The organism is Sporomusa sp. KB1 (genome assembly GCF_007830295.1).
GTDB lineage: Bacteria > Bacillota > Negativicutes > Sporomusales > Sporomusaceae > Sporomusa.
In genome coordinates, this window is record NZ_VLKC01000002.1 from 637,626 (window position 1) to 752,968 (window position 115,343).

Genomic DNA, 115,343 nt, shown 5'->3' on the forward strand with positions numbered 1-115,343 from the left:
ATGGCCGTTAAAGACGATGGTGTTATCATTGCGCTGTTAGAGTGCCGCGATATTATGGAACCACCTGATTTCAGTGGCTGGTTCAACTATGAATCACTCTATGACCGTGAAATTGCCTTGCGCAAAGCCTTTACCGTCCCGGGATTCATTGCCCTCAAAACCGGTCTGTTTGCCAAAAAAGTACCCCACATTATTGTCACACTCCCCCAAAACAAAGAATTCATCGAGAAAGCCGGCTTAATTGCCGCCACCACCCTGGAAGAAGCTCTGGCGATTGCCGAGCAAAAACTTGGCCGCACAGACTATACCATTACCCTTATGCCGCACGGTGCTAACACGGTACCACTGCTGCAGGAATAGCCTAGTAAGAAAAGCAGCCAGAACCCATAGTTATTTTGGGTTCTGGCTGCTTTTATCTTTTACGGATAGGCAGCCTCAATTATCGATAACTACAGCCCACATACGAAATGGGCCATGCACCCCTATCGATAGATCCATCTCAATGTCCGAGGTGCGGCTGGGTCCTGTGATAAAATCAATAGCTGACGGCAACTGGCTTTGTCCGCGCTGTTCAATGAGGTGCTTCATTACCGTAGACATAGTCGGCACAATATCTGACTTGTGCATAACTGCAATATGGGTAGGCGGCAGTAAACTCACAGAACGTCCGGTATTGGCGCTGTTAAACAAAGCCACTGTTCCGGTGTAGCCAATAGCGTAGTTAACCCAGGTGATACCGGCATCAGCCTGTTCTGCAAATTCGATTAGTTCCTGCCGGGACTTGTCACTATTCCAAAGCTCAATTTTTACACCCAAGCGGGAAAATTCTATCTGCCGGTGTAACTCAGGGTGATCCCACACAATAGCAGCCTTGGCATTTAGTACTTTGAGCCACAACTTTATCTGATTAGTAGCCTCTGCCCCATTGTTAACAATGGCCACTTTGCCGGTTAGCGCTTCCAGGTTGGCTTTAAATAGTGTAAGCGGCTGTTCTGCTTCAAACTTCTGCTCCCGCCAAAAAGCCGGCGGGCCAACTTCTTGCCGGTTAGGAGGTACTGTAAGTACTTTATCCCGCCCTAAGGCTTTGGCAACTGTTTGCAAAAACAAAGTTTCCTGCGCAATATCTTCCTGAATATTTGTCATATGCTCACCTATTTCTTACGTTTTTCCCATCGCTCGCGGAAGGTTGTATCTGCAGCTGCCCGCATATACCGTGAATTAGTCCAATTGGCAAGCAGCGGTAATTTAGCAGTAATATAGCCTTTATGGACTAAAGGCTTTTGCCCTAGCGACGCGACTTTCATGGCAAATTTATAGGTACTGGGCAATTTGAAAAACTGCTTCCAGATGCCAAAAGCAAACTTTTCAACACCTTGGCTATAACCGGCAGCCACCCGCTGCTGCCGCAGCTTGAACAACAAATCCTGTAACGGAATCTTGGCTGGACAAACACTTGTACAGGCTGCGCACAAGGTCGAAGCATATGGCAGTTCACCCCAAAAGTCAATATCATCTTCTAGTATCGGGGTAATAACCGAACCTATTGGACCGCCATAGACTGACCCATACGCATGCCCACCAATTTGACGGTATACAGGACACACATTAAAACAAGCACCACAGCGAATACAATTGAGCGCCTGCCGGAATTCTTCATCTGCCAGCATACGTGAACGGCCATTATCAACAATCACCAGATGGAACTTTTCACAGCCATCAATATCGCCTGGCTGCCGCGAGCCATTAATAATTGAAATATAGCTGGTAAGCTTCTGCCCGGTAGCATTGCGTGGCAGCATAGATAAGACAGTTTCCAGATCCTCAAAGGTTGGGACAATCCGTTCCATACCCATAACGCTAATGACAACCCTTGGCAGGGTTGTTGTTAACCTGGCATTTCCTTCATTGGTAACAAGCGTAATAGAACCAGTTTCGGCAACGGCAAAATTACAGCCTGTAATGCCAATATCGGCGCTGATAAACTTGTTGCGCAAAATGTTACGGGCAAAGGCGGTAAGGGCGGGTGTATCGGATTCAACCTTGTTACCAGCCACCTTAGAAAATAATTCAGCAATCTGGTTCCGGTTTTTGTGGATGGCGGGAACAATTATATGGGAGGGTGTTTCTCCTGCCAGCTGCAGAATATATTCTGCCAGATCGCTTTCGATTACTTCCATACCAACTGCCTCAAGGGCTGCATTAAGATGTATTTCCTCAGTCACCATGGACTTTGATTTAACAATTTTTTTAGCATTGTACTGCTTACACAAGCCGGCAATAATCTTACACGCCGCGTCAGCGTTTGGAGCAAAATGAACTTTTCCACCTGCTTTCTTCACATTATCTGTTAGCAACTTCAGATAGTAGTCAAGCTGATTAACCGTATGCTGCCTGATAAGCTTGGTCTGCTCCCGCCATTCTTCCCAATTGGGAAGTTCACGGGCAGCTTTATCTTTGTTGGTGCTCAAACGGTCTACCGCTTTGCGGACCGCTTGCCGCATCTGGTCATCCTTTAAGGCTTTGACCGCTCTGTCGCGCAGGTGAAAATTTGGTCTTTCACTCACATTCTCATCCCCTCATCTAACAATTCGGCTACATGCATGACCCGCACGTTAGTTTTTTGTTTTTTTAATCTGCCGTCAATGTTCATCAGACAGCTTAAATCAACACCAACAAGAACATCGGCCTTGGTTTCCAGGATATTTCTGGCCTTTTCATCCACCATGGCTTCTGATATTTCAGGCAGCTTCACTGAGAATGTTCCCCCAAAACCGCAGCAAGCTTCTTCATGCGGCAAAGGTACATAATCAATTTCCTTTACGTTGGCGAGCAATGTACGAACATATTGGTCTGTATTTAAAAACCTGCGAGCATGACAGCTGGAATGATAGGTTACCCGGTGAGGAAAACGAGCTCCCACATCCTCTTGCTTTAAAACTTTGACCACAAATTCACTAAATTCAAAGAGTTTAGCACTTAACTCTTTGGCCTGACGATACTTCTCAGTATCCTTCTCAAACAGAAGCGGATAATACTCCTTAACCGCGGTAATACATGAGCCAGCCGGCGCAACCACATACTGGCTGTGCTTGAAGGCGGTAAGCATGGTCTCAGCAACTGGCCGGGCATCCTCCCAGTAGCCGCTGCTAAGAGCCGGCTGACCGCAACAAGTCTGCTCAGGCGGAAAATCTAATGTTACGCCCAGTTTTTCCAGAACGCGTACCATAGCTTCACCAACCTGGGGAAACAGACTATCACAAATGCAAGTAATAAATATAGATGCTTTCATCACATGTGACCTCCACAAAGATAAAGTAAGACTTATTCTAGCTTGTGCACTTTATCCAGGATTATCCTGATTTTTTTTCCTCCTGACGGCGAACAATAGAAAGAACAATTTGAAGGGCTCAGGAGGGTAACTACTATTATGACATGGACACAAGAATATGTGCCGTTAGGCAGTATCGCATTATCCGCATTAGCCGCAGCCATTCCGATAATCATAATTTTCTATTTGTTAGCTATTCGCCGCTCACCGGGACAAGTTGCGGGAATTACTGCACTGATAGCCGCTTTTTTGATAGCAGTGCTTGTCTACAAAATGCCCTTGAACACTGCTTTTCTAGCGGCTCTGATGGGTATAGCTTATGGTGTTTTCCCTATATTTTGGATAGTATTAACCGCCATCTTCATTTACAACATGACTGTTGAAACAGGTAAATTTGATATAATCAAAAATTCGATTGCCACAATTACCGATGATCGCCGCCTGCAAGCACTGCTGATTGCCTTTGCCTTTGGCGCGTTTTTAGAGGGCGCAGCCGGTTTTGGCACCCCAGTAGCCATTTCTGCCGGCATGCTCGTTGGACTGGGCTTTAACCCGTTGTATGCCGCTGGCCTTTGCCTTATCGCCAATACTGCGCCAGTTGCCTTTGGCGGCATTGGTATTCCGATCATCGTAGCCGGACAGGTTACAGGCATAGATACGATGAAGATAAGCCAGATGGTTGGACGGCAACTGCCTTTTATTTCGGTTTTCATCCCCATTTGGCTGGTAGTACTTATGTCTGGTTGGAAGGCGACTAAAGAAGTACTGCCGGCCTGCTTGGTGGCCGGCGTCTCCTTTGCGGTCGTACAGTTCTTCTCTGCCAATTTCCTTGGCCCTGAGCTTCCGGATATTCTCTCCTCACTGGCATCCATTTTTTCACTAACCTTCTTTCTGCAGATATGGAAACCCGCCTCCATCTGGCGATTTCCTGGTGAGCAAGCTGGAAAATCAAAAACAGCAGCCTTACCAACCTATTCCTCAGCAGAGCTTGTTACCGCCTGGGGTCCTTTTATCATTCTGACTGTTATGGTTATTCTGTGGGGACTAAAACCTATTAAGGCGGTATTAGATATGCCTACCTTATCGATTTATGTACCTGGCTTACACAATCTAGTTACACAGGTTGCGCCTATCGCCAAAGCACCTACTGCCATGACCGCAGTATACAAAATAAATTGGCTAAGCGCTGCCGGCACAGCACTATTTATTGCCAGCATACTATCAGCTATGGTACTGGGTGTAGGACCGGGACAGTTCTTCCGCATTCTTGGCAAAACCTTTAGCCAACTAACCAAACCACTAATTACCATTCCTGCGGTACTCGGACTGGCCTATATCATGAATTACTCTGGCATGAGTTCAAGCCTGGGACTCTTCCTGGCAGGCTCGGGAGCATTTTTCCCCTTTTTCTCGGCCTGGCTTGGGTGGCTGGGAGTATTTCTTACCGGATCAGATACATCAGCCAATGCCCTGTTTGGCAATCTTCAATCAGTCACTGCCCAGCAGGTAGGCGTTGACCCTACTTTGACCGTGGCAGCCAACTCTTCCGGTGGTGTTACCGGAAAAATGATTTCACCGCAAAGTATTGCCGTAGCCACTGCCGCTACCGGTCTTGTCGGTAAAGAAGGGGATTTATTCAGCTTTACTGTCATGCATTCTATCATCCTTGCTATTCTTGTAGGAATCATGACCTATCTGCAAGCTTATGCCCTGTCCTGGATGATTCCGTAACAATCGTGAAGTAGCAAAAAGTAGATCTGCCTAATTGCTTAGGCCAGATCTACTTTTTGTTAATCAAGGCGCATCCTTACAATGTTATATATAGTTATACCCGAAACTTGCTGACAGCTGCTTGGAGATTTTATGCCAGCGTCGCCAGCGCCTCACTGGCAGAAGCTATTTCTTCCATTGATGCAGATTGCTCCTGAGTGGCAGCCGACACCGTCTGAGCCTCACCGGTTGCACTATAAACAATCCTAAAAATTATTTTCAGCAGCAGGATTTTTTATTTATTTTGTAGTAATTATTTAAATAGAAAGAACTGCCGAGAATAAAAATTCCAGTAGTTCTCCATAAGGACACAAAAAATCTAATGAAAATAGGGGGATGAGTACATGAAATCACTAAAAGACACTAAAACTGCAGCAAATTTGATGCAAGCATTTGCCGGAGAATCCCAAGCCAGAATGCGTTACACCTACTATGCTTCCGCTGCCAAAAAAGAGGGCTATGTGCAAATATCAAACTTGTTTACTGAAACAGCCGATAATGAAAAAGAACATGCCAAACGTTTCTATAAGTTTCTTGTAGAATGCCTTGATGGCCAAGCAGTTACCATTCAAGCTGACTTCCCTGTAGCGCTAGGCGACACCAAAGCCAATCTATTATCTGCTGCGCAAGGGGAAAATGAGGAATGGTCTGAACTCTATCCTCATTTTGCTGATGTTGCTGACCAAGAGGGTTTCCCGGTTATTGCCACTGTTTTCCGTAAGATCGCTGAAGTGGAAAAACATCATGAAGCCAGATATAGAAAGCTGCATGACAATATTATCAATGACACTGTAGTTAAAAAGCCTGCCACTGTTCAATGGAAATGTAATAACTGTGGCTACATCCATACCGGCGATCAGGCTCCTGACCTCTGCCCGGCCTGTGCGCATCCACAAGGCTACTTTGAAGTGTTTGTTGAAACTTATTAGTCTGCTTTCACTAACACCCTCTCACCTCGAAACACTTCACCGGTCCCCGTGTTTCTCAAATTTTTCACTCTCCAGTAAGAAACAAAAAGAATAAATCACCGCAGAGAACTAAACGTAATCTCACCACCAACCACATAGAAAGAGACAAATTGCAAAGAATCATTGAGGCTCTTGGTTAATGAACAGATACAGACTATGGTTCCAGGATAAATATAGCCGCTAACCCGAACCCTGCCTGGCTTGGCGGTATTGAGAATCCTCTCAATATTGGTTATACGCTGCTTCATCGTTTCCACCCGGTCGGGCAGAGTCTTATACTCCAGTTCCTGTTTTGTATAACGTTCCCTTTTTTCACTTGAAAGATGTTTACTGCCCTGATTGCGAAAGTGAGACATTGCTAACTGCAATTCATTGTATGTAACTTCTGCTTTCTTAATTTGCTGACGGAGACTAATTAGTTCATCCTTGAGAAGTGAATTAACCGACACCGCAATCTCAGTAACAACACCGGATTGATTGCCAATGGTACTTGCGCGGATTAATTCACCAGCCGATACACGTCCGCCCCGTATAAGTCCCCGACCGCCTTCAACAATGACGCGCAAACCTGCGTACACGGAGCTAGTTAAGATAACATCATTGACGATAACATCCTCATCGGCAAAAACAGTAGCACTTTCAATAAAATTGGCCACAAGACGTTCCCGTGCTTTGATTACACTACGCTTCATGCCCTGAATTCCCTTGCGCACAATGATGTTGTTGGCCTCTACCATGCCCCCGGATATTGTACCACATACTTCAACATTACCGCCGGCTTTTACAAAAAAGTCAGGTTGGACAGAACCCCTAACAATGATACTGCCTTTAAAATCGATATTTCCGGTAGAATAGTCAACATCCCCGTCAATTACAATAATCGGTATGACATTAATGCGTTTATCAAGGAATATATACAAATGGCCATTAATCGCAGCATACAGACGCCAGTCGTCTACATTAATTACATTTTGTCCCACAGGCATTTGGATGTCATTACCGGGCTTAGGCGGAAGTGGTAACCCAAATACGTCTGTCCCCGGAGTACCTGGTGTTGCAGGAATTTTTTCTACTAACAATTGACCCTCTTCCACACAGAGAAAATTGTTAGTTTCTTTGAAATCAACCCGCCCATCCTCCAGTTCTACCGGCCGCCCCTGGCTGTCAGGATCGATGTAGTATTTTAGAAAGGCGTTGTCGCCTTTGCAAGGCGGCGTACCACGGGCACAAATAATATTGGTTGCTGTATGTGTTTGCGTAAGCATGCTAAGAGCATCTTCGTCGATACCATAACAGACACCGGCAGCTTTCAAATCGGCTAATAGCTGTGAATATGTGATTAGCGGCTTATCTACAGGGATATTGACACTAACCCTGGCTTCAAGGCGCTTGCATCCAACCTTGACTCTAACCAGATTCTCTGGCGGCAAAACTGATAGCTGTGAGCTGACAATGAGTACCGGTGCCCCAATGGCTTCTCTGATTGTCACGGAAATGAAATCACTGTCAAAATTGGTGCATTTCCGATCTGTCAAATCTTGAATAATTGCTGCTTTTGATACCGGCCACCCGTCATTGCCGGGAGCCCACACGCTGAGATACACACCAACGTCGTTGGCACTGATTTCATACCGCCCATCTATCTTTGGTCCTGTATTGGCAATGAGCACTGGTGTCCCCATAGCTTCTCTAATTACCACAGATATGAAATTACTATCAAAATTGGTGCATTTCCGATTTGTTAATTCCTCAATAATCGCTGCTCTTGTCACTGTCCAGCCGCCCTTAGCTGGAGCCCATACACTCAGGTATATGCCAACATCATTAGCAGTAATTTGATACTGGCCGTCTTGCGCCACAGGCAAAACTGTTTCATCCATAAAACCACATCCAGTCAATTAATCAGGTTGGTAAATAACGCACTATACTATTGCTCGCTCCGGAAACTAACCGATGTACACATAAATAGTCCTCTGAATTCTCAGTTAGCTAAGCGCGGCCGGGAGCTTTTGCGAGACATCTATTATAAATAACATCGTATAATAAATGTCCTGATTATATAGGAAAATTGTCCTAATGACGGTTGCCTGATGATATGCTATGCAGTGTGAAAAATCCTCCTATGTTAACATGAAACTCGAACATGATTTGGTGGTTAATATTGGTTGGGACTTGTAACACCGCACACAAGGGGCCTGTTCGAATGGGTTTATACACGGAATGAGTCATTAATCGATTCGGGAAGCGTCATGCATCTGCGAGAGCCTATACAGAATATTAGAAGCTAGGGTCCCCACGTTTCTTATTTTTCTTCTGACAAAATAGTGAAAGCCAGAACCCTGAATGAAGCAAGGGTTCCGGCTTTCACTATTTTATGCTGCTAAAAGCGTTCCGGAAGGACTTCCAGCCAATAACCATCCGGATCGGAAATGAAATAGATTCCCATCTCTTTGTTTTCGTAACAGATGCAGCCCATGGTTTTATGATGGTTGTATGCCTTTTCAAAGTCACTAGTAATAAAGGCCAGGTGGAACTCATTTTCACCTAAATTATAGGCTTCCTTACGCTCCTTAATCCAGGTTAATTCCAATTTATGCGGGGTCTGGCCATCTCCTAAATAAACGATAGTAAAACTAGGCTTTTCAATGCGCCGGGTTTCGGTTAGTTGCAGTGCCTCTTGATAGAAGGCCATGCTTTTTTCCAAGTTTAGCACATTAATGTTGTTGTGGGTAAATCTAAAATCCATACAGCATCACTCCTTTATGCAAATCTTTTTTGGCCGTTTACTTTTGTGTGCCGCTTTGCCACATATTCTTTAAGAACGTCTGAATATCCTGGCGCAGCACCACACCATGACCTGTACAGAAGAATTCAGGCTGATAACCAAGTAGTCTGCCCAAACCCAGCATAAACTTGTCAAAGTCCTGTCCGGGAGCGGCCGCCTGCCCGGCAACATAGTCACACGACCCTCGCTTAATGCGTTGACTAGCTGTTACAAGCTCACCCTGTGGCAGATCTTCACCAAAATAACAGAAAAAATCACCAACAAACAAAGCCTTGGATTTCTGGTCAAAAATGGCTACCGAACCTGGCGAATGTGTGTTAACAAGCACTATGTCCAGACCATTCACATCTTCGACTGCATACATAAAATTTCCCGCCTGCGGCGTAAATGCAGCAAACTGTGCCGCTAGTGGCGTTGCTATCATGGGTAAATCAGCACTATGTACAAACTTCTTCGCCTTGTTAAATACAGCAGCCCCCTCAAGATGGTCGTGGTGGCCATGAGTCAAGAGCACATGGGTAACCATATCAGGCGCTATCCCAATTTTGGCTAGTGCCGGGATAATAGCAGTCTGATATTCTTTCAGCCCAGCATCAATTAAGATGTTTTGTCCTGGACGCTGCAATACATACATATTGGTGTATGATGTAACATCCCAGGTATGGGTATCTTCAACAGCAATTACATAAGCACCAGCAGTCAATTGTGACATCAAATAATTCATTTCTCACCATCCGCAACATTGCATATTTATCTTATCTTAGCACATTCTAGAAGGGCGAGCAACGAATCAGCTATTGCAACAAGCAGTCTACTGTCACTGCTTACCTATTGGGAACAAAACTTTAAAAACACTGCCCACTCCCACAGTTGAAACTACTTCAATTTCTCCCTGATGCCTTTCAGCAATAATGAGGCTGATGGCGAGTCCTAAACCAGCATCACTTGCTTTAGTAGAATACAATGGGTCAAAAATTTCTTCTCTTTGTTCTGGTGGAATACCATGACCTTCATCTTGAACATACAAAATAATGCTGCTTGATTTACGGACAGTACCAATACATAAGCTCCCGCTAGCCTGCATGGCTTCGATACCGTTTTGAGCCAAATTTAATACCATTTGTCCTATTTCTTCCGCGTTTAAATCCATCATCGGTAAATGATCTGCTAACCGCAGCTCAGTCATAATGCCGCGCTTGACTGCAACACGCTGAACAGCCGGATAAATTCCTTCAATTATCTGGTTAAGGTCTTCCGGTTTTTTCTTAACTGCGTTGTTGTTTGCTAATGATATAATACTAGTTACCAATACTTCAATTTGATGTAATTCCTGATATATAATACCTAGTGATTCCCCCATACCGCATGTAGACTTTTTTTCCTGCAGTTGCAAATATCCTTTGATAACAGTTAAAGGATTTCTTATTTCGTGTGCCATCCCAATCGCCATTCGACCAACCAAAGCCCAGTGTAAACGCTTAACTAACCTTACATGATTACCCCTTTGATCAACACCTGCCACCAAATACGCCCCCCTTAGATGCCTTTTCATTCTTGTGTCACCACGACACTAGTTCGCCATTTATTGCCATTTTCCCTTCTTTAAATGTCTTATGGACACAATAATTGATATCAGGGGCATAAGCACGTTATTGTTAGTAGCAAGGAGTGTGGCTTATGGAAACCCTTGGCGAAAAAATCAAACTACTAAGAAATAAGTTAACACAAGAAGAATTGGCTGCCTTACTTAGCGTAGACCGCTCAACGCTGGCGTCTTGGGAGGTTAACCGCCGCGAGCCGGATATAGCAACACTATGCCGCATAGCAACTTTTTTTCAAGTAAGTGTTGATTGGCTTGTCAACCATAAAATTGAAAAAGAAACCTTACCCTTAAAAGCACCACAATTTCACGAGGCTACCAGCGAATATCAACCATCGGTTGACAAAAATTGGTACAAGGTAATAACTACCGCTCAGGCCTATGGCTTTGATCCAAGTGTTGTTCTTCAACTACTTGAATTAAATGCCAAAATAGCGTTATCATTGAAAAACAGTAACCAAAAATAATACTGATATCGGTAGTAAACCACTCTTTTGTCTACCTAAAGGAGGTTATCGACTTGGTTGTCATCAAATTAAAAACAAGCGCCCAGCAGGCTTTTCCTGAAAAATACAATGCCCTTAATGATTTTTACAAAGATATTAATACCTATGAGGAAATTAGCTTTGAGTATTGCAAGCAAAAGTTTCTAGTAACTTACTATGACAATAAGCTGTCAGTAGCAGAATATAACAAACCCGATACAGAACAATTTTTCAAGTCGCCGGAGGATTTTGCCGAAAATTTTCGCATTGACAATATCCGGTTTCAGGACTTTGTAACTAAGATTAGTGTACTTATACGGTAAGCATCATAAAAAACCAAGACAAAGGAACCTTCTCTTTGCCTTGGTTTTTTTAGTTAAGCTTCAGACTTCAACTATCTTTTAGTTATATAAACTTGATTTGAAACCAAACCCCCGGAATAAGCCCGGAAAACTATCATCTACAGAATAACCCCCTGTTTAGGGATACTATTAGTTCTTTACGATGAAGGAAGTTCGAACATTCCCGTGCTTTCGGAAAGAATGTTCAATTGAAAAAAGTACATGACCAAATAAAGAATTACCACTAACAGGAAGAAGCCGTACACCACTTTGTTTGACATATGCTCACCCTCTGTTCCAGCATACCATTTGCCATTTAATTTTGTGTTAATTGTATGTTATTATTTGGTTAATTTTTGCACTCTCTTACCTTGAAACGTGCCCCCTGTCCCTTGCAAGATACTGGTCAAACCAACTGTAACCTGCCAAACAATGCTCACAAATGACCCCAAAATTAATCTCCGGTCCGCAAATTGCCGAACCGGAGATTTTTGTTTTGAATATATTTAATTATCCCTTTGGTTTATAAGGCAGCCCCTGCGGCGGCGAGTGCAACATAACTTCACGGTCAGTCATGACCTTGACAGTAACCCCCAGCACTACTGAAACATCGAACCGGCGAGTGCAGTGGCATGGCTTATGCGGCTTACAATGAAGCTTGAATTTATGTTTTTTAAGCGTTTTATGTTTATGATGCCAGCCCTCATCATAGTCGCAATCGTAGTCACACTCATGATAATCATCATCACAGTAATCCTCATCCTGGCAATCGTCATAATCATGAGCTTTTTTCTTATGCCAGTAGGCGCGGGTATGTTCTTCAACATCATAATCGACAAATTCAACCACTACACTGGCATCAGCTTCCATCCCCCGCCGCGCTCCTCTAATATCAGCATACGCAGTAAAGCGGATAGGCCACACTTCCACGGCATGCACTGGCTGACGCGGCCTGCAGGCAACATATAGGGCCTTTACCTCAAATTCGCCTCTGACAACCACTTTATCATGAATGACATCAACGCAGGTAATTTGCAACCTTTTAATAAACACATCGACAATTTGTTCAATAGCTGGTTTGTGCTGTGGCACACAGACATGCACATCAATAGATTTCTGAACTCTTCTTTCACCAAGCACCTGCTGGACTATGATTGATTTAGGGCCATATCCTAACGTGCACTTGCCTGCCATTTCCCATGGCTCGATATGTGTCATTATTACCCTCCTTTCACCACCCCTTATAATATATATATGCACAAGAATGGAGGAGGGCACTAGCTATAGACCTGTAGGTAAAGTAAGCTTTAAGGTTATACGGGAAATTATACTATTCAAAATACTGACTCTATACAACTATATTGCTTTCCCTCTGGCCATTTCAAAAACAGCCCGCACACTATCCAACCGCATATCCTCAAAAAGCCCGCTGCAGGTACCAAAGATCAGCCCACTATTGTTACCGCCAGCAGTAATAATCTGCTTTACGATTTGCTCAAGCTGCTGCAGGCTACGCGGTTCTATCAACTCAGCAGGGTCTAAATTTCCCCATAGGCATAATTTGTGACCGTACTGTCTCTTTACCTCACCAATGTCCATCCCAGCTAACGACTCTATGCACTGCAGACCATCAAACCCGGCGGCAGCGATATCTTCAAGCACCATGGTCAAGTTACCGTCAGAATGAAAAAACACTGGTAAGCCCAACTGATGGGCATAATCAGCTTGCGCGGCCAGCGAAGGAAATATCAGTTCCCGCAACAGCGCAGGACGAGCAATAACACCCTGATTATAGGCAATATCATCAGCCAGGAGGATACCGTTTATCCCGCTGCCGGCCAATCGCTCAATAAGTTCTTTATTCAAGGTTTCAATACTAGCAATAAACTCACGAAAATCCGGAGTACGGCGACCTAATTGCATCATCATCTGCTCAAAACCCAGTAATCTGCCAGCCCAGCCAATAGGGCCGTCTATTACGGCGAAGGTAAATAAATCGGTTTTCACCCAGTCCGGCAAATCGCTAAATATAACATCCTTACTACAGGGAATACTTTGTTGGCTATAGCCACAGTTTGGATGCAGACATACGGCATCAAGCCCCATAGCATTCACAAACTCCAAACGATGACCGAACTGGATCACCGTTTGCGTAAACATTGCTTGTACCAGCTCATCGGTAATGACAAGCTCACCGCAGGGTATCTGATCGACAGGCAGGCGTTTGATGGCCCGCTCAATCCTTATTCTATGATTCATAATACCTCCAATATACTTATGTTCGCAAAGTGGCCACAAGTCTCCCCGGCTTAAGCAGCAGCAAGAGCGCATCTTTAGGATTAGTTACTACAATATCCGCTTGCGCCAAGGTTGGCTGGTAAGCACCCTCAGGCCCAATAACACCAACAGCCAAAAGGGCTTCAGCAAACATTGCGCGATCATTGGCACCATTTCCAAAACAAATGGTAGTATCCGCGCCGCACGCTCTGACAAAATCTCGTTTTTGGGCAACTTCCTCCCCTTTGTTAATAATATGGAGCTGTACACCTGCCACGTTTTCTAACTGCGTCCGGGCCAGCCCAAATGTATCTGCAGTAAGTACGGTTACTCTGGTTACTTCACTTACCTTTTCCAGGAGTTCCTTTATTTCCCCGGCCATTACGCCATCTTCGGCCAGTGTGCCATTATAGTCAAATACTGCGTTGGTTATTTTATACTCACGACCATCTGGCAAAGTAAAATTTATCATTGAGCTCTTCTCCTTACATCTCAAAATGCCAAAAATTCCTGGGTAATCTGATTTTGCGGCTGTTCCAGCAGTAATGCCGTTGCATTATATTCAATGATTCGCCCTGCGGACATGAAAATCGTTTGATCGGCAATTCGCTTGGCTTGCATAAGATTATGAGTAACAATAATAATTGTTACCTGTTCACTTAACTCTACCAACAATTCTTCTATCAACTGCGTGGATTTGATGTCAAGACTAGAACATGGCTCATCAAGCAGCAGCACTTTAGGGTCTACTGCTAATATCCGACCAATAGAAAGCCGTTGTAATTGACCACCTGATAGCTCACCTGCAGATGAATTTAGTTTATCTTTTACCTCATTCCATAAGCCGACTTTTGTAAGAGTTGTTGTAACCACAGTATCTAGCTCCACCTTATCTCTTACACCATAATACCTTGGTCCAAACAGAATATTTTCCTTAATACTTAGCGGTAGCGCTATTGGCTTTTGCAAAACCATACCGGCTTGCCGCCGCACTGCTGCTGGATCATTACATTCATAAACGTCCTGGCCTTCCAGCAAGATACTTCCAGTAGCCCGAAACTCCTGCTGCAACTCGGCTGTCCGGTTGATAGACTTTAACAACGTTGTTTTACCACAACCGGAAGGGCCAATAAGGGCAGTAATATCTTTTCTGTTAAAATTAGCTGTTATATTGTGAAGAACCTGCTTTTTAGCGTAAAAAGCAGCAAATTCGTTTATATTAATCATAGAATGCCACTCTCTTTCCGTACCGACTGCGCAAATAAAGGCTGAGCAGATTTAGCGCCAGTAAAATCAGTACTAGAACTAAGGCCGTTCCATAAGCCCGCTCAAGCGAAATATGCTGACTAAACAAAATGTATAGATGAAATGGCAGGGCCATAACCGGATTTAGCAGGCTAACAGAACCCCGTGACATAACAACAGCAGCTGTAACCATAATAGGCGCCGTTGCCCCAGCGGCATACCCCATAGCCAATAATATTGAACTTAGTAAATGGGGACTAGCTACAGGCAGAATAATTCTTTGCAGCAAATAACGGCGCGAAACACCTAGTGATTCCCCTAAAAGCCGGTAGTCATCATTAACTGCATGTAATGCATCCCGCATCAAGACTACCAAAGTCGGTAGAATCATAATTGCTAAAGTAAGTCCGCCAGCCAACAAAGATATACCTAAACCCAGAGTAACAACAAAGAAAGCATAACCGAATAGACCGATTAATATTGACGGGATGCCAATCATAGCCTGTATAGTAAAGTTGATTACGTGTGCAAGTGGTGATGCTTTCCCATATTCAACAAGATAGATGGCTGTCAACAGGGCCGGTATGGCAGCAGTCAAAGTAGCAATAGCAACCAAACTAATTGTTCCAATTATTGCCGGGAAGATTCCGCCCTCCATTCCCAAATACAGTCCTTTAGGTGTTGAGGTTAAAAATTCCCAGGAAATCACCCCACCACCGCGAACAACAAGCAAACCCATAATAAATAGTAAAACAGCGATAACCACTAGCCCTGAACCCCATAAGCAGATTCTTCCCATTAGCCTCTCCCCCTGCTGTTAAGATAATAAATCGCGAAGTTAATGGAAGAGACAAACAAAAGCAAGACTAAACCTGCCGCGAACAAGGCTTGATATTGGCGACTGCCAATGCCAGCTGTACCAATTTCTAATGCGATAAGCGCTGAAAGCGGCTCCCCTTTGCTAAACCAGGAAAGCGGCAATGTAAGCGTATTTCCTGCAAGCATGAGCACAGCCATAGTTTCTCCGGCTGCCCGGCCAAAAGCAAGTGTAACCGCGCTGACCATACTGCGTCCTGCCAATGGGGTTAATATTCTGGTTGTTATATACAACTTAGAAACACCTAGCACATACCCAGCCTCCCGGTATGGCAGGGGAATTGCTTTAAAGGCAGCATAAGTGCCTGACACAATGTATGGAGCAACCATAATCGACAATACTAATGATGCACAAAACAATGATTCTCCGCTCGGTACGCCTAGAACCCGTTCATACCAGGGGACTATTACACTCGCTCCCAGAAAACCGTATACTACCGAGGGAATTCCTGTAAGAATATGCAATACGGTACGGATTACAGCCGATAGCCAGCGTGGTGCGTATTCGGCAAGAAATATGCCACAGCAAATTCCCAGCGGCGCAGCAATAAGCATAGCTCCCAGTGACGACCACAGCGTACTGATCAGCATGGTGAAAAACCCGAATTGCGGCGATTCCTCCAGAGGCTGCCATTCTTTTCCTAACAGAAGTGGCAAAATTCCTGCATCCCACCAAATTGGCAAACTTTCGACAGCTATGAACGCATATAACGACAGTAGTACTAGCACTGAACCGATAGCGCATACTTTGCCGCACCATTTTAGCACTATATCTTTTCTATCCCATGCCATAGAACTCTCCACCAAACAAAGTCTTTTTCTATTTCCCGGTACTTCAGCACGAATAAAAACGAGATTGCTTCACTACGTTCCCAATGACGACATGGGTGCCTCCCAAACGGTCATTGCGAGCGCAGCGTGGCAATCTCACTCTATTACAACTATTGGTTTTTGACAGGCACAAATCCCATTTCTTCTAAGGTTTTAAGACCGCTATCTGATATCAGATAGTTGATAAGCTGCTGTTCACGCTCATCAGGCTGAGTCTTGGCGATAAGAATTAGCGGACGCGCTATGGTATACTTGCCGCTGGCGATATTCTCATTGGTAGGTTCTACACCATCAACAGACAGCACAGCAATTTTTCCCTTATTTTGCTCAACCAAACCTGTGGAAACATAGCCGACAGCATCCACGTTGTCTTGAACCTTACCAGCCAATGCACCCATTGATGGGCATTGAATAGCCTCTTTTGAGATTGGCGTACCTTTCATTACCGCTTCATCAAATGCCTGACTGGCACCACCGCCCAGATCACGAATTGCCACAACAATCGGTCGTTCCGGCAAACTGTCATCTAGCTGCTTCCAAGTTTTTATCTCACCGGAAAAAATGCGTTTAACCTCGTCCTTAGTTAGATTTGGCTTGACTTTTGCTACAGGATTTTGTGGATGCACAGCAATAGTCAATGCGTCAAACCCTACCGTATACAGCTTATGGTTGGGAAGTTTTTGTTTTTCAGCCTCGGTCACTACCCGCGACACCAAACCAATGTCGACAGTCCCGTTAGTAGCTGATTTTACCCCAAAGCCCGAACCACCAGTAGCTACGAATATTGCAATCGGTTCATCAGGCAAACTATCTTTTACCTTTTTCCAGGTCTTATATTTCTCAGTAAAATCATCAGCAACCTTGGCAACTACCGGTGCCAGCGTACTGGAACCACCAATTTTAATCGAAAAGTCCTTAACCTGCTGTGGCTTACTGGTCGTGGAACTACCACAGCCTGCAATAACAGCGATACAAGTAAATAATAGAAAATACGTTAGCAGCTTCTTCATTGTTTCCTCCCTAGTTGACTTATTCATTGACAAACCCTATAACAATTCTATAATATCTGTATGGTTTGTCAATGAATTTTTTCTGAAAACAATGAACTAATCTCAATCTACCTACTCAGTTATCGGCACTAAAGTGAATATGCTTCACACAAGAATTCACAGATAACAAATTAACATATTGACGACTTTAGACTGCAGTGATATAATTATGGTTTTCAACTTGATTTTTATCTAATTTTGTGATATACTTAACAACATCGTTACTAGGGGGTGACTTCATGTTTCAAATAGGTGATAAGATCTTTTATCCAATGCATGGTGGAGGTATTATCGAGAAGATCGAAGAGAAGGAAATATTTGGGCAAACACAACTTTATTATGTTGTGAATATACCTCATCGAAACATGCAGGTAATGCTCCCCTTGGATAAGACCGAGAAATTGGGGATGCGCCCGATAGTAGATCCAGATACGCTCGATGATGTTCTCAGCACCTTCCACAGCGGTGAAACAGAAACGGCATCAATGAATGATACGCAAAGACAGCGACTGAACATGAGCAAGATCAAGACTGGTGATATCTGCGAAGAAGTTGCCGTCATCCGGGATCTACTCAGAATTAAGAATAAGCGTAAGTTGGGAATGGCTGACAAGAACATGCTTGATAATGCCCGGCAAATTCTCATCAGCGAAGTCGTACTAGTAAAAGATATTCCCCTTGATCAAGCTACTCATTTGTTAGACCAAATATGCGATCTTCAATAATATTATATGAAAGGACTTGGCTTGTGCCAAGTCTTTTAGGACGCTCGCAGAAGCTGCTGTACCCTTTAGGAGTATAGTCGTTCAATCCAGAGAAAGTTAACCTTTCATCTGGACCAGTAAAAACCCTGGCCACTTGGCTTGGGTTTTTTTCTGTTTATAATATGGACTATTTATAGATAGTCCAACTATCAATGAGCCCACCGCTTTGCTTAACTGCCTTCACCTGCAGCGCAGTCTGACTGACTGCTACAACCAGATAATTGGGTTCGTCCTGCGGATCATAGAAAAACTCATGCCAATCTTTAGCTAGTAAATTCCGGTAGGTTTTAGTACCGCTCCGGCCTGTGGCAACATAGATTGTCCCCTGAGCCGGGCTAGCTGTTACCATGCCGCCACAAAGCGGATAAGTCCGGGCGTAGGCGTGATCATGACCGGTAAAAACAACGTCTACATGATATTTATCAAAAATAGGTCCAAAAGCCTTGCTGATACTAATCTCGCCATCCCCAGGCTTGTTATTGTAGAGCGGGCGATGGATAAAGCCAAGCTTCCACTTTTTCCGGGTGCTTTGCAGGTCGTTTTCCAGCCATGCTTTTTGACGTTCCAGCATGTCTGGCACAAATGCACGTTGCTCCATTTCCTGACTGTTTAACATAACGAAATGTACATCCCCGTAATCGAAGGAATATACCTGGCCCATCAGGTTCTCTGGACCATTTTGCGGCAATTTTATTTGCGAGGTAAATAATACCGGCAGGGTGAACTGGCGGCGCTGTGCTGTATAGAACTCATGATTGCCTGTCACAGGCATAACCGGGATTGTATCAACAACACCCTGCCCCGCACTAAACCAGCTGTTCCACTGGGAATAATCCTGACCTACATCAACAAGATCACCCACATTGGCAAAGAAAGCGGCCTGATGGTTAGCTTGATAGGCCTGGTGCAAGGTAGTCTCCCACACATTATAATTAATGCTCTGTGAGTCGCCAAATACCAAAAAAGTAAAATCCTGCGCTATTGCCGGCGCTGTAGTGAAATACCGTGGCTGGCTCCAACCTTCCGTCCCGCCTACCCGGTAAACATAACGGGTATTGGGCTTAAGACCAGTCAAGATACTTGAATGAATGGCCATCTCCCCGATATTCGTATGAAGTGCTTCTACACCGGCAGTTATAGTTACGGCATGCTCTGGAAATACATGTCCGCTCTTGGCCTCGGCATACTGCACCTGCCCGCCAACCGTAGCAGCCGCCGTTCGCCAGGTTATTGTCTGTGTAGTTTTAGGGTCAGCTGACCAGGTTAATGTAATATTCTCCGGAGCAGCTGTGGCCCCAATAGTAATTGACGAAAAAAAGGCTGACGATGAACCTAACACCAAGACAAAAACAAGAAAAAAGATATGTAAAAACAGCTTGGATTTGCGCATTGCTTCCACCTGACCTCTGCTTTTTTTATACTATCTTGACAATATCTTATTTTCCCATATTTCGCAAGCAATACTGTGATATAATTTCACCCAATATTTTCACTCCCTGCAGTATTTCTTCCGAACAAACTACCGCAAAACTCAGCCGGATAAAACGGTCAGGCGCATGACGAGGAAAAAATGCCGTACCAGGGGTTAGCAGCACACCCTGCTGCTCAGCCGCTTGAACAACCTGCTGAGCAGATACCCCTTCCGGTAAAGCCAGCCAGCAGGTAAGCCCGCCCCTAGGCCGGTGACAAGTAATGCCAGGTGGCAGAAACTGCTCAATGGCAGCCAGCGTTGTTTGATATCGTTCCAGGTAAATGCGGCGAATGGCTGCAATGTGCCGCTGCCAGATGCCTTTGCGTAAATAGAGATCAAAAGCGCGCTGCGTCAAACCGGAAGTAGAAATATCCGAATTGTGCTTACTAGCCAGCACTTTTGCCACCATGGACGGCGGCATTAACAAAAAAGCTAACCTAAGGCCTGGCATAAAGATTTTAGAAAAACTTTTTAAGTATATAACCCGCTGGTCACGATCCAGTGCCTTTAGCGGTGCCAAAGGTGCGTCCGAAACATCCAATTCACTGATATAGTCATCTTCCAAAATTAGCGCATTATATCGCCGGGCAAGACCAATTAACCGATTCCTTTTGCCAAGTGAATAGGAATAGCCTGTCGGGTTCTGGATATTCGCCATTACATAAATCAGTTTAGGACGAAACGATCTGATTTTGGTTTCTAATTCCTGAATATTAATTCCGTCGCTTTCCATATTTATTTCAACAATTTTGGCACCGCGGGAACGAAAAACCGCAATGGCACCAGGATAAGTGGGGTTTTCGGTAAACACATAGTCACCATAATTTAATACAGCCTTAGCAACAATATCGATGCCTTGCTGGGCTCCTGAAATAATCTGAACATTATTGGCCTGCGCTTTGATCCCCTGTTCCTTTAGATAGGTGGAAATCGCCTGCCGTAAGGGCTCAAATCCCTGGCTGTCCTGATAGCTAAACGCCTTGCCCTGATCCCGGTCCAGGACTTCGATTAGCAAATTTTTAAAATCGTCAATTGGCAATAAATCAGGTGGCGGCATTACAGTGGCAAAATCAAGACAATTTTTCCCTGGGTGAACTGTAACAGGTGGCAGGGACTCTAGCTCGATTTCAGCAGCAGGCTGATATTCGGTATCGCCATTGACTGGTATTTCAGCTACATAACTGCCGCTGCCGGCACGGGAAAAGATATAGCCGTTTCGCTCCAGTAATTTATAGGCATTTACCACCGTCCCCGGATTAACCGCCAAAAATGCCGCTAGCTTACGCACCGGCGGCAGTAAATAGCCATAACTCAATTTGCCACTGCTAATCAGCTCGCGCAAGTTATCATACAACTGGACATATAGGGATGTTTTATTATTTTTCATTAATTGTATCGATACAAATTCTAAAAATTCCTGATTCATCTTGTTTTTTTCCCCCTACCTTGCTATAATTACAAAAATTTTGTATCAATACATTGAAATCGTATCGGTACAATTATTTTAGCAGAACTATTCTTTTTATGCAAAGAGGAGGACAATACATTATGCAAAACCAATATCAACTTAACAAAAATTTAGCTCAAATGCTAAAAGGTGGCGTCATTATGGATGTTACCAACGCGGAGCAGGCAAAAATTGCTGAAACAGCCGGAGCCGTCGCTGTTATGGCACTGGAAAGAGTACCGGCCGACATTCGTAAAGATGGCGGCGTAGCCCGGATGTCTGATCCGAAAATGATTCGCGAAATTAAAGCCACCGTTACGATACCAGTCATGGCGAAAGCTAGAATTGGTCATTTTGTTGAAGCACAGATTCTTGAAGCTCTGGGTATTGACTATGTTGACGAAAGTGAAGTCTTAACCCCGGCTGATGAGTCCTACCATATTAATAAACGCGATTTCAAAATCCCCTTTGTCTGCGGTGCCCGCAACCTTGGCGAAGCCTTACGCCGTATTGGCGAAGGGGCAGCTATGATCCGCACCAAGGGAGAAGCCGGCACAGGCAATGTTGTCGAGGCTGTCCGGCATATGCGTACAATGCTGGCCGATATGCGCCGGGTAAAAGCAGCGCCGCCAGAAGAACTAATGAGCATTGCTAAGGAAATGAGTGCCCCCTTTGACCTCATTGAGTATATATGGAAACATGGTAAATTGCCTGTTGTTAACTTCGCAGCCGGCGGCATTGCCACTCCAGCAGATGCCGCCCTTATGATGCAGCTGGGCTGCGATGGTGTATTTGTCGGTTCAGGTATTTTCAAATCAGGCGATCCTGCCAAACGCGCTAAAGCCATTGTCGAAGCTACTACTCACTACAATGACCCTGAGTTACTAGCCAAAATTTCCGAAAATCTAGGCGAACCCATGGTCGGCATTGAAATGGACAAACTTGAACCAGCCGAACGTTTGGCTGACAGAGGGTGGTAGTCTTGCTCACCATCGGCGTTCTCGCCCTCCAAGGAGCTGTACAGGAACATCTGGATTGTTTACATTCACTTCCCGGGGTAACAGGTATTCCCATAAAAAAAGCCGCTGACATCAATAGTATCGACGGACTTATCCTGCCTGGCGGTGAATCCACTGCTATCGGCAAACTGCTGCTGGAGTTCCAGCTAACCCCGTTATTAATTGCCAAAATACGCGCTGGCCTGCCTGTGTGGGGGACCTGCGCGGGCATGATACTTTTAGCCAAAACCATTGTGGACCAACCCAACTGCCACCTAGGGCTGATGGACATTACCGTCCAGCGGAATGCTTACGGCAGTCAGCTAAACAGCTTTACAGCCAATGCGCTTATACCGGCAGTTTCGTCTGCGCCACTCCCCCTGGTTTTCATTCGGGCTCCTTATGTGGCAAAGGCCGGCCCTACCGTCAAAGTGCTGGCAACAGTGGCTGAAAAAATTGTCGCTGTAGAACAAGGCAACATGCTGGCTACTGCTTTTCACCCAGAACTAACTGGCAATCTCGAGTTTCATAAATACTTTGTTGCCAAAGCTGGAAAATAAAATATATGCCTCTCAACCCAAGAAGACAAAATTCTTTGTCCTCTTGGGTTTTCTTTGGTTGCCACAAACAGATTGACCTCTTATATCCGTATTTTAAGCATTGCTATTGCAAACAATAATCACCAGGAGGTGATGCTATGACTAAGAATAATGCCAATGACTCTTTAGCTCAGAAACAGGCAAAAGAACAAAACCAGAACCGCCAAAATACGCATAGCAGCGGCGATAAGCATCTCAATGGACCCAATCATCCAGCAACCTGAAAGCCGCCTAGGCTGCTGCCTAAGGAAAGACTACGATAAAATTTGTTGAGAGGTGTTAAAGATGACTAAAGGAGATAGCGGCGCAACGCAACAAGATATATTTAACAAAAACGTGTCCGAACAGCCGTTGGTCAAATACAATAACCCTGCTACAAACGGAAAAATTCAAGATGAATTACGTAATCGCCGCGACCCTAACATTCACTCATAATCCAGGCTACTCATGCCCATAAATCCCCGATCCTGCTCTCCCCATTAGGCCGCATGGCCTATTTTTTTTTCCGCATAGCCAAATAAATAAACAAAATTTTACATATTCACCTATTTTCACAAGAAAACAAGGAAACAAGGCAAATCTCAGAGAAGCTTTATGTAAAAACCATGTACATTGACAGTAGTTGTAAATATAAATCATAAATAACCAAATCCATTATTACGAGGCAATTATGAAAGATTGTTTTTTTGAAGTAAATGATAATAAAGTTAGTCTTAACAACAAAAAAACCGTATACGAGATAAACCCCGGCCCCATCTTAGTAAGCCGGTTGGATCGTGAGGGCAAACTGGTACAGGTGAACCATAATGACCCAAGCACCGGTATGGCAACGCAAAATATCCTCGGTAAGAACCTTACTTACTTTCGCCTTGAATTGCAGAATTATAAAAAATGTAAATACCATTTAAAACAAGCTTTTGCCAATGCCCAAAAGGAAGTATTTCAGCTAAATGTAGGAATACGACAATACCACATTTCCTTGCTTCCTGAGGAGAAAAGCAGCAACAAGGAAATAGAATTCGTACTTGCCATAGTGTATGATATGACCAAAGAACAAAAAGCACTCGATCAATTAGTATTCCATAAAGACAAATTAAGTGCAAGCCAGCATAGTTTAGAGATGGCGCAAAAAATTGCTAAACTGGGTTATTTTGAATGGGATAGCAGCAAGGGTATCCTGTACTGCTCAGATCAACAATATAAAAACTTTGGTTATACACCGCAAAAAACTGCACCAACTGTAGACCTTTTTGCCAGACGGATTCATCCTGATGATAGAGCGATCGTAAAATCAACGATAAGTGAAATTCGTAACGCAGAGTATTCAGAATTAGAATTCAGAGTTTTAAAGAGTGATCATTCTGTTGGCTGGGTCTATGCCCGGCTTAACGCAATTACAAATCAACAGGGGCGCTTAACCAAAGTATGGGGAGTAACCCAGGATATTACGGAAAAAAAACAGGCAGAAAACCGCATCACCAAGGCAGAAAAGGACTTGATTTTCATTAATCACGTGAACACGCGCAGTAATTATCTAAATCGCTTACTGGTAAATGATTATCCATTGGAATATACAAGCAAAGCTCTCAGTGAGTTTGGCCTCGAAAGCCACGTGGTGTATTGTTGCTTTGTGATTCAATTGGCTGACACTATGGAAAACGCAGCTATGGCAGTCCCTTGTGAAGATGATACCGCAGAGAAAAAACATCAGCTTCTCATCTGGCTTGCCGACAAAGGGCATGATAAACTATGGAACTTAAACAATAAGATAATTCTCTTAGTATCGTTAGCAGACGAAGCGATTAGCACCAAGCAATATCAACTGGATTTCTCTCAACAACTGACTCACGAACTAAAAAAACGATTTCCTGCTCTCCGTATAATAATTGGCATATCAGGCTCATCCAGCATCCCCTTCAATATTAAGGATGTATATGAAAAGGCTAACCGCGCGGCTATTGTTGCAAGCGCAGATTGTCGCCCGCAAATAGTTCACTTTGACGATATTGGACTTTACGAAATCGCTTTTCAACTTATAAAAGATAAAAATATTGCTACCTTAGCCGCCAACACGATAGGACGGCTTGTGGAATATGACCAGATTCGCGAAGGTAATTTATTGTTAACATTAAAATACATTTTGGAAGGCGATAGCTTGAAAGTAGTCGCCAAAAAGCTCTATATTCATCCCAATACCGCAATATGGCGAAAACATCGTATAGAAGAATTGCTGCAAATGTCATTAGATAAAATGGAAACCAAGGTAACACTTATGTTGCATTTAAAAATTTGGGAACTACAGTATAAAACAGCTTTAGAAAAGAAATAGTCGTCATTGCTCATTACACAATGACTATACTTTCGGATGCTGTAAAAATAGGAGCAGCTATTGTTAAAATGATACAATAGCTGCTCCTATTGTCTAGTCACTGGACCAATAGTATATTGATGCTGTTTGCCTTACAATTATAAATCAAGTAGAACCTTGACGCATTTAATCATAGTAGGGATTTTGGGGAGAGTGATGATCCACGATTGTTTGGCATCAAATCGCAGAAACTGCAAATGTTTCCAAAGTATGACAAAACGCTGGACATAATATCATCAACCTTTAAAAAAGTCCGGAAATTTGATGAAGTTCCGATCGCCGAATGCAAAGAATTAGCTGAGAATTACATTGAACTTATGATTGATATCGAGGGTGTTCTTGATAACCTTTACCGGCTTCAGACACACCATGAGCATACCTTTACACACTCTCTTCATGTAGCCATACTTACCGGACTCCTGGGAAAATGGACAGGCTTTACGGGCACAATGCTAAAAAACTTTATCTTATCCGGGCTATTGCATGATATCGGGAAAGTGCTTGTTCCCCGGGAAATACTTGATAAACCAGGACCACTCACTACGGAAGAAACCGATATTATCAAGCTGCATTCAGAACAAGGCTATCATTTGTTAAGCACTTGTTACGATGTTTCTGAAGAAGTGAAATTAGGGGTACTGCAACACCATGAAAGAGAAGATGGCAGCGGCTATCCATTTGGTTTAAAAGAAAAGGATTTGAACATTTGCGCTAAGTTTGTAGCCATTGCCGATACCTATGACGCAATGACTTCAGACCGGGCGTATCGAAAAAAAATACCGCCATTTATTGCTATCAATTTAATGCTTAATCAAATGTACGGCAAACTTGACTCCGTCATTTGCTCAACGCTTTCAGCCAAACTGCAAAATTATTCGATCAATAAAATAAAACAGCAGGAGGAATAATTATGAGTCAGCAAAACAGAGCCACTAGTTACGAAGTGAATCTGGCCACGCTAAAGCTAACCGATGTAATCGATATCGAGTTTCTGCAAAAATTTCAGGATGATTTTGCCAAAGGCGTTGGTGTTGCCAGTGTCACAGTTGACCAGGACGGCAACCCGGTGACAAATCCCAGTATGTATACCAGATTCTGTATAGACTATACCCATTCGACAGAATGTGGCGACAAACGCTGTGCGGAATCACATCGCAAAGGCGGCGAAGAAGCCGTACGCACTGGTAAGCCTGTTGTGTTCGAATGCCACGCAGGGTTGATTGACTTTGCTGCGCCGATAATGATCGAAGGAAAATTGCTGGGAACAATCTTAGGCGGTCAGGTTCTCACGTCAAACCCTGACGAACAAAAATACAGAAGAATCGCTGGCGAAATTGGTGTTGATGCCAACGGTTATGTCGAAGCTGCCAAGGAAATACGCATCCTGTCAAGAGAAAACATCGAATCAGCTGCCAATGTACTGTTTGCGGTTGCTAACAATATGTCCAAGAATGCTTTTCAGCATCGAAAACTAAAAGCGGTAGCCATGGTATTAGATGACAGCCTGCATCAAATTTCGGCTACTATGGAGGAATTAGCTGCTTCTGCCGGTACGGTAAGTGATAATCAGGCTAATTTAAATTCCGAAATTGGCAATGTACACTCTGTTACCGGTGAAATCAATAATGTTATGGATCTCATCAAAGAAATCGCCGACGAAACCCGCCTGTTAGGTTTAAATGCAGCTATTGAGGCCGCCAGAGCAGGCGAGGCCGGTCTTGGCTTTAGCGTTGTAGCGCAAGAGATTAGAAAGCTATCAGCCGACTCCAAAGCAACGGTTGGTAAAATCAAAGAATTTACAACCCTAATAAGAAATTCGGTTGACCGCACCGTTGCTATGGGCAGCGACACCACATTAACTGTTGAACAACAAGCAGCAGCTATTCAAGAAGTAACTGCCAGCGTAGAAGAAATTACTAGCATAACTGAGCAATTAACCGCTTTGGCTAATGAAACCTGATCAAGTAAGAAAGGAGAAATAAGCTTATGGCAAGCATCCAGCTAGTCATTTTTGAAATTGATGGCAGTGAATACGGCATTGACGCCTTAACTGTTAATGGCATCTTACGCGCCCAAAAATATAAAATACAAAAAATTCCTGGACTTCCCCGCGAAATCGAGGGCATGATCAATCTCCGCGGACAAGTAAACTACATCTTCAACTTACGAAATAAATTCGGGTTGACAGAAATGACCGACGCCGAAGACAGCAAATTTATCATGTTGCATAGTAATGACCAGGTCGTCGGTTGTATTGTCGACGAAGTAACAGATATTGTACATTTTAACGAAGAGGATTTACAAGCAGCACCCACTCTGTCGAACAGCCTAAGTGTAAGCTATGTAAAAGGAATCGGCAAAGTGGATGAACGCATGATTATTATTCTCGATCCTGTACAACTGCTAACCACAGCAGACTCTTCAGGGTTGGAAACTCCGCTAGTAAAGCTTTCTGATTTAGCCCTTCCTTCTTAAATGGCTGCCATTAGATAACTAAAGTCATTGGCCTGTTACCAACAGGCTACCTGATGATATTTATCCTCGATGAGCATAGATAAAAGCATAGGGTCAATATTACCACCACTGACGGCTACCGCTACTTTTTGCATCGGCAGCTGAATTTTATCAGCTAACAGGGCCGCAATTCCGACTACCCCAGCCCCCTCAGTCATTATTTTGCCACGTTCCAGCATGAACAAAATTCCAGCAATAATCTCTTCCTCAGTAACTAAGATAATTTCATCAACATACTTTTGTGTATAGTCAAAAGTAATATCGCCTGGCTGTTTTACAGCAATGCCGTCGGCAATGGTACTGACAGAGTTCAGACAGGAGCGCGCTCCGCAGGCTAATGATTGGGCCATAGAGGGTGCACCTGCCGCTTGCACACCAATTACCTTGATTTTAGGATTATGCTCTTTGGCTGCTACAGCCAGACCGGCAATCAAACCGCCGCCACCAATAGGTGCAATGATAGCATCCACATCAAACATCTGGGACATGATTTCCAGCGCAATTGTTCCCTGACCGGCAATAATAGCTGGATCATCAAAGGCATGGATAAATGTTCTGTTTTGCTCGGCCTGCAAAATTCGAGCATGCTGGTAGGCCTCATCATAGTTTTGACCATGTAACACTACATTGGCCCCATAAGCCTTGGTAGCCCGCACCTTGGCTATAGGTGCTTTTTCCGGCATAACGACAATCGCAGAGACATTGCAAGCCTTGGCTGCCCAGGCTACGCCCTGAGCATGGTTGCCTGCTGAAGCCGTTATTACCCCACAAGCCATCTCTTCCGGACGCAAACTGAATATCTTATTGACAGCACCCCGGATTTTGAAGGAACCCGTTTTTTGCATATTTTCCAATTTTAAGTGAACCTGGCAATTGGCTATTTCACTTAAAGTACGGGAATGCTGCAGTGGAGTCTGATGAACAAAAGGGGTAATTCGCTGCCAGGCCTCTTTAATTTTAACTAAGTTAAGCTCATGAACATCCATATCAAATTACCTCCTCAAAAAATTAAAAAACCTCCGTCCCCTTACATAAAGGGACGGAGGTTAATCCGCGATACCACCCTAATTATTACAGTCCTTATAGCAAGACTGCAATCTCTCATTAAAGTACGGAGCAAAGCTCGATACCCCAGCGCAATAACGGGCACTGTTACCCTTAACGGGTCCCGGCAAGGCTTACTAATGTTCAGCCTGCAACTCACAGATGATTTTCAGTCATATCAGATAGTTACTGGCTCACACCAAACCCAGCTCGCTGAAAGTATCCTTACTATGCCTACTCTTCTGATCATCGTATTTCATTCAATATTATTGCTTATTACTATATCAAAAAACTTGCCTGCTGTCAAGAGGCCGTGCAGCTTACTTACTGGTAAGCTTCTTTAGAACATCTGCCGTGATGTCAACCCCGCCATCAATAACAATGTTTTTTCCCAGCACCACCGACAAGCCCTTATTGGCTCTCACTTCCTTGATCGCATTGGCAATTTTTTCAGAAATGGATTTGAGAAGTTCCTGACGTTTCTGCGTTAGCTGCTGATCTAGCTGCAAAGCAAGATCCCGTTTTTCCTGGTCGCCCAACCCGGCTGACTTGGTCTCAAAGTCCTTTTTCGCCTGCTCCTGCATTGCCTTAAGCTCTTCATTGGCCTTGGGTGTGTCCGGATGGTTGTCAATCAGATAGGAGAAGTCAACGACCCCCACGGAAGAAGCGGGCGCAGGTGCAGCTTGCACCAAATTTACGCCAAATGCGATTGTAAACAGGCATGTAATCAGCAAAGCAATGCCAAACTTTTTCTTTTGTACAAACATAGGTATTACCCTTCTTTCCTGTCATTTTGTCGGTTGTCATGGAGCTACTGCTCTTGTTCGGACTGAAAAACTTTCTCCTGGCTTTTTTTCAGCACCCCAGCTTCGATGAGCTGGTTAACGATGTTTTCCTGGGTAGCCAAAGCCTGCACAAAACCTTCCAGCGGCATGATAATCCGCTTACTTACATCAACTACCGGCTGACCGTTATCACTCTTGAGATGGGGTTGCAAGGTCATCAGATCAATACGCACTAAGTTTCCGGTAACATGAACGGCGCTAATACCGTCGGCGAAGATTTCCTGGTTCACGAGCTGCCTCCTTCCTATTTACTATCTTAATTGACTTCTTGGCCTTTCAGCAAAATTCCTGCTATTTCCCCAAAATTTGTAAGGGAAATTAATTTGATGTTGTACCTGGTAATCAAGGATTAACGTTGAGATCTATATTAACTATTCACTAACCGGTTTAACTACATGGTGGATGTAAGGAACAATTAAATATTGCCAACAATTCCATTCACCGGCAAGACTTATACAGTTTTTCAAAATACTTATCTGGCAAACGAATTATTTTACCTTGTCTGGTTGTAAACGCATTCTGAGTACGCCCGGTGGCCAGTAAAGCTTCATCATATTCTCTAAACACCTGGTGAGTAAAAACCATTTTCACTTTTGATACTTCGACTAATTCGGCCTCAATAAGAATATAGTCGTCAAATTTGGCTGATGCCCGGTATTTACACTCCACATCGGTAACCGGCAAAACAATATCCTCTGCCATCAGGTCATTGAGCAAAATACCGACCTGTCGCAAATACTCGATCCGGGCCATTTCGAACCACCGTAAATAATTAGTGTGGTGCACCACACCCATCAAATCAGTCTCAACAAATCTTACTTTTTCCCGAACTGAAATCATAACTGTTTACCCTACTCTCTTAATACACTCTCTTTTTATTACTATTCTTGACATCTCGCCAAAATTCACTTTTACAAATCCCAATCTGTTATCCGGATAGACCTATCTTAGCGAACATGTCCTACTCTGCGGAAATCATTTTATAACCAGGCCCAAGCACTAGCCAACCCACTGCGCCTATCACGATAATACTACCAAGCACACCGTTAATAATTTCTAGATTTACCAACATAACCGAACCCTTGATCACAGTGAGAAAAATTAAACTCCATTTCAAGTTCACACTATGAAAACGACGTAATATAAAATAAGCAACGAAAAGCACTGCTAAATCGATTCCCACTCCAGTTAGAGTGCCTTTAAAGAAATATTTAAGAACTGAACCACACACCATAGCTACAAAAATCGCCTTCCATACAACACTCATCGTTTTCTTACTCCCATCAATATAATTTACTGGATTCAATTTATAACAATCTAATCAAACGGCTAACAAGCGATAAGAAACCACGCCCTATTCAAGGCGCGGATTTCCTATTTAGTGCAATTTTACATTTCGTTAGTTAGACATTCCCGTTTCCAATTGTATTGATTCCCGTTTTTTCCCAACGAATAGCATCGCAATGATTCCTACCGTGATTACACAACCTGCAGCATAGAAAATGGAAGGATATCCATAATTGTAAACGAGGTAGCCGCTTAATGTTGGACCAACCACTGCTGAAGTGTTAGCTATGCCGTGGGTTATCCCGCCAAAAGTTCCTGCCTTATCAGGCTCGATATCAACAGGTGCTGACCAGTGTACTGAGTTGGGCAAATAGTTTAAGGCATTGCCGACAAACAGCATGAATAGAATTGATTGATAACTTTCAAGATATGGTATCACAAAGAAGCTTATCGCGGTAAAAACATAACAAGCGGCCGCAAATCCCCCACGGGCAATTCGTAAACTGCCTGTCTTCACTTTCAATTTATCCGAAATTTTACCGCCTAGTAGAACCGTAATTGTAGCTCCAATCCAGGGGACGGCTCCCAAATACCACAGAGAAGAATATTGAAGATGGAATACATCTTGAAGATATTTTGGCGTCCACGTCAATAAAACAAAGTTGATGTACATGAAACACCAATAACCGATTGCATTTAACACCAGGGTTCTGTTCTGAAAAAACTCATACCATGGCACCTTATTGTGCATCGACTGATCCAAAGTCTTTTCATTTGTCAACATATCTTTTGTCGTACGAATTTCCGCCAATTCTTCGGAACTAACCCATTTATTATTTTCCGGCATATTGGTAAATATTTTTCGCCAAATAAGGATCCAGATAAAACCTACCACACCCAAAAACAGGAAAGAACCTTTAACGCCCAGGAGCACCAACAGTCCTACAGAAACGGGAGCACCAAGCATAGCTCCTCCAGGTACGCCGACGAGCGCCATCGCCGCTGTGAAGCCCCTATCTTTAGGAGCACTCCAGTTTTGTAATGACCGACTGGAAATTGCAGCAGTTGGTCCTTCCGCCAACCCGAAAACTATACGGAATACTGCCAATCCCAGGAGTGCCGAACCACCGAAAGCAGCAATGCCAATATCACCAGCATACGGAGTAAATATCTCTACCAGCGACCATACTGACGCTACTAATAACCAAACAAATTTAGCTCCCTTTTTATCAGCCAGCGTTCCCCCCAGGGCAGCACCAGCAGCGTATCCGTAACCAAAGAAGCCCAGTACTTCTCCCCAAGTTTTTGCGTTTAAACCATATTCAGTAATGAAATACTGCGATGCATATGTGATTGAAGTCCGGTCAAAATAATTTACCATGTTTATCAAGATAACCATTCCAATTATATACCAACGAAAACCTTTATTCATTTCTTCGCCTCCAACTGAAAATATTTAAATAACCTAACTAAATTTGCTCTACAATTTTTCCCATTATGAATATTGTGAAAATTAGGGGCCTACTAACACCTCCATCATTCAAATACTGTAATCTCGGCTACAGTATTTGAATTCCCTTAAAGTCAGCTATGAATAGCTTTTGTTCCAAATTGCTTAGGTTACCACCTCCCATATCTCTAAGGATTTCTGCCAGAGTGCAACCTGCTGCTAAAGGAAAGGAACAGTGGCTAACAGGATTCGTCAATCACCGCTTGTAAACGAAAACCTGATCATAATTTACTATAGGTGTTCTTTTTTCGAAAAAAGCTTCTAGCCCTTCTTGAAAATTCGAGTCTGGATTAACTTGCATTAACATATCTCCTTCTAACGCAATACCTTTTTCCAAAGTATCTTCCAAACCATGATTCACAGCAATTTTAATTGCGGTTATGGCCTGTGGAGGATAAAATGCTATTCTTTCTGCCTGTTCCATTACTTTTGGCATTAATGCGCTACTTTTAACGACTTCTCCAATTAATCCCATGGAATATGCCTCTACAGCACCAATTCGCTCATTGCCTAACAATATTCTTTGTGCCCTTTGTTTTCCGATAGCCCTTGGAAGCAGTTGTGTGCACCCCCAGCCTGGAACGCCACCCATGCTTGATGTTGGAATAGCAAAAACTGCGTTTTCCGAAGCCAAAGAAAAATCACATGCTGTAATAACACTTAATGCTGCTCCAAAAGCAAATCCATTGACTGCTGCGATATAAGGCATTCTGGAATTAATAATGCTCAGCACCATTTTTCCACCCAAGTCGTTGAATTTTTTCAAATTCCAAGGTTCTTCTTTCGAATATTGCAATTCAGCCCTCATATCGCCACCGGAAGAAAAAGCATTATCACTTTCACCAGTAATAATGGTACATCTAATTTGAGGCATGTCCTCCAGGCGTTGAATTACACCCGCCATTTCCTCTATAGTTTCCATACGAAACGCATTCCGTTTTTCAGGTCGATTTATGGATAGTATTGCTATACTCTTGTCCGCTAGCAACGCTACCTTAATATCATTCATATTTTTTACACTCTTCCACTTTCTTTATTTTTTTGTGTTATAATCATAATAATCTTTATATTAATAAAATTGAGGTAATAAAATGACAAATAAAGATTATAAAATGAATAATGTAAACTGGAATCAGTTTGAATATTTTATAACGCTAGCAGAAATTCAAAACTACACAAAAGCCGCAGATATTCTTTGTATTACGCAACCAGCATTAAGTAAGGCAATCAGCAATCTTGAAAAAGCACTTGGGGTCACCTTTTTTTCCAAAAAGGGGCGAGGTGTTGAATTAAATTACTATGGGAGAATCTTCCTTGATCATTTGTACACTGCCAGAAAAGAAATTTTCCTTGGTCAACTCAAAATACAATCTTTGGTATCTCCAACCACCGGACACATTCGTCTAGCTTCGCTTTATACTATAGGTGTAAATCTTATGCCGCACTTAATCAAAGACTTTAGCCTTGAATGTCCTGAAGTAACATTTGCTTTTCATCAGCAACCAACCCAAATCATGCTGCGAATGTTACGCAATAACGAAATCGATTTATGCTTTTGTACAGATTACACCGAGGATGAGGAAGAAACAGAATTTATGAAAGCTATTATTTCTATTGAAGATTTATTTGTTCTTGTTCCTATTGATCACCCTTTGGCTCGAAAAGGTAAGGTTGATTTGATTGAACTAAAAGATGAAAAGTTCATATTCTACAGTTATGATACACTTTTCAAAAAACCAGCTATGAAATTGATGGAAAAGGCTGGTTTTGTGCCTAAAATTATTTACGAAGCTAATGAAGACGCGACCGTAGCCAGCTTTGTAGCCAACGGACTTGGCATCGCTTTAATTCCACCAATTGCCAGCATTGATCGTACTAAATGTGCCGTATTAAAGATTGGCAATCCCATCGCGCAGCGTACGCTTTGCATGGCGTGGCGTAAGGACAGCTACACGATTCCCATCGTTAATAAGTTTCGTGATTTTGTGCTACGTTGGCTTACAGAACATCAACACATCACAAATCCTGATCGAAATATATAAACCAAAAGTGTCTAATCTCTTACATTTTTTACATTATTTCAATAACAGACGCAATTCCTGGTCCACCGCCTACACAAAGGGAAGCGACGCCATATTTTACATTTCTTCGTTTAGCCTCGTAAATTAAACTGACGATTATGCGAACACCAGTAGCGCCTACCGGATGTCCCAGAGCGATTCCGGAACCATTTGCATTTACTTTTTCCATATTCAACTTCAGTTCTTTATTACAAGCTAAAAATTGAGCGGCAAAGGCTTCGTTAATTTCAAAATATCCAATATCATTCATAGTAAGCTTTGCATACTCCAAAGCTTTAGGAATGGCAAATACAGGACCAATCCCCATGAATTGTGGTTCCACACCAACGGAAGCAATCCCCTTAATTTTTGCTATAGGCTTTACGTTATACTTCTTGACTGCTTCTTCACTCATTAATACCAGCGCAGCGGCACCATCATTAATACCGGAAGCATTTCCGGCGGTCACTGTTCCATCTTTTTTAAACACTGTCTTCAGCCTTGCCAAAGTTTCCATGGTAGTTTTCTTTGGATGTTCATCTTTATCAACCGAGGTAATAGTTCCTTTTCTATCTTTGATCTCTACAGGAACTATTTCTTCTTGAAATTTTCCTTCTTGCTGAGCCTTCAATGCTCTTTCATGACTTAATAATGCCAATTTGTCCTGCTCCTGACGTGATATATCATACTTTTCAGCTAAATTTTCTGCAGTAACGCCCATATGATAATTACAAATGGCACAGTTTAATCCATCTAATGTAATGCTGTCACTAAGAGTTGTATCGCCCATTCTTAAATTTCTTACATTATTTAAAACATACGCAGCATTGGACATACTTTCCATACCAATTGCAATACCTACATCTGTTTTGCCTAACATAATCTTCTCAGAGATGGCTTCCATAGCTCGCATACCCGAGCCACACTGTTGATCAATTGTACAAGCATACCCACTTGCCGGCAACTGGCATCTAATCTGAATCTGCCTGGCAGGGTTACCCTTCTGACCAGCCTTATATATCATACCGGCAACAACTTCTTGTATACAACATTTGTCAATACCCGCTCTTTTTATCACTTCTTCCGTTACTACACAACCTAAGTCTACTACGCTTTTTGAAGCTAGTTCCCCATTAAAATCGCCTATAGGCGTTCTTACAGCCGCTACTATATAAACGTCTTTCATTTCATCACTCCCAAGTCTAAAGTTTCTTAAATTCAATCTGGCTGATAATTCTCTTTGCTACGTCAAAGGGGGTCGATTCATTATCCGACACTCTTATAGCTTCTGATTCTACCGTTTCCCGGATAATACGTTCAAGATATTGTCTTACCTCTGACCCGATCTCAGATTTAATTCTGCGAATGGCTTTTACTTCTTTATTGGCTATCTGCTTTTCTGCCGCGTCATATATCGCTGCCACTAGTTCGTTAATACCTTTCCCTTCACTTGCAACAGCATTAATGATTGCAGGTCTTTTTTCTATTGGGAGTGCCGCAAAAGAGCCTGACAGCTGATTGGTAAATAGCTGCGCATCTGGCCTGTCCGATTTATTCACCACAAATACATCGCCGATTTCTTGAATTCCAGCCTTAGCCATCTGGATAGAATCGCCAAATCCCGGTACCAGTACCACAATTGTCACATCGACGAAATTGGTGATTTCTGTCTCATCCTGGCCTACACCCAAGCTTTCAACAATAATGACATCAAATTCATAGTTTTTAAAAAGATATAAAATGTTTTTTGTTCCTTCAGAAATACCGCCAATACATCCACGATTTCCTAAGCTTCGTATAAATACTTTTTGATCAATATTGTGAACACCCATTCGAACACGGTCACCTAAAACCGCACCTCCGGTATATGGAGAGTTGGGGTCGACAGCGATGACACCCACCGTCTTCCCCTCTTTACGGAATTCTGAAATCAACTTATCAATCATTGTTGATTTTCCTGCGCCCCCAGGACCTGTCACACCAATAATCAGACCTGCGGTCTTCCTATTGGCATAGGCATAGGCTTTATTTAAAAGCTCCTCCATGCCATCTAAGCGATCTTCTACAATAGATATTGCCTTTGCAAGGCTTCTTCTGTCTTTATTGTGTATTCTATCAACTAACTCATCTATATACCGATTGTTCATATCACCATATCCTTTGGTCAGCAACATATTATTTAAGTCTGTCTTTGACTAGCTCTTGTATGAATCCTACGGTTTCTTCTGGTGGATATCCGGTTCCAAAAGCACCCGCAACGCCCATTTCTTTTAGTTCAATACGATCCTGATCGGTAATAATACCACCACATACTACATAAATATCATCGCTGCCTTGCTTTTTTAAACCATCTACAATCTTTCGGCAAATAATGACAAGACTTCCTGTCAAATCAGAAACACAGACAACATCAACATTTTCCGTGATGGCCGCATTAACAACACCCTCTTCGGTTTGGAATCTACCAGTATAAATAGTCTCCATACCTGCATCTCTAAAAACTGTCAGCATGGTGAGGGCTCCACGCTCATGGATATCGCAGCCTACTTTTGCAACTAAAACTCTAATTTTTCGCATAGTATTTTATAAACACTCCTTCAATGCTTCTTGTACATAATCCGGTGTTGGAAGCATTTCCATCGGGTCATAACCAATACCATATCCAAGTCTCACAATACCGCACATTTCACCCATGGTCATACCTTCTTTAATTCCATCAATCATAGCTCTGGATATATTGCGACCTTCTTTTGTATCTAGATAAAGTCTTCTGAAGCACTCAAATAAAGCTCTCTTGTTGCGTGTTTCTCTGAATTCTTTGATCTCTTTTATCTTGTCGGCACGCATTTCTTCAGTAGGCACTTTGTATGCACAATTAGAAATCTCTTTATTGATCGGTCCTTCTTCACCTTTAAATGAGTTTACACCGATAATCAAACGTTTGCCTTCAGCCTTTTCTCGCTGAATCTTCAGTCTGTTTTCTTCCATTACTGCATTCAACCAGCCGGTATCAAGACACTCGTAGATGCCACCTCGTTCTTCGATATCTTTCAAGAACTCATTGCAGTCTTTTTCAAATTTATCAGTCATCCATTCAAGATAATACGAACCACCTAAGGGGTCTGCCACAAGCGCAATATTTGCTTCATGGGTAATGATATGCTGTGTATCCAGGTTATACATACGCGCTTCGTAAGATGGAAGCCCAACCGCTTCATCAATACTTGACGCATCGATAGAACCAACACCACCGAATACACAACTTAATATCTGGAACGCAACCCTAGATGCGTTGTTTAAAGGTTTTTGCCACTGTAAAGACAGACCAGAGGTACGAATACCGATTTTCATATGCATTGCTTTTTTAGTTTTTGCCCCAAATTTCTCTTTGGCAATTTTTGCCCACATTTTACGAATTGCGCGGAACTTTGCAATGTTCTCAAAGAAATCCGATTCAGCATCTAAAGAAACAACCATACTGCCATAGTCATCAATACTAATTCCTCTTTTTTGCAGGTCTTCAATTGTTGCAGAAGCAACAGCCAAAACGACACCGATTTCCTGTATCGCATTCATCCCAGCCTGGCATGGGTCAACACCATTTGGGGCTATCGCTTTCCATTTTGGTGTATTCTGATTACAGAACTCAATATGATCTAAACATACTCTTCTGTTGATTTCTGTCGGCCAATCCGGTGAGGCATATACTAACTTAGCGCGGATCGGGTCACAAATACCATTGCCTTTTAAAGTGGACGTATTGAGTCCTCTTTTTTCCATCATGGCAAAAAGCATACCATGGAAGAAAATTGAAGAAGAAACATTTTGATGGGCTAATTCATACGTAACACCTTCAAGAGGAATACCTTCCAACATCTTTTCATAGACATTAATGGCATAAGTGGACATACCGCCACACATCATACTATTCCATGAGCAGGGATGATCCGGGTCTATACCAGACTGGATCGGCAAGTCAGCAAGCAACCGCAAGTCATTCATGCCGTTTTTAATATAGGATTTGAATGCCTCGTTAGTTTCTTCCGGAGTTGAGTAACTCACAATAAATGACTTCAACCACAATCTTTCTCTATACATATTGGGATAGAGACCTCTTGTAAACGGGTACTGTCCGGGATCTGCAATCTCGGTTTCATACTCAATAGCAGCGACGTCTTCCGGGTTGTATACATTTTTCACCTTAATATGGCTTTGCGTGGCGTCTCTTACAAGGCCGCCTTCATCTCTGTTTAATTCAACATCTCCGCATTTCAAATCTGACATGCATTCACCCCCATTTGTTCTTTTCGCTTTTTCAATTTAGCTGTTAGTTTAGGAATAATTACATTTAAATCTCCAATTATCCCCATATCGGAAACGTCAAAGATCGGTGCTGTTGTATTCTTGTTAATCGAAATGATATATTCAGCACTTTCCATACCAGCAACGTGCTGAATGGCGCCGGAAATACCACAAGCAATATACAAATCAGGTCTAACTGTTTTACCAGTCTGGCCTACTTGTTTATCATGGCTAATCCAACCTTCATCTACCGGAGATCGGGATGCTGCAGTCTCTCCGCCGATAACTTCTGCCAGTTCATTCAAAATCTTGAAGTTTTCGGCATTACCAACCCCACGACCACCGGCTACCAGAATCTTCGCTTCGCAGATATCTATCTTTTTCTTTTCTTCTTTGACAACTTCTAAGATTTTCACATTCATATCTGCTTCACTTAAATCCATTTCAATTTCTGAGATTAATCCAACTCTTGCTGAGTCTCTGTCAATTGCCTGCATTACACCCGGCCGTACGGTTGCCATTTGTGGTCTATGTTTTTCACAGGCAATGGTAGCCATAATATTTCCACCAAAAGCAGGTCTGGTCATATAAAGATTTTGGGAAGTATCGTCAATTTCAAGTTTTGTGCAATCCGCTGTTAGTCCTGTATGGACTCGAGCTGACACTCTTGGGGCTAAATCCCTGCCAATGGCTGTTGCCCCATATAAAACAATCTCCGGCTTATCTTGCTTAACTACCTCACAAATTGCTTTGGTATACGGTTCTGTTGTATATTCTGCTAAAACAGGATGATCTAAATATCTGACACTATCCGCACCATATTCGATTAAAATTTGTGCTAAACTTTTACTATCTTTTCCTAACAAAATAGCGACAACTTTTTGATTTAGCACATTGGCAAGCTCTTTACCTTTGCCAATGAGCTCTAATGTTACCTTTTGAATACAGCCATCTCTTTGCTCTGCAAAAACGTATACATTTTGGCTCATAGTTTCATTTCACCTCTATATCAAATGTCTTTCATCCAACTTAGTAATAATTAAGTCTACTGCCTCATCGGCTTCTACATTATAAACAGTTCCAGATGCTTTTAATGGTTTTGTGAATGACTTCTTAACTCTGGTTGGTGAACCTGCCAGGCCGATGTTTGCCTGATCCAATGTGTCTTGTAAATCAGCTAATGTCCAAGTAATAACTTCTTTCTCCCTATAGGCATCAAAAATCCCCTGAACCGACATATATCGAGGTATATTAAGCTCAGCCAAGGCAGTAATCAAACAGGGGGTTTTTACCTCTAACATGTGATATCTATCCTCATATTGCCGCTTGATAATCAGCTTGTCTTGAAATGCCTGGATTTCTTCAGCGTAACTTACCTGTGGCAAACCTAAATGTTCTGCAATCTGTGGTCCAACCTGAGCAGTATCACCATCAATAGCCTGTCTGCCTGTAATAATTAAATCATAATCCAGTTTTTTAAGTGCTGCCGCAATCGTGGAGGAAGTCGCCCATGTATCAGCACCACCAAATGCTCTGTCACTTATAAGAATAGCTTTATCGGCCCCCATCGCTAGACCTTCTCTTAAAGCCACATCGGCCTGCGCCGGGCCCATGGAAACTAATGCAACCGTTCCGCCGACTTGTTCTTTAATACGTAATGCTGCCTCTATACCGGCTTTATCATCCGGATTAATAATACTTGATACACCTTCTCTGATAAGGGTTCCTTTGACTGGATCAAGTTTAACTTCCGTAGTATCCGGAACTTGTTTAATACAAACAACAATATTCATATTGGTCTCCTTTCCGTATCTGTCTTTAAATAACACCCATGGATCTTCCCATTACCATTCGTAAAACTTCGTTTGTGCCTTCACCAATCTCTGTAAGCTTGGCATCTCTTACCATTCTCTCTAACGGATATTCTCTCATATAACCATAACCTCCAAATAGCTGTAGACACTTGGTAGTTACTTCTGATGCCAATGCTGAGTTATAATATTTATTCATTGCAGCTTCATAAGCATATGGTTTCTTCTGATCCTTTAACCAGGCAGCATGATATGTCAAATGACGTCCAGCATTGACTTTAGCCTGAAGATCCGCCAGAACAAACTGGGTATTCTGGAATTCAGAAATCCTCTTGCCAAACTGCTTTCTTTCTTTAACGTACTTGATTGTTTCATCCAATGCACCCTGAGCAATACCAAGAGCCATAGCCCCGATGCCAACCCGGCCAGCATCCAGGCCTTCCATGGCAATCTTAAAGCCTTTACCCTCTTGTCCGATAAGATTTTCCTTAGGGACGATACAATCTTCAAAAATCAATTCACCTGTAGATGAACCTTTAATACCCATTTTCTTTTCATGCTTGCCGATTCTAAATCCAGGGAAATCCTTTTCTACAAGAAATGCAGAAATGCCTTTTGTTCCCTTAGACCTATCTGTCATTGCCATGATTGTATAGTAATCTGCCTCACCAGCGTTGGTAATAAATGTCTTTGTTCCATTTAAGACATAATGATCACCAACCAATACAGCTTTCGTCTGCTGGGCAGCCGCATCACTACCAGCGCCTGGCTCTGTTAGTCCAAAAGCACCTAACTTTGTTCCACTTGCCAAACCAGGTAAATATTTTTCTTTCTGATACGGAGTGCCATAAGCATAAATTGGATAAGTTCCCAATGAACAATGAGTTGAAATAATAATACCTGTAGTTGCGCAGACTTTTGATATTTCTTCAATAACCATCGCAAAAGCAATGCTATCTGCGGCAGCTCCGCCACACTCTTTGGGATAAGGTAGGCTAAGTAAACCATATTTCGCTAATTTTTCAACGGTTTCTCTAGGAAATCTTTCTTCTTCGTCAATTTCAGCAGCTAGTGGCTTCACTTCTTTTTCTGCAAATTCTTTTAACATATTTCTCAAAAGTTGATGTTCTTTAGAGAACTCAAAATTCATAAATATTTCCCTCCCTTAAAATTTCGTTGCGTAAATCTCTTCAAATTTTTGAATCAATTCATCTCTAAACTTCGGATGTGCAATATTTATTAATGCACGGGCTCTTTGCTTAATTGTTTTCCCTTTAAGTTGTGCAATACCATATTCGGTAATAATGTAGTTGACATCATTTCTTGAAGTCGTTACTGCAGCTCCATAATCAAGTAAGGGCACAATCTTTGATATTTTCCCGCCATTAGTTGTTGATGAGCAGGCAATAATTGACTTTCCACCAGGACTCATAGTTGCTCCTCTTACGAAATCCACTTGCCCGCCAACGCCACTAATCTGTTTGGAACCAACGCTCTCGGCAACAACCTGACCTGAGAAATCAACCTGAATACAAGAATTTACTGAAACCACTTTATTATTTTGGGCAATTACTCTTGGATCGTTAACATAAGTAATCGGACATAGACTGACTAATGGATTGTCATCCATAAAGTCATACAAACGCCTTGTTCCCATGGCGAAAGATGCAACTAACAATCCATCGTGCAATCCTTTCTTTTTGCCAGTTATAATCCCTTTTTCTACAAGTCCGACAACACTGTCAGAAAGCATTTCACTATGTAATCCCAAATCTTTTTTACGATCCAGGAAAAGTAATACAGAGTCTGGGATTGCGCCAATACCAAGCTGTAAGGTGGATCCATCTTCAATTAGTGATGCGCAATTCTCTCCAATAGCTCTTTCGACATCTGTAATCACAGTTGGCTGTAATTCGATAAGTGGTCTTGATGTTTCAACAATATAATCAATTTCTGAAACATGAATGAAGCAATCACCAAATGTTCTTGGACACTGGTCATTAGCCTCTACAATAACCATCTTTGCTGCCTCAGCCGCCGGCTTGATATAATCTACAGACAGTCCATAGCTACAATAGCCATGTTTATCTGGTCTTGAAACTTGAACGATTGCCACATCTACCGGCAATGTCGTTTTAAAATAGGTAGGTGTTTCATAAAAAAACCCCGGTGTATAATCACCACGCGATGAATTAATTGCATCTCTTGTCTTTGGTCCTGCACAGAATGTATTATGTCTAAAATGCTTAGCATTTTCCGGTAAGCAGTATTCTGCTTTCCCCATAGGAATATAATGATCGATTTCAACATTCTCATATTGTTCCTTATTTGCTACTAAAGCATCTGTAATCGTCGTTGCCTCAGCAACCGCATGGGAAAATACTAATCTGTCACCTGACTTAATATGCTTTACTGCTTCTTCGGCTGTAACTACCTTTTTTTTGTACTCTTGCTTCCAATCCATCTGATTATCTCCTTTTCTTGATAATTTGAATAAGTTATTAAAATTCACAAAATTTTGTCTATCCATATGATAATAATTAATGCTTCTTGCGTCCAATTGCATATATTCATTGTTTTAATGAATATATTTCATTAATTAATTACCTTTTGACCACCCCGCTACAGCAGACAAACAGTAGTTTACGCATCGCAAATCAAGCGCTTACCATGATTGCTTCCCAGGTCATTTACTCAGAAGTTAAAAAATAACCTAGTATACATTTCATATCAATTGCTTATATCTATTGTTTTTATGAAAAAATTTTATTAAATTCCCCTTAGATTAAGCAATTATGCCTAAACTAGAAATATGAACTTTGTCAGAGTCAATATAAACACTTAATCTATAGGTTGCATTATCAAAAAATAAACTCCAGCACAACAAGCTGCATTGTGCCGGAGTTTTATTCATCCTATTCGTAACCGTCAAAGTAACCCCACAGGGCAATAAAAAACCACCTGATATATGATAATCAGGTGGTCGTTGAAATCATTATGATTTTTTGATTAGCATTTTACAGCTTATAGGGATTTCTTCAGCCCAAGGAAGAAGTTTCACAACACAAACGTCATTCTGTTGCTGGATTAAATTATTTTGTATAATCATAGAAGCCTACATTACTCTTTCTTCCCAGCTTACCACCACGAACCATTTGTCGTAATAACCTGGCTGCTCTATATTTAGAGTCACCTGTTTCTGCATAATAAACATCCATAATATGCAAACAAGTATCCAATCCAATTAAATCAGCCAACGCCAACGGTCCCATTGGGTGATTGCAACCTAATTTCATAGCCTTGTCGATATCTTCCACAGATGCCAATCCTTCTTCTGCTACAATAATGGCTTCATTAATCATAGTAACTAATATTCTATTAACAACAAATCCAGGTCCTTCTTTGACCTTAATAGGTTCTTTGCCAATTTTTTTAGAAAGGTCATAAATTGTCTTAAACGTTTCATCGGAAGTATTTAAACCTCTGATTACCTCTACTAACTTCATAACAGTCGCAGGATTAAAAAAATGCATACCAATAAACTTGTCTGGCCTCTTAGTTGCCGCTGCTATTTCTGTAATGGATATAGAAGATGTATTGGAAGCTAAGATGGTTTCCGGTTTACAAATAGCATCCAAATTAGCAAATAGCTTTTTCTTAACATCAGCATTTTCTATGATAGCTTCAATTACTAAGTCTGCGTCTGCTGCAGGGGCTAATTCTATGGTAGTTGAAATCTTTGCTAAAATGATAGCCTTCTCTGCTTCATCCATCTTTTCTTTAGCTACAAGCTTATTTAATCCTGTAGTAAGCTTTATCATAGCATTTGCTAATATCTCAGAAGTCATATCTCTGAATACAACTTCTATTCCAGCCTTTGCAAATACCTGTCCGATATCAAGTCCCATCTGTCCTGCACCAACTATAAATACTTTTTTCATTAAAATTATCTCCTTTATTACATTTGTTAATAAGTTGTATTTAGAAAAATTCACAAAATTATCGTAATAGCTAATGTTCCTTGCGTCCAATTGCTTATATTTATTATTTTTATGAAAATATTTTATATTCAATGATTTCAGACACCAAACGCCGGGCAGCATCCTGATCATTTATTACCCATAACTATTTAAAAATTCAAGATACTTCAGCAACCTTCTCTATATCAATTGCAGTTGACGCAAGCTGTTGCATAGAAGCAGATATTTCCTCAGTTGCCGCAGCTTGCCTTTCACCCAGTTCGCTAGTTTTTCCTACAGTATCCACTAGCTTAAATGTCTCCTTTTGTATCTCCTGCAATATATTTTTAATTTGTACCACAGCCTCGACACTATTAATCGCCATCTTACGAATTTCTTCCGCTACTACTGCAAAAGTCCGGCCATGCTGGCCAGCTCTAGCGGCTTCTATGGCCGCATTAAGTCCAAGCAGGTTGGAATCTGCTGCAACTTTATTAACAAATTTTAAAATATCATCAGTCTTCTCAATATAACTAAGGACGTTTTTTCCGCTGGATTGTATATAAAAAATATCTTGTGATAATTGCGTTGCCATCGATGCTAATTCTTCTGTTGTTGCCGAAAGTTGCTGCGAAGTACTAGCCATAAGATGGGCGGCATTATAAAGTACTTCTTGACTTTCAAGACTTGTACCAGTGCCAACTGCCCCTATCAATTCCCCATTTTGAAAAATTGGTGTTGCTACAGCCTTATGAATATAGCCGTATGCTTCTTTGGGAACAACTACAAACTCTTCCTTTCGAGATTGTAGACTTCGCGCCAATGCACCAGTTGAAGATACCTTATTTCCAACAATAGCCGTTGTATGAAAAGTTCTTGCAGGTAGAAAATAAACTATCATTCCTTCAACATCACAAATTAGCACACAACAATCATGAGGATGAGCTTTCTGTAGGTATGGAGCCGCTTTAATGATTGATTCAATTTCATTCAAGTATATCCCCCGCCTTTCAAGTTTTAGCTATTTAGAACCACTATATCATTTGAAACTCTGTATCAAAATAAAGTAACCTACAGAGTAGTATTTGACCAACACCAGTTATCGTAATAGCTAATGTTCATTGCGTCCAATTGCTTATATTTATTGTTTTTATGAAAATATTTTATATTCAATGATTTCAGGCACTAAACGCCGGGTAGCATAATCCTTAATCCATTGATTAGTAAATTCAATACAACCGCCAGTCATTGTATGATGTGGTTTTCCTTGTTCCGCATATTCTTTTTTCCTCTTTCTTTCTCGTTTATAGATATGTAATTAAAAAAGAGAGTGTCTTGCTTTTGGCAAAGAAAAGAGCTGTCGCTAGCGATAAATTTATCACTACTGCGACAGCCCCTTCTCTATATAACCTATTTAACTCTGCAGACAAAAGCCCTTACAAATCCATAATAATTGGCAGGATCATCGGCCTACGACCGGTTTTGGCAAATAAATACTTAGACAAGGCTTCCCGAATGCCATTCTTCAGTGGAGCCCACTCGGTTATTGGCTGATTTTCAAAGCGTTCTAATACGGTCTTTACTAGATTACGCGACTCATCAATGAGTACTTCTGAGTCTCTGACATAGACAAAACCCCGCGAAACAATATCAGGACCATCCAGAACGCAGCCACGGCTTTTGTCAAGCGTAACCACAACAATCAATACACCGTCCTGCGATAACTGCCGCCTGTCCCGGATAACAATATTACCGACATCACCGACACCTAAACCATCAACAAAGATTTTGCCGGCAGTTACTTTACCAGCAAACCGTCCGGTGTCAGCAGTAAACTCAAAAACATGCCCATTCTCGCCAATAAAAACGTTTTCCTTGGGTATGCCTGTTTCTTGTGCCAGTTTACCATGTTGTCTAAGCATCCGGTGTTCCCCATGAACGGGAATGAGGTACTTAGGACTGACCAAATTCAAAATGAGCTTAAGTTCTTCCTGACTGGCATGTCCAGAAACATGAATACCTGAAGCTCGTTCATACACAACATGAACACCAGAGCGCATTAAGGCATCAATAGTACGGCCAACAGAACGTTCATTGCCCGGTATTGGGTTGGCTGCTATTAGCACAGTATCCCCGGGAGTTAGTTGCAAGCTGCGATGACTTTTGGAAGCCAACCGACTGAGCGCAGCCATAGGTTCACCCTGGCTGCCGGTTGTTAAGATCAGCATTTGGTTGTCCGGATAGCGGCTGATTTCATCAACGCCAATCAAGACTCCTTCCGGTATGTCCATATAACCAAGCTCGTTAGCCTTATTTACCACCGTCACCATGCTCCGTCCCAGCAGCGCCACCTTACGCCCATAGTTACAAGCCGCGTTAATGGCCTGCTGCAGTCTGGATACATTAGATGCAAAGGTGGTTAAGATAATACGCCCCCTGGCGGTGCGAAAATGCTCATCAAGGCTCACTGTTACAGTACGTTCCGACTTGGTATAGCCTGGCCGTTCGGCGTTGGTGCTGTCTGAAAGCAGCACCAGTACTCCTTGATTGCCCAATTCGGCGAATTTATGGATATCAATCATCTTACCATCAACAGGGGTCTGATCAATTTTGAAGTCTCCGGTATGAACAACTGTACCCACCGGCGTTTTTAAGTAAATCCCCAGCGCATCTGCAATCGAATGGTTAACCCGGATAAAGCCAACCTCAAATGCCCCCAGAGTAATAGAATCACCAGGAGCCACAGGAATTAGTTTAGTTGTTGAAACATCATATTCTTTTAAGCGCCCCTCCACCAAACCTAATGTAAGCCGCGAGCCGTACACAGGTACATCAATGTGACGCAGCAGATAAAACAATGAACCAATATGATCCTCATGACCATGGGTTAAGACAACCGCTCTGATTTTGTCCTTGTTTTCAATAATATAGGAGATATCGGGTATGACTAAATCAATGCCCAGCATATCCTCCTCAGGAAAAGCCAGACCAGAGTCAAGAATAATCATGTCATCGCCACAGCGAAACACCGTCATATTCTTGCCAATCTCACCAAGTCCCCCAAGCGGTATAATTAAAAGTTTATCATTCTTACTCACTAGAACCTCCAGTTATATAATATTCACTAATTATGCACTCACCCGTCCACTATCGTTAAACGTAACGCCGACCCTAACTAGTGCTTTAATTATATACAACTGTCAAGTGATTTGCAAATTTAGAGCATAAAAGTTAGTACCTGCGGGCTCCTTTATTTTCTTACGTAACTCAACCTTCTGTAAGGGAAGCCACCCGTAACTGGTTTCTCCCTGCTTTCTTGGCTTGATAAAGGGCCTGGTCTGCCGCAATAATCAGTTTATCATGTGTAAAACTATCTGACGGTATACAAACTGCAATACCAAGACTTACCGTAACAATTTGGCTGCTTACAGATGTTACATTACGAATGCCTAGTTCTCTGACTCTAACCAAAATCTGTTTCCCCAGTTTCTCAGCAGCTTGCTGATCAGTATTGGGCAAGATTATCGCAAACTCTTCCCCGCCATAACGCGCCGCCAAATCTGTCGCCCGCTTGCTAAGTCCCTGCAAAACTCCGGCAATCCGTTTCAGGCATTGATCACCAGCAACATGGCCGTATGTATCATTATAATGTTTAAATAAGTCAACATCTAACATAATTAATGCCAACGGCAGCTGTTCTCGGCTGGCTCGCTGCCATTCCTGTTTCAAACATTCATCAAAACAACGGCGGTTGGCAATACCGGTCAACCCGTCTTGTATTGAAATCCTGTACAATTTTTCATTTAGCAATCGTAACTCCTGTGTTCTTTCCTTTACTTTCAGTTCCAAATCATCGCGCGCCTGACGCAACATTTCCTCAGCCATTTTACGCTCAGTAATGTCTTCCACGACACTGTCAATCCAGAACATTTCCCGTTTGGTATCAAAATGTTTGATTGCGGTCACAGAACACCATATGACAGTTCCATCTTTTTTATTTAGCATCATTTCTCTGTTTTTTACCGCCCCCTGCTGATTAATTTCTTTAAGCAGCAGATTAAAACTTTCCTGATCGGAAAAATAGGTTGCTGCGGACGTATTTACTAATTCCTCTGCAGAAGGAAATCCGAGCATTCTTGCAAGGGCTGGATTGACATATTCCATAAAAGAGTTGTCATTACCAGTCTTGCGATATACACCAACATTAATATTCTCCACCAGCGAACGATATTTTTCCTCACTGTCGCGCAGTTCTGCGCCGCTGGCTTTTAGTTGGGCTACTATATTATTAAATGTCATGGCTAACTGACCAAGCTCATCTCTGGTTGTAATCTTGATCAATGCATTCAGGTCACCAGTGGCCAGGCGGTCAGTGACTGTTGCTATGTCGATAATACGTTTTGTCATTCTACCAGCAATAATAATACTTATCAGTGAAGCAAATAAAGCAGCCATCATGCTCATGACGATTCCCGTCCGCTTAATGTGATTTACAATCTTCTCAGCAGCATGCCGAGCTGCATCCCCATTATGGTCAATGAGAAAGCTGGTTAACGCTTTCTCGCCATTATAACCAATTATTGCCGTTGTTACTAACAAGGGAATCACCGACATACCAACTAGACAAATGCTGAGTTTTGCCCGCAAGCTCAGCTCAAGCCACAGGTTTATAACCTTATCCACGAGGGTTGCAACTAACACCGGACTCCCTCCTACTATTTTTTCCTCTAATTCTGAGTTTAAAATATCATAATATTCTGTTATTATTATTCATTAAAAACTTATTATTAGGACCCATCCGTTTACTTGCCAATATTAGCCACCTCACGAAGAATACTCCGCTGATCTACCTCTTATATCTTAAGCTAATAAAATTCGACATTTTATCGTAATATCCTTCATATTTCTGCATTTACAAAAGCTTACAGGAAAAACAAACAGCCTCAGACCGATGGAAGTTCGATCCAAGGCTGGCTAATTTACTTTATCGTGGGTCTTAAAAGTAAGGCCTCAATCCCTGCATATCATGCGCAAAGGTTGAGGCCTTGTTAGTTATGAGTTATCGTTTATACATTTCATTTTTTGAAACTTACACTCCTACTACATGTGCACCAATCCATACATTGTTACCCACGGTGATGGGATATGCATATTCTAGCCCTAGATTTTTAGCTACTAAGGTCTCGTCTCATGATTATATCTTTTTTCTGCAATCGCAATTGCAAGGCCTGACCCCACAAAGACCTTTTTTTAAGGCTACATAGTCATATACATACCGCCGTTCACATCAAGGGTGCAGCCGGTCATGTAGCGCGAATCATCACTTGCCAGAAAAGCAATGACGGTGGAAACATCACGGGGCTCGCCAAGACGTCCCATAGGAATGCCATCAGCAGAGTAACCATTGTTGCGAGTCATGTCGGTCATAATAAGGCCGGGGCAGATCGCGTTGATGGTAATTCCATCTTGCGCCGTCAGCTTAGCATAGGTTTTGGTAGCCGAAGCCAAACCGCCTTTTGACGCTCCATAGCTGACAGAAGCGGCAATACCGCCAACACGGTAGGACATGGAGGCAATGTTGACAATCCGGCCGTATTTCTGTTCTTTCATAATGCGGATGGCTTCACGGCAGCAAAGGTGAGCACCGCGCAAATTGATATTCATACACCAGTCCCATTTCTCCGCATCAAGGTCTTCCAGCTTGGTGGTAGGGCACACACCGGCCCCATTTACCAGAATATGCACAGCGCCAAATTTCTCCATAGTAAAAGCAAACAAAGCCGCAATGTCAGCCGGCTTGGACACATCGGTTGCAAAAGCTAAACACCGGCTGCCTGTTGCGTCCTCAATCTCCTGTGCGGTTGCCAAAGCTTTCTCATAGTTTAGATCGGCAATCATAATTCCCGCGGCACCGCGTTCGGCAAGACAGAGGGCCGTATCTTTGCAAATTCCTCCAGCTGCTCCTGTAATAACGGCGTATTTTCCCTTAAAACATTTACTCATACTGTTTCCCCCTTATATTGTAAAGATTGATGATTTTTTTCATATCTAAGTAAGCAAAGGACAATGAGCGCTCCCAATACGGCAATAGCCGATGCCGCAAAATAAGCACCATGAAACGAACCGGTGGCATCTTTGAAAGCGGCTGCAATTTTCGGGCCGACGTAGTTTGCACAGGTAAAGCCCAAAAACATAATACCGTAATTGATACCAAAATTTTTGCTGCCGAATTTCCTGCTGGTAATCGGGGGAAATACAACTAAAGGAGCGCCAAAAGCAAAACCTAGGATAACAACGCAAATAAAAAATAAAGTTGGAGCTTCTGCCGTGCCCAGCAGGAGCAAAGCAACGGCGCTGGCACTCAAGCTAATCAGCAATGCTTTGAAATCTCCCAGCCTATCAATCAGTACGCCGAAAGAAAGCCTGCCGGTAAAGTTTGAAATCGTACTTATGCTTACGGCAATGGCCCCGATTGCCGGAGTAAGCCCAATCTGAGTCTGGGCAATGATGGAGGTTGAACTGATCATCATTGTGCCGGCAGTTCCCGCACACATGAAGGTGAAAAACAAGATCCAGAAAAGAGGCGTTTTAATCATTTCCGTCCATTCATAGTTTTGTTCGGCAAATACAGCGGATTCGGACGGCTGTGCTTTCTTGCCAGGTGCGTTTGCAGCAAACTGGGATGGGTAGTCAGCCGGAGCCAGTTTCATTAACCAGCCGACTGCGGCAATGCAGCAGAAAAACAACAACCCCAGGATATGAAAAGTCGTTGCCACACCGGCGACATCGGTACCAATCCTGCTAAACAATGTATTCGTAAGCGGGGCAAGGACAAACGGTCCAAATGCCGCAGCTGCCAGCAGACAGCCGGATATTTTGCCGCGCATATCGGGAAACCATCTGAGTGCGGTGACCAAAGTGGCGTTATATACGGCTCCTGCTCCGGCGCCGGCCATTACGCCATAGGTAAGATACAGCATGGGTATACTGTCGGAAGTTCCAGTTAAAAACCAGCCGGCGCCGTATAAGAAACCGCCGCCATACATGAGCGAAACCGCGCCCTTCTTATCGGCATACCGTCCACCCAGAATACCGACAATGCCTAAAAAAAGCTGGTAGATAGAAAAGGATAGGTTAACTTCGGCCAGTGACCAGCCGTGCAGTTTGGATAGCGGGATGGAAAAGACACTAAAAATGGCTGATGCGGCGACACAAAAGATAATAATCCACGCACCGGCAAATACGAACCAACGGTTGAGTTTACAATTTAGCAAGCTACAATCCCTCCTGATTTTTGAAATTTGTTCTTTTTTGAATTTTATTACATCAAGCGACTTGAGACTCAAGAGAAATTTGAAAAAAACAACGTGAGTATTCTAGTCAGGACCGCCCGCTTAGCGAGCAGCCTATTCACCCCTATAAGGGGATATTACTAAAAAAATCCCCTGCACTAAATGGCAGGGGATAAAAATATATAGGCTGTAAGATAATCAATATTCGACCGGCAACCAGACACGATGCAGATTCCGGTAGGTATCGGCTTGCTTATGAAAGTTTATCAACATGCTAAAAGCATTGTCTATCAATTTTAGATTGTGGCGCTGCATATATTCCAGGGCTCCGGAAAGCCGCGCAGTAGTAAGCGCCACATCTGAGCTGGATGGTAAAACCGTGTATACGCATAGCCGGGCCGGATGGTATTTTACATATTCATTTTCTGCGACCTTTAGATAGGACGCATATTCTTCTTCAATACCAAAGCCCAAGTTGTAGTGTTCGCCGCCTTTTTCAATTTCCTCCCTGGGAAACAAGCCTGAGCTAAAGACAAAAGGCACCATTTCAATCCATTCACGAGCGCAAAGCCGCACCGCAGGATCACTAATCAGGTTGCTTTTATTTTGGGTGTTGATACGGTAAACACCGGGACAATCCTCCAACCGGTATTGATTAATCATGCTTTGGGCATCTTGATACATGGCCCGGATTTGACGTGATCTTCTTAGCAAATTGATATTGTAGACAATTTTAGCTTGTATTTCTTTTTCTCTCTCCGTCAACAACTGAGATATATCTATATCTTCCTGGGAATTAATGATAGCATAAACATCCTGGAGTGAAAAGCCGAGGCGCCTGTAAGCCCTGGCACGTACCAGTATGTGAATATCCCAGACATCATAATAACGGTACTTGGAGTCTTCCTGTTTCTTGGGCGTAATAATTCCGCTTTCCTCATAATAGCGGAGACCCTCGGTAGACATTCCCAGTAATCTGGCCATAGCACCAATTTTATATTTTTTATATTGCATAATAGTGAGGCCTCTCTCTTCATTTGTCCGTTTTTCGCCGCTATTGCCCCCAGTATGCATTCACTCATTAGGCCGAATAGTCTGCTTGCGTAAAAACTAAAGTAACTTGAGAGTTTCTGGTTCAAACGGCTCAAAGACTCAAAGGGACGTTTTTCCGTGACTCACTCTGGTATCATGGGTCTTAATTACCTTGGTTACGGTTCTCTGATACTATATCCTTAGAATCTAGGCCAAGAACGGGAAAGTTCCAGCCATATTTAATACAGCAAAGTCTAAGGCCTGTCGTAATACAAAAACAAAGATACAACGGTAGATTGCCAACATAATACGATTGGGCATAATAGAAAACCATAGCTCCCACGATGGTAGTGATCGCATAGACCTCCTGGCGAAACACATACGGAATTTCTTTGACAAACACATCCCGCATGACACTTCCGCCTATCCCGGTAATTACCGCCACTGTCGTAACAATAAATAAGGAATCCAGGTTGTGCTCAATGGCAAGATTGGCGCTAGTAGCCGTGAAAGCGCCCAAACCAATGGCATCAAATATCTGAATAGTATATTTGAACCGATCCAGCCACCGATATGTGAAAAAAACACCAATGGTAGCCATAGCGCTGATTATCAGAAACGTAGGGTCACGAAAAGTTAGCGGCGGTGTATTACCAATAATAACATCCCGCAGTACCCCCCCGCCAATCGCTGTCGTTATCGCCAATACCAACACACCAAAGACATCCAATTTCTTTTGAATTCCTGTTAACGCACCTGAAACCGCAAAGGCTACTATCCCCATAACCTCAAATACACTCCACGCTGTCATTTTCGTCCTCTCCTGCTCTCCTGCATCCAGCCTACTATTTTTTCTCTGCTAATTTTATCATAGATACGCTAAAAATACTGCAACTTAGCAAAAAAGAAACTTAAAAACAGGCTAATCATCTGCTTTCTAAGTTTCTTTAGTGTTATCTTACTTTGCTAATGGGAGACAAATGCACCAAACTCACTACTCACGCAACAGCTCAATAAAAATGGCATCTGGAATGGATTCCAGTACAGCCAGTTTCTCAGCCTGTATCTGAGCCAGTTCTATTTCTAATTGTTTACGCACAGTAATATCCCGCACTAGCATAAGGCAACAGTAAATGAAAGCAATAGGTCCCTATTATTCCGGATTTTTCCCGGAAATAATGCGGTTTGCCTCAGCTTCCGAAAGATCATAATTCATAAATATCTTATAAAAATACCGTGTTTCCTTGACAATATCTATATCCTGAAATTTCTCAGGGTACAATGTTTTAGCTGCCCATTGAATTTGCAGTGCCTCTTCCGCCCCATAACGATCCCACAAAAAGGCCCCGTCAGGATTCACATAAACTTTTTTATTTTGAACCGCTTTGATGCCCTGCCAAACAGGATTATCCATAATCATATGTATATTGCGAGTACCATCCGGCTCAATAGGCAAGGCATTGCTGCTCACGATAATAACATCAGGGTTCCAAACCATAACTTGCTCCATTGTTACTGGTTTCATATTGCCTTTAACATCAAGCGCGGCATTCGTTCCTCCGGCAACTTCAATCCAATTGTCAATGATTGTATTTGTTCCATCAATGAGCAATGGATTCCAAGAATTGATATGCAAGACTTTAGGCCGTTGTTCCTGGGAAATCGGATCGGTGACAGCCTTAATCTTAGCCATTTTTTCATCTAAATAAGCAATATAAGCATCGGCTTTCGCCTTGGCCTCCGGGCCCAAAATCGTACCGGTTGTCCGGAAGCAATCCTTAAGTCCAGCAAAATCAGTAAAAAACAATTGCACAACCGGTATCCCTATCGCTTTCAATCTGGTAGCAATTACATTGTTTTTCGAGATAAATACAATGTCCGGTTTTGTCTTCATAAGTTCCTCGATATTCACGTCTTGGGGTGTAAACACAATTTGCGCATCATTCATCGCCGGATTCACAATATAAAGCCAAGGCCTGGCACCTTTTATATCTACAGTAGCTTTTATTTTATCACCCGCCCCAAGCATCGTCAGTACTTCATTATGGGCCGGCCAGGCATCCGCAATACTTTCAATCTTAGCGGGAATTGCAATCTTGGCTTTGGCAGAATCGGTTATAACAACCTTTTCTTGTTTTGCTGCTGTCTGTTCACTGCCACAACCGGCTAAAGTCAAAATCAATAAAAGCAATGTTACAAGAATAAAACTATTTCTATATACACTTTTATATGACATAACGCACATCCTTTCTGCTGTTGTGTGGATTGGCAACACTTTTTATTATGCTGCTCAGCCCAACCATCACATGATTAACGGTTGGGCTGAGCAGCATTACTCATTTTATATTTTACAATGTCAACACAGACTTAGAATTGCTTGCTGATCTGAACACCGTAGGTGGCTCCGGTATCATACACGTACATGCCTGTAGCATAGCGCTGGTCTGTGATATTGTTGCCGAACAGGGTAAGGGTGGTATTTGCATTCAATTCCTTGTTGATGTTGATATCGATGGTAGTGACTCTATCCATATTAAAGTCTGTGCCGCTACCTGCATTTACGCCACTGGCTGTACCTCGATACTGGCTGTTATGATGCAGCATCAGATTAGCAGACAGGTCCTTATTTTTATAATTTAGCGCTATATTATAAAGGTTATGCGGTGTGCGGCTATTATCCAAGGCATCACTTGAAGTAAAATAAGCGTAGCTCGCTTTATAGCCGAAGTGATCGGTTAAATCGCCATGAAAACCCAATTCAAAACCTCTACGCTGCAAATCTCTGGCAGTATAGCTGTAAACCGGGTAGCTATGCGCTGTATCCCAAGACTCATAATATTTGTTGCCTGTAGCAACCCGAGCATTATCAATGTCATAATAGAAGGCTGTCAACGAGGCATTCAGCGCTTTACTGTAATTCGCTTCCATTCCCGTTTCGCATTTTATACGCTTTTCATCGCCCAGTTTTTCATTGTTATCCACGAGGGCAAAATCGTTATCTGCCTGCTGTGAATAGCCCAGACGCGCCGTTGCTTTATAGACCTTGTTGATCTGATAAGCCGCGCCTACCGATGTGCTGACCGAATTTCCTTCCCACATTTCCCCAAAAAGCTGATCATACACTATTGAGGTCGATCCAACTAAATATTTACCAATTCCTGAGGTAATATGTTTTTTATCAAGCCGGGCAGAGACATCAAGTATCACTTTATCCGTAGCCTTTCTCTCCCCGTACAGATAGAAGCCGTACAGTTCTTCCTCACGCGGACTGCCGCCGTATGAACCCATCCCGGTCGGTGCATCATACCACATGAGCTGCGTGCCAAATTTCAGCTTATCCCGGCCATAATCCAGCGTATGCCCCAGATTCAATTGCCGCAAATAATCCCGTTCATAGAAACCGCCAGCTTTCTTTGTTATCGGGTCTCCATTTAGTGCCCATCTATATGAATCTACATGACTCCAGCCGAAACTAAAGTCAGTTGTATGATGTTCATCCCATTTTTTCGCCGCATTCAACGCCAATACTGTCGTCTTGATCGGCAAAAATCCACCAAGAGCCAATTTATTTGCAGCAGTTATATTGAGAGCATAGGAATCTGCTACCGAGTTAAAATAAGCTTTATTGTGGACATCGCCTTCATTGTACAGCAGTGTCAGATTGGCAACCCAGTCCTTGCCTTTATCCCCGATTTTAAATAAATATGTATTCAAATTTTGGCTATTGTTCCAGCCATCCATGCCGTCGGTCTTGTCTTTCGCGTAGCCCAACGTATAATAACCTGTGTCACCAATCTTGTCACCATGCACATAGCTTGCTTTTTCCGCATTGAAAGTTCCATAGCTCACTTTGGCTTTGTCAACCGGCTTGGTAGGCGTCATGGTCGTAATGATAATATAACCTTGAGCAGGAGCACCGGACTTAACGTTAGTTTGCGCGAAGGAGGCTACTGGCCCCATCGTCAAGATTGATGCATCGCGGCAAAAAGTAATCGATTCGATCATGTCAACCGGCAGATTCATGAGCATACGCGAGGCTTGCGTTTCTGGCAGCCAGACGCCATCAATGATATAACCAATTTCATCACCGCCGCGCGTCTCGACTTTGCAATAGCCTTTAGCACCATAGCGCATGACATTGAGTCCCATCCCATTTTGAATAAGTTCCAATATATCTTTAGGATGCATTTTTTCAATGTCTTCCTGGGTAAAGGTTTCCGTCGCTATCTTGCTGCTTTCTGGAACAGCCAAACGAACATCTACCGGATCGGCCATTGTATGTGCTGCTTCTTTGGCAGGTGTTGCAATTTTTTTGCCTGTTACCAGAACATCGCTAAGTACAGTAGTATTTTCTTTATCGCTTTCTTGGGCCTGTACCGGCAACACTGTGCCGCCACTGACTATGGAAGATACTATCAATGCTGCCAATAACTTGTTGTGTTTCATAAAATATAAACTCCTCCCCAACATAATGCGTGTCAACTTGAATCCCCGATTAACTGGGTCGATTCATCGCCAATGATTTGTCTTACTTCGTGGTCAGCCAATTCATACTGGTAAAATTCTTTAAAAAACCATTTAACTTCAGGCCCTAAATCATCTTTAAAATTCTCCGGATGAAAAACCTTAGCCGCCCACTGTATTTGCAGCGCTTCCTCCGCGCCATAACGATCCCAGGAAAATACCCCGCGGGGATTGACGTACACCCGCTTGGTCTTTACGGCAGCGATCTGTCGCCATACATCATCTTGCTCCAACTCCATGATAATTTGCCGGCCAACTAAAGCCTCCCGGGCAATAACAATTACCCCGGGATTCCAGTTGATGACCTGTTCCAGCGTTATCGCCTGTAAGTTGCCGGTTACGGCAGCGACATTTACACCGCCGGCCATATTGATCCAATCATCGATAATCGTGCCGGCACCATCAATGAGCAGCGGATTAAGTTTGGCAATATGTAATACCCGTGGTTTTTGCTGCAGCGGTATTTGGGCGGTAATTCCGGTTATTTGGGCCTGTTTATCGTTCAGATACCGAATATATTTATCCGCTTGCGCTATCGCTGACCCGCCCAGCACGGCTGCTGTAAGTCTGACACAGTCTTTCAAGCTGTTAAAATCGGTGACTGATAATTGAACTACAGGAATATCAGCTTTTCTGATGGCCTCCACGTCTTTATAACTATTTGAGACAAAAACCACATCCGGTTCACATTTAATCAACTCTTCCACATTAGTACTGGCGGAACTGAATAATATCGCCGCCTTATTAATGTCCGGGTTGATTTTTTGCAGCCACGGTTTTTGGGTTGTCGCCATAGTTGTCGCCACAATTTTGTCACCGCCGCCCAATAAGCAGACAATGTCCTGATGAGCTGCCCAGGCATCGGCAATGCGGGAAATTTTATTGTTCAAATTTACCGGCACACCGAACATATCTGTTACCAACATTGCCTGTTTTACCGCTGGTATTGTTGGAACATCCGCACTGCAACCGCTCAACAACAGTAACAAGGTTAGCGTCATTATAAAAATGTAGTTATTTTTTAATCGGCCCCAATAGGAATTATTGATTATTTCAAAATCGTTTTGCGCCCAGTTTCTTATTTTTGAAATTTCTCCTGGTGGAGCACCAGTCGATTCCAAAAACAACTGGTGCTGTTCTGGCGACATCAGCTCAAATTCCCGGTGCCATTGCCATTGATCATAAAGACTAAATCCTGCGGCACTAAAGATTCCATCCCAGGCATCATTAGCAACTAATGCTTTTCGCTCTTGCACTTGAAAGCCCAGCAATAACCGGACAATCCCTTTTTGTTGCTCACGCAATGTCTCGATAGATTTGTTTAGCTCGTAGATTCTCTTTTCCAAAAGAGACACTGTTATACTTTGAGAACCAGATAGTAGTTCCTTGATACTATTCAAGGACATTCCAGCTTCGCGATAGCTGCAAATTCTTTCGAGCAGCTGGCAGTCGGACTCGGAATAGAGTCGATACCCAGATGACGTTCGCTCTGAACTTTTCAAAAGTTCGATGGAGTCATAGTATAGAAGCGCTGTGCGAGAAAGGTGAAACTTCTTTGCTATCTGTCCGATGGTATACATCAACAATCTCCTTTTTTCATCATAAACTATAAAGCAATAGACAGGTCAACAAGTTATTTCCGGTAAACCGGACACCATAATACAATCCACTAATAACAGCTTTATAACTTCAACTAACATTAACTAACTAATTAAATAAACCAACCAACTATTGTTCGTTTTTTATTTGTCATAATAGCATAATCCCTCTTTTTTCGTCAATTTTTCGCTAATTCATATTTATTCAATGCAACTATTTATTGCATAAATGAATACAGCCGAACAGCACAAAGCTGAACCGGCTTTACCAAGAAACGTTCTGGTACAAAAATCTCACCAATCCAAAGATTCCCTGCCATTCACCAAAATATCAAGCAGCTATATTAATTCGGACTCGCATGCTCCCCCTAAATAGTTTCTATGATATCCGCTTTACCCCGATACTCAAAAGAACATCCTTCCCCTGATTAATCAGGGGAAGGATGTTCTTTGCCGACACTATTTAACAGTGGTTAAACACATTGCTGTTTTATCTCTTTTACCGGTCTAGCCTCAATATAGCCGCGTTTACCTAATGGTGCCAGCTGGAATCTTGGACCGGCCTCATCTGCCCAGGTAAATCCATACAATTCCGGATTATAGTCTTTAATAACCTGCCACGAATCGTCAATAGCTTCCATAAAATTCTCATCTTCAAAAGGCGGACCTTGGAATACCATAACCTTGCAAGGTAACAGGTCAATTATTTCAAAGCCTTCAGGTACTTCGCCAGCATACTCACCAGGTACTTCGACACCCTGTGCGTATACCGATGTGCCGGGCTTCCGTAAATTGTCCGGCAGCCACATTCCGATAGGCTCATACAGGGCTTGTTTTATACTGCACAATATTCCCCATACATCGCAGCCGGCTTCCTCACAATATGCAAAGTAATTATCGGCATTGATCCCCCTTTTCAGGATCAGCCTCCGCGCCGGCCGCTCCACCACTTGCACAAAAACAGTATTTGCCTTTGGTCTTTCAGACATTTTTATTTCTCCCTTCTGCAGTATAAGGTAATAATCACGGATACGACTCTTGCACTATAGATCTGACGGCGTTATCGCAAGCTGTGCTGTCATATTCCAGCGCAATCTATCATCCCAGCGTTCAGGCGCGACAGTGACGGTATACGTAATGTCACCGCGTTTCTTTTCGCCGTATGCTCTGATGGCTTTTACCTTGCCGGCTATCTCTAAGTCAGGTATACCGTCAAAGGTTAAGGATACCTGATCACCCTTTTTTACCTTAGCAATCGTGAGTTCTGTTAAGTCATCGCTACGGATTTCCCACGCACTTTCATCTGCCATTCTTACCAAAACAGTACCGGCGGCAGCATGTTCTCCTACCTTGATATCCAGAAAGGCAACCGTACCATTGATTACTGCTGTGAGTTCGGTCTTGTCAAGCAATCCTTCCGACTCAACTAACCGCGCTTCCTGGGTCTCTAATTCGGCCTGTGCTTGAGCCAACGCAGCCCTGTTTCTATCAGCCGTTGTTTTCGCCTGATCATATTGTTGCCTGGAGACAGCCCCTGCCGCTTCCAAGCGCTTTTGCCGCTCTAATTCGCGTTCGGCATCAGCCAGATTAATTCTTGCCTGCTCCATAGCGGCCGCCGCGCGGCTAATGTCAGCTCTGGTACTGCCAACCCTTGCCTGATAATCTTGTCGTACCAGCCGGATAATCGGTTGCCCAGCCTTTACCATATCGCCTTCCTGTACCAGCACCTCGCCTATCGTCCCTTCTACCGGCATAACCATCTGGGCATAATGCACTGGGAAAACAATCCCTTCTGACAAAACCCGGTTATCAGCTTTAACAGGTGCAATGTCTTTTTTCTCTCCCTGGCGTCCGTTAGTGAGCCACCATCCGCCAGCACACAATATACCAACAACAAGCACTGTCACTATCCAATGACGCTTTAGCCACGCCCCCAGTGTTCCTAACTGTTCCTTCATTACACCCTCTCCGTTCTTCTTTTATCTTAGTACGCGAGTCAAGACTCCCGCCTCTACAGGCGGCGTTACTTCAGGTGGAGCAGACTCTCCACCTGAATCCCCAATATTTCAGCTATGCTGAAACGAGTTTACTCATAGCCAAGCACCTCACGCACACTCAGCTTAGCAGCCTTCCTGGCAGGGAGCAAACTGGCAGCTACCGCCAGCAAGGCTGAAAGTACCAGCCAAATCCCTACTCCCAGAAAACTAAACGAAAATTCCAGCGGACTCTGCAAAAACATTACCCCTACCTGATAACTAAGCAGCGCGGCTACCGGCAATGCCAACATGACTCCTAGCAGCCAGCTTAACACCCCAATACATAGCGCCTCCACAACAAAAACCTTAGCAATAGCCATACTGGAAGCCCCAATGGCCCGCATAATCCCAATCTCCCGTGTTCGTTCTAATACATTGATTCCCATTGTACCCATAAGTCCCAAGCCTCCGACAAAAGCCAAGAGTACCGCCATAATCAATAAAAATACGATCAATATATCAAACTGAGACCGGATACGCTGTTTTTGCTCCCAGGTAATATCAACATTTTGAATGCGAAGATTATTTTTCTTTAAATGCTCCTCAATTTTTCTGCCCAAATCAATTTGTTCCCGGGGATTAGTTGATTGAGCAACAATCTGGACCGATCTGGCTCCTCCCGCCTCCTGAATAGCTCCGGTAAACCAGGGATAAGGCGCATACACAATCGGCCCGGTCAGTGTACTTTTGGCAATCCCGACTACCGTAAACCTGAGCTTGCGATTACCTATCTTAATGACTGCCGTACTGCCTACTGTAAGCTGTGGATTATCCTTCAGCGTCTCTGTATTTACCACCAGCGCGCTCTCGTCTTCAGCCAACAGCCAGCGCCCTTCAATAATCTTCGGCTGAATCATCTTGGTGCTTGCCGGGGGTGCAAGAATAAATACATTCTTGCTGGCCTCATCCTCTGACTCCTTTCGTTCATTCCTGAGTATCCGTCCGGAAGTAAAGCCCCATGACTCTGCCGCCCTGACACCAGGAATTTTGAGAATTTCATGTTCAATCCTGGTAGCCCGGTAGTTTTGTGTGAAACCAACAGAAATATCATAGCGGAAATAATCAAGTGCATCATCTAATGTAGAATAAAGCGATGACCGAATGGAAAAGACGGCCATAAATACCGTTCCCGCCACTGTCAGAGTCAGCAAAGTCAGAGCCAGACGCCATTTCCTGCGAAAGGTGTTTCGTAAGGAAAGCAGGACAGGACGGGATAGGAGGTTTATTCTTTCTAGCAGCTTATCTATCCACTTATCCAGGCGACCCTTACCTATTACACTCCCAATACCATGATCACTAACAGCCTCTCTGACAGTTACCCCGGTATTATGCCATATCGGCCATATGGCAGCAAGAACAGGCACCACAATCGCCGCTGTTGCCTCTAATAGCAGTACCTTGGGTGACAGCTCCAAGCCGCCGGAGTTGAAGTTAAATACCTGAGCCATAAAACCAGTGACAGCACTTGCCGCCAATGCCCCCAAAGGGGCGGCAACAATAAGAGCTAATATACCATATACCCCCACCAGGAATAAATACATCCGCAATATCTGGTCACGCCTGGCTCCGATTGCCTTCATGATTCCTATTTGACGAACCTGCTGTGTCAGGATGGCAGATACCGTATTAACTAACAAAAAAGTACCTAATAACAGTGACAGCACACCGAGAACAGTAAGCAGCATAACAAGGGCATTAATCACACTCTGCAGGGGATGTTCCCCTGGTTTATTCACCTGCAGCCAAAACACGGTTGTGTTGCCTTGTTCCAGCTTGCTCCAGGCCCGGCGCCCCACCGCCTCAATGGGTGCAGTTTCCTTGCCGCTAAGCACCCAGGGCTCCACAACAAAATTCACCTGATCAAGCTGCCGCTCCACATCCAGCTTCTCAAGCGTATCCATGTTGATGTAGCCATAGGAACGGCCGCTAAAAAGACTTGGCAGCTGACTGGGATCATATACTACCCCGGTAATCTTCAGACTTCGTTTGTGTCCATCAGCGGTTTCTACCTGAATACTGCCCCCTTGGGCCACCCCAAGTTCAGCGAGCGAAGACCGCTCCAGCAATACATCCCCATCCCCGGGCGGCCAGGCACCGGTTTGTCTCTTTATGATGTTAACTTTTTGCTCACTATAGTCTGGAATGGCCGTCAAATACATTTGCCGCCATTCGCCGGCAGCAGTACGTACCCGCAAATCAACATTACGGCGGCCTTCGGCCTCTTTAACGCCGCGTAAACTGCGAATGCTGTCCACCAGCTCCTGATCAAATGGATCGGCATACAAGCTGGCGCTGGCCGGTGCTGCCGACTTCCAGCTTAGCGTTAGGTCCCTATCAAACATGAGATAGGAACTATAGACCATTCCTACAGCAAAAACCCCAACCGAAATAGACAACACTACCAGCAACGTCCTAAGCTTATTCCCCCATAAATCGGCTAAAACTTTACGCCACCGCGGCGACAACAGCCTGTATTTAAGCATAATTGCCACACCCTGCCGACTCGCTTGTCATAATCTGCCCGTCATATACAGTCACAATCCTGCCGCTCCGGCAGGCTAAATCATTGTCATGGGTTACCATTACTATGGTTTTCCCGCTAACAGCCAGTTGTTTAAAAAGGTCAATAACGGTGGTGGCTGTACGACTATCAAGATTACCTGTCGGCTCATCTGCTACTAAGAGCGGCGGGTCATTCGCCAAAGACCTGGCAATCGCCACCCGTTGTTGCTGTCCCCCGGATAAATTCGCCGGTAGCTTATCCGCCTGTTCGCCAACACCTACCAGATCCAGCAACTTACGCGCCCGTTCTGGTCTTCCCCCCCGGTCATACATGTCACAAAAATCCATTGGCAGCATAACATTTTCCAAAACCGTCAGCGTTGGGATCAACTGAAAAAATTGGAAAACAACCCCTACCGTCCGGCCACGCCAGATGGCAATCTGATTTTCGGTCAACGTATGTACAGGCATCCCAGCCACCCATACTTCGCCGCCAGTCGGCCTGTCAATGCCTGTAATCATATTAATCAGCGTCGATTTGCCACTGCCGGATTTTCCCACGACAGCAACAAATTCACCTGCATTCACCTGCAGGTGAATACCTTTTAACGCCTCAAAATCACCGGCTTCTGTACTATAGGTTTTACGCACAGCTACCAGGTCAACCGCGGCTGCTCTCACACGGGGCTGGGGCAAATCGGTATTTATAAGTCCGGATAACCATTTTGCTAGCATGATTTTCTCCTTATCCCAAATTACTAAAACCACTTTGTTGAACAAGTCATGTGCTTAGACCTACTTTTTGCCGTCGATAAGAAGCATGTCAACAAATGTCATCTCAAATTGCCTGGCCACACTCTCCGGCGATAAATTCTGGCTGATAATTAGATACGGCGTAGCTCCGTCCAAGGCCGCAAATAAAGCTGTTGCCTGACTTTTAGGCTGGTGATTGCGAAACTTTCCCGCTTCCAGCCCACCGGTATATAATTGCTCATAAAAAACAATCATTCTCTCACTATAGCTATTAATCAGCGGCCACATAGCCGGACAGGCCATAATTTTGGATAAAGACAACAAGATGAATGTCATCTGCCGGGAATGACTTGACCAATACTGCAGATACTCATGAATAAAATAGCGTAAGCCTTCCACCGGACAAGTTATTGCTGCTGCTGTTTTGATCAGTTCCCATATAGGTTCAAAATAGCTCCCGTTAGCGGCAATAAGAATCTCATCTTTACTGCCAAAATGATAATATAACCCACCTTTCGTCAGACCAGCCTGTTCAGCGATCGACTGCATGGAAGCCCCTTCATATCCTTTGGCTAAAAATTCACTAACTGCGGCTTCAATAATGTCTTCCATACGTTGTTCTTTAGGAGCCCTTTTCGTCAATTATTACATCTCCGTTCCTTTAGAAACCTACCGTCGGTATTTATTTTAATGGCAGTTATTTACTTTGTCAATTAATACCACTTATGTTGAGTGCATAAAAAAGCAGCTGCTTATCCATATGATAAACAACCGCAACAATTAGCTATAATTTTTATATAATAGCCTATTCTGACAAAGCAATGGAGAAACCAATATGGGTTTGCTGCCAGCCAAGTCGCCGGTAAAAAGCATGCGACTGCTGACGGGCAAGGTTGCTTGACAATACAACTTTATAACAGCCGTAATCATGACACAGCTTGGTTGCACTCTCCATTAGTTTCGTGCCAATCCCCGCATTGCGGTATGGCGCCTCCACTACCACGTTCTCTATGATTGCCCAAGGACAACCCCCATGGCCGATATTGGGAATAACAATCACGGTAAGAGTACCAATTACAGAGCCGGCAGCCTCGGCTACAAGAAGGTGCTGCCGCGAATCTTGCAACAACCTCTCCCAAACTACGTCCTCAGCTTTTTCACTTGCCCGGGTTGTGATGATAGGCTGACTCAAATTCTTGATAAAGCGACAACACCTTGGACAAATCCCAACGCTTCGCTTTTCTGATAGTAATACTATCTTTTTGCAGACTCATTTAGGATACACACCTATCGCTGGATTTGACCAATGCTTGCGTAGTAAGCATCGCTCGGCGGTACTGTTCGCGATATCGCGGCCGTAGTTCTACCGTTATCACGCCCTGGTAGTTAGGCAGCCTGCTTATAATCTCTTGGGCCGGAACGTCCCCCCAGCCGATCGGCATATGCATATCACCGCGTCCCATGCCAGCCAGCTCATGTTGTTTACGCTCCCAGGAGGTAGAAGCACGGCCAAAATTATCGTGCAAATGGATATGACGCACATAGGGAGCTAACTGAGTAACACTTGGCAACAGGTCGTATCCATAGTGGCACGCAGCCAGATAAGCATGCCCGGTATCAAGCGTCACCCTAATCTGACTGTGGTTTACCTCCCGTACCATTTTTGCTAATGCTTCCAGCGACTCAGCATAACAATAGTCTGAAATATTAGTGTAAGGACGGGCGTTCTCCACCGCGATGGTAATTCCAAATTGGTCTGCCAGTTGTCCCATTTCCCGCAGCCCAGCACATTCCTGCTGCCACATGCTGGCTCGCTCTTGTGAAGTAGGGTTATGCCTGGTTGCAAGCAAAAAATCCTCCTCCGGAATATAACGACCTGCATGGTAAACCATGATTTCCGCATTGACAGCTGCAGTAAACTCCAGACTGGCAATAAATCCGATCCGGTTTACCGGATCAGCAGCCATTAGGTTCAGCGGGTTAAGCCCATGCACGGTATAACGAAATGGGTAACGAGCTAGCAGTTCCTTGAGCTCAATCATCCTTGTCCGGTCAAGCCTGCCGCCATAAATAGCACCAACCCCGTGGGGGGAAAGTTCGACATAACTAAAACCCTGTTCTTGATAATAATCAAGTTCTCGTTGTAAGACTGCCAGACTCCCATCAATTACCGATGCGTCAGCATTTATCGCAATGCCCTTGATTTTCACACTGAACTCCTCCTCTAACAAGCCGATTGTTCTGCACGATTTTCAGGCAAGGTTACCCGGTAATTCATACCATAAACAGGTATGCCACCTACCACCGTGTTAGTTACCACCGGTGTATTGTTACGTTTGCGGACAATAATAACATCGCCGCATTTTCCTTCCTCTAAACTACCGACATCTTTTAAGTGCAGCGCTTTGGCCGGTGCCGCGGTAGCCATAGCAACCGCTTCGCTAATACTTATCGTCTGATCTGCCAATAGAAATACAGCATGGAGCATCGACGGCGGATAATAGTCGGAACATAATATATTCGCACTGCCTGCAGTAATTGCATCAATGGCTTTCATGCCTTTGCCTGTCGAGCCTCCACGTACAATATTTGGCGCCCCCACACTGACATCCACCCCGGCTCTCCGGGCGGCAGCGGCTGTCGGAAGGTTAATGGGAAATTCACTCAGGGTCACTCCGTGCTGTTGATAATAGCTAATACTGTCGGCCGAATCGTCATCATGAGAAGCTAATGGCACACCTGCTGCCCGGGCCTCCTGACTCAGCCGTACTACACATTCTCCGGCGTTCATTCGCCCTTGTTCTTTGAGGGTTAAAATCTCTCCAATCTCATCCAGCGGCAGGTGATATGTTTTTTCCAGATAGCGCCGATAATCTTCAACCGTGGGATATTGCCCTTGTCCGGGTGTATGATCCATGAAGGATAACAGATCCACAGCTCCCTCGGTAATCAGATCCCGGATAACATCCACAGCTTCAAAATTAGTAATCTCAAACCGCAAATGAATTTTGTTCCTGATACTGGCATAGTCGCGAGCCATTCCCACAATAGTCCGGATGCAATCGGCAGCAACTTGGTCTGCCCGCACTCCATACTGGGCTCCTGCGAAAGAAAAAGAATGATACATAGTGGTAATTCCCTGCCCGGCTAGCTTTTTTTCCAATTCACCAAAAGCTACCTCGGTAGTAAAATACGCACCCGGACGGGGTTCCAGCTCTTTTTCAATGGCATCACTGTGGGTATCAATAAAACCCGGTAATATAAAACCACCCTGGGCGTCAATAATGATGTCGGCAGAGCGACCATAATGATGACTCTGGCGTCCGGCCATGGTAATCATCCCATTTTCAATGACTACTTCGCCATTTGGAATCACCCTGTCAGGCATAACTAATCTGCCGTTATTCAGCAGTACTGTACTCATACTACCTCCCGCATACGCTTGATTGACTTGCACTGCCCTGCTTGCATGGTAAATACCTTATCCACCAAACTGCGCATACTCTCCAGATCATGAAAGATACCGATGATGGTAGTTCCCTGCTTTTTAAGGGCCAGCAAGGATCGAATGACAACTTTTTTGGTCTCATTATCTAAGGAAGCTGTCGGTTCATCTAAGAGCAGTAGCCGTGGCTCCGTAATTAGCGCCCGCGCCAAGTTAACCCGCTGTTGTTCCCCACCGCTGAAGGTAGAGGGAAAAGCATCCCATAGTTTGGTGTCAATATTCATCATTCTCAACAGTTCATACGCCCGCTCCCGTGCTGCATCTGACTGCCAGCCGCGCTCTCGCAGTTCCTCAGCGAGAATATCGGTGGCTGAAACCCTGGGAAGTACCTTGAGAAATTGGCTTACATAACTAATCTCACTGCTCCGAAGCGTAAGGATCTCTCGCTCGTTGGCTGTAACAAGATCGATTTCCCTACCGTCCTTAGTACGGTACCATACATTTCCACTCGAAGGTAAATAGGTTCGATAAATGCATTTTATAATTGTCGATTTACCTGCTCCGCTTGGCCCGGCAATGCCCATAAATTCTCCAGCTTTCATGGTAAAACTCACCTTGCTGCAACCTGGCAATGTTTTTTTATCCAGAATATGCAGTGTGAATTTTTTTGACAAACCCACTACCGTCAGGATTGTATCACTCATTACAAAGCCTCCTTATAACATCGAATGAACTAACAGTTGGGTATACTGGTGCTGCGGATCTTCCAAAATTTGATCTGTTAGGCCAATTTCCACCATGCGGCCATTTTTCATTACCGCAGTTCGGTCTGACAGCATCCGGATTACACCCAGATCATGAGACACTACTACCATGGCAATACCGAGTTCCCGTTGAATCTCTTTTACTAAGTCGAGGACTTTGGCTTGAACAGACACATCAAGACCTGTCGTTATCTCATCCAAAAAAAGCAGCGGCGGGTTATTGGCAAGCGCCTTGGCAATCTGCACCCGTTGCTGCATACCACCGCTAAAATGAGCAGGAAAATCATCCATCCGCGCTAACGGGACTTCAGTGCGTGCTAACAAATTTGCCGCCCGTTCGCGAATAGCCTGAAAATTATAGATATCTGCCGTTAACAATTTTTCCGCAACATTCCCGCCTGCTGTAAAGTGCGGCTTAATCCCCAGCAGTGGATTCTGATAGACCATACCCATTAAGTGATTGCGAACATAACGTTTATGCTGCGAGGTTTCCTGCAGCAGATTAACCCGTCCAGCCTGGTAAACAGCCAAATAGCTCTCACCCTTTGAAGCTTCTTCATCAAAATAGAGACAACGTACCAGAGTGCTCTTACCTGAGCCGCTCTCACCGACAATTCCCAGGATTTCTCCCTGCGCCAGGTCGAAAGAAATGTCATGACAAGCCACGATCGTGCCGCATACAGGGCAAATATTACTTTCATAGGCCGGCCCTGTCCGGGTAAAGCATTGCGGGCACCCTGGGCCGTATAGCTTAGCTAGCCCGCGGACGGTGAGAACAATCGGATTATTTGCCAACATCCCAGCGTCCCTCCTTTTGTTCCCGAACTTTGTCACAGTGGCTGCTGTCTGAACAAAGGTGTATTTTTTTGCCGCTGCGTTCATCATATATTTCATTCATATAGGTATCAGTAGCACCACAGCGTATACATGCACGACCCGAAAAATCCTCAACCCGAAACTGATGATCTTCAAATTCCATAGGTTCAACCCGGGTATGCGGGGGTACCGCATAAATACGTTTCTCCCGCCCGGCGCCAAAAAGAAACAGCGTATCAGCCATGTTTAGCTTAGGCACATCCCAGCGGGGAATGGGGGAAGGATCAATCAGATAGCGATGGTTAACCAACGACGGATACCTGGCACCAATCGTGATTTCTCCCCATTTTACAATATCTTCGTAAAGAAAAACCCACATACGGCTGTAGTCCATTTCCGCGTGCATTTCCTGCGCCTTTGCCATACTCGCTTCCACAAACCGCAGCGGTTCAGGTATCGGAACCTGCAGCACAACAATTTGATTGTCACTCATAGGTTCTTCCGGAATGCGGTGGCGCGTCTGCAGGATGGTGGCTTCCCGGGTATTGAAGGTAGTCTTGACACCGGTGGTTTTTGTTATGAGATTACGGATATTCACGGCATTAACACCACCGTCACAGCCCTGGTCAATCACCTTGAGTACGTCTTGGGGGCCAATAATCGCCATTGTGACCTGCAGACCGCCGGTCCCCCATCCCCGGGCAATCGGCAGTTCAGGTGAGGCAAAAGGTACCTGGTACCCCGGTATGGCAACAGCCTTTAATGTCTTGCGCCGTATCTCCCGCTTGGTATTCTCATCTAAGAAAGCAAAATTGTACCCGGTATTGCGCTTAGTCTGCCTGATGTTGAACATGATCTGCCTCCTCCTTCAATTGCTGCGACCGTCGCAAGCGGTCAAGCGTAGATTGGAAGGTTACATAGTGCGGCAATTTCCAATGATAAACAAAACCGGAAGCTTCAATACCATCAATATGGTATAAGACAAATTCCTCATCCTCGGCCGGGGCCTTCTGCGGCGATGTACTGCGCGTGGAACGATCCAAAATTCCCATTGCCATGGCCTTGAGCTCGTTGTGTCCAAAACACAGACCATAACCAAGCGTAAGCTGTGGTTTTTTGGTCTTATCCCCTTCCCCGTATTGGGCAATAATCTCGGCTTCGGTAATCAAGACGCGACCGGCATAAAGTGGCGCCGTTCGTCCTGGGTGCTGAATGGTTAACGGTGCATATCCCACCCTGAGTTCCCCTAGATAGGGATGAATATCGCCATAACCTCTAATACAACTATACGCCAAAGCCATCATTGCTCCGGTTTCGCCTCTGGCCAGCGACTGTAGCTTAGCCGAACGCGCACTGGGAAAGCTAAGTGTCTTGCGCGTAATATCATAGACTTCCTCACTAGCGTCAGGAGAAGCAAGTATGCCCTCCTGACGCAATAAGTCCACCACTTTCGGGAAGGTATCTGGTAACTGCTCAGGCGGTGCACCGATACCGGCATCGCGTAATACTTGTTCCATCTGCTCCCGGTCTTCCGCAAGCAGTGAGAAGTCGACCAGCCGCTGCGTATAGTCACGGGTTGGGCCTAAAATCTGGCCGCCGGGTATTTCCTGAAAAGCACCGGATATCCGCCGTATCACTCGCATCTTGCTGGTATCAACAGCAAGTGAAATATAACGGCGTGGTTGAGTGGCACGATAGGCCCGCAAGATAAAGGAGGCCTCAATACTATCTCCCTCCGCTTGTTTTAGGGCTAACGCGGCAATAGTAGGGGCATATAACGAGCCTTCTCCCATAACTTTATCGACAGCTAACCGCAACTGATCACGGATTTGCTCTACCCCAAGCGGTTCGGATTTACCCTTTAAACGAAAGTATGTTAACAGCTTTTCAGCACTCAGGATGGCATCCGCCCCTCCGGAAACTGCTACATATCCCATTAGGCCTCTCCCTCCCACTGCATTGTACTCGACCGGGGAATGCAGGCTACATTGCCCCTATTATCAACACAAATCATATCAACACCCAATGGATATTCTTGATTCAGGCTGGCGATTATCTGCAGATTGCCGGGATGCATCCCCTCGATAACCAGCCGGGAATTCCCTGCTATCCCCGGTCCGGTCAAAATAATCGCTAACCCGTTACTCTCTGTGGCCAGGCGGTGAACCATAAAGAGAATGGTTGCTCCTTTTTCCGGAGACAGCAACGTTCCACAGTTTACAACATTCAGTTCTGGCAAGGCCCTATCCGCACACGCTATGATAAATTCTGCGCAGTCTACCGGGCAATTCCTCGCACCAGTATTAAGGGTAAGGTATTCGGCAATATCCTGACTAGTCAGTGCCAAATAAAAACTGGTCTCGCTGTCAAGCATGGTCAAAGCAATAGCCGCAGCTGCCTGATTCAGACCTTGAGGCGGATCCAGTTTTAATTGGTAAAGCGCATTGATTTTACCTGGGCGTGCCATGGCATCCAGAGTTTGGCGGTATATGCGCTGGGTATCAAACACTTTATCAAAGCTATGCTCAATCAAATTTATCCCTCCATGATTGCGAATCGCACGCGGGTTGCCGCAATGAGTGACTCCTCCTGCTGATGACGCGCCAAAACCCGTTGTTCTTCGTCTGCTATCGCCTTACGAATCTCGCCTGCCTCGGCCACATCAGCCAGTAGTGCCGCGTCGATAATCGCCGCACATAATGCCCGGATATAGTCATCTTCCATCGCCAAACCAAAACCAACTATGCCATCAATACTTACAGTTGCCTCAGTCATAAGCACTTCCCCTACATAAAAGGGCGTCTGTCCGACACTATCCAATACCTGCATCATGGTCATACAGGTTTCCGGTTGTTGTAAAACCTTGATTTCATGCCTATCAGCAATCATTTCAGCCAGCGATTGCCACACCGTAAGTTCTCCCTCGGCCAGTATTTCTCCAATATCCATCATTTCACCCCGTTTACAGTATTTTAGCCCTGATGTAGGAAGAGGCATAGTCCACAAAAGTTACCATGACTAGCACAACGATAAGGATGGTTGTCATGTCCTCATACATAAAAAGACGCATACTTGTAATTAATTCAAAACCAATGCCGCCTGCTCCCACAATTCCCAAAATAGTGGCTGAACGGAAGTTGAGCTCCCAACGATACAGACACAAAGTCACGAAATCAGGCAATACCTGTGGTAAAATGGCATAGGTGATGACCTGCCATTTACTCGCTCCGGTAGCCTGCAATGCCTCTACCGGTCCATGGTCAATGTTTTCAATGGAGTCTGCCAAAAATTTGCCCAGCATCCCGACCGAATGAAAGGCCAGGGCTAAAACCCCTGGAAAAGGTCCTAAGCCTACGGCAGCAACAAAAATCAGCGCAAAAATAATCTCCGAAATGGAACGGGTGGCATTTAGAATAAAGCGACTGCTATTATACAAAAAAACATTGGGCGAGGTATTGCGAGCCGCCAACAGACCAAAGGGAAGAGTAGCAAATATAGCCAGCGTTGTTCCCCAAATAGAAATTTGGATAGTTTCGATAGTCGGCTGGATCAGCCGCGGCAATATACCTATATTGGGCGGCAACATCCGTCCGAGAATATCCATGATATTGGGTAGACCTTTGGCCAGTTCCGCCACACTAAGATTTGTGCCATTAGCACTCCATATATAGATTCCAAGGCACAAGGCAATAAGAGTCAATTGCTTCAGCATCGCCCCGGTACTCTTAAACCAGGGTATCGGCGGCTTAAGCAAAAAATAATTTGGCTTAGGCGTGGGCATAACTCACCTGCTTATAGCAAATCTCCTCGTTCTCAGGCCCTGCCGCCATTCCGTAAATCTGCTCGACATCGCCCTCGGTGAGCAGGGTTGCCCGCTGGTCGAAAACAATGACTCCCTCTCTGATGCCAACAATTCTTTCTGCATATTTGGTTGCAAGTTCAATATTATGCAGACTTACCACCACCGTTATTGCATCCTGTTTATTAATTGTCTGCAGTATATCCAAAACCCGATCTGCCGATTTGGGATCTAAGCTGGCTACCGGTTCATCGGCCAGAACAATAGCCGGACATTGGGCTAACGCCCTGGCAATGCCGACACGCTGCTGCTGCCCGCCGCTTAATTGATCGGCACGCTGATACGCTTTATGCTCTAATCCCACCCGCTGCAGACAGTGCAGCGCATAATCAATGTCCTGCTGGGAAAAGAATTTAAGACAGCTGGTAAATACGTTGGTGTGGGCCAAGCGGCCGCATAGTACATTTTCCAGAACGGTTAACCGTTTAACCAAGTTAAACTGCTGAAAAATCATGCCCACCTGGCGACGAACATTTTCAAGCTGCAGGGTTTCATGTACTGGAACACCATGGACAACGACGCTACCCGATGTTGGCTTTACAAGACCGTTGATACAACGCAATAATGTGGATTTACCGGCACCGCTAGGTCCCAATAAGACCACAAATTCGCCTGGTTTTACTGCAAAGTTAATATTTTTTAACGCTTTAGTCCCGGTGTACTCTTTGTACAAATTGCTAATCTCAATCATGGCGTACCTCCTCATTAATTACCTGGTTTGGGAGAGTCGCCACGAATTCGCGGCGACTCTAACCACCAATTGTTATTTCTTTGACAAATCCAGGTTGAGAATCTTAGCGGTCTCACGAATTACATTGTAATCAGCGTCTTTTGCCGGAGCATAGTCTTCTACCTTACCGCCATAAGCACTTAAAGCAGCTGGATCTTCTTTAGCGACTTCCAGAAAAGCCTGTTTAATCGTTTCTTTTACCGTTTCAGGCAAATCCTTACGCCAGGCCCAAACCGAGCCCGGAATAGGATCAGATTGGTAAATTATCTTAATGTCCTGGTCACTGATTAGGTTTTTTTCTTTCATATTGCTGTAAGTAATATCATCCATTGAGGCTGCATCCACTTTGTGGTTTTTTACCGCTAATGCCGCGGCATCATGCCCCCCTGCATACACTACACTCTTGAAATCTTTATCTGGATCAATGTCATTCTTTTTGTAGATGGAGCGTGGAATCAAATTACCTGATGTTGAGGCAGGGTCGACAAAAGCATAGGTGCGTCCCTTGATATCAGCTAATTTCTCAATACCACTGTTAGGAGAAGTAATGACAAGGCTCTTATAGGAAGTACCTGAACCTTTGCGTTTCTCTACAGCATACGCTTCGGCATTGGCCTTGTCTGCAGCCAACACATAGGAAAACGGTCCAAAATAGGCAATGTCCAGTTTACCGCCCCGCATAGCTTCAATTACTCCCGAATAGTCTGTGGCAACAAAAAGTTCTACCGGTAACCCGGTCTTCTTCGCCAAATAGTCTGTGAGCGCCTTATAGGCTTCCCGTGTTTTCTGAGCATCTTCGGCAGGAATTGCGCCGACGCGCAATACTTTCATTTCCGTTACCGGCTGAGCAGTGTTTTTTGCGTCCGACCCGCAACCTGCCATAACCACCGCCAAAACTAATAGACATAGACCAAGAAATAATCCAACCTGTTGCTTTTTCATCATAATCCCCCTCAAATTTCACCAAGCTATACTTAGTTTTGCAAGATCTCCACGATAGCAAGAAAGATTATATTCAATCAGGATATCATCCTGGGATTTTAGAATATTCTCCACCTTGATAACCGGCATATTACTCGGAATCTCTAATGCCAGTGCTTCTTCCTGGCTGGGGAAGCTAGCCCGCAGCGTAGACTTGACCCGCCGTGGATTGATACCATATTGCTCAATAAGCAATGATAACGTTTGGAAATCGGTAATGCGGTCAAACAGGCCGGGAAAATACTTTGCCGGCAGGAATACCTGAGATAGTAAAAAGGCTTTGCCATTCACAAACCGTAGCACATGGATACAGTAAACCGACTCATCAGCCCCAAGTGCCAGCGCTTCTTTAACAACCGTTGGCGCAATCATCTCAACAGCCCGGAAAATTTTATTACTGGGTACTTTCCCAGCCTTCACTATATTTTCGGTAAAGCGATTTTTTGTCGACAACTGATACTCTATGGAATCTAAGGGGGCCTTAGCTACAAAGGTCCCTTTGCCTTTGAGTCTATACAAAACCCCAATCCGGCATAGTTCATCAATTGCCTGACGGATGGTATGGCGGTTAACCTGATTGGCTCTGCTCATTTCCATCTCTGTGGGGATTTGCTGCCCCTCTTTATAAAAGCCGGCTTCTATCTGTTGTTGAATACTACTCATTAGCTGCCGGTAATAGGGGATACCATTTTCTCGATCAACCATGCTTTGCACCCTCTCATCCGGATGTCTAGACCTGTCCTGTATATCATTTGTGCCGCTCTTATAAAGAGCGGCACAAATGATATGTTATCTATTTTTTTTAGGGGAGTAGGGATTTGTCTTTATTATGCCATAGTACGCACAGGCTTGTGTTAACCTGGTGTTAATTACTGGTTAATTCCTTTATTAAGCATAAGTTTGCCGCACAAAAAATTAAGCATAAGCTTGCCGTTTCGGCAAACTTATGCTTAAAGTCACATTTACTGAAACATCTGAAAAAATAAACAATAACAGTCCATACAGTAAAGATAATTCAATAAGGCATAGCTTCCTAATCTTGAAAATATGTCCAAAATCCAGATTTGCATGGTGGCGGCGATCCGCGATCTTGCAAATCCACCTCTGGAACTCAAAGGAACCATTTCGCGTACATAATTAAAACAGAAACAGGTTCTTCAAAAATTCACAAAGGCATCCAAAAGTTTTTTTGTGTATTCTTCTCCGGGCCGTCGATATAAATCCTCAGTTGACTGCTGTTCAATAATTCTGCCTTGGAACATTATGGCAATCTCATCACTACAAGCCTTAATTAAATCAAGATCATGCGATATGAACAAATACGCTATCTCAGATTTTCTTTGCGCCAGCCTCAGCACCTCAATGATCTGCGCCTGCACCGACACATCCAGCATGGAGGTAGGTTCGTCCAGCACCAGGAATTTAGGCTGTAACGACAACGCGCGGGCGATACAAACCCGCTGCAATTGACCGCCGCTTAACTGATGCGGCCGCCGGGCCAATAGCTCCGTACTTAACCCGACGAATTGCAGCCATAGTTCGATCTGTTCCGCAATGTCCTTTTGCCTGCTCTGTCCATGAAGCCGGTAAGGTTCCGCCATGCTTTCGGCAATGGTAAACCGGGGATTTAGTGAAGTTTCAGGATTTTGAAACAGGATCTGCATCTCTTTACGCAATTTTTTCATTTGCCGTGCCGTAAAATTGCTTATATCTCTGCCATCAAACACAATTCTGCCTGTATCGCAAGGTATAAGCTTCAAAGCAAGGCGTCCCAAGGTTGATTTGCCTGATCCGCTCATCCCGATCAAACCCAGCGTTTTTCCGGCTTTCACCGAAAATGAAGCGTTATCCACCGCCAGTGTCCGGGTCCGCCGCCACAAGCCGGTTCCGAAGGTCTTTGTTATGTTAAAAACTTCAATCATACTGCCAACACCTCACCTGCCGTCCATAGACATTCCGCAAAGGCGGTTCCTGTGAGCAGAGCTTTGTTCGCTGCCGGCAGCGGGGTCCGAATTTGCAGCCCGCCGGCAGGTCAATCAGGCTGGGGGGCATACCTGGCAGCGGCATTAACGCCTTGTGCGGCTGCGCGTTGATCAGGCCCCGGGTATAGGGATGCAAGGGTCCAGCGAACAGTTCCCCCGCCGGACCTTGTTCCACCACAGTGCCCGCATACAGGACGAATATGGTATCACATAAACGCTCGGCCAGCCGCAAATCATGGGTAATCAGAAGAATACCAAGGTTTGAGGTCTCACGCAGCGTCTGAAACAGTTGAAATACCTGCCGGCGCAGTACAGCGTCCAAACCCTTGGTCGGTTCATCGGCAATCAGCCACTCCGGCTCCAGCGCGTTGCCCATAGCGCAAAGCAGGCGCTGACGCTGACCGCCGCTTAATTGAAAGGAATAGCGGTCAAAACCGATTTGCGACTCGGGTAAAGCATACCGGCGCAATTGTTCGAGGGCCCGCAGGTGAGCCTCAGCCGGGCTTGCCTTAGCATGACAGGTGAACATTTCACTGAGCTGTGCGCCAACCGTCATACTCGGATTTAACGCGGTATCCGGGTTTTGCGGCACAAAAGCGATCGTTTTGCCCCGGAGAGCATTCATTTCCGGCTCCGGCAACTGCAATAAATCCCGGTTTTTATATAGAATACTGCCCGACACAATGCGGTTCTCCGGCAGCAGTCCCAAAACAGACAGACCCAGGACGGATTTGCCGCTGCCGGTTTCACCGACGATTCCGCTGATTTGCCCACCAGGAAAAATCGCGTCAATCCGGTTCGCCGCCTTTACGGTTCCGGCCTTGGTAGTAAAAGAAACCGTAAGCTGCTTTAAAACGATATGATTATCCACTCTGGCCCGTCCTTTCTACCAATCTTGTTTCTGAGTGCTCCGCCTGATACTGAACCGGTCGCGCAGCGCATCACCGACCAGTTGGATACTGCCGCATAACGCCAGAATACATAGACCGGGAGCGATCAAAAGCTGGGGATAGCTGCGGAAATAGACTTTGGCATCCTGAATCATCACGCCCCAGTCCGCTTGCGGCGGCTGCATACCGAGCCCCAGGAAGCTCAGCGAAGCCACGGACAACACTACTGTGCCGACCCGGACGGTAAACAGAATGATTAAGGAGTTAAATAAATTAGGCAGGATATACCGCCGCAAAATATACGCGTCGCTGCCACCCAGGCTGCGGATTCCTTCAATATAGCTTTCTTCCTTGATTTTCAAAACTTCGCCGCGCACAATCCGGGAAAAACCGGCCCATGAGGTCAGCGTAACCGCTAGCAGCAGACTGGCGCTGCCCGGTCCCAGGCTACCGGCAATTGCGATCATCAGGCTCATCCCCGGCAGTCCCTGAAAGATATTGACCAACAGTTGCAGCATCAGGTCGGTGACTCCGCCAAAATAACCGCCGATAATACCAAGCGAAACACCCAGCAAAGTCGTGCACAAGGCTGCCAGCACAGCAAAGCCGATCGAAACCTGCGCTCCATACAGGAGGCGGCTAAGCACATCCCGTCCCAATGCGTCCGTACCCAGCCAATGCCTGACCGAGCAGGGCTCCAGCGTCTCGTCCGGCATAACCCGGTTCGGATCATACGGCGCGATGACCGGCGCCAACACAGCTGAGGCCACCAGCAACAGCAAAATAACTGCTGCTAACCTATATACAATAGAAGCTTTATTTATGGCTGCCACTATTTTCCTCCCAGCCTGATTCGCGGATTCAGTCCCAGATAAACCAGGTCAACCAGCAAATTAAACACGACAAAAACGCAGCCGGTAAACAGAACATAACCCTGGATGACCGGATAGTCCCGCCCTCTGATTGCTTCCAGCACATAACTGCCCAAGCCCGGCAGCGAATAAATGGACTCGATGACAGCAGAACCGCCAAGGACGCCCCCGAAATAATTTCCCAGCAAAGTGACGACCGGGATCAGTGCGTTTGGCAGCCCGTGCCGCCAGATGATCCGGGAACCCGGTAACCCCTTTGCTTTTGCGGCAAAGATAAAATTCTGCTCCAATACTTCCAGCAGAGTGGCCCGCTGCAAACGCATCAGAGCACCGGTCGTTCCCGCCGCCAGGGTAATGGCTGGCAAGATAAGCTGGGAAACACTGCCATAGCCGCTGGAGGGCAGCAACTGCAGGGTTTCCGCAAAAAGCCAGATCATCAGGATCGACAGCCAAAAAGACGGTAGCGAGGTCCCTGCTAAAGCTGCCGCCCGCAGTATAAAATCGCTGCCGGTATTTTTTTTCCACGCCATAAGCACCCCCAGCGGGATGCCTGCAAGCATGACCAGTAACAGTGAAATTCCAGCCAGCGTGACGGTTACCGGCAAACGCAGCAGTAATTCCTCCAAAACCGGCTGCCGCGTTATATAGGATATCCCCAGGTTTCCCTGCAGCACTTGCCCCAGCCAGGCCAAATACTGCAAGATATACGGACGGTCCAGGCCCAGCTCATGGCGTTTGGCAGCGATTTCCTGCGCGCCGGGAGTGGAAATGCCGTCCATACTGAGCAGCAGGACGGCAGGATCGCTGGGTGAAATAACCCCCAGCAGAAATGCCGCCGCCGATATACCCAGCCAGACCGGAAGCACCAGGGCCAGCTTCTTCACAATATAAAACCAAACGCTATTCCTCATTGTTTCCACCCTACTTTATCCAGAGTTACGCCATATAGGAGTGGCTGATAGTTTTCCAGCTTCTTATTGTATACGGCCAGATTGATATCATCAAACAGCGGAATGCAGGGCGGATCTTGTCTGGCTATAGCCTGCAAACGATCATAAATTTTTTCCCGCTCCTCCGCTCCGGTTGCCAGGTCCAGTTCAGCGAGCAGCCGGTCTGCCTCCTCGTTTTTATACCCCAGCCTGTATTGAACATTCGCGCTGCCTGTGCTGTTCATATAATTTTGAAACAGACTGGCGGGTTCAAGGTTAGGCAGTCCCTGCGTGCCAAGAATAAGATCAAACCGGCCGGCTGCCCTGGCATCCTGGATTGTCGCCCAATCCATAACGACGATGCGGGCATTCAGCCCAAGTTCTTTCAGTTCGGCCTGGATGAATTCGGCGATTTCTTTGTAGGGATAACGGTCGATTCCATACTGTGGCACCAAGAAGAGGAGTTCGGCGGTTTTATCCTGCAAAACTGCCTTGGCCGCTTCTTTCGCCCTGGTCGCATTTCGTTCCGGTATTTCCGCACGGCTGAACGGCGAAGCTCCATTCAGAAAATTACTAGTGGGTATGGCGTAACCGTGGAAGAAATTTTTAACCAATACTTCCCGGTTCACCATCAGACTGATCGCCTGCCGTAAACGCGGATCATTCAAGGGCGCTTTTTCACCGTTGCAGAACAAATAATGTGTAATGGAGGATCGTTTCGTCGCCACGGCAAATTGCTGATCTTTCAGCAGTTCGCTGGTCAACGCCGGCGTCAGTGATCCGATATCCAGGACCCCCATAATTTCTCCTGCCTTTAAGGCCGAATAGCGGGTTTCAGCAACCGGTATATTCCGGACCCGAATTGTTTTTGCTTTGGCTTTGCTGCCGTAGTACGTCTCATTGCGCTCCAGCAGGGTATATTGTTTGGTGACATGACCGATCATTTTAAATGGACCTGTACCGGCTACCGTAGTAATGAAGTCGCCGGTACGAGCGTCGAAACAGGGCGGACTGAACATGGCACTGCCAAAATTCGTCATACTGTATAATAAGGTCGGAAACGGACGGTCAAAGGTCAGTTGGACGGTATATTCGTCCGTCGCTTCCACCCGCCGTAAATGAGGATAAATTTTGTGGATATCAAACAAGTAGAAACTGGACGTCCGGGGTGATATCACGCGGTAGCGTTCGAAATTTTGTACTACGGCCGCCGCGTTAAACAGTGTGCCGTCATGAAACGTTGCGCCTTCCGTCAGTTTAAAAGTCCACTCTGTATAATCTGCGGAATGCTCCCACCCCTTAGCCAGCTTAGGCGCGGGCCGACCGTCTTCGCCAACCCCCACCAACGGTTCCCATACCTCCAGGATAAGGCTGGTATAATAAGGATCTTTACTGCCCGGTGTCAGATCCCTCGCCGCGGCCAGCACAATTTCCCGGTCAAGGCTGAAAGATTGCGTCGGCTGGCGGGAACAACCGGGGAAAAAAAACAGCCCGAATAGTGCCAGAAGACAGGCCCCCTTTACCAAAAGACGGCCTCTTTCCCTATAGCTTTCCCTGCTTCTTGCCACTGGCCCCCCCTTACAGGTCGACCTGCGCCGACAAAACAACCGTGCGGGGCGTGGATACGTACAACTGGTCGCCGCGGGCTACCTGCCAATAATCCTTGTCCGTCAGATTGTAGCACATCAGGCTGAATACGGCAGGTACGCTGTCAATTTTTGTTTTGTATTTCAGACCAAGGTCAAAGGTCGTGTAGCCGGGAACCGCAAGTTTTTGATAATTAATCGTCGATTCGCCGGTATACCGAACCCGTCCGACCATACTAAATCGACTGTCAGCCTGATATTCCACAGCGGCGACAGCGTTCCATTTGGCCCGTCCGCTGACGTCATAACCGTCATACTGGCCGCCTTTTGTTTTTTCCTGGGTGGCAATCAGCCGTGTGATACCTCCCATTAGCGTCCATTTGTCGCCCAGGCTGCCGCTGGCCGCCAACTCCACGCCTTTATGCCGTTCCCGGCCGTCCTGGATCAAATAGTATTTAGAACTACTTGTATCAGCAACTTCAATATTATTTGCCTGTTCAATATCAAAGAGACTGAGTGTCGTAAGAACACCGGCATGTTCATATTTAATCCCAATTTCATCTTGCTTGGCCTTGGCGGGCGCTAAAATATCACCGGCATTTACATAGCTGCTGCCTACGACAGTACCTTTGTTAAAGTTTTCTGAGTGGCTGGCATATAAGGAAATATTAGTTGCCGGTTTATATACAATGCCATAGGTCGGACAAAAAGCATTACTGTCAACACTGGCAGTTTTGGTTCCGGTTTTCGCCGTATAAGAATCCACAGTGGCAAAATGCTTGTGTGCCCCCAGCAGGACCTCCCATTTCTGATATTCGATATTGTCGGCCAGCGACCAACCCCAGAAACGCTGTTTTTCCGTCAGTCCGGTCGAGTAATCGGTGTTCGGCAGAAGCGTTTGAGTTATGCCGCTATAAAGATTGCCTGTACCGATGAGGTCATTTACCGTAACTTTGGCGGATTCACGGTTGCGCCAGGATTTGTCGACAGCCAGCGTCACATTGTGTGTGACCGCGCCACCGGCGATTTTCCCCTGAGTCCCCAGTTGGGCATAATAGGTATTCATCGGCGTGCCGCCGTTGGTAACGTACAGGTCATAATCGCCTGCGTTGTTCTTAACCGTAAAAGCGCTGTTGGTGGCACTCACATTTTTCGTCAGGGTATTGCGGTTGAGACCGCCGTTAAAGAACACTTTCCAGTCTTTACTGACCTTCTGCTCGTGGTTCAGCGCGAAGATCCAGCCGCGGGACGCTTTGACCATGCCGTCGAAGCCGTAATCGTCGCTGGCATCAGGCGTGCTCGGCAGACTGGTGACGGAACTGCCGAATTTGAACCAGCGCTGGCCGCCTTGAATCTCAAGCTCCCGGTAGCCGGTTAATATATTGGTCGTACTGTTCTCATCCCGGTGGTCAATATTGGCGAAAATTCCCCGCGCCTTTATATTTTCACCGTGAATCGAGGTTTCGCCGTTTACCATTTCAGTGTTGATACGTACGCCCCAGGCGTTGTTCCGGCCAAACCGACGGGCGATGTCCATATATTCGCCGAATGAGCCATAACCGGAAAAAGTCTGCGTATAGCGCGTCAGCGGCTGTTCCGGCGCTTTTTTAGATACAAAATTGACCAGACCGCCGGCGGTATCGGATTCATATTGTGCCCCCGTGCCGCTTATTCCGCTGTTCGGTCCGGAGATTAAATCAATATGGTCGATCATAAAGGTAGGCGCATTGAATTGCGTAAACATACCCGGTATGCCGTTCACATAGGAACTCGTTCCGTTGGCACGAAATCCCCGGAAAGTAAAATCATTGTGCAGCGCACTGCCTGACGCCTGAATCGAGGGACTGTTGGACAGGATGCTGTCAAGCGGCTGGCTGGCCGCGCCGAAGGTTTCGATGGTTTTACTGGTCAGCGTAGTTTGCGTAAACGGCGTATCCATAACATTTTTCTCACCTAAAAAACCCACGCTGCCATTTTGGCCGACAAAGCCGGTATCGGAATCCTCTTTCTTATCTTTCTTGCCTTCAACGACAACTTTCTCCAGTTTGTATGCAGGAGAATCTGATTTTGCCGCCGGTTCTGAAGTTTCCGCCGCATCCGCCGCCGCTTCTTCCGCATATGCGTAGGTGGAATTAAAGCCCAAAGCGACCGCACAGGCGATTGCCGCTGCCAGCAAATTTCTTTTGTTTTTTCTAGTAAATTTTCTCTCCATAGCGCCACCTCAAAATAGTAATAAATTTATCATTGCTCATGGCCAGTGAACTCGTTTCAGCATAGCTGAAACATTGGGGATTCAGGTGGAGAGTCTACTCCACCTGAATTAACGCCGCCTGTAGAGGCGGGAGCCTTGACTCGCGTACTAAGATAAAAATCTCTGGAAAGCTATTCATACTTTCCAGTCAGCACTGCCATCCCTCCCTGTTAATTTGGTGAATAGCAAAACAAAATCTCCTGTCCGGAGGACAGGAGATTTTGAAAGCGGTAAAGTTATTCTTATCAAAAATCCCGGCACTATCTACGCCGGGAAAAATAAGGCACAACTCAGGTGCGCAAATCCCCTCCCCATCGCTCGTGGGTAAAAACGGTGATTGACAGACAGGCAGTTCTCCTGGCTCTAGTTCATTGCTTATCCAAGCCTTCCCAAGAATACATATCTCAGTGGCATACCTCGGATTCGCTCCCTATTACAGTGGCGGGACCGCGCCGGCATCACACCGGTCTTCCCTATTAAGCCCTTGCGGGCACCTATCTCAACACGATTCAATTGTTTTCAGTTGTTTTATTAATAATATCATTTTTTGCCATAGCATGTCAATTTTTGCCGGGACGCTATTGCTACGTATTTATAATTTTTTACGTAATTTTTTACATATAAATTAAAATAAAATATTGCATATGCAATCAATAAACGGGTATAATAAAGGCAAAGGTTAGTTAGCTCCTAACCTTTGCTGCGGAGAAAATACGCCGTAGGTAAAAATGAATTAGTTTAGATCGATTAGATAATCCGTTGCACCGGGTTATCTATTTTTCTTTTCTATTCCAAATTGCGTTAATCAGTATTTCTAAAAGCCAAGGAAGTTTGAACGAAAACTTTACTTGAATGCTTTTTAGATTCATCATAACGCCCCCCTTCTGTGACGGTATCTTAAAGATACCTACGGCACAATTCTCCACGCCTTCACAGAAGTAGGCAAGTAATTTACCCTAGCGGCAGGCTATAGTCAATATGCTAACCCTATAACCTGTCCGCAATTAATATTATACCATATTTTGGTTAATTAAGTTTAAATTTTTGTCCGGTGATAACATTTACCACCGTTTCACCAGCACCAAATACTAACCGCATTTCGGTAAGCTCTTCGTCTGAGAATCTATCCTGAAAACTTTTGAGGCTCCCCTTGGTATGGCTGTTTATGATTAATTATGAATTAAGAATGCTATAGGCATTTTCGTTCTGGATATCGGTGATAAACGGAATTTTAGTTTCTCTTTCGGTTTCCCGGTTGCCAGAGTAGATGTCTGTCCTGGCGATCTCAGGCATGGAGAATTTACGGGCGCCGGCCATCAATTGCTGCAGTCCGGCGTTAAGTTTATCAGCACAAGTCCACATAGCAATTGCGCCATAAGGAATGTTCTTCATTTCGTCTTTGCCAACTTTTTTCTGTACGTCATGATAACCTGCAAAGATTTCTTGCGGTGACGATCCATATTCTTTGAAGCTGGCCGGCAAGGAATCCCAGTTGCCGTTAACAGCGACTTTTCTTTCAGGGTGTAAAACTCCTTCAATATTGGAGCCTAAGAAACCGGGTATCATAATAGCTCTACCCATACAGATTAACTTGACGAAAGGAGCACCAAGCGCAAGTGCTTTAAACATATGGTCCTCTCTGGCAAGTCCGCCGCCAAAAGCAAGGTCAACCACCTTGTTTCCCTTGTTGGCAAGTACCGTAGCATATTCGTAAGCTTTACTATGTAACAATACGGAAGGCACACCCCATGCTTCCATCATGTTCCAGGGGCTCATGCCTGTGCCACCACCAGAACCGTCAACTGTCAGCAAATCCAATTTGGCATCTGTCGCAAACTTAATCGCCATCGCCAATGCTTCCATACCATAGGAACCTGTTTTTAACGAAATTCTCTTATAGCCGAGGCTTCTCAAATATTGAACATTGCTCAAGAAATCTTCTCTAACTTGGTCGGCTGAAGACAGGGTAGTGTAGCCAAGTCTGCTATGGCGGGCAAATGACTTGATAGCGCCATGTTTATAAGCTTCTTGAACCTCAGGTACGGTCGGGTCAGGATCGACAATATAGCCTCTATTCTTCAAGAAGATAGCATAGTCAAGGTCTATAACCTGAATCTCCCCACCGATATCTTTGGCGCCTTGGCCCCATTTGAGTTCAATTACAACTTTATCACCATATTTATTGATGATATATTCAGCAACACCATTTCTAGTATCTTCAACATTCATTTGCACAATGATGGCTCCATAGCCGTCATAGTAGTTTAAGTAGCAGGCAATCCGCCGGTCAAGCTCAGGCGCTTCGGTTATTTTGCCATTGTCAATGACCGAAGCCTTATCAACACCAACTACATTCTCACCAACAACAATAGGAATCCCTACAAGTGCAGCGCCGATAGCAAATGATTCCCAATACTTTGCGGCGATAAACGTTGAACCAAGAGCACCTGTCATCAGAGGCATTCTGGACTTAGTTTTTATTTCATTGCCAAATTCGCACTCGGTACTGACATTCGGAAATATACAATCGTCTTGTGAGTTTGATAGGCCATTTGGCAAACCTTGAGCACCATAGTTATACCCTTGAACACGTAAAGAGTTGTAAGACACGCCTATATGAGTGGTATTGCCGCTCCCTGCAGTTATAGTGCCGAAGTCACGAGGATATAGCAACTTCCTGCCCCTAATACTTGACAGCCAAGTTTCACATTTGCCGTGACAATCTGCCCTGCATAATGTGCACAAGCCTGATTCAGCAGGATTACCCCGATTTATCGTTCCTAATACATCGTTATCTTTTCTCACTTCCATCCTCTCCTTAAGCAAATTTTGTAACTATTGTATAATATACACATACTTTTAATCTCTGTCTAGTACACTTTTGCGATGTATTTTGTATACTTTTCCATAAACAGGATCTATTGGGAAATTTAAAAGACGACATATAATGCCGCCTAACCTCAGCAACAACAAGTAAACAAGCGGCTGCTCACCTACCTGATGAACAGCCGCCGAAAATTATGTCTTTGGTTCCTCTGTCAATGGCATCCCACAGGCCATATAAATAGACTGCACCCAGTGCCCGGTCATAAAGACCATAGCCTGGCATACCTGCTTCATCCCCAATCATCCTGCCGCGATCACGCACGGGGCCGGTAAAGCCCGCTTCATAGAAAGCCTGGCGGCATACATAGCAAGCGATGAATCATCGGCCTTGTGGGCGGGAATTCATATGCTTTAGTCATAGCTTGCTAATCTTTTACATCCTTGCTTTGCCGCAAAGCACCTGGTCCGTCCTGCGCCACAGCGACTTCGGCCTCACCAAAGGTTTTCATGTCATTTAGCATATGAAGCGTTGCGTTAATTATTGACATCCCGAGTGCTGCACCTGTCCCCTCTCCCAGATTCATTTTAAGTTGGAGATAGGCCGGTACACCAAGCAATGCCAAGGCTGTCTCATGGGCTGGCTCGGCAGCAACGTGCGAGCCTATCAAATAGGGCTTAACGTCTGGAACCAGGTTTATAGCAATCAAGGCGGCAGCACTTGTGGCTAAACCATCTAACACCACGGCCGCCCGCCCGGCCGCAGCCCCCAGAATAACGCCTACTAACCCGGCGATAGCTAAACCACCTACCTTAGTCAGAATATCCAATGGATCAGTCGCATTCGGGCGGTTGACAGCGATAGCTGTATTGACAAGTTCTTCCTCCCGTCCGGCTAAGCCGGGTAGTGGCCGATCATGGTAGCAGGCGACAATCGCCATACCGGCAGCCAGACCGCCCAGCCCCATTTCACCCAATCCGATCACCTGGCAGCCGCGCGCAATCTCTGCTTGTGCTATTCTTATTCCCACTTCTATGGCTTGTATCGCTTGTTCGCGGATCATAGCCGGACCTTCGGCACTATTGCGGCTGCCATAAGCCAGCTTTTTCTGGCATACTGCCGGAGATTGCGGCAGGTCGGCAGCAACACCAATATCCACCATAATTAGCTTGGCCTGAACATGGGCGGCAAACACCTGAATCGGCGCCTGCCCCTGGCAGAAGCCGGCCAGTCGAGCTGCTGTTGTCAGCTGCTGTTGGCCGGCTGCGACTGCTACGCCATTATCAGCGGCCATGATAATGATGCTTTTTTCCAACGACCGTGGCCGGGGATTCCCGCTAATTCCTGCCAGCTTACAGGCAATGTGTTCAAATGAATACAGACTGTTTAACGGCTTGGTCAGATTATCGACTCGCCGCTGACACCGTTCCATCGCTATAGTATCCAGTGGTTTTATGGCTGCAATTAGTTCTTCAAGCATTGGCTTTGCCTCCCCTGTTATTTAGCAGCTCAATGGCTACATAGAGCATATCGACAACCATAGAAGCCCCGATACCCTCCCCCAGTCTGACTCCCAGCTCCAGGCAAGCTTCTAACTGAAGCTGACGCAACGCAATAATGTGAGCTGGTTCACCGGACAGGTGCGACGCAAACATATACTCTTTGCTCAGGGGATGAATGGCATTAGCGATTAAAGCCGCCGCTGTCGTGTTAAGCCCATCAATGACGACAGCACAGCGGTTGGCGGCTGAACCAAGGATTACGCCTGCTAACGCACCTAGTTCAAATCCACCCACTTTGGCTAGAACATCTAATCCATCTTGAGGATTCGGTTTATTCACCGCCAAGGCCCGACCGACAATGTCCATCTTGGTTTTAAGCCGGCTGTCTGATATCCCCGTGCCCCGCCCGGTAACTTTCTCCGGAGCGAGACCAGTGAATGCCCCAACAATGGTTGCGCTGGACGTTGTATTTCCAATGCCCATTTCCCCCAGACAAAAGCAGCGATTGCCATGCTTCACCCGGTCATTAACAATATCAATGCCTGTTTCCACCGCTTGAATGGCCTGCTCACGCGTCATTGCCGGGCCTTCGGTAAAATCCTGTGTGCCATAGGCAATCTTGCGATGCCACAGTCCCGGAACATAAGACAGATCACCAGCCACGCCCATATCAACCACAACCATATCAGCCCCGCAGAAATTGGCAAAGGCATTGGCACTCGCACCTTGGGAGATAAGATAATTGGCTGTCATATGAATGGTTGTTTCTACCGGATAGGCACTCACCACTCGTCTGGCCACGCCATGGTCAGCTGAAGCCACCACCATACAAGGCTTAGGCAGCGCCGGATTCAGCTCGCCTGTTATCCCTGCATACTGCTCAACCATATCTTCCAATCGTCCCAGACTGCCTGCTGACTGTAACACACCTGCCAGTCTAGCCTTTACCTGATCTCTAACTACTGTATCCGGCATCATAATTTTCGCTACTGTTGCTTGCAGTAAACTCATAATAACCTCCATTATTTCTCTGATTCAAAAACAAAAGGCTTTTTTGGTTAAGCCCAAAAAAGCCTTCTTGTCCATGAAGGATGGTTTGCGGTATAAGGCAGGTCTCCTGGCTCCCAGTTCATTAACTCTTACGCCTTCCCCTTGACGAGTGGCCGTGTAAGATCTCCCTGGTACAGTGGTGGGCCCGCGCCTATGTATAGTCTCCCCATACTCAGACTTCCCTATTCTCCCCCTAGGGGGCACCTTATCCGTAAAATATGTGTAATTTTATGGTCATTATAACAGACGGCCTTGCTACCGTCAATGGTGAAATCCAGTTTTACTGCAGGGGTTCCGGAAGTTCAATTGTCCACAGGTACTGATATCTCTCAACCTGGCTATTGGAGACAATAGTAACTTTGGGTGCTGCCGGTACGCCCTTGTGGGTAAATGTTTTATCAGCATTTAGCGTATAATCGCCAATTCCAGCTTCAGGATTGGCACTGTCGTCAACCTCAATGGCCATGCCAAAATCGTTATCATTTGTCACCACAATAGTTTTCCTGTCAGGCAACAGCGTTATTCCCTCAGCCTTTTCCGTTTCCCAGCCTAACGCCCGCAAATCAACAAGCAACCTTTTAGTGGCAAATGTAATGCCTGCAAGACCGGCCTGATCGGAAATGAATTCAGGCTCAACACCATTAACTGTTACGCCGGAAAGGTCGGTAGCAGCCTGAGTATCCACAAGGTAGACCAGATTGCGCATCTTCTTGTCTTTTCCCATAGCTTGTTCGATCAGCAGCAGCTTATTATTAGAAACAGCAAAAATGTCGCCAATTTTGGCATCCTTGGGTGATTTGTAGCTGCCAACATCAATCGGATAGGCATACATCCTGGTCTTGCCTGACACAGGGTCAAGCTCGACAAGGCGGGTAAACTGCGCTTTTTTTGCTGTCTTGCCGTCAATATCCAGCGTACTCTGGACGGCGGCAAATACATGCCCATTAGGAGCTATTGCTATACCTTCAAAGCCCCGGTTAGGTATTCTATACTTCAATACTTCCGGCAAACCCGCACCTGGCGCATATTTGCGGAGCAATTTTCCCTCACGGTTAAACTGAGCAATAAAGGGTCCATACTCATCACAAACCCAAAAATTCCCCTTGGCATCAACCGCTATCCCTTCGGTGTCAAGACCATTGCTGTCATAGCCCAGATTAGTTAACTTCTCATCAAGGGCAATTTCGTTCGTTGAACCTATACTGCCTGGTTTAATGGGCAATCCGGTTATGGGTTTGCCTGTTTCATCTTTCAGGCCAATTGTTTTGATTATTTCCACCTTGCCTGCCTTTAACCGAGCCAAAGCTATCTGCGGCTGAAAAGACGGCGATGGAAAAAATTTGCTTGTTGTCACCTTATTGCCTGCCTGATATTCAGGACCATCGCCATTAGGTCCCCGGTCAGTTATCATATAAAACTCAATAGAGCCGTCTTTGTTAACAGACTTGACGGCAATTCCTGAACCAAACCCGGTTCTAAAGCCCTTGGGAAACTCCTGTTTGCTGCTTCCCTGATAATTAACGTAAAACTTTTCCGGTACAGCAACCGTATACCGGTTTACCTTCATAGCTTCTTCAGCCCAGGCATTGCCAGCTGAAAGAGCAGATAAACCTACACTTGCAGCAATAGCGACGGCGATTAATTGACGTTTCATGAATCCCCCTCCACATTTCAATTGTATTTCTATATTATGGCAATTTTTCCTGCTGGATGTGTTAACATTCTGTAAACAAATCATTAATTTTGTCCTTAGGATAAAAAAAAACCGCTAACGTGGTCCGTCTCCGGGCGTAAACAGTACGGAGGCACAGGCGGCGTTATGCATAAGCGGAGGTTATGCGCCAGCGGCGAAGCGTTGTATGACGACCGCCTGTGCCGGGTTTTCTACTTGACGCCCCTTGTTTTATAAGGTCCGCGATTCCCAAAACTTATACTTTCTTATTCAAAAAAATAAGCAGCCACTCTAACTAAGTGACTGCTTATTATGTGATTAACCGTTTACGGTTTTACAGTAGCTTTAAACATTTGCTTGCCATCTTTCATCTCAATGATGACGGCATTTTTTACAGCATCATGGGTGGCATTTAAGGTGGTCGAGCCAGTTACGGTCATAAAATCCTTAGTTGCAGCTAATGCTTCGCGAATTTTAGCCGGCTCAGTGCTATTGGCACGTTTAATGGCATCAATTAACACATTAGCGGCATCATAACCAAGTACTGCCAAGGCGTCAGGTGCTTGGCCATACTCTTTTTTGTAAGCCTCAACAAAGGCTTTTGATTCAGCGCTGGTATCATCCACAGAGTAATGATTCGTAAAATAGGTATTATCTAATGCTGCCGGAGTACCGATTTCTACTAATTTCGGTGAATCCCAGCCGTCGCCGCCAACCAGGGGAACAGTAATTCCCATTTCGCGAGCTTGTTTAACAATTTTACCTACTTCTTCATAGTATCCCGGTACATACAGAATGTCAGCATTGAGTGCTTTGACCTTGGTCAAAATGGTTTTGAAGTCCTGATCTTTTTGCAGATAGGCTTCTTCGGCAAGTATTGTACCGCCGCCTTTTGTAAAGGCATCCTTGAAGAAGGCAGCTAAACCTTTGCTATAATCACTGCTGTTATCAACTAAGATTACAGCCTTTTTGAGTTGTAAGGTATTAAGTACAAAGTTAGCACCAACAGTGCCCTGGAAGGGATCAATGAAACATACACGGAAGGTATAGTCTTTTACTTTATTGGTTTTTTCATCAACAGTTACCTTGGGGTTGGTGGCACCTACTGCCAGAAAAGGAATTTTGCTTGCTTCAGCTACACTGGAAGCAGCAATGGCATTTGAACTGGCAAACATACCGGTAATAGCGACAACTTTATCTTGGGTTGCGAGTTTGGTCATCGCATTGGCAGCTTCTGATGGCTCACTTTTGTTATCAGCAACAATCGCTTTAATCTGTTTGCCAAGTACACCGCCTTTGGCATTGGCTTCTTTAATCGCCATCTTGGCGCCATTAGCTGACGAAGTGCCCATGGTGGCATTACCACCAGTCATTTCATTTAAAACACCGATTTTGATTTCATTAGATGATGACATACCGCCACAGCCAGCCAAAACACCGGTAATTAGCAGTATTGCTGTTAGCACAGCTACCATTTTTACACTTGACCTACTCATTTTGTAAATTTCTCCCCTCTTTTTTTGGCCACAATACCCTGGCATCTACAATCCCTCGCATAAAGTGAGCCTGATAACGGCACTCTCCAACGAATGGTTTCAGGCTTAAGAAAAGTTGGCCTTCCAAATACCATATAAAGTATCCTGTCTGAATACTTTTATAGTATTTTTTTAATCTTGTTTACTATAGTTCTACATTATATTACATCCACCAAGCTTTTTCAAGATAATTAGTGATAGCTATCACTAATTATCTTGATTATTTTCACCGTTTGTCCATTCCGTAAATACGTCAGCATCATTTGTCTTCTCTACGTGTTATCTGCTGATATTCTGTCCCATTGCAACTCTAGCATTTTCCATCTGGACAAAAAAATAACTGTGCCCACCCTTTCGTCTTTGGGATGGGCACCTACTGAATAAGTAAGCGATATTAATTTTTCTGAGACGCAATAAGTTCTGCAATTCCAGTCTCTTTTACTATTTTCGTTAATTTTGCATTATCAGCTATCCATCTTTCACTAAATTCCTCAGGCCCCAGATACTGGACTGACATTCCCAGTTCCTCCATACTCTTTTTGAAGTCAGGATCATTGATCATTTTCCCTAACCCTGCTGTCAGCCTGGCCTTTTCCGCTTCCGGTATACCTTTGGGAGCGGCGATTCCATTCCAAAAACTGAAAGCGACATTGATTCCCTGTTCTTTAAAGGTTGGAACATTCTCAAAGCCTGGGAGTGTCAATCTATTTTCCTCTGCAAGCCCCAGTATTTTGATCGTCCCACTTTTTACGTGTTCTTTTAAAGACACTGGATTAGATACACTAATAAGCTGCACATGTCCACCTAAGAGAGCTGCAAGAACTTCCGAATCGCCTCGGAAAGGCACTTGTTTGATAATAATACCAGCTTCTTTAGCAAACATTTCCCCCGTAATATGTACTGCGGTACCTAACCCAGAATGACCAAACTTGATTTCACCGGGATGTTGCTTAGCATAACTTACTAATTCACTCAGATTTTTCCATGGTTTGTCAGTAAGAGAGGCCACTAGTACTGGTGAAGATACAATTTTAACCAAGGGTTCCAATGCAGTGGGATAATGATATCTTGTCTGCCCATAAATTGGTTGCAATATCACGCTTACCCCAATAACACCAATTGTATAGCCATCGGGGTTTGCACTGGCAAGTTCATTCATGGCGATGGTGGTTGCACCACCAGGCATATTGACTACCACCAGCGGCTGCCCCAAATGCTTCTGGGCTGACTTTTCCAGCGCCCTTGCTATAATGTCTGAGCTTCCACCGGCAGCAAACGGCACAATCACCGTAATGGGTTTTACCGGATATTTTTCAGAAACCGTACTCTCTTTTGCTCCCATATTACAGCCCCCCATAATAATTGCCATACTTAAGAAGATCGCCAACAGGGCAAAGAACCTCTTGTTTCTTATCACTATATCCCCCCATTCTACATTTATATTATGTTGCTCTGCCTTCTTTCAGTAAACCAGATACCAATGTTAAAAAAGAAGGGATGGGCACCTACTGAATAAGTAAGCGATATTAGTTTTTCTGAGACGCAATAAGTTCTGCAATTCCGGTCTCTTTTACTATTTTCGTTAGTTTTATATTATCGGCTATCCATCTTTCACTAAATTCCTCAGGCCCCAGATACTGGACTGACATTCCCAGTTCCTCCATATTTTTCTTGAATTCAGGATCATTGATCATTTCCCTTAGCCCGGCTGTAAGCCTGGCCTTTTCCGCTGCCGGCATGCCTTTGGGGGCTGCAATTCCGTTCCAAAAGTTAAAAGCAACATTGATTCCCTGTTCCTTGAAGGTTGGCACATTCTCAAAGCCTGGGAGGGTTAATCTGTTCTCCTCTGCAACCCCCAGTATTCTAATAGTACCGCTTTTTACGTGTTCTTTTAAGGGCGCAACATTATACGCTCCCATAAGCTGCACATGCCCGCCCAAGAGAGCCGCAAGAACTTCCGATTCGCCCCGGAAAGGCACTTGTTTGATAGTAATACCAGCTTCTTTGGCAAACATTTCTTCCGTTATATGTACTGACGTACCCAGCCCTGAATGTCCAATCTTGATTTCACCAGGATGCTGTTTGGCATAGCTAACTAATTCACTCAAATTTTTCCATGGTTTTTCGGCAAGAGTGACCACTACCGCGGGTGAAGATACAACATTAACTAACGGTTCCAAGGCAGTAGGATAATGGTATCTTGTCTGCCCATAAAGTGGTTGCAATATTACGCTCGTAGCAACAACTCCAATTGTATAGCCATCAGGTTTGGCGGCAGCAAGTTCATTCATGCCGATGGTGGCTCCGCCACCAGGCATATTGACTACTACCAGCGGCTGACCCAGATGCTTCTGGGCTGACTTTTCCAGTATCCGGGCTATCATGTCGGAACCTCCACCGGCGACATACGGCACAATTACCGTAATGGGTTTTTCCGGATATTTCTCAGAAACCATACTCTCTTTTGCTCCCATATTACATCCCCCCATAATAATCGTCATACTTACGAAGATCGCCAACAGGACAAAGAACCTCTTGTTTCTTATCACTATACCCCCCCATTCTACATTTTTATTTTTTTGCTCTGCCTTCTTTCGGTAAACCAGATACCGATGTAAAAAAAGAAGGGATGGGCACTACTGAATAAGTCAAGCGATATTAGTTTTTCTGAGACGCAATAAGTTCTGCAATTCCGGTCTCTTTTACTATTTTCGTTAGTTTTATATTATCGGCTATCCATCTGTCACCAAAATCCTCAGGGCCCAGATAATAGACTGACATTCCCATTTTTTCCATATTCTCTTTGAAGTCAGGGTCATTGATCATTTCCCTTAGCCCTGATATCAATCTGGCCTTTTCGGCTAGCGGCATACCTTTTGGAGCAGCGATTCCCGTCCAAAAGTTAAAAGCTACATCTATTCCCTGTTCCTTGAAGGTTGGCACATCCTCAAAGCCAGGAATGGTTATTCTATTTTCCTCTGCAACCCCCAGTATTCTGATAGTACCGCTTTTTACATGTTCTTTTATGACTGCTGGATTATATACTCCAATAAGCTGCACATGCCCGCCCAAGAGAGCCGCCAAAGATTCTGATTCACCACCCCGGAAAGGAACTTGTTTGATCGTAATACCGGCTTCTCTGGCAAACGTTTCTCCCGTAACATGTGTTGACGTACCCAACCCTCCATGTCCAAACTTGATTTCACCAGGATGCTGTTTGGCATAGCTAACTAATTCACTCAAGTTTTTCCATGGTTTTTCGGCAAGCGTGGCCACTACCACGGGTGAAGATACAACATTAACTAACGGTTCCAAAGCAGTAGGATAATGGTATCTTGTCTGCCCAATAAGTGGTTGCAATATTGCGCTTGTGGCAACAACTCCAATTGTATAGCCATCAGGTTTGGCACCGGCAAGTTCATTCATGCCGATGGTGGCTCCGCCACCAGGCATATTGACTACTACCAGCGGCTGCCCCAGCTGCTTCTGGGCTGACTTTTCCAGTGTCCTTGCCAGCATGTCTAAGCTTGAACCGGCGGCAAACGGCACAATTATTGTAATTGGTTTACTAGGATATGTCTCAGAAACCATACTCTCTTTTGCTCCCATATTACATCCCCCCATCATAATTGCCATACTTAAAAGGATTACCAGACTAAGAAAACCCTTGTTATTATTCACTATACCCCCCCATTCAACATTTATATTTTTTGCTCTGCTTTCTTTCGATAAACCAGATACCGATGTTAAAAAGCAGCAAAGCAATACCGAGCCAAAGAATGGTACCTGAAATTGGGCGTACAAGGAAAAACCAGATATCACCATCACCAATAATCAGGCTCTGGGCTAACCCGTTTTCCAGGATAGGTCCCAACATGAGTCCAAGAGCCAGCGGCGCCGGTTCGTAGCCTGTTTGTTTCATAAAAAAACCAAGGATACCAAAGGCAGTTAGTAGTCCGAGGTCGAAAAGACTATTATTAATGGAATAAGCACCTGTCAGCGTAATGATCAAAACAATCGGCATAAGAATTCTTGTCGGGGTTTTTAGAAGATAGGCAAACAGCCCCACCAGCGGCAAATTCACGATCAACAATATCACATTGCCAATATACATGCTGGCAATAAGTCCCCAAAACAAATCCGGATTTTGCGTCATTAAGGTCGGGCCTGGCATAATCCCATGAATCATAAAACCACTCAGCAAAATGGCGGCAGAGGGAGAAAACGGCAAGCCCAAGGATAATAACGGAATCATGGTTGCCGAAGCTGCTGCGTTATTAGCCGATTCCGGTCCGGCAACCCCTTCAATGGCCCCCTGGCCGAATTCTTCCGGTCGATTACTTTGTTTCTTTTCTACCGCATAGGAGGCAAAGGTTGAGATAGTGGCTGCCGGCCCGGGAATTAAGCCCACTAAAAAGCCAATCACCCCGCCGCGAAAAATGGGTCCCAGCGAACGCCGCCATTCTTCCTTGCTGGGATACAACTCACGAAACCGCACAGATTGTATCTTACTGTTAGCCTCAGACTGAACCAAAGTATGCAGTATCTCAGCAACCCCGAATAATCCCATCACCACAATGGAAAATTCCATGCCGCGCTGTAATTCATCAATGCCAAAGGTAAACCGGTTAATACCGGTCAAGCTGTCTAAGCCTACTGTCCCCAGCATAACCCCTATTGTCACCATCAAGCCTGATTTGAGCATCGAAGTACCTGTTAATCTCATAAGAATTAACAACCCGAACACGGCAATCGCAAAATACTCCGGCGGTCCAAAGGTTACGGCAAACCTGGACAAAATCGGTGCAAAGAAAGTTAATCCAACAAGACCCATTGTGCCAGCAATCAAAGAACCAATGGCCGCAATCGCCAGTGCCGCTCCGGCCCGTCCTTTTTTAGCCATAGCATAGCCGTCAATACACGTGACTACGGAAGAGGCTTCACCGGGAACATTTAACAGAATCGACGTCGTAGAACAACCATACATGGAGCCATAGTAAATCCCCGCAAACATAATAAGTGCAGTGGTGACATCCATTGTAAAGCTAAAAGGGAGCAATAAGGCCATTGTCCCTACCGGCCCGATGCCGGGCAAGACCCCCACCAGTGTTCCGATAAGCACACCGATTGTACAAGCCAGCAGGTTTGCCGCTGACATACTCACATAAAAACCATTTACAAGCATAGCTAAAATTTCCATAGTATCCACTCCAGCCTACGGCAAATTAGATCCTAACAACTCTGAAAAAATAAAATAAAAGCTTACAGCAATTCCTGCCGAAAAGAAACACGGATAAACCCAGCCTGCCGTTTCGGTCACCTTTAGCAAATAGAACAGACTAATAAAGGTAGCTGCCCTATAACCAAGAAAATGGAAAAGAATTAGATAAACAAGTATGCCGATAATTAGAAAAATCAGCTTTCTCCCACTGCGGTCAGCGTTGGCATTTCCTGTTTCCTTACACCCCTTCTGAAACAATGCGCTTATTGTGAGAACAAGCGCTAACAGGATGGCAATACTGCCTGCTATTACCGGCATAAAGCCAGCTTTCGGCGCCATAAAACTACCGAAAGACAAAGAAAAGGCATCATAGGTATAGGTAACACTCAGAACTAAAAAGAAAATAGCGATTAGCTTTTCTGTCATTTTCTCACCTCCATCCTAGCTTACTCTCCGTTTAAAAGTGATAGTAAACTTGGCTCCCCCTTCGGGCAGGTTTTCTATAGTCATAGTGGCGTTATGCCGCTCGACAATCCGGTAACATACAGCCAGACCAAGACCTACACCATTATCTTTGGTAGTGAAGAACGGCGTTCCCAGTTTGTCAAGAACTTCAGTTGAAATACCGCTTCCTTCATCGCAAAAGGTCAGGAGCACCGTAGAAGCAAAGCTATAGGTGCTGATCTTTAGCTTCCCCCCCTGCGGCATAGCTTCTATCCCATTGCGGACAATGTTTAAAATAAGCTGGCGCAGGCTGTTTTCATCAAGACGAAGGAGCGGAATATCCTGCAAATCCAGTTCTAATTGGCAATTATAACGTAATGCATCTGCTTCCAGCAGGGGCGTCACTTCCTGGATAATTGTATTTAACTGACTCTCCTTAAAATTCATGGCCTTATTTTTAGCCAATGATAAAAAATCGCTAATGATAGCGTTAGCACGGTCAAGCTCTTCAATCATTAGCAGAAAATGAGACTTATAACTTTCGAAGTTTGGCTTATTGCCTATGTATTGCAGAAAACCTCTTACTGTCGTCAGGGGATTGCGCACCTCATGGCCAATACTAGCTGCCATCTCACCAATTATATTTAACCTGTCAAGGCGGGCCATTCGGTCAGTTTGCTCGCTGATATACTGCAAAAGGGGATTCAATTCAGCTATATCACTTTGAAACTCTTTCCCGCGCCCTTCTACGATGGCATCGGCAAATAATGCAAGCTCCTTCTTTAAGCGAATAAATGTTTCCTGAAACAGCATAATGACCACAACTAACGCCACACTGCCGCCCAAGAGTGACTTTTTATATGTACTTAACATATCGGCTTTTACCTTGTCCATATTGTTGCAGATAAAAATGTAACCAATAATTTCATCCCGATAGTGAATTGGTCTAACAAAATAATATATCTGTGCACCATACCATAATACCGAGTTGTCCTGCTTGCCAAGTGTTGCTGTATCTTTGTGAAACAAATCGCCAAACACCTGGGGATCATCAATTGCTAACAAGGATTTGTCAGGTTTTGGACCAATAGCGACAATTCGCTGCAACCGCGTGGAATATATACCAAATTTTGCAGCCGAGGTAGGAATGTAGACACTATTCATTGCCGGTTGCAGCTTACTATTAAGCAGCAATACCTGTTCTTCCGTTGATTGCTCCGCAATGCCCTGATATTCAACCTCATTCAAGAACTGAATAGGCAGTGTTCTTGCAAGATAGGCGGTATAATTTCCCATAAATTGCTCAGAGTTTTCCATCCGCTCTTCATAAGCTGCCCATTGATGATATATAGAAAAAAATAGCATAAATACGAACACAATGCCGACAGCCTTAATGTTTAGTCTGGTAGTCAGATTAGATATTTTCATTATATCCCCAAGCTTTCGCAATTCTAGTAATTATTGTGATACATTATTTTGCATTTTTTGATATTTTTGAGAATTATGTTTTTTACTGTATTCTACATTTTCCAATAAACTCCTTTATTTTTTTATGTATAAATATGTATAAAATTGAAAAGGTTAGTCCATAAAATTTATGAACCAACCTCTTTTTTTAAGGAAAGTATGTTTCTTCCGTCCAGCCGCTGATATTCCATGCAATCCATGTTCTGCCGCACAAAATGGATACCAAGTCCGCCAAGTTCCCGGTTCTCAGCAGATTGGTTAAGGTCAGGCTCGGGAATAGTCGTCGGGTCGAAGGCCACTCCATCGTCAGAAACTGTCAAATTAATTGTGCTATCCGCAAAACTAATCTCAATGAGCACTTCGTGGACTAAACCGTCAGAGTATCCATAGGAAATAATATTGGTGACAAGCTCATCCAGCACCAAGTTTACTTGAAACAATATCTTGGGGGCGATATCATTTTCTGCAAAAAACTCTTCAAGATTCGTGCTGAGTTTTTCCAGTTCGTCAAGGTTGTTTTGCAAGATCATTGTCTGCTTCTTTGCCATTCACACCACCAGCCTTTTATCAGATTCAAGCACATCCTGAATAGTTATCATCGATGGAAAGTGGTTATGGGTGGCACACACAGTCAGCGCATAATCCCTATCCACCTCATACTCTTTAAAAAACCAAAGTTGTTTACCCTCATCTGCCAGCATCGTCTGACTATCGTCTGAAATGCCGATACTAAACGAATTTAACGGCATATACAGCCCTGCCCCCACTGCCTTCACATAGCTTTCTTTATGAGTCCAAATCCGGTAAAACCGGGCAGCCTGTTCAAACGCATTTACTGAGCAAATATCCGCAAACTCCTGCCGGGAAAAAAACATGTTTGCCAAATTCATGTCCACATCTGCTTCTATTTTTTCAATATCAATGCCTACCGGTTGCTTATCAACGGCACAAACCACCCAATCGCCAGAGTGAGACAGATTGAAGTTTACACTTGTCCAACCAATCAGGTAAGGTTTGCCGTAATCTGTAATCAATAGGTTAGTATCGCCGACAGCAACACCGCAGCATTCTTTTAGCGTTTGCCTGAGCAGCAAGCCAGCAGTCAATGAGCGCAATTTGTCACTTAGCTGTCTGTAACTTGCTATTTTTTTTTGCCGTTCCGCTGGTAGAGTTGCAGTATACCGAAAAATTTGCTGCTCACTCAACTTGGGTGTACGGGCAGCATATAGAGCTAATCCTGTTATCATGCCACGGTCTCTTTCGCCTCCGAATCCCCACAGTATGTCAAGGCGGATTTTGGCTGGAGGTTACGGTATTGAATAGCAACGTTGTTGCTCAGCCCAACCAGCAAACCAATTTTTTTCATCGAATATCTTTCCTTCCGTACATTTTTATATTATTGGTAATATTTTTCTTCGACAATTTTTACAGAAAGTCCTACATACTTTTTACTACTTTATTTTATCTTTGGATACGAGTCAAGACTCCCGCCTCTATCGGCGGCGTTCATTCAGGTGGAGTAGACTCTCCACCTGAATCCCGATGTTTCAGCTATGCTGAAACGAGTTCACCAAAACCTTAAGATTTCTTAAAAATTTACTCCAAATCGCTCATCTTATGTAATAATTTGGGAGGATTATTCTGCCTCACGCAGAAATCACTACTAAGCAAGGAGGTGTGAGGCTTGACCTTAGCCAACATTCTAGTCGTAGATGATGAAACAGAAATCATTGATATTATTGAACTATACCTAAATAAAGCAGGCTATCAGGTTTTCCGGGCAACCACTGGTGAGATGGCCGTTAATTTAGCTGTCGACAAACAACCAGACCTGATCGTCCTTGATATCGTTCTACCAGATATAAGCGGGTTCCAGGTCACTGCCAAACTTGCCGACCTTGGCTTGAATGATATCCCGGTGATATTTCTTAGCTGCCGGAACGAAGAGGAAACCATTGTACAAGGCTTACATCTTGGTGATGATTATGTGACCAAACCTTTCAGTCCGAGTGAACTTACAGCGCGGGTAGAAGCTCGCTTACGCCGTAAACAAGCAACCGCCAGCTCTTCTGCTGCGGGAAATCAGCAGCAACTGTGTTTTGCCGATCTAGTAATTGACCTGCCAGCTCATAGCGTCCGGATTCGAAATACAGAAGTACCCCTTTCCACTACCGAGTTTAAGCTATTGTGCCTGCTTGTGCAAAACCGACACCGGGTTTTCAGCTCTGAGCAGCTTTATGAGCTGGTCTGGCACACACAAGGGTTAGATGATGTCCGAACAGTAATGGTACATATCAGCAACCTGCGCAGAAAATTAGAGATATTTCCTGATAGCAAAGAGTATATTCTTACCGTACGCGGTGCCGGATACCGCTTTAACCATGCTTTATCCGGAAGCTAATTCTTTCTTTATAAAACCTTTAACCAGCCAGACAACAATAAAAGCTTATAATTAAGTATATAACAAATAATAGCACTGGTAATCACTAAAATTGCAGGTGGTGGTATTGACTATGACAGATCCAAACCAACATTCAGCTGACCGAAGCCCCAAAATTGGCGTTGTTTTAGGGGGCGGCGGCTGGCGTGCATTGGCCGCAATAGGTTTATTTGAATTCTTGGACGAAGCCAACCTGCCCATTGATTTATTAGTCGGGTGTAGTGGCGGCGGAATTATGGCGGCACTACGTGGTGCCGGTTTCACACCAGATGAGATGAAATCCTGTGGACGGGAGTTTTGGAACCCCAAGCTATTCTCCCGCCTGGACTATCGTACAATCTTAGATATTCTCGGGTTGCCTTTTGGCCAATTTAGTCCTACAGCCGCCATTTTACGGCCTCACAGATTGTTATCGGTTTGTCAGAAAATCTTTAAAGAACGGCGCCTGGAAGAGTTTCACCCGCGTACAATATTACAAACAACAGATATTCGTTCAGGACTGGGAATAGCACTAAATCAGGGACAGGCAGCCAATGCTGTGTATGCTACAACAGCTCAATTTCCTTTCTTACCACCCCTTGCAGTCGATAACCAGTTGCTTGTGGACGGTTCCTATATTTCTTCGCTTCCAGTTATGGAAGCAGTACGACAAAATATGGATATTATCATTGCTATGTCCTATGACAACCATCCAAAACAAGAGCCAACTCACTTTTTTGATCACTATTGGCAATTTATTAACAAAATTCTGACCACTGGTGAACGAAATCAAACAGCTCTCGCAATTTCTCTGCATCACCATGAAATGATTTTAATTAATGTTCATTTTGGCTGCACTGCAGAGTTCTTTTCCGATGAAGGACTAGCGGACATCATTGCGACCGGCCGGGAAGCCGTTCGTTCCCATAAAAACGAAATTTTGGGTGCCCTCGAAAGTTTTACTGTCTCTGTTGATTAACCAACAACCTCTCGTTCCATCCCTGCAGGTAAATTCGCGTGTGGTGGTGATTACTCATGAACGAAACAATCACATCTTCACAATTTGTGTTTGTTACTATTGCTGTTACTGCGCTGGTGGTACTAGGCATTTGGAGCATGTGGACAGGCTATTATTGGCTTACAGCCTTTATGGCCGGCATACTTGTCACCGGACTATTCTTTACCCGGATACTGTACAATCTGGCCAGACACCTGTATACCGGAGTCATAGAATCCAGCAAAGGCACGCTTGAGTTTTCCTTTCCCTATAAATCACATGCTCAGCAAGAATCTGCCAGGCTTCGTCAGGTAACAGCTGCTCACAACTCCTCCTCATCCCAGCAGGCTGCTAAAAAAATCCAGGAGTTAGAAATCATGCTCAAGGAACATGATCTACTAAACGAGCATCTGCAGGATATAAATTCGCAATTAGAAATGGTAGTCACTGAACGCACAGCAGCCCTGGAACGGAGTCATGCCGCCCGACGCAACTTGATTGCCAATATATCCCATGATTTACGGACTCCTATTACACTCATTCAGGGTTATACGGAAACACTGCTTGATGGGATAGCTTCTACGCCCGAAGATCAGCTAAAATACCTAAATCTGATCCATGCCCGCGTGCTCAGACTTAACCGGTTAATACAAGAACTTTTTGACCTCAACCAGCTTGAGTCTGGTCAACTTTCACTTCGGATTCAGCCGGTTTCGGCAACCAATCTTGCCAGGAGTATCTATGAAAAATATGAGACAGATACCCAAAATGCCAATCTGTCAGTCAAATTTATTTCACCCGACTCAGAACCTCAGTTATACCCTAAAGACGATACCATTTATGCTGATCCTGACCGGATTGAACGGGTATTTTCAAATTTGCTGACCAATTCTATCCGTCACACCATGCCTGGTGGAACAATTTATATTGGAGTTCGCTTTCGACGCTTACCAAGCGCCCCCGAAAAAATTGCTGCTTTGTTTTTTGTACAGGATACCGGCGACGGCATTGCCGAAGAAGATCTGCCGTTTGTTTTTAACCGTTATTACCAAAGTCCTCACCGCGATGGCTGCAAACACAGTGGCTCAGGATTAGGACTGGCCATAGCTAAAGAGATTGTAACTGCTCACAATGGCCAAATCTGGGTTGAAAGTCAGCTTCATGAAGGAACTACCTTCACATTTTCTCTCCCGCTTGCGGCTCCATCTTTTTAAATAAAAATAAAACCTGCTACACCTTGGGTTGAAGGCTTAGCAGGTTTTATTTTTGTCCTACAATTCTTTTACCGCGTCTTCCTCCGTATCAAAAATACGGAACAACTGGCTGAACCCAGCCATATCAAAAACCTCTTTAACCTGTGGTTTTAAAGAACATAGAACGATTTTACCGCCCGACTTTTGCATAATCTTCAGCATCTGCAAAAATACCCGGAGACCGGCGCTGGAAATATAATCATTTTGCGAGAAATCGCATACAATTCTTTTACTTCCCCCATTCACTAAATCGTTTAATTTGGCCTCCACTTCCTTTGCAGTATGTGCATCCACACGGGGTATAATTACCGGTATTTTAACATCGCCTGCTGACCTAATGTCCATTTATATCCCCTCTTCGTATGTAAAATAAGCAAAATTGCGCTTTAGCACTCACTATGCCTCTACAGAAGGCTTCGACTATTTTCAGAAAATCCCTGCACTAAGAAGCATAAACTTTCAATATATATATAACTTGGTACAATCTTGCAGGCGGAATATATAAAACTCCACCCTAGCCATCAGGTGGAGTCTTGTAAAACCTATGCTTAGACCCTATAACATATATATTTTTGCATTTTTGATGCCAAAGTCATAGGCTTCATCTACCGAGTCCAAAGCCACATCAATACGGTTGCCCTTGATGGCTCCACCAGTATCTTCTGCTACTGCATAGTGGCCGGTTCCATCAGGATATTTGATATATACCCGCGAACCGAGCGGAATAACATCCGGATCTACGGCAACAATACCTGGACGAACCGTTGTCCCAAGAAATGTTTTGTCTCCCCATTGATCATTATCATGAGCGCCAGGAGCATACGCAGTAGCCTTAACATCTATGACCTTCTGGAAATCTTCAGGCGCGCCGGCTGATGTTTTTTCTGCTGTCGGCACTGCCTGAACCTTTTTGGCTTGCACTACCTGCTTAGATGAATTATCCATCATCTTGGCTTCTACTGGACTCTTTGCCATTCGGCTGCGCTCTGCAGCTGCCTTAGCTTGCATTCTCGCCTGCTTCTTCAGCGGAATTTTGCTGTCTGACTGCATATGCGGCGTTTTCACCATATGTTGCACAGCAGCATCAGGAAGGGCAGTAACATCTGGCATAGCGGATGCATGGGCGGTAGCTGGCAATCCTGGCATAAAGGCAGACGATATAAACGCAGCACCAGCAACAGCAGCTGCTGCCGCCATGCGTTTAAGTCTGCGTTTGAGGGACTTACTGTGTTTACGATGCAATTTATGCATCATTTACATTCGCCTCCTTCCCAAACTATTATTATAGTTTCTGCTAAATAAATGTTTCAATGTAATGCAGTTTTTGACAGGAAGCGGTGTGAATTTGCATTACGCCTGCAAAATCTCTGCAAGCTCATTAACAGTGGATACAGTATAAGCAGGCTTGGCTGCTTGCAGCTCTGCCGCCGTTCCATAGCCGTACGTAACAGCAATAGCAGCAACATCATTTTTCTGCGCACCAATAATATCATGCTTTCTGTCCCCAACCATAACAACATTCTTCCGGTCAATACCAGCAAGCCCGGATAAGATATAGTCAATAATCTCGGCTTTATCAATACGTGATCCGTCCAGATTGCTGCCAACAATTGACCGGAAAAACTGTGTCAGACCAAAGTATTCAACAATCTGTTCAGAATACAGTGTGGGCTTGGAGGTAGCAATAATTAATTGCTTGCCTGCCGCTGCTAACAGTGCCAGCATCTCCTTAATTCCAGGATATACTGCATTTTCAAAGATTCCGGCCTTAGTAAAATATTCCCGGTAATACCCAACCCCTGCAGCAGCCTGCTCCTTGCTTAATGAATAGAATTCTTGAAAAGACTCTACCAGTGGCGGCCCAATAAACGGCACCAGCTTGTCTAATTCAGACTCATAAATATTAAATTTCGCAAGTGCATACTGCACCGACTTGGTAATTCCGACCTTAGGATCTGTCAGTGTTCCATCCAAGTCAAATAAAATCACTTCATAACTCATCGCAGTGCTCCTCTTACCAATTATAATCATCGCCCTTCTGACGTAAAAAGCATCTCTCTGTCGAATTTTGTTTCACATTTGTTGACAGCCCCGCAAAACAGCTGTTACAATAAGGCTTAAACAACTTAGGAACCATATAATTTTCGATTATAGCCCACATAACATAGGGAGGCTGTTATGGATTTATTAAAACAACGAATTCAGACAGATGGTCTGATTTTGAATAACTCTTTACTCAAAGTTGACTCATTTTTGAACCAGCAGATTGATCCTGAACTTATGATGAAGATTGGCGAAGAATTTGTCCGCCGGTTTAAGGATGAAAAAATCACTAAAATTTTGACAATTGAATCTTCAGGCATTGCCGTTTCCGTTATGACCGGACTAATTCTTAAGGTACCGGTCATTTTCGCCCGTAAACGCAAGCCCAAGGTTACCGGAGATGATGTATATACGGCTAAAGTATATTCCTATACCAAGGGTGAGAGCAATACTATTATGATCTCCAAGCAATTTTTGCAGCCTGAAGACAGTGTGCTCATTATTGATGATTTTTTGGCAAATGGCGAAGCAGCGGCCGGTCTGGCCAATATTGTCGAGCAAGCTAACGCTAAGCTAGTCGGCATCGGCATTGTCATTGAAAAATCCTTCCAGCCGGGCGCGCAGAAACTAACAGCGGCTGGGTATCGTGTAGAATCACTTGCCCGAATAAAAGCGTTTACCAATGGACAGGTGGAGTTTATGTAGCCGGACCGAATTGAGCTAGTAGCAGACATTTGCCTTTTTTATCTAGAGATCTTCGCCCTTGCGGCTCCATGGGTACAAAGCCATTTTGAGTATACATGGGATTATCCCAAGTGCACACCAACACACTAAATGCCGCTGAACCATTGTGAGCCCGTATCTGGCGTAACCGCTCAGTAAGCATTAATGAATTGATACCACGGTGTCTCCATTCGGGCAGCACGGTGGCCCAGGACAATTCATAAAGCCAAAAGGAGCACATGGACGGCGCCCAGGCGGCTACTCCAATTATCCGATTATCAACAATGGCCACAATAAAATGGGCACGAATGTAACCATTGATATCGCCTTTTAAAAAGGCCTGCATTTCCGCTTTTACATAAAACAAACTATCTTCATCCCAATCACTAACTTTGAAGACAGTCAAAGCTTCTTCTAATCTATCTGGGGTTAAATTTACTATTTCAATCGGTTCCATTGGCTACCCTTCCCTTCCTACAACCTTCAATAAATAAAGAGTCATAATCTCCAAGGAGCGCCTTGAAGAATTATGGCTCTTTTCGCTATGCTGCACTGCTTTTCCTGCTTATACTGCAATTAATGCATTTGAAGTTCCCGCTGCTGACACTGTACTTTCTGAGCACCTGACTGCACCTGATGCGATGACCTGTGACTAGCCGCATAACGAAGCCCGGCAAATTCCGCCAAATCCCTTTCCACTGAGACAAGATCGCTGCGATCTAATTCCCGTAATGCTTGTCTGCCGACCGCTTGCGCAGCAAGCTGCATTTCGGCCCGGCAGGAGGTTAAAAAGTTAGCCAAATGTTGTGCTGCGTTGTCAACATCCAGTTTGTCATTCATTTTCCCTGAATACATCGCCATTTGGGTAGGCGGTGCCTGGGGCAGCGTTTTTGCAACTTGAGCCTGCATGGCTGCCATCAGTGCAATACTGCCGATATAGACAGCGTCAGCCCCCAGCGCCATGGCCTTAAGAAAATGTCCCGGCGTTGTCAGCCCACCTGCGGCAATTACGCTAAAACGATTGCGCAGATTATTTTCCGCTAACCAGTCTATCGTTCGCACAAGAGTATGGAAGGTAGGCAAACCAACATCATCTTGCAATGTAGGATTGGACGCAGCCGTCCCGCCTTCTGAACCGTCGACAACAATATAGTCGGCCTGAGTTTGAGCAATTACGGCCAGTTCATATTCAATGTAATCCGTGCCGGCGATTTTTACGCCTACTGGTACATCATACTGGGCTTTCATATTGTTAACCATCGTAATGTAATCCCGGGATGTTTGTTTTCCTGGCATTCTCGCAAAGACTGTATTACCCTGCCCTTCTTCCAAATGCCAGGCTTGTCGCAAATGTCGCCCGATTTTGTCAGCAGGCATGGGCTCGTCGACGGCCCCACCCCAGGCTCCCTGACCTAACTGAATCTCAATAGCATCCAACCGGCTCAATTGTTCTTTACCGCTTAGCTGCCCGCCCCGGTGATACTGTCCTATCAGAAATTTGGCGGCATCACGTTCCTCATTGGTAACAGCCGATTCACCCGTATTGGTTGAGGTGCCAGCTAGCGCCGCCCCTTTGGCTAACGCCATCTTCATGAGCAAACTCAAGGAGCCGCCATAGGACATGCCGGTAATCATGATCGGTATAGCTAATTGCAGGGGCCGTTTGGCCATCGGACCAATCACAGTTGTTGTATCGACCTGCGTATAATCAGGGTACGGCAATTGAAATAGCTGCTTGGGGTTAAGTAATAGCTGATCCCAGGGTGACAAAACAACCGGGCTGCCTAATGGCCGGGTCAATTCTGTGCCTAGTTCAGCCCGCATAGCCGCTTCCATAATGGCGCGGGGCGATAATTTCTCGGCCACAGGTACCATGAGAAACGGGTTATCCGGATAATCTTCTGTTAGCATTTTAGCCATAGCTTCATCAGCCATCGGGTCCATCAGTTTCATCATCAGCCAGCTTAATAACATGAAATCACCTCCGTATTTTAGCTGATAGTCTGCCCGAATTTTAACATTTGTACACAACGAGCAGACGAAACAAAACAAACTTTCTGCAACTTGGTCATCATAATCATAATAACGAACAAATTCCTAATAATAACGATAATACTAATTCTAGGAGGTTTGCAAAAATGATTTATCCTAAGATTGCACAGACAGTCACTTTATTACTCCTGGCAGCCAGCTTGCTAATTGGGGGCTGCACCACCGACATGACTCCTGTTGAACCGCAAAGCCCCACTGTGCCTCCTTCCCCACCTAAACAAACCACCGGCGTTCAGGAATACAAGGTCACGTATAATTATGGTGATACCGGCCCAGTACAGCTTTCAGCCAATAATCTGGTACTCAAGGTAGGTCAAAAGCTTATTCTGCAGCCAGCTGCCGGTCTGACCAAGAACACCCGTTTTACGTCAGGCAATGGCAATTTTTGGGGCGATGTGATGCAACAGGAAGGTGAGCAAAGCAGCACCGGTCAGCTAGTCTTTGTCGCTAAACAAGCCGGCAAAGGCAAGCTCCAAATTATTCCCAACAGTACGGAGACCGACAGGGCAACCGACCTGTGGGTTACCGTACAATAGCAGTAAAAAGCAGGACGCTCAGCGCCCTGCTTTTTACTGCTTCTATATAGGCTGTGTTAACAGCTTGCCAAGTTCAAACGCCTGTTCCAGGTCGGCTGGTCGCTCTGAGAGCGGCCTGGCATCTAGATCAGGCAGCGTGAGGCTGCCGATATTTTTTACCCCAATCATTTTAAAAAATAAACTTGCTACATGCTCTGAGCCGATAAACTGCCCCTCATATAATGGTTGGCCACCTGTTGCGATAAATAAGCCGGGACGTCTTTTTCCTGCAAATGCAGCCGATTTCATTATATATTTAGCAGCCCAAAATGGCTGGCAACGATCAATCATTATCTTCGCTTGGGCACTCATACCACTAAAATATATCGGAGCAGCTAAAATAACCGCGTCTGCCGCAACTATTGACGTATAGATAGGCTCCATGTCATCTTGCAAGCGGCAGCGTCCGGTCTTAAAACAACTCTCACAAGCCTGACAAGGTGTAAGCTTACCGCGATTAAGCCAGACTTTTTCAACCTCAACTTCGCTGCCCGCAGCCGCTCCCCGCAGCACTTCCTCGACGACCAGACTATTTGTCCCATGAGCTCTGGGACTCCCCAGCAGTGCTAATACTTTTACCATCCCATTTCCCCCCACAGTTACTTATACTGCCAGCCACACAGTTTTCGTTCCAGGTAATCAATGGTTCCAAATAAAATCAAACCGATAGTGCTTAATACTACTATACCGGAATACATTTCCAAATAATTGACCCGTAGCCAGGCATCCATAATGAAATACCCCATCCCATACTGGGTTCCAAAGGTTTCGGTAAAAAAGAGTACCGATACAGCCGTAGCCATAGCCACCCGTAACGCTGTCAAAAATTTCGGCAGAGAAGCCGGAATGAGAATATCGCGAAAGATGTCACCGAACCCGGCCCCCAGCGAATATAGCGGGTAGTAGGTTTCTTTGGGAATTCCTTTAACGCCATCCCTTACAGCAACAATTACCTGAAAGACAACGATTAAAAATATCATTAGAATCTTTGCTACCTCACCTAAGCCCAACAGTAACATTACGACAGGCAAAAGGGCAATTTTGGGTATAGGGTATGTTAAATAAACGAGAGGCGATAACAGCCTGTCCCATTTGGAGAAATAGCCCATACAGAGCCCTAGCGGAATACCAACTATGACAGCAAGCAAAACTCCAGCAACAATCCGCCACAAACTATAAAGCCCATGAACAGCAATTTGTGGCAAAAAAATATGAAGCAAATTAACAAGTACAATCCCCGGAGATGGAATAATGGGCAACTGCAACCAACTAGCAACTGCCTGCCATAGAATTAGGAAGATTAGCATACCATAGAGATACCAAACCCCTGCTCCTTTTTCTTTCATTTTGACCAATCCTCTTTTATTGTCTGTCGTAACTCAAGACAGAGTTGAAAAAAATCTTGGCGGTTACGAATATCTTCTACCCCAAAAAGTGGATTATCGAATACTTTACTGACTGTCCCCGGAGCAGCCGATAAAATCACGATTTTCCGTCCCAAATACACAGCTTCTTCCACATGATGGGTAACCAGGATGGTGGAAACAGAATATTTTCTCCAAACAGCTAAAAACACATTCTGTATTTCTTCCCGCGTCATGGCATCCAGGGCAGAAAATGGTTCATCCATCAGTAACAAATCAGGCTGCAGCAAAAAAGCACGAGCTAACGCAACCCGCTGCTGCTGACCGCCGCTAAGTTCGCCGGGATAACGGGTTTCCAAGCCGCCCAGCCCCAGCAGTTGCACCATCTCTGCAAGATTCTTGCCACTGTCACTGGTATTTTTGTTCTTAATTTTGACACCAAGCCGAATGTTATCTGTTATGTTTTTCCAGGGCAATAATCCATAGTTCTGCGGAATAAACCCGATAGTCTGCTGCTCAGGCATAACCGGTTGTCCATTAATTAGGACAGTACCATCAAAGTCGGTAATAATTCCGGCCAGAATTTTTAGCATTGTTGATTTTCCACAACCTGAAGGACCAATGATGGCACAAGTCTCCCCGGCGGCCAGCTCCAGATTAATATCTGTAAGCACCTCGGTGCGGACGCCGCTAGATTCATAAGCACTATGCAAAGCTTTAATCTGGATCATAGCTTACTGCCTGACAAACCGGGTATCAACCAACTCGGTATATTGATATTTCTGCTGAATAAGCTGCCTTGCTTGCATCCAGGCAATCACATCATCAATATCCTTTTGCTGTGGTGCGGTCGCTTTTTTGTATTTAGGCAGAATAAGTGCTCCTTTAACGTCTTGCGGAAAACCGGCTTTTTCGATGACCATATCAATGTAGCTGTCTATGGGTTCGTTCGCCAAATAATCTACAGCCTTGTTATATGCCCGATACATAGCCTGAATTTCTTTCTCTTTTTCATTGATAGCCTTGGTAGTAAATAGCATAACTCCTGGATTAATGCCCAGTTGTTCTGACGTATTTATTACCCTGCCGCCATTTTTTACAGCTACTGTTGCCAGCGGGTCAGGCAAGGTGGCAGCACTAATCTTATTATTTTGCAGCATTTCTAAGCGTGCCGGAATCTGCGGAATGACGGTTTTGTTCATATCGGTTGTGGCTAATCCGCCCTCTGTTGCTATCCTGTCAGTGACATATTCAATAATGGTATTTTTAGAAATAGCCACATTTTTGCCCTTGAGATCTTGAACAGCTGCGGCTGTCTCACTTTTATTCACAATTAATTTATAACTGCCGTTTGTTAAGGCAGTAATCACAGTATCAAAGCCACCCGCCTTAGCAAAAGCCTCGGCTAACACATCCGAGATGGCACCGTCCAGGTTACCGCTTTGCAGGGCACTATCCCGTTCCATGGCACTTTTAAACGGTTTTAGCGTAACCGTTACCCCTTCTTCTTTAAAATAACCCTTTTCCTGAGCAATAATAAAAGGAATGGAATCTACGTCAGGCATAAGACCAATGGTAATATTCTGCAGCTGACCTTGCTTTTGCGCCGTATTTTCTTTTTTTTCACTAGCGCATCCTGCCAAGACCAGCAGCAGCAGCGCAATTGTAATTAAAACAACGTTTTTCTTCATTGTACAACCTCATTTCCTTTGACTAGTATGCCGGGCTCACTATATTCTGTTCGACAATCGCTTCCTTCTTACCTTTACCGCAATACAAAATATATGTAGAAGCTCAGCATACTCACTATAGCTGGCATTACACACTTGTGGCTATCTTAGTTGCAAAAATCTCCGCTTCCGGCAAAAATTCCATACTCCACCAGGGGCACAAGCTTTGTAATTCTGCTAGAGAATACCTGCCTGTAGCAACGCCGATTGTGTGCGCTCCAATGCCTTTACCACACTCAATATCATGAGGAGTATCACCAATTACATAAATTTTATGCTGGTCACCCCAGTTTGCATGCACTATTTCCAGCGCGCTATTGGCTATATCACTCCTCCGCTCAAACTGCTCCGCAAATGCACTGCTGGCAAAATCAAAATACCGATCTAGTGCAAAATACTTTAGCTTTATTTGTGCACCTATTTTACTATTGCCTGTTAACAACAGCAGCTTGTAGTCGTCACGCTCATGCAGGCAAGCCAATATATTGGCTGCCTCAGGCAAAACCAATCCTTTTCTGGCAGCCAGCTCCCGGGGAAGAAGCTCTTCATAACGACGGCATAAACGGTCTATCTCGCTCCGGCTTGCCTCACGACCGGAAGATACCTCAATAATCTGTCTTGCTATATAATTGTCTGTCATCCCGGCAGTGGTAAGGGTGTCAAAGTCCACTGCGCTGCCCCAGAGTTCTGTTGTTGCCTGCGCAAAAGCATATAAGCCGGCTTTTGCTGTTCTGATTAGTGTTCCATCAATATCCCAAAAAAGTATTTTCAAAAAATGCCCCCCTAACGTATTTATTCTGATTTTTAGCTGGTACTGATGAAAATTATAATGACAAATCCTGTGATATACAAGCATTGATATAAAATAAATAGACCGGAGGCATTCTTTCTCCGGTCTATCAATATATATGCATATATATTGATTCAAATAGTGGTATGACTTAATGTATAACCAAGCTCGAACGCCCTTATATTCTCCTCAACAAACTTCGGTACCCGTTCTTCTAATGCTTTCAACAAGCTTTCTTTACTGATTGCCACCTGTAAGTACTGGCCCAGCATTCCCAAAAAAATAATATTGGCGAAAATATCCCGTCCCAATTCCTTTACAGCAATATCCCTCGCCGGCAGAGGCATATGTTGAACAGCTAACCCCGGATCGGGTTCAATGTATCCTGGATCAAAAATAATTATACCCTGCTTTACTAAACTGGCAAACTTGGTATATGCCGATTTTGACATTGCACAAAAGTAATCAGGTGTTTCTACCACCGGACTGTCAATCGGTGAACCGGACAGTACAATTTGGCTGCGGACATAGCCACCCCGGGTTTCAGTCCCATGGCTTACTAGCATGGTGGTAAACAATCCTTCATAGACCGCGGCCGTGCTAAAAATTTGCCCCAGACGAACAACACCCTGACCGCCAAAACCACTAACCAATATTTCCGTTCGTTTCATGTTAAACCTCCCCGCGCACGGCCTCTGTAAATTTTCTCATTTGCTCAGAAAACTCTGGCCGAGGCTCTGAAGCCTGATGATAAATACCTGTCTTAAAAGTAATTCCTTCGATATTTTTAGCCGGATCAGGATTGGTTCGCTCTGTAAGCCAGCGGTACGCCACTACCGGCTTTCGTGACCCCAGAGCCTTGCCAGCAAAGTTAGTTATGCACGGATAGGCTATATGCACCAAAGAAAATCCCTTAAACTGAATGGCTTTTTTAATGCTCTCTACTGCATTTTGGCCTTCTATACTTGTGTGTCTGGCTAAAAAACCCGCACCGGCCGCTCTCAAAATATCCAGAATATCCCGTCCATCCTGCACCCAGTTAGGGTCCTGCATACCATAGGGACTGCTGTCTGTCACCGAACCGTTGGGGGTAGTATAGCCATATTGGCCGCCGGTAGACTGATAGCCAAAGTTATCGGCCACGATTACGGTCATATCCACATTTCTGCGCACACAATGCAGCAGGTGTAACAACCCAATGCCGAAAGCATCGCCATCGCCCACTGTAAGTACTATTTTTTGTTCTGGCGGGAGCGCTAAGCGCAGACCAGTGGCAATGGCATATACACGTCCATGAGTACCAGCAAAGTTATCTCCTTTCCAGGTGTTAAAGGTCTGCCGTCCGGCACAGCCGATGCCTGTTCCCCATACAATATCACTGGTAGTGAGTGCCAGCTCATCAATGGCCAGCAAAACCTTTTTGTGAACTTGTCCCAGACCACAACCACTGCAGGCGGTACTGGGTATTTTTTTTGACTTTAAGTATTTTGTTGCTAAATAGTCCATGCTACCAGGCCTCCCGCTGCCACTTTATGCTTTCCAGTGGCTGATTATTAATTAAAGTGCGTGCTGCATCTACCAATTCTGCCACCTTGGGCAATTCCCCACATCTTCCTAAAAAATGCACTTCACTGCCTTTCTGGACTGATCGCTGAACTTCCCGCACCAACTGGCCGTCATAATTAAGTTCCACAGATAAATATTTGGCACTCCGACTAAATGCTTCATCCGGAAAGGGCCATATTGAAACCAAACGAATGCCGCCGACCTTTAACCCCTGTTCTCTGGCCGCTTTAACCGCACTTTTTAATACACGCGACGGACTGCCGTAAGCCACAAGAATTACGTCCGGATTATCATCGGTGTCAATCTCTTCATAACGAGTGATTAGATCTTTATGATTCCTTACTTTGTAGATTAAGCGATACGCGTGCTTATGCTGCCATTCCACTTCTTCGGTATCAAAGCCTTCGGCCGTAGGCGTCCAGTCTGAGCAAGCCGCCCCCGTGTTATGCCCTAATACTACAGGTGGAACATCTATTTCATCGGTTGCCGGATAAAACTCAGGTCCATAATTAATCTTTCTTGGCGCAACCCTAAGTCCCATTTCCCTGGCTTCCGCTTCTGTCTCTGGTATCAAGAGCGTTTCCCAACCATCGGTAACAATTTGATCAGCCAAAACAGTGACAGGCATCCGAAACCGTTCCGCAAGATAAAAAGCCTCGACGGTCAATGAAAACGCCTCCTGTACACTGTTTGGCGTCAACACAATACTCTCAAAATTGCCCCCGTGGGTCGGATAACGA

113 protein-coding genes, 2 riboswitches and 1 other annotated feature (2 of these 116 cut by a window edge) are annotated in these 115,343 nt (G+C 44.6%); of the genes, 20 read left to right on the forward strand and 93 right to left on the reverse strand.

Annotation, left to right across the window (positions count from 1 at the left end; genetic code table 11):
• Positions 1 to 360: the 3' end of a nickel-dependent lactate racemase gene (larA, locus tag SALPA_RS06720; RefSeq protein ID WP_145091350.1), read on the forward strand. Its footprint begins 933 nt before the window's first position; 360 of the gene's 1,293 nt are visible here — the last part of the coding sequence; its start codon lies beyond the left edge, outside the window; its stop codon occupies positions 358 to 360.
• A gap of 75 nt (positions 361 to 435) precedes the next feature.
• Here larA and SALPA_RS06725 read toward each other — a convergent pair whose 3' ends face one another.
• The 3 genes from SALPA_RS06725 to SALPA_RS06735 are packed head-to-tail and all read right to left on the reverse strand — an operon-like array spanning position 436 to position 3,289.
• On the reverse strand, positions 436 to 1,143 hold the full coding sequence (locus tag SALPA_RS06725; protein WP_145091353.1) for a lactate utilization protein C: 708 nt from the start codon (positions 1,141 to 1,143) through the stop codon (positions 436 to 438).
• An 8-nt stretch (positions 1,144 to 1,151) separates the two neighbouring features.
• A complete protein-coding gene (locus SALPA_RS06730; protein WP_222427891.1) occupies positions 1,152 to 2,564 on the reverse strand; it encodes a LutB/LldF family L-lactate oxidation iron-sulfur protein in 1,413 nt (470 codons plus the stop codon).
• Positions 2,561 to 3,289, reverse strand: a complete 729-nt coding sequence (locus SALPA_RS06735; RefSeq protein WP_145091356.1) for a (Fe-S)-binding protein — start codon at positions 3,287 to 3,289, stop codon at positions 2,561 to 2,563. Before SALPA_RS06735 ends, SALPA_RS06730 begins: the two co-directional genes overlap by 4 nt.
• Before the next feature lie 138 nt (positions 3,290 to 3,427).
• Here SALPA_RS06735 and SALPA_RS06740 point away from each other — a divergent pair, with 138 nt between their 5' ends.
• Positions 3,428 to 5,059 carry an L-lactate permease gene (locus SALPA_RS06740; protein ID WP_145091360.1) on the forward strand — a complete coding sequence of 544 codons (1,632 nt, stop codon included), beginning with the start codon at positions 3,428 to 3,430 and terminating at the stop codon, positions 5,057 to 5,059.
• Positions 5,060 to 5,442: 383 nt separating this feature from the next.
• Positions 5,443 to 6,027: a rubrerythrin gene (rbr, locus tag SALPA_RS06745; protein WP_145091363.1), complete on the forward strand. Its 585-nt coding sequence runs from the start codon at positions 5,443 to 5,445 to the stop codon at positions 6,025 to 6,027.
• 95 nt (positions 6,028 to 6,122) lie between these two features.
• On the opposite strand, the gene SALPA_RS06750 is transcribed toward rbr, so the two are convergent.
• From SALPA_RS06750 to SALPA_RS06765, 4 genes are all read right to left on the reverse strand, one after another.
• On the reverse strand, positions 6,123 to 7,946 hold the full coding sequence (locus SALPA_RS06750) for a DUF342 domain-containing protein (RefSeq protein ID WP_145091366.1): 1,824 nt from the start codon (positions 7,944 to 7,946) through the stop codon (positions 6,123 to 6,125).
• Between the two features lie 500 nt (positions 7,947 to 8,446).
• Positions 8,447 to 8,812 (reverse strand): VOC family protein, encoded by a 366-nt coding sequence (locus SALPA_RS06755; protein WP_145091369.1) that lies wholly within the window; start codon positions 8,810 to 8,812, stop codon positions 8,447 to 8,449.
• Positions 8,813 to 8,849: 37 nt separating this feature from the next.
• Positions 8,850 to 9,575, reverse strand: coding sequence for an MBL fold metallo-hydrolase (locus tag SALPA_RS06760; protein WP_145091372.1), 726 nt, complete (start codon positions 9,573 to 9,575; stop codon positions 8,850 to 8,852).
• A 93-nt stretch (positions 9,576 to 9,668) separates the two neighbouring features.
• Positions 9,669 to 10,373 (reverse strand): nitrogen regulation protein NR(II), encoded by a 705-nt coding sequence (locus SALPA_RS06765; RefSeq protein ID WP_186450948.1) that lies wholly within the window; start codon positions 10,371 to 10,373, stop codon positions 9,669 to 9,671.
• Between the two features lie 155 nt (positions 10,374 to 10,528).
• Between SALPA_RS06765 and SALPA_RS06770 the strand changes: the two genes are divergently transcribed.
• Positions 10,529 to 10,918, forward strand: coding sequence for a helix-turn-helix domain-containing protein (locus SALPA_RS06770; protein WP_145091378.1), 390 nt, complete (start codon positions 10,529 to 10,531; stop codon positions 10,916 to 10,918).
• A 53-nt stretch (positions 10,919 to 10,971) separates the two neighbouring features.
• Positions 10,972 to 11,259 (forward strand): hypothetical protein, encoded by a 288-nt coding sequence (locus tag SALPA_RS06775; RefSeq protein WP_145091380.1) that lies wholly within the window; start codon positions 10,972 to 10,974, stop codon positions 11,257 to 11,259.
• Positions 11,260 to 11,787: 528 nt separating this feature from the next.
• On the opposite strand, the gene SALPA_RS06780 is transcribed toward SALPA_RS06775, so the two are convergent.
• From SALPA_RS06780 to SALPA_RS06810, 7 genes are all read right to left on the reverse strand, one after another.
• Positions 11,788 to 12,495: a DUF3794 domain-containing protein gene (locus SALPA_RS06780; protein ID WP_186450949.1), complete on the reverse strand. Its 708-nt coding sequence runs from the start codon at positions 12,493 to 12,495 to the stop codon at positions 11,788 to 11,790.
• A 138-nt stretch (positions 12,496 to 12,633) separates the two neighbouring features.
• Complete coding sequence (locus SALPA_RS06785; RefSeq protein ID WP_186450950.1) at positions 12,634 to 13,536, reverse strand: uroporphyrinogen decarboxylase family protein; 903 nt, start codon at positions 13,534 to 13,536, stop codon at positions 12,634 to 12,636.
• Between the two features lie 16 nt (positions 13,537 to 13,552).
• Positions 13,553 to 14,026, reverse strand: a complete 474-nt coding sequence (locus SALPA_RS06790) for an HAD family hydrolase (RefSeq protein ID WP_145091388.1) — start codon at positions 14,024 to 14,026, stop codon at positions 13,553 to 13,555.
• 20 nt (positions 14,027 to 14,046) lie between these two features.
• Complete coding sequence (locus SALPA_RS06795; RefSeq protein ID WP_145091391.1) at positions 14,047 to 14,781, reverse strand: phosphate ABC transporter ATP-binding protein; 735 nt, start codon at positions 14,779 to 14,781, stop codon at positions 14,047 to 14,049.
• A complete protein-coding gene (pstA, locus tag SALPA_RS06800) occupies positions 14,774 to 15,598 on the reverse strand; it encodes a phosphate ABC transporter permease PstA (RefSeq protein WP_145091394.1) in 825 nt (274 codons plus the stop codon). The genes SALPA_RS06795 and pstA overlap by 8 nt, the downstream gene beginning before the upstream one ends.
• Complete coding sequence (pstC, locus tag SALPA_RS06805) at positions 15,598 to 16,467, reverse strand: phosphate ABC transporter permease subunit PstC (RefSeq protein ID WP_145091397.1); 870 nt, start codon at positions 16,465 to 16,467, stop codon at positions 15,598 to 15,600. The genes pstA and pstC overlap by 1 nt, the downstream gene beginning before the upstream one ends.
• Positions 16,468 to 16,616: 149 nt before the next feature.
• Positions 16,617 to 17,516, reverse strand: a complete 900-nt coding sequence (locus tag SALPA_RS06810; protein WP_145091400.1) for a phosphate ABC transporter substrate-binding protein — start codon at positions 17,514 to 17,516, stop codon at positions 16,617 to 16,619.
• 278 nt (positions 17,517 to 17,794) lie between these two features.
• Between SALPA_RS06810 and SALPA_RS06815 the strand changes: the two genes are divergently transcribed.
• Positions 17,795 to 18,280, forward strand: coding sequence for a CarD family transcriptional regulator (locus tag SALPA_RS06815; RefSeq protein ID WP_145091403.1), 486 nt, complete (start codon positions 17,795 to 17,797; stop codon positions 18,278 to 18,280).
• 166 nt (positions 18,281 to 18,446) lie between these two features.
• Here SALPA_RS06815 and SALPA_RS06820 read toward each other — a convergent pair whose 3' ends face one another.
• Positions 18,447 to 19,709 carry a metallophosphoesterase family protein gene (locus SALPA_RS06820; protein ID WP_145091406.1) on the reverse strand — a complete coding sequence of 421 codons (1,263 nt, stop codon included), beginning with the start codon at positions 19,707 to 19,709 and terminating at the stop codon, positions 18,447 to 18,449.
• Positions 19,710 to 19,755: 46 nt separating this feature from the next.
• The gene (locus SALPA_RS06825) at positions 19,756 to 21,216 is read right to left on the reverse strand and encodes a PLP-dependent aminotransferase family protein (protein WP_145091409.1); all 1,461 of its coding nucleotides are present in this window, start codon (positions 21,214 to 21,216) and stop codon (positions 19,756 to 19,758) included.
• 119 nt (positions 21,217 to 21,335) lie between these two features.
• On the opposite strand from SALPA_RS06825, the gene pdxS reads away from it, so the two are divergent.
• The 8 genes from pdxS to SALPA_RS06855 all read left to right on the forward strand — a co-directional run bounded on the left by pdxS (position 21,336) and on the right by SALPA_RS06855 (position 27,677).
• On the forward strand, positions 21,336 to 22,217 hold the full coding sequence (gene pdxS, locus SALPA_RS06830; protein ID WP_304624557.1) for a pyridoxal 5'-phosphate synthase lyase subunit PdxS: 882 nt from the start codon (positions 21,336 to 21,338) through the stop codon (positions 22,215 to 22,217).
• 2 nt (positions 22,218 to 22,219) lie between these two features.
• Positions 22,220 to 22,795 carry a pyridoxal 5'-phosphate synthase glutaminase subunit PdxT gene (gene pdxT / locus SALPA_RS06835; protein ID WP_145091416.1) on the forward strand — a complete coding sequence of 192 codons (576 nt, stop codon included), beginning with the start codon at positions 22,220 to 22,222 and terminating at the stop codon, positions 22,793 to 22,795.
• 137 nt (positions 22,796 to 22,932) lie between these two features.
• Positions 22,933 to 23,058: a hypothetical protein gene (locus SALPA_RS31390; RefSeq protein WP_255450930.1), complete on the forward strand. Its 126-nt coding sequence runs from the start codon at positions 22,933 to 22,935 to the stop codon at positions 23,056 to 23,058.
• Between the two features lie 61 nt (positions 23,059 to 23,119).
• Positions 23,120 to 23,269: a hypothetical protein gene (locus tag SALPA_RS28835; protein ID WP_186450951.1), complete on the forward strand. Its 150-nt coding sequence runs from the start codon at positions 23,120 to 23,122 to the stop codon at positions 23,267 to 23,269.
• A gap of 235 nt (positions 23,270 to 23,504) precedes the next feature.
• Positions 23,505 to 25,163 carry a PAS domain-containing protein gene (locus SALPA_RS06840; RefSeq protein ID WP_145091419.1) on the forward strand — a complete coding sequence of 553 codons (1,659 nt, stop codon included), beginning with the start codon at positions 23,505 to 23,507 and terminating at the stop codon, positions 25,161 to 25,163.
• 236 nt (positions 25,164 to 25,399) lie between these two features.
• The gene (locus tag SALPA_RS06845; protein ID WP_222427892.1) at positions 25,400 to 26,110 is read left to right on the forward strand and encodes an HD-GYP domain-containing protein; all 711 of its coding nucleotides are present in this window, start codon (positions 25,400 to 25,402) and stop codon (positions 26,108 to 26,110) included.
• A gap of 2 nt (positions 26,111 to 26,112) precedes the next feature.
• Positions 26,113 to 27,162, forward strand: a complete 1,050-nt coding sequence (locus SALPA_RS06850) for a PocR ligand-binding domain-containing protein (protein ID WP_145091425.1) — start codon at positions 26,113 to 26,115, stop codon at positions 27,160 to 27,162.
• Between the two features lie 26 nt (positions 27,163 to 27,188).
• Positions 27,189 to 27,677, forward strand: coding sequence for a chemotaxis protein CheW (locus tag SALPA_RS06855; RefSeq protein ID WP_145091428.1), 489 nt, complete (start codon positions 27,189 to 27,191; stop codon positions 27,675 to 27,677).
• 35 nt (positions 27,678 to 27,712) lie between these two features.
• Here the strand turns inward: SALPA_RS06855 and ilvA are convergent, their stop codons facing one another.
• From ilvA to SALPA_RS06890, 7 genes are all read right to left on the reverse strand, one after another.
• Entirely contained in the window at positions 27,713 to 28,702 is a 990-nt protein-coding gene (gene ilvA / locus SALPA_RS06860) for a threonine ammonia-lyase (RefSeq protein ID WP_145091431.1), read from the reverse strand.
• Between the two features lie 46 nt (positions 28,703 to 28,748).
• Positions 28,749 to 29,019 (reverse strand) — a binding site (T-box leader).
• Between the two features lie 61 nt (positions 29,020 to 29,080).
• Complete coding sequence (locus SALPA_RS06865; protein WP_145091434.1) at positions 29,081 to 29,527, reverse strand: OmpH family outer membrane protein; 447 nt, start codon at positions 29,525 to 29,527, stop codon at positions 29,081 to 29,083.
• A 44-nt stretch (positions 29,528 to 29,571) separates the two neighbouring features.
• Complete coding sequence (locus SALPA_RS06870; protein ID WP_145091437.1) at positions 29,572 to 29,835, reverse strand: hypothetical protein; 264 nt, start codon at positions 29,833 to 29,835, stop codon at positions 29,572 to 29,574.
• Between the two features lie 208 nt (positions 29,836 to 30,043).
• Positions 30,044 to 30,445, reverse strand: a complete 402-nt coding sequence (locus SALPA_RS06875) for a thioesterase family protein (protein ID WP_145091439.1) — start codon at positions 30,443 to 30,445, stop codon at positions 30,044 to 30,046.
• Positions 30,446 to 30,566: 121 nt separating this feature from the next.
• Positions 30,567 to 30,872, reverse strand: a complete 306-nt coding sequence (locus tag SALPA_RS06880) for a hypothetical protein (RefSeq protein WP_145091442.1) — start codon at positions 30,870 to 30,872, stop codon at positions 30,567 to 30,569.
• 132 nt (positions 30,873 to 31,004) lie between these two features.
• The gene (locus tag SALPA_RS06885; protein ID WP_145091445.1) at positions 31,005 to 32,324 is read right to left on the reverse strand and encodes an MFS transporter; all 1,320 of its coding nucleotides are present in this window, start codon (positions 32,322 to 32,324) and stop codon (positions 31,005 to 31,007) included.
• 274 nt (positions 32,325 to 32,598) lie between these two features.
• Complete coding sequence (locus tag SALPA_RS06890) at positions 32,599 to 33,411, reverse strand: enoyl-CoA hydratase/isomerase family protein (RefSeq protein ID WP_145091448.1); 813 nt, start codon at positions 33,409 to 33,411, stop codon at positions 32,599 to 32,601.
• Between the two features lie 82 nt (positions 33,412 to 33,493).
• Between SALPA_RS06890 and SALPA_RS06895 the strand changes: the two genes are divergently transcribed.
• Entirely contained in the window at positions 33,494 to 34,444 is a 951-nt protein-coding gene (locus SALPA_RS06895) for a LysR family transcriptional regulator (protein WP_145091451.1), read from the forward strand.
• Positions 34,445 to 34,472: 28 nt separating this feature from the next.
• On the opposite strand, the gene SALPA_RS06900 is transcribed toward SALPA_RS06895, so the two are convergent.
• From SALPA_RS06900 to SALPA_RS07185, 57 genes are all read right to left on the reverse strand, one after another.
• On the reverse strand, positions 34,473 to 35,648 hold the full coding sequence (locus tag SALPA_RS06900; protein ID WP_145101792.1) for a thiolase family protein: 1,176 nt from the start codon (positions 35,646 to 35,648) through the stop codon (positions 34,473 to 34,475).
• Positions 35,649 to 35,664: 16 nt separating this feature from the next.
• Positions 35,665 to 36,609, reverse strand: a complete 945-nt coding sequence (gene meaB, locus SALPA_RS06905; protein ID WP_186450952.1) for a methylmalonyl Co-A mutase-associated GTPase MeaB — start codon at positions 36,607 to 36,609, stop codon at positions 35,665 to 35,667.
• Positions 36,610 to 36,637: 28 nt separating this feature from the next.
• Positions 36,638 to 37,039 carry a cobalamin B12-binding domain-containing protein gene (locus tag SALPA_RS06910; RefSeq protein ID WP_145091457.1) on the reverse strand — a complete coding sequence of 134 codons (402 nt, stop codon included), beginning with the start codon at positions 37,037 to 37,039 and terminating at the stop codon, positions 36,638 to 36,640.
• A 6-nt stretch (positions 37,040 to 37,045) separates the two neighbouring features.
• Positions 37,046 to 38,746: an acyl-CoA mutase large subunit family protein gene (locus SALPA_RS06915; protein ID WP_145091460.1), complete on the reverse strand. Its 1,701-nt coding sequence runs from the start codon at positions 38,744 to 38,746 to the stop codon at positions 37,046 to 37,048.
• Entirely contained in the window at positions 38,734 to 39,753 is a 1,020-nt protein-coding gene (locus SALPA_RS06920; protein ID WP_145091463.1) for an electron transfer flavoprotein subunit alpha/FixB family protein, read from the reverse strand. Before SALPA_RS06920 ends, SALPA_RS06915 begins: the two co-directional genes overlap by 13 nt.
• 15 nt (positions 39,754 to 39,768) lie before the next feature.
• Positions 39,769 to 40,557 (reverse strand): electron transfer flavoprotein subunit beta/FixA family protein, encoded by a 789-nt coding sequence (locus SALPA_RS06925; RefSeq protein WP_145091466.1) that lies wholly within the window; start codon positions 40,555 to 40,557, stop codon positions 39,769 to 39,771.
• 25 nt (positions 40,558 to 40,582) lie between these two features.
• Positions 40,583 to 41,725 (reverse strand): acyl-CoA dehydrogenase, encoded by a 1,143-nt coding sequence (locus SALPA_RS06930; RefSeq protein ID WP_145091469.1) that lies wholly within the window; start codon positions 41,723 to 41,725, stop codon positions 40,583 to 40,585.
• 15 nt (positions 41,726 to 41,740) lie between these two features.
• Positions 41,741 to 43,105: an acetyl-CoA hydrolase/transferase family protein gene (locus SALPA_RS06935; protein ID WP_255450934.1), complete on the reverse strand. Its 1,365-nt coding sequence runs from the start codon at positions 43,103 to 43,105 to the stop codon at positions 41,741 to 41,743.
• 562 nt (positions 43,106 to 43,667) lie between these two features.
• Positions 43,668 to 44,516: a 3-hydroxybutyryl-CoA dehydrogenase gene (locus tag SALPA_RS06940; protein ID WP_145091475.1), complete on the reverse strand. Its 849-nt coding sequence runs from the start codon at positions 44,514 to 44,516 to the stop codon at positions 43,668 to 43,670.
• Positions 44,517 to 44,712: 196 nt separating this feature from the next.
• Positions 44,713 to 45,528: a methyl-accepting chemotaxis protein gene (locus tag SALPA_RS06945; protein ID WP_145091477.1), complete on the reverse strand. Its 816-nt coding sequence runs from the start codon at positions 45,526 to 45,528 to the stop codon at positions 44,713 to 44,715.
• 442 nt (positions 45,529 to 45,970) lie between these two features.
• Entirely contained in the window at positions 45,971 to 47,632 is a 1,662-nt protein-coding gene (locus SALPA_RS06950; RefSeq protein ID WP_145091480.1) for a ribonuclease J, read from the reverse strand.
• A 169-nt stretch (positions 47,633 to 47,801) separates the two neighbouring features.
• Positions 47,802 to 49,235, reverse strand: a complete 1,434-nt coding sequence (locus SALPA_RS06955; protein WP_145091483.1) for a diguanylate cyclase domain-containing protein — start codon at positions 49,233 to 49,235, stop codon at positions 47,802 to 47,804.
• Positions 49,236 to 49,790: 555 nt separating this feature from the next.
• On the reverse strand, positions 49,791 to 50,537 hold the full coding sequence (locus SALPA_RS06965; RefSeq protein ID WP_145091486.1) for an SDR family NAD(P)-dependent oxidoreductase: 747 nt from the start codon (positions 50,535 to 50,537) through the stop codon (positions 49,791 to 49,793).
• Positions 50,534 to 51,808: an OFA family MFS transporter gene (locus SALPA_RS06970; RefSeq protein WP_186450953.1), complete on the reverse strand. Its 1,275-nt coding sequence runs from the start codon at positions 51,806 to 51,808 to the stop codon at positions 50,534 to 50,536. Before SALPA_RS06970 ends, SALPA_RS06965 begins: the two co-directional genes overlap by 4 nt.
• Positions 51,809 to 52,024: 216 nt before the next feature.
• The gene (locus SALPA_RS06975) at positions 52,025 to 52,840 is read right to left on the reverse strand and encodes a MerR family transcriptional regulator (RefSeq protein WP_186450954.1); all 816 of its coding nucleotides are present in this window, start codon (positions 52,838 to 52,840) and stop codon (positions 52,025 to 52,027) included.
• 181 nt (positions 52,841 to 53,021) lie between these two features.
• A complete protein-coding gene (locus SALPA_RS06980; RefSeq protein ID WP_145091495.1) occupies positions 53,022 to 53,669 on the reverse strand; it encodes a trimeric intracellular cation channel family protein in 648 nt (215 codons plus the stop codon).
• Between the two features lie 342 nt (positions 53,670 to 54,011).
• Complete coding sequence (locus SALPA_RS06985; protein ID WP_145091498.1) at positions 54,012 to 55,094, reverse strand: ABC transporter substrate-binding protein; 1,083 nt, start codon at positions 55,092 to 55,094, stop codon at positions 54,012 to 54,014.
• Positions 55,095 to 55,225: 131 nt separating this feature from the next.
• Positions 55,226 to 57,304: a TonB-dependent receptor gene (locus tag SALPA_RS06990; RefSeq protein WP_186450955.1), complete on the reverse strand. Its 2,079-nt coding sequence runs from the start codon at positions 57,302 to 57,304 to the stop codon at positions 55,226 to 55,228.
• Positions 57,305 to 57,336: 32 nt separating this feature from the next.
• Positions 57,337 to 58,962, reverse strand: coding sequence for an ABC transporter substrate-binding protein (locus SALPA_RS06995; RefSeq protein ID WP_145091504.1), 1,626 nt, complete (start codon positions 58,960 to 58,962; stop codon positions 57,337 to 57,339).
• 491 nt (positions 58,963 to 59,453) lie between these two features.
• Positions 59,454 to 59,969, reverse strand: coding sequence for a hypothetical protein (locus tag SALPA_RS07000; protein WP_222427893.1), 516 nt, complete (start codon positions 59,967 to 59,969; stop codon positions 59,454 to 59,456).
• A gap of 54 nt (positions 59,970 to 60,023) precedes the next feature.
• Positions 60,024 to 60,938: an efflux RND transporter periplasmic adaptor subunit gene (locus SALPA_RS07005; protein WP_145091510.1), complete on the reverse strand. Its 915-nt coding sequence runs from the start codon at positions 60,936 to 60,938 to the stop codon at positions 60,024 to 60,026.
• Positions 60,939 to 61,066: 128 nt separating this feature from the next.
• A complete protein-coding gene (locus SALPA_RS07010) occupies positions 61,067 to 63,499 on the reverse strand; it encodes an ABC transporter permease (RefSeq protein WP_145091513.1) in 2,433 nt (810 codons plus the stop codon).
• The gene (locus SALPA_RS07015) at positions 63,492 to 64,253 is read right to left on the reverse strand and encodes an ABC transporter ATP-binding protein (protein ID WP_145091515.1); all 762 of its coding nucleotides are present in this window, start codon (positions 64,251 to 64,253) and stop codon (positions 63,492 to 63,494) included. The genes SALPA_RS07010 and SALPA_RS07015 overlap by 8 nt, the downstream gene beginning before the upstream one ends.
• A 60-nt stretch (positions 64,254 to 64,313) precedes the next feature.
• The gene (locus SALPA_RS07020; protein WP_145091518.1) at positions 64,314 to 64,913 is read right to left on the reverse strand and encodes a TetR/AcrR family transcriptional regulator; all 600 of its coding nucleotides are present in this window, start codon (positions 64,911 to 64,913) and stop codon (positions 64,314 to 64,316) included.
• Between the two features lie 163 nt (positions 64,914 to 65,076).
• Complete coding sequence (locus tag SALPA_RS07025; protein WP_222427894.1) at positions 65,077 to 65,463, reverse strand: GNAT family N-acetyltransferase; 387 nt, start codon at positions 65,461 to 65,463, stop codon at positions 65,077 to 65,079.
• 82 nt (positions 65,464 to 65,545) lie between these two features.
• Positions 65,546 to 66,481: a sugar phosphate isomerase/epimerase gene (locus tag SALPA_RS07030; protein ID WP_186450957.1), complete on the reverse strand. Its 936-nt coding sequence runs from the start codon at positions 66,479 to 66,481 to the stop codon at positions 65,546 to 65,548.
• A gap of 14 nt (positions 66,482 to 66,495) precedes the next feature.
• On the reverse strand, positions 66,496 to 67,695 hold the full coding sequence (locus SALPA_RS07035) for an alpha-D-ribose 1-methylphosphonate 5-triphosphate diphosphatase (protein ID WP_145091526.1): 1,200 nt from the start codon (positions 67,693 to 67,695) through the stop codon (positions 66,496 to 66,498).
• On the reverse strand, positions 67,692 to 68,420 hold the full coding sequence (gene phnL, locus SALPA_RS07040) for a phosphonate C-P lyase system protein PhnL (RefSeq protein WP_145091529.1): 729 nt from the start codon (positions 68,418 to 68,420) through the stop codon (positions 67,692 to 67,694). Before phnL ends, SALPA_RS07035 begins: the two co-directional genes overlap by 4 nt.
• A gap of 12 nt (positions 68,421 to 68,432) precedes the next feature.
• Positions 68,433 to 69,278 (reverse strand): ATP-binding cassette domain-containing protein, encoded by an 846-nt coding sequence (locus SALPA_RS07045; protein WP_145091532.1) that lies wholly within the window; start codon positions 69,276 to 69,278, stop codon positions 68,433 to 68,435.
• Complete coding sequence (locus SALPA_RS07050) at positions 69,265 to 70,149, reverse strand: alpha-D-ribose 1-methylphosphonate 5-phosphate C-P-lyase PhnJ (protein WP_145091535.1); 885 nt, start codon at positions 70,147 to 70,149, stop codon at positions 69,265 to 69,267. Before SALPA_RS07050 ends, SALPA_RS07045 begins: the two co-directional genes overlap by 14 nt.
• On the reverse strand, positions 70,127 to 71,233 hold the full coding sequence (locus tag SALPA_RS07055) for a carbon-phosphorus lyase complex subunit PhnI (protein WP_145091539.1): 1,107 nt from the start codon (positions 71,231 to 71,233) through the stop codon (positions 70,127 to 70,129). The genes SALPA_RS07050 and SALPA_RS07055 overlap by 23 nt, the downstream gene beginning before the upstream one ends.
• Positions 71,233 to 71,829: a phosphonate C-P lyase system protein PhnH gene (gene phnH / locus SALPA_RS07060; RefSeq protein ID WP_186450958.1), complete on the reverse strand. Its 597-nt coding sequence runs from the start codon at positions 71,827 to 71,829 to the stop codon at positions 71,233 to 71,235. Before phnH ends, SALPA_RS07055 begins: the two co-directional genes overlap by 1 nt.
• A 2-nt stretch (positions 71,830 to 71,831) precedes the next feature.
• Positions 71,832 to 72,248: a phosphonate C-P lyase system protein PhnG gene (gene phnG, locus SALPA_RS07065; RefSeq protein WP_186450959.1), complete on the reverse strand. Its 417-nt coding sequence runs from the start codon at positions 72,246 to 72,248 to the stop codon at positions 71,832 to 71,834.
• A 10-nt stretch (positions 72,249 to 72,258) separates the two neighbouring features.
• Positions 72,259 to 73,077, reverse strand: coding sequence for a phosphonate ABC transporter, permease protein PhnE (gene phnE / locus SALPA_RS07070; protein ID WP_145091548.1), 819 nt, complete (start codon positions 73,075 to 73,077; stop codon positions 72,259 to 72,261).
• The gene (phnC, locus tag SALPA_RS07075) at positions 73,064 to 73,846 is read right to left on the reverse strand and encodes a phosphonate ABC transporter ATP-binding protein (protein ID WP_145091550.1); all 783 of its coding nucleotides are present in this window, start codon (positions 73,844 to 73,846) and stop codon (positions 73,064 to 73,066) included. Before phnC ends, phnE begins: the two co-directional genes overlap by 14 nt.
• 72 nt (positions 73,847 to 73,918) lie before the next feature.
• On the reverse strand, positions 73,919 to 74,830 hold the full coding sequence (gene phnD, locus SALPA_RS07080) for a phosphonate ABC transporter substrate-binding protein (RefSeq protein ID WP_145091553.1): 912 nt from the start codon (positions 74,828 to 74,830) through the stop codon (positions 73,919 to 73,921).
• A gap of 15 nt (positions 74,831 to 74,845) precedes the next feature.
• On the reverse strand, positions 74,846 to 75,571 hold the full coding sequence (locus SALPA_RS07085) for a GntR family transcriptional regulator (RefSeq protein WP_145091556.1): 726 nt from the start codon (positions 75,569 to 75,571) through the stop codon (positions 74,846 to 74,848).
• 452 nt (positions 75,572 to 76,023) lie between these two features.
• The gene (locus SALPA_RS07090; protein WP_145091559.1) at positions 76,024 to 76,788 is read right to left on the reverse strand and encodes an ABC transporter ATP-binding protein; all 765 of its coding nucleotides are present in this window, start codon (positions 76,786 to 76,788) and stop codon (positions 76,024 to 76,026) included.
• Positions 76,781 to 77,719: an ABC transporter ATP-binding protein gene (locus SALPA_RS07095; RefSeq protein WP_145091562.1), complete on the reverse strand. Its 939-nt coding sequence runs from the start codon at positions 77,717 to 77,719 to the stop codon at positions 76,781 to 76,783. The genes SALPA_RS07090 and SALPA_RS07095 overlap by 8 nt, the downstream gene beginning before the upstream one ends.
• 15 nt (positions 77,720 to 77,734) lie before the next feature.
• The gene (locus tag SALPA_RS07100; protein WP_145091565.1) at positions 77,735 to 78,571 is read right to left on the reverse strand and encodes an ABC transporter permease; all 837 of its coding nucleotides are present in this window, start codon (positions 78,569 to 78,571) and stop codon (positions 77,735 to 77,737) included.
• The gene (locus tag SALPA_RS07105; protein WP_145091568.1) at positions 78,571 to 79,521 is read right to left on the reverse strand and encodes an ABC transporter permease; all 951 of its coding nucleotides are present in this window, start codon (positions 79,519 to 79,521) and stop codon (positions 78,571 to 78,573) included. The genes SALPA_RS07100 and SALPA_RS07105 overlap by 1 nt, the downstream gene beginning before the upstream one ends.
• Positions 79,518 to 81,107: an ABC transporter substrate-binding protein gene (locus SALPA_RS07110; RefSeq protein WP_186450960.1), complete on the reverse strand. Its 1,590-nt coding sequence runs from the start codon at positions 81,105 to 81,107 to the stop codon at positions 79,518 to 79,520. Before SALPA_RS07110 ends, SALPA_RS07105 begins: the two co-directional genes overlap by 4 nt.
• A gap of 10 nt (positions 81,108 to 81,117) precedes the next feature.
• Positions 81,118 to 83,337, reverse strand: a complete 2,220-nt coding sequence (locus SALPA_RS07115; protein WP_145091574.1) for a TonB-dependent siderophore receptor — start codon at positions 83,335 to 83,337, stop codon at positions 81,118 to 81,120.
• A gap of 368 nt (positions 83,338 to 83,705) precedes the next feature.
• Positions 83,706 to 83,889: riboswitch (cobalamin riboswitch) on the reverse strand.
• A 660-nt stretch (positions 83,890 to 84,549) separates the two neighbouring features.
• Positions 84,550 to 86,181, reverse strand: coding sequence for a glutamate synthase-related protein (locus SALPA_RS07120; protein ID WP_222427895.1), 1,632 nt, complete (start codon positions 86,179 to 86,181; stop codon positions 84,550 to 84,552).
• Positions 86,182 to 86,365: 184 nt separating this feature from the next.
• Positions 86,366 to 86,506 (reverse strand): mannonate dehydratase, encoded by a 141-nt coding sequence (locus SALPA_RS07125; protein ID WP_255450941.1) that lies wholly within the window; start codon positions 86,504 to 86,506, stop codon positions 86,366 to 86,368.
• Positions 86,507 to 86,627: 121 nt separating this feature from the next.
• A complete protein-coding gene (locus SALPA_RS07130) occupies positions 86,628 to 87,680 on the reverse strand; it encodes a nicotinate-nucleotide--dimethylbenzimidazole phosphoribosyltransferase (RefSeq protein ID WP_145091583.1) in 1,053 nt (350 codons plus the stop codon).
• Entirely contained in the window at positions 87,673 to 88,713 is a 1,041-nt protein-coding gene (gene cobT, locus SALPA_RS07135) for a nicotinate-nucleotide--dimethylbenzimidazole phosphoribosyltransferase (RefSeq protein WP_145091586.1), read from the reverse strand. Before cobT ends, SALPA_RS07130 begins: the two co-directional genes overlap by 8 nt.
• A gap of 78 nt (positions 88,714 to 88,791) precedes the next feature.
• A riboswitch (cobalamin riboswitch) is annotated at positions 88,792 to 88,975 on the reverse strand.
• Between the two features lie 57 nt (positions 88,976 to 89,032).
• Positions 89,033 to 90,406 (reverse strand): esterase-like activity of phytase family protein, encoded by a 1,374-nt coding sequence (locus tag SALPA_RS07140; RefSeq protein ID WP_186450961.1) that lies wholly within the window; start codon positions 90,404 to 90,406, stop codon positions 89,033 to 89,035.
• Positions 90,407 to 90,750: 344 nt separating this feature from the next.
• Positions 90,751 to 91,920: an ABC transporter substrate-binding protein gene (locus SALPA_RS07145; protein WP_145091591.1), complete on the reverse strand. Its 1,170-nt coding sequence runs from the start codon at positions 91,918 to 91,920 to the stop codon at positions 90,751 to 90,753.
• Between the two features lie 433 nt (positions 91,921 to 92,353).
• Complete coding sequence (locus SALPA_RS07150) at positions 92,354 to 93,301, reverse strand: tripartite tricarboxylate transporter substrate binding protein (protein ID WP_145091594.1); 948 nt, start codon at positions 93,299 to 93,301, stop codon at positions 92,354 to 92,356.
• Positions 93,302 to 93,485: 184 nt separating this feature from the next.
• Positions 93,486 to 94,433, reverse strand: coding sequence for a tripartite tricarboxylate transporter substrate binding protein (locus SALPA_RS07155; protein ID WP_145091597.1), 948 nt, complete (start codon positions 94,431 to 94,433; stop codon positions 93,486 to 93,488).
• Positions 94,434 to 94,617: 184 nt separating this feature from the next.
• A complete protein-coding gene (locus tag SALPA_RS07160) occupies positions 94,618 to 95,568 on the reverse strand; it encodes a tripartite tricarboxylate transporter substrate binding protein (RefSeq protein ID WP_145101794.1) in 951 nt (316 codons plus the stop codon).
• 85 nt (positions 95,569 to 95,653) lie between these two features.
• Positions 95,654 to 97,159: a tripartite tricarboxylate transporter permease gene (locus SALPA_RS07165; RefSeq protein ID WP_145091600.1), complete on the reverse strand. Its 1,506-nt coding sequence runs from the start codon at positions 97,157 to 97,159 to the stop codon at positions 95,654 to 95,656.
• Between the two features lie 15 nt (positions 97,160 to 97,174).
• Positions 97,175 to 97,606 (reverse strand): tripartite tricarboxylate transporter TctB family protein, encoded by a 432-nt coding sequence (locus tag SALPA_RS07170; RefSeq protein WP_145091602.1) that lies wholly within the window; start codon positions 97,604 to 97,606, stop codon positions 97,175 to 97,177.
• Positions 97,607 to 97,621: 15 nt separating this feature from the next.
• Positions 97,622 to 99,052 (reverse strand): ATP-binding protein, encoded by a 1,431-nt coding sequence (locus SALPA_RS07175; protein ID WP_145091605.1) that lies wholly within the window; start codon positions 99,050 to 99,052, stop codon positions 97,622 to 97,624.
• 167 nt (positions 99,053 to 99,219) lie between these two features.
• The gene (locus tag SALPA_RS07180) at positions 99,220 to 99,639 is read right to left on the reverse strand and encodes an ATP-binding protein (protein WP_145091608.1); all 420 of its coding nucleotides are present in this window, start codon (positions 99,637 to 99,639) and stop codon (positions 99,220 to 99,222) included.
• Positions 99,640 to 100,338, reverse strand: coding sequence for a 4'-phosphopantetheinyl transferase superfamily protein (locus SALPA_RS07185; protein ID WP_145091611.1), 699 nt, complete (start codon positions 100,336 to 100,338; stop codon positions 99,640 to 99,642).
• 437 nt (positions 100,339 to 100,775) lie between these two features.
• Here SALPA_RS07185 and SALPA_RS07190 point away from each other — a divergent pair, with 437 nt between their 5' ends.
• The 3 genes from SALPA_RS07190 (at position 100,776) to SALPA_RS07200 (ending at position 103,721) form a co-directional block, all read left to right on the forward strand.
• A complete protein-coding gene (locus SALPA_RS07190; RefSeq protein ID WP_145091614.1) occupies positions 100,776 to 101,492 on the forward strand; it encodes a response regulator transcription factor in 717 nt (238 codons plus the stop codon).
• Positions 101,493 to 101,604: 112 nt separating this feature from the next.
• The gene (locus SALPA_RS07195; RefSeq protein ID WP_145091617.1) at positions 101,605 to 102,489 is read left to right on the forward strand and encodes a patatin-like phospholipase family protein; all 885 of its coding nucleotides are present in this window, start codon (positions 101,605 to 101,607) and stop codon (positions 102,487 to 102,489) included.
• Between the two features lie 56 nt (positions 102,490 to 102,545).
• Entirely contained in the window at positions 102,546 to 103,721 is a 1,176-nt protein-coding gene (locus SALPA_RS07200; RefSeq protein ID WP_145091619.1) for a cell wall metabolism sensor histidine kinase WalK, read from the forward strand.
• Between the two features lie 57 nt (positions 103,722 to 103,778).
• On the opposite strand, the gene SALPA_RS07205 is transcribed toward SALPA_RS07200, so the two are convergent.
• The 3 genes from SALPA_RS07205 to SALPA_RS07215 form a co-directional block, all read right to left on the reverse strand.
• On the reverse strand, positions 103,779 to 104,105 hold the full coding sequence (locus SALPA_RS07205; protein ID WP_145091622.1) for an STAS domain-containing protein: 327 nt from the start codon (positions 104,103 to 104,105) through the stop codon (positions 103,779 to 103,781).
• A gap of 210 nt (positions 104,106 to 104,315) precedes the next feature.
• Positions 104,316 to 105,014, reverse strand: a complete 699-nt coding sequence (locus SALPA_RS32425; protein ID WP_145091625.1) for a 3D domain-containing protein — start codon at positions 105,012 to 105,014, stop codon at positions 104,316 to 104,318.
• A 96-nt stretch (positions 105,015 to 105,110) separates the two neighbouring features.
• A complete protein-coding gene (locus SALPA_RS07215) occupies positions 105,111 to 105,761 on the reverse strand; it encodes an HAD hydrolase-like protein (RefSeq protein ID WP_145091628.1) in 651 nt (216 codons plus the stop codon).
• 177 nt (positions 105,762 to 105,938) lie between these two features.
• Between SALPA_RS07215 and SALPA_RS07220 the strand changes: the two genes are divergently transcribed.
• Positions 105,939 to 106,508 carry a xanthine phosphoribosyltransferase gene (locus tag SALPA_RS07220; RefSeq protein WP_145091631.1) on the forward strand — a complete coding sequence of 190 codons (570 nt, stop codon included), beginning with the start codon at positions 105,939 to 105,941 and terminating at the stop codon, positions 106,506 to 106,508.
• Here the strand turns inward: SALPA_RS07220 and SALPA_RS07225 are convergent.
• Positions 106,501 to 106,983, reverse strand: coding sequence for a GNAT family N-acetyltransferase (locus SALPA_RS07225; protein WP_145091634.1), 483 nt, complete (start codon positions 106,981 to 106,983; stop codon positions 106,501 to 106,503). The genes SALPA_RS07220 and SALPA_RS07225 overlap by 8 nt on opposite strands.
• A gap of 119 nt (positions 106,984 to 107,102) precedes the next feature.
• On the reverse strand, positions 107,103 to 108,500 hold the full coding sequence (locus tag SALPA_RS07230; protein WP_145091637.1) for an FMN-binding glutamate synthase family protein: 1,398 nt from the start codon (positions 108,498 to 108,500) through the stop codon (positions 107,103 to 107,105).
• Between the two features lie 164 nt (positions 108,501 to 108,664).
• On the opposite strand from SALPA_RS07230, the gene SALPA_RS07235 reads away from it, so the two are divergent.
• Positions 108,665 to 109,114: a hypothetical protein gene (locus tag SALPA_RS07235; RefSeq protein ID WP_145091640.1), complete on the forward strand. Its 450-nt coding sequence runs from the start codon at positions 108,665 to 108,667 to the stop codon at positions 109,112 to 109,114.
• 42 nt (positions 109,115 to 109,156) lie between these two features.
• Here the strand turns inward: SALPA_RS07235 and SALPA_RS07240 are convergent, their stop codons facing one another.
• From SALPA_RS07240 to SALPA_RS07275, 8 genes are all read right to left on the reverse strand, one after another.
• Complete coding sequence (locus tag SALPA_RS07240; RefSeq protein ID WP_145091642.1) at positions 109,157 to 109,735, reverse strand: flavodoxin family protein; 579 nt, start codon at positions 109,733 to 109,735, stop codon at positions 109,157 to 109,159.
• Positions 109,736 to 109,752: 17 nt separating this feature from the next.
• Positions 109,753 to 110,499, reverse strand: a complete 747-nt coding sequence (locus SALPA_RS07245) for an ABC transporter permease (protein WP_145091645.1) — start codon at positions 110,497 to 110,499, stop codon at positions 109,753 to 109,755.
• Positions 110,496 to 111,248 (reverse strand): ABC transporter ATP-binding protein, encoded by a 753-nt coding sequence (locus tag SALPA_RS07250; protein WP_145091649.1) that lies wholly within the window; start codon positions 111,246 to 111,248, stop codon positions 110,496 to 110,498. The genes SALPA_RS07245 and SALPA_RS07250 overlap by 4 nt, the downstream gene beginning before the upstream one ends.
• Positions 111,249 to 111,251: 3 nt before the next feature.
• On the reverse strand, positions 111,252 to 112,208 hold the full coding sequence (locus tag SALPA_RS07255) for an ABC transporter substrate-binding protein (protein WP_145091652.1): 957 nt from the start codon (positions 112,206 to 112,208) through the stop codon (positions 111,252 to 111,254).
• A gap of 127 nt (positions 112,209 to 112,335) precedes the next feature.
• Positions 112,336 to 113,019, reverse strand: coding sequence for an HAD family hydrolase (locus SALPA_RS07260; RefSeq protein ID WP_145091655.1), 684 nt, complete (start codon positions 113,017 to 113,019; stop codon positions 112,336 to 112,338).
• Between the two features lie 152 nt (positions 113,020 to 113,171).
• A complete protein-coding gene (locus tag SALPA_RS07265; RefSeq protein WP_145091658.1) occupies positions 113,172 to 113,708 on the reverse strand; it encodes a 2-oxoacid:acceptor oxidoreductase family protein in 537 nt (178 codons plus the stop codon).
• A gap of 1 nt (position 113,709) precedes the next feature.
• Entirely contained in the window at positions 113,710 to 114,543 is an 834-nt protein-coding gene (locus tag SALPA_RS07270) for a thiamine pyrophosphate-dependent enzyme (protein ID WP_145091661.1), read from the reverse strand.
• A 1-nt stretch (position 114,544) separates the two neighbouring features.
• On the reverse strand, positions 114,545 to 115,343 hold the 3' portion of the coding sequence (locus SALPA_RS07275) for a 2-oxoglutarate ferredoxin oxidoreductase subunit alpha (protein ID WP_145091664.1). 374 nt of this gene lie beyond the right edge of the window; the window shows 799 of its 1,173 coding nt (coding positions 375–1,173); the start codon falls outside the window, past its right edge; the stop codon is at positions 114,545 to 114,547.

Excerpts from the sequence above, each read along its gene's own strand:
- SALPA_RS07090 (WP_145091559.1), bottom strand. The coding sequence starts at position 76,788 with ATGATTGAAGTTTTTAACATAACAAAGACCTTCGGAACCGGCTTGTGG.
- SALPA_RS07055 (WP_145091539.1), bottom strand. The coding sequence starts at position 71,233 with ATGGGATATGTAGCAGTTTCCGGAGGGGCGGATGCCATCCTGAGTGCT.
- SALPA_RS07225 (WP_145091634.1), bottom strand. The coding sequence starts at position 106,983 with ATGGAACCGATTGAAATAGTAAATTTAACCCCAGATAGATTAGAAGAA.
- SALPA_RS07230 (WP_145091637.1), bottom strand. The coding sequence starts at position 108,500 with ATGTTATTAAGCTGGCTGATGATGAAACTGATGGACCCGATGGCTGAT.
- SALPA_RS06975 (WP_186450954.1), bottom strand. The coding sequence starts at position 52,840 with ATGCAATATAAAAAATATAAAATTGGTGCTATGGCCAGATTACTGGGA.
- SALPA_RS07195 (WP_145091617.1), top strand. The coding sequence starts at position 101,605 with ATGACAGATCCAAACCAACATTCAGCTGACCGAAGCCCCAAAATTGGC.
- SALPA_RS07175 (WP_145091605.1), bottom strand. The coding sequence starts at position 99,052 with ATGAAAATATCTAATCTGACTACCAGACTAAACATTAAGGCTGTCGGC.
- SALPA_RS06965 (WP_145091486.1), bottom strand. The coding sequence starts at position 50,537 with ATGAGTAAATGTTTTAAGGGAAAATACGCCGTTATTACAGGAGCAGCT.
- SALPA_RS06940 (WP_145091475.1), bottom strand. The coding sequence starts at position 44,516 with ATGAAAAAAGTATTTATAGTTGGTGCAGGACAGATGGGACTTGATATC.
- SALPA_RS06915 (WP_145091460.1), bottom strand. The coding sequence starts at position 38,746 with ATGTCAGATTTGAAATGCGGAGATGTTGAATTAAACAGAGATGAAGGC.
- SALPA_RS07130 (WP_145091583.1), bottom strand. The coding sequence starts at position 87,680 with ATGCTTGAAGAACTAATTGCAGCCATAAAACCACTGGATACTATAGCG.
- SALPA_RS06750 (WP_145091366.1), bottom strand. The coding sequence starts at position 7,946 with ATGGATGAAACAGTTTTGCCTGTGGCGCAAGACGGCCAGTATCAAATT.
- SALPA_RS07000 (WP_222427893.1), bottom strand. The coding sequence starts at position 59,969 with ATGTCTGAAAGACCAAAGGCAAATACTGTTTTTGTGCAAGTGGTGGAG.
- SALPA_RS06725 (WP_145091353.1), bottom strand. The coding sequence starts at position 1,143 with ATGACAAATATTCAGGAAGATATTGCGCAGGAAACTTTGTTTTTGCAA.
- SALPA_RS07215 (WP_145091628.1), bottom strand. The coding sequence starts at position 105,761 with ATGAGTTATGAAGTGATTTTATTTGACTTGGATGGAACACTGACAGAT.
- phnG (WP_186450959.1), bottom strand. The coding sequence starts at position 72,248 with ATGATGGATATTGGAGAAATACTGGCCGAGGGAGAACTTACGGTGTGG.
- SALPA_RS07145 (WP_145091591.1), bottom strand. The coding sequence starts at position 91,920 with ATGAGTAGGTCAAGTGTAAAAATGGTAGCTGTGCTAACAGCAATACTG.
- meaB (WP_186450952.1), bottom strand. The coding sequence starts at position 36,609 with ATGAACAATCGGTATATAGATGAGTTAGTTGATAGAATACACAATAAA.
- SALPA_RS07165 (WP_145091600.1), bottom strand. The coding sequence starts at position 97,159 with ATGGAAATTTTAGCTATGCTTGTAAATGGTTTTTATGTGAGTATGTCA.
- SALPA_RS06900 (WP_145101792.1), bottom strand. The coding sequence starts at position 35,648 with ATGAAAGACGTTTATATAGTAGCGGCTGTAAGAACGCCTATAGGCGAT.
- SALPA_RS06990 (WP_186450955.1), bottom strand. The coding sequence starts at position 57,304 with ATGAAACACAACAAGTTATTGGCAGCATTGATAGTATCTTCCATAGTC.
- SALPA_RS07185 (WP_145091611.1), bottom strand. The coding sequence starts at position 100,338 with ATGATAACAGGATTAGCTCTATATGCTGCCCGTACACCCAAGTTGAGT.
- SALPA_RS06980 (WP_145091495.1), bottom strand. The coding sequence starts at position 53,669 with ATGACAGCGTGGAGTGTATTTGAGGTTATGGGGATAGTAGCCTTTGCG.
- SALPA_RS06925 (WP_145091466.1), bottom strand. The coding sequence starts at position 40,557 with ATGAATATTGTTGTTTGTATTAAACAAGTTCCGGATACTACGGAAGTT.
- phnD (WP_145091553.1), bottom strand. The coding sequence starts at position 74,830 with ATGATGAAAAAGCAACAGGTTGGATTATTTCTTGGTCTATGTCTATTA.
- SALPA_RS06795 (WP_145091391.1), bottom strand. The coding sequence starts at position 14,781 with ATGATTAATATAAACGAATTTGCTGCTTTTTACGCTAAAAAGCAGGTT.
- SALPA_RS06755 (WP_145091369.1), bottom strand. The coding sequence starts at position 8,812 with ATGGATTTTAGATTTACCCACAACAACATTAATGTGCTAAACTTGGAA.
- SALPA_RS06815 (WP_145091403.1), top strand. The coding sequence starts at position 17,795 with ATGTTTCAAATAGGTGATAAGATCTTTTATCCAATGCATGGTGGAGGT.
- SALPA_RS06735 (WP_145091356.1), bottom strand. The coding sequence starts at position 3,289 with ATGAAAGCATCTATATTTATTACTTGCATTTGTGATAGTCTGTTTCCC.
- SALPA_RS06790 (WP_145091388.1), bottom strand. The coding sequence starts at position 14,026 with ATGATAAATTTTACTTTGCCAGATGGTCGTGAGTATAAAATAACCAAC.
- SALPA_RS06820 (WP_145091406.1), bottom strand. The coding sequence starts at position 19,709 with ATGCGCAAATCCAAGCTGTTTTTACATATCTTTTTTCTTGTTTTTGTC.
- pstC (WP_145091397.1), bottom strand. The coding sequence starts at position 16,467 with ATGGCATGGGATAGAAAAGATATAGTGCTAAAATGGTGCGGCAAAGTA.
- SALPA_RS07045 (WP_145091532.1), bottom strand. The coding sequence starts at position 69,278 with ATGTTGGCAAATAATCCGATTGTTCTCACCGTCCGCGGGCTAGCTAAG.
- SALPA_RS06880 (WP_145091442.1), bottom strand. The coding sequence starts at position 30,872 with ATGAGTGTTGTATGGAAGGCGATTTTTGTAGCTATGGTGTGTGGTTCA.
- SALPA_RS07140 (WP_186450961.1), bottom strand. The coding sequence starts at position 90,406 with ATGAAACGTCAATTAATCGCCGTCGCTATTGCTGCAAGTGTAGGTTTA.
- SALPA_RS07265 (WP_145091658.1), bottom strand. The coding sequence starts at position 113,708 with ATGAAACGAACGGAAATATTGGTTAGTGGTTTTGGCGGTCAGGGTGTT.
- SALPA_RS07245 (WP_145091645.1), bottom strand. The coding sequence starts at position 110,499 with ATGAAAGAAAAAGGAGCAGGGGTTTGGTATCTCTATGGTATGCTAATC.
- SALPA_RS07105 (WP_145091568.1), bottom strand. The coding sequence starts at position 79,521 with ATGAGGAATAGCGTTTGGTTTTATATTGTGAAGAAGCTGGCCCTGGTG.
- SALPA_RS06895 (WP_145091451.1), top strand. The coding sequence starts at position 33,494 with ATGACAAATAAAGATTATAAAATGAATAATGTAAACTGGAATCAGTTT.
- SALPA_RS06935 (WP_255450934.1), bottom strand. The coding sequence starts at position 43,105 with ATGGATAGACAAAATTTTGTGAATTTTAATAACTTATTCAAATTATCA.
- SALPA_RS07255 (WP_145091652.1), bottom strand. The coding sequence starts at position 112,208 with ATGAAGAAAAACGTTGTTTTAATTACAATTGCGCTGCTGCTGCTGGTC.
- SALPA_RS06785 (WP_186450950.1), bottom strand. The coding sequence starts at position 13,536 with ATGAATCATAGAATAAGGATTGAGCGGGCCATCAAACGCCTGCCTGTC.
- SALPA_RS06780 (WP_186450949.1), bottom strand. The coding sequence starts at position 12,495 with ATGACACATATCGAGCCATGGGAAATGGCAGGCAAGTGCACGTTAGGA.
- ilvA (WP_145091431.1), bottom strand. The coding sequence starts at position 28,702 with ATGGATGTTCATGAGCTTAACTTAGTTAAAATTAAAGAGGCCTGGCAG.
- SALPA_RS06985 (WP_145091498.1), bottom strand. The coding sequence starts at position 55,094 with ATGTCATATAAAAGTGTATATAGAAATAGTTTTATTCTTGTAACATTG.
- SALPA_RS07235 (WP_145091640.1), top strand. The coding sequence starts at position 108,665 with ATGATTTATCCTAAGATTGCACAGACAGTCACTTTATTACTCCTGGCA.
- SALPA_RS06850 (WP_145091425.1), top strand. The coding sequence starts at position 26,113 with ATGAGTCAGCAAAACAGAGCCACTAGTTACGAAGTGAATCTGGCCACG.
- SALPA_RS07250 (WP_145091649.1), bottom strand. The coding sequence starts at position 111,248 with ATGATCCAGATTAAAGCTTTGCATAGTGCTTATGAATCTAGCGGCGTC.
- SALPA_RS31390 (WP_255450930.1), top strand. The coding sequence starts at position 22,933 with ATGACTAAGAATAATGCCAATGACTCTTTAGCTCAGAAACAGGCAAAA.
- SALPA_RS06840 (WP_145091419.1), top strand. The coding sequence starts at position 23,505 with ATGAAAGATTGTTTTTTTGAAGTAAATGATAATAAAGTTAGTCTTAAC.
- SALPA_RS07125 (WP_255450941.1), bottom strand. The coding sequence starts at position 86,506 with ATGATTGGGGATGAAGCAGGTATGCCAGGCTATGGTCTTTATGACCGG.
- SALPA_RS07085 (WP_145091556.1), bottom strand. The coding sequence starts at position 75,571 with ATGGTTGATCGAGAAAATGGTATCCCCTATTACCGGCAGCTAATGAGT.
- phnC (WP_145091550.1), bottom strand. The coding sequence starts at position 73,846 with ATGATTGAGATTAGCAATTTGTACAAAGAGTACACCGGGACTAAAGCG.
- SALPA_RS06995 (WP_145091504.1), bottom strand. The coding sequence starts at position 58,962 with ATGTATACCATCGGACAGATAGCAAAGAAGTTTCACCTTTCTCGCACA.
- SALPA_RS06760 (WP_145091372.1), bottom strand. The coding sequence starts at position 9,575 with ATGAATTATTTGATGTCACAATTGACTGCTGGTGCTTATGTAATTGCT.
- SALPA_RS06920 (WP_145091463.1), bottom strand. The coding sequence starts at position 39,753 with ATGAGCCAAAATGTATACGTTTTTGCAGAGCAAAGAGATGGCTGTATT.
- SALPA_RS07240 (WP_145091642.1), bottom strand. The coding sequence starts at position 109,735 with ATGGTAAAAGTATTAGCACTGCTGGGGAGTCCCAGAGCTCATGGGACA.
- SALPA_RS06875 (WP_145091439.1), bottom strand. The coding sequence starts at position 30,445 with ATGATTTCAGTTCGGGAAAAAGTAAGATTTGTTGAGACTGATTTGATG.
- SALPA_RS07160 (WP_145101794.1), bottom strand. The coding sequence starts at position 95,568 with ATGGGAGCAAAAGAGAGTATGGTTTCTGAGACATATCCTAGTAAACCA.
- SALPA_RS32425 (WP_145091625.1), bottom strand. The coding sequence starts at position 105,014 with ATGATGCATAAATTGCATCGTAAACACAGTAAGTCCCTCAAACGCAGA.
- SALPA_RS06865 (WP_145091434.1), bottom strand. The coding sequence starts at position 29,527 with ATGTTTGTACAAAAGAAAAAGTTTGGCATTGCTTTGCTGATTACATGC.
- SALPA_RS07170 (WP_145091602.1), bottom strand. The coding sequence starts at position 97,606 with ATGACAGAAAAGCTAATCGCTATTTTCTTTTTAGTTCTGAGTGTTACC.
- SALPA_RS06930 (WP_145091469.1), bottom strand. The coding sequence starts at position 41,725 with ATGAATTTTGAGTTCTCTAAAGAACATCAACTTTTGAGAAATATGTTA.
- phnL (WP_145091529.1), bottom strand. The coding sequence starts at position 68,420 with ATGAGTGATACAATCCTGACGGTAGTGGGTTTGTCAAAAAAATTCACA.
- SALPA_RS07015 (WP_145091515.1), bottom strand. The coding sequence starts at position 64,253 with ATGCTAGCAAAATGGTTATCCGGACTTATAAATACCGATTTGCCCCAG.
- SALPA_RS06910 (WP_145091457.1), bottom strand. The coding sequence starts at position 37,039 with ATGCGAAAAATTAGAGTTTTAGTTGCAAAAGTAGGCTGCGATATCCAT.
- SALPA_RS06740 (WP_145091360.1), top strand. The coding sequence starts at position 3,428 with ATGACATGGACACAAGAATATGTGCCGTTAGGCAGTATCGCATTATCC.
- SALPA_RS07035 (WP_145091526.1), bottom strand. The coding sequence starts at position 67,695 with ATGAGTACAGTACTGCTGAATAACGGCAGATTAGTTATGCCTGACAGG.
- rbr (WP_145091363.1), top strand. The coding sequence starts at position 5,443 with ATGAAATCACTAAAAGACACTAAAACTGCAGCAAATTTGATGCAAGCA.
- SALPA_RS07010 (WP_145091513.1), bottom strand. The coding sequence starts at position 63,499 with ATGCTTAAATACAGGCTGTTGTCGCCGCGGTGGCGTAAAGTTTTAGCC.
- SALPA_RS07155 (WP_145091597.1), bottom strand. The coding sequence starts at position 94,433 with ATGGGAGCAAAAGAGAGTATGGTTTCTGAGAAATATCCGGAAAAACCC.
- SALPA_RS06845 (WP_222427892.1), top strand. The coding sequence starts at position 25,400 with ATGTTTCCAAAGTATGACAAAACGCTGGACATAATATCATCAACCTTT.
- cobT (WP_145091586.1), bottom strand. The coding sequence starts at position 88,713 with ATGAGTTTACTGCAAGCAACAGTAGCGAAAATTATGATGCCGGATACA.
- SALPA_RS07270 (WP_145091661.1), bottom strand. The coding sequence starts at position 114,543 with ATGGACTATTTAGCAACAAAATACTTAAAGTCAAAAAAAATACCCAGT.
- SALPA_RS06770 (WP_145091378.1), top strand. The coding sequence starts at position 10,529 with ATGGAAACCCTTGGCGAAAAAATCAAACTACTAAGAAATAAGTTAACA.
- SALPA_RS07115 (WP_145091574.1), bottom strand. The coding sequence starts at position 83,337 with ATGGAGAGAAAATTTACTAGAAAAAACAAAAGAAATTTGCTGGCAGCG.
- SALPA_RS06890 (WP_145091448.1), bottom strand. The coding sequence starts at position 33,411 with ATGAATGATATTAAGGTAGCGTTGCTAGCGGACAAGAGTATAGCAATA.
- SALPA_RS07005 (WP_145091510.1), bottom strand. The coding sequence starts at position 60,938 with ATGAAGGAACAGTTAGGAACACTGGGGGCGTGGCTAAAGCGTCATTGG.
- SALPA_RS06810 (WP_145091400.1), bottom strand. The coding sequence starts at position 17,516 with ATGAAGAAGCTGCTAACGTATTTTCTATTATTTACTTGTATCGCTGTT.
- SALPA_RS07220 (WP_145091631.1), top strand. The coding sequence starts at position 105,939 with ATGGATTTATTAAAACAACGAATTCAGACAGATGGTCTGATTTTGAAT.
- pstA (WP_145091394.1), bottom strand. The coding sequence starts at position 15,598 with ATGGGAAGAATCTGCTTATGGGGTTCAGGGCTAGTGGTTATCGCTGTT.
- SALPA_RS07205 (WP_145091622.1), bottom strand. The coding sequence starts at position 104,105 with ATGGACATTAGGTCAGCAGGCGATGTTAAAATACCGGTAATTATACCC.
- SALPA_RS28835 (WP_186450951.1), top strand. The coding sequence starts at position 23,120 with ATGACTAAAGGAGATAGCGGCGCAACGCAACAAGATATATTTAACAAA.
- SALPA_RS07150 (WP_145091594.1), bottom strand. The coding sequence starts at position 93,301 with ATGGGAGCAAAAGAGAGTACGGTTTCTGAAAAATATCCGGTAAAACCC.
- SALPA_RS07050 (WP_145091535.1), bottom strand. The coding sequence starts at position 70,149 with ATGTTCAACATCAGGCAGACTAAGCGCAATACCGGGTACAATTTTGCT.
- SALPA_RS06855 (WP_145091428.1), top strand. The coding sequence starts at position 27,189 with ATGGCAAGCATCCAGCTAGTCATTTTTGAAATTGATGGCAGTGAATAC.
- SALPA_RS06825 (WP_145091409.1), bottom strand. The coding sequence starts at position 21,216 with ATGAATCAGGAATTTTTAGAATTTGTATCGATACAATTAATGAAAAAT.
- phnE (WP_145091548.1), bottom strand. The coding sequence starts at position 73,077 with ATGCCCACGCCTAAGCCAAATTATTTTTTGCTTAAGCCGCCGATACCC.
- SALPA_RS06885 (WP_145091445.1), bottom strand. The coding sequence starts at position 32,324 with ATGAATAAAGGTTTTCGTTGGTATATAATTGGAATGGTTATCTTGATA.
- SALPA_RS07200 (WP_145091619.1), top strand. The coding sequence starts at position 102,546 with ATGAACGAAACAATCACATCTTCACAATTTGTGTTTGTTACTATTGCT.
- SALPA_RS07180 (WP_145091608.1), bottom strand. The coding sequence starts at position 99,639 with ATGGCAAAGAAGCAGACAATGATCTTGCAAAACAACCTTGACGAACTG.